79 protein-coding genes and 1 riboswitch (2 of these 80 cut by a window edge) are annotated in these 115,343 nt (G+C 43.1%); of the genes, 43 read left to right on the forward strand and 36 right to left on the reverse strand.

The window, feature by feature from the left end; translation table 11 throughout:
* A protein-coding gene (locus H1A14_RS16920; protein WP_194777473.1) for a valine--tRNA ligase crosses the window boundary here: on the reverse strand, window positions 1-864 show its beginning. Its footprint begins 1,770 nt before the window's first position; the window shows 864 of its 2,634 coding nt (coding positions 1-864); its start codon is at window positions 862-864; its stop codon lies beyond the left edge, outside the window.
* A gap of 325 nt (window positions 865-1,189) precedes the next feature.
* Between H1A14_RS16920 and fahA the strand changes: the two genes are divergently transcribed.
* The 4 genes from fahA (at window position 1,190) to H1A14_RS16940 (ending at window position 7,284) form a co-directional block, all read left to right on the forward strand.
* Window positions 1,190-2,446: a fumarylacetoacetase gene (fahA, locus tag H1A14_RS16925; RefSeq protein ID WP_194777474.1), complete on the forward strand. Its 1,257-nt coding sequence runs from the start codon at window positions 1,190-1,192 to the stop codon at window positions 2,444-2,446.
* Window positions 2,447-2,835: 389 nt separating this feature from the next.
* Window positions 2,836-4,536: a peptidase domain-containing ABC transporter gene (locus H1A14_RS16930; protein ID WP_194777475.1), complete on the forward strand. Its 1,701-nt coding sequence runs from the start codon at window positions 2,836-2,838 to the stop codon at window positions 4,534-4,536.
* Between the two features lie 10 nt (window positions 4,537-4,546).
* Complete coding sequence (locus tag H1A14_RS16935; RefSeq protein ID WP_194777476.1) at window positions 4,547-5,899, forward strand: HlyD family secretion protein; 1,353 nt, start codon at window positions 4,547-4,549, stop codon at window positions 5,897-5,899.
* Window positions 5,896-7,284 (forward strand): TolC family protein, encoded by a 1,389-nt coding sequence (locus H1A14_RS16940; RefSeq protein ID WP_228527832.1) that lies wholly within the window; start codon window positions 5,896-5,898, stop codon window positions 7,282-7,284. The genes H1A14_RS16935 and H1A14_RS16940 overlap by 4 nt, the downstream gene beginning before the upstream one ends.
* 166 nt (window positions 7,285-7,450) lie before the next feature.
* On the opposite strand, the gene H1A14_RS16945 is transcribed toward H1A14_RS16940, so the two are convergent.
* A complete protein-coding gene (locus H1A14_RS16945; RefSeq protein WP_194777477.1) occupies window positions 7,451-8,917 on the reverse strand; it encodes a Gfo/Idh/MocA family protein in 1,467 nt (488 codons plus the stop codon).
* A gap of 226 nt (window positions 8,918-9,143) precedes the next feature.
* Here H1A14_RS16945 and H1A14_RS16950 point away from each other — a divergent pair, with 226 nt between their 5' ends.
* Window positions 9,144-10,775: a beta-N-acetylhexosaminidase gene (locus H1A14_RS16950; protein WP_228527833.1), complete on the forward strand. Its 1,632-nt coding sequence runs from the start codon at window positions 9,144-9,146 to the stop codon at window positions 10,773-10,775.
* Between the two features lie 31 nt (window positions 10,776-10,806).
* Here H1A14_RS16950 and H1A14_RS16955 read toward each other — a convergent pair whose 3' ends face one another.
* The gene (locus H1A14_RS16955) at window positions 10,807-11,982 is read right to left on the reverse strand and encodes a trans-sulfuration enzyme family protein (RefSeq protein ID WP_194777478.1); all 1,176 of its coding nucleotides are present in this window, start codon (window positions 11,980-11,982) and stop codon (window positions 10,807-10,809) included.
* Between the two features lie 153 nt (window positions 11,983-12,135).
* A riboswitch (SAM riboswitch) is annotated at window positions 12,136-12,238 on the reverse strand.
* A gap of 276 nt (window positions 12,239-12,514) precedes the next feature.
* Between H1A14_RS16955 and H1A14_RS16960 the strand changes: the two genes are divergently transcribed.
* Window positions 12,515-13,663, forward strand: a complete 1,149-nt coding sequence (locus H1A14_RS16960) for a DUF4407 domain-containing protein (protein WP_194777479.1) — start codon at window positions 12,515-12,517, stop codon at window positions 13,661-13,663.
* Window positions 13,664-13,684: 21 nt separating this feature from the next.
* Here the strand turns inward: H1A14_RS16960 and H1A14_RS16965 are convergent, their stop codons facing one another.
* The 4 genes from H1A14_RS16965 to H1A14_RS16980 all read right to left on the reverse strand — a co-directional run bounded on the left by H1A14_RS16965 (window position 13,685) and on the right by H1A14_RS16980 (window position 20,829).
* Window positions 13,685-15,337: a hypothetical protein gene (locus tag H1A14_RS16965; protein WP_194777480.1), complete on the reverse strand. Its 1,653-nt coding sequence runs from the start codon at window positions 15,335-15,337 to the stop codon at window positions 13,685-13,687.
* 3 nt (window positions 15,338-15,340) lie between these two features.
* A complete protein-coding gene (locus tag H1A14_RS16970) occupies window positions 15,341-16,546 on the reverse strand; it encodes a hypothetical protein (RefSeq protein WP_194777481.1) in 1,206 nt (401 codons plus the stop codon).
* A gap of 175 nt (window positions 16,547-16,721) precedes the next feature.
* The gene (locus tag H1A14_RS16975; protein ID WP_194777482.1) at window positions 16,722-17,507 is read right to left on the reverse strand and encodes an SDR family NAD(P)-dependent oxidoreductase; all 786 of its coding nucleotides are present in this window, start codon (window positions 17,505-17,507) and stop codon (window positions 16,722-16,724) included.
* A gap of 112 nt (window positions 17,508-17,619) precedes the next feature.
* Window positions 17,620-20,829, reverse strand: coding sequence for an AsmA family protein (locus H1A14_RS16980; RefSeq protein WP_194777483.1), 3,210 nt, complete (start codon window positions 20,827-20,829; stop codon window positions 17,620-17,622).
* A 424-nt stretch (window positions 20,830-21,253) separates the two neighbouring features.
* Here H1A14_RS16980 and H1A14_RS16985 point away from each other — a divergent pair, with 424 nt between their 5' ends.
* The 3 genes from H1A14_RS16985 (at window position 21,254) to H1A14_RS16995 (ending at window position 25,248) form a co-directional block, all read left to right on the forward strand.
* Window positions 21,254-21,799 carry a LemA family protein gene (locus H1A14_RS16985; RefSeq protein ID WP_194777484.1) on the forward strand — a complete coding sequence of 182 codons (546 nt, stop codon included), beginning with the start codon at window positions 21,254-21,256 and terminating at the stop codon, window positions 21,797-21,799.
* Window positions 21,800-21,804: 5 nt separating this feature from the next.
* The gene (locus tag H1A14_RS16990; RefSeq protein ID WP_194777485.1) at window positions 21,805-23,736 is read left to right on the forward strand and encodes a DUF2207 domain-containing protein; all 1,932 of its coding nucleotides are present in this window, start codon (window positions 21,805-21,807) and stop codon (window positions 23,734-23,736) included.
* A 174-nt stretch (window positions 23,737-23,910) separates the two neighbouring features.
* Window positions 23,911-25,248 carry a metal-dependent hydrolase family protein gene (locus tag H1A14_RS16995; protein ID WP_194777486.1) on the forward strand — a complete coding sequence of 446 codons (1,338 nt, stop codon included), beginning with the start codon at window positions 23,911-23,913 and terminating at the stop codon, window positions 25,246-25,248.
* A 35-nt stretch (window positions 25,249-25,283) separates the two neighbouring features.
* On the opposite strand, the gene H1A14_RS17000 is transcribed toward H1A14_RS16995, so the two are convergent.
* The 5 genes from H1A14_RS17000 to H1A14_RS17020 all read right to left on the reverse strand — a co-directional run bounded on the left by H1A14_RS17000 (window position 25,284) and on the right by H1A14_RS17020 (window position 36,001).
* The gene (locus tag H1A14_RS17000; protein WP_194777487.1) at window positions 25,284-31,268 is read right to left on the reverse strand and encodes a carboxypeptidase-like regulatory domain-containing protein; all 5,985 of its coding nucleotides are present in this window, start codon (window positions 31,266-31,268) and stop codon (window positions 25,284-25,286) included.
* Between the two features lie 119 nt (window positions 31,269-31,387).
* The gene (locus tag H1A14_RS17005) at window positions 31,388-31,936 is read right to left on the reverse strand and encodes a peptidylprolyl isomerase (protein ID WP_194777488.1); all 549 of its coding nucleotides are present in this window, start codon (window positions 31,934-31,936) and stop codon (window positions 31,388-31,390) included.
* Window positions 31,937-32,049: 113 nt separating this feature from the next.
* Window positions 32,050-33,033 carry a sugar phosphate isomerase/epimerase family protein gene (locus tag H1A14_RS17010; RefSeq protein WP_194777489.1) on the reverse strand — a complete coding sequence of 328 codons (984 nt, stop codon included), beginning with the start codon at window positions 33,031-33,033 and terminating at the stop codon, window positions 32,050-32,052.
* A gap of 631 nt (window positions 33,034-33,664) precedes the next feature.
* Window positions 33,665-34,051, reverse strand: coding sequence for a septal ring lytic transglycosylase RlpA family protein (locus H1A14_RS17015; protein ID WP_194777490.1), 387 nt, complete (start codon window positions 34,049-34,051; stop codon window positions 33,665-33,667).
* Window positions 34,052-34,132: 81 nt separating this feature from the next.
* Window positions 34,133-36,001, reverse strand: coding sequence for a CocE/NonD family hydrolase (locus H1A14_RS17020; RefSeq protein WP_194777491.1), 1,869 nt, complete (start codon window positions 35,999-36,001; stop codon window positions 34,133-34,135).
* A 157-nt stretch (window positions 36,002-36,158) separates the two neighbouring features.
* Here H1A14_RS17020 and kdsB point away from each other — a divergent pair, with 157 nt between their 5' ends.
* Window positions 36,159-36,893, forward strand: a complete 735-nt coding sequence (kdsB, locus tag H1A14_RS17025; protein WP_194777492.1) for a 3-deoxy-manno-octulosonate cytidylyltransferase — start codon at window positions 36,159-36,161, stop codon at window positions 36,891-36,893.
* On the opposite strand, the gene H1A14_RS17030 is transcribed toward kdsB, so the two are convergent.
* Complete coding sequence (locus H1A14_RS17030) at window positions 36,890-37,396, reverse strand: hypothetical protein (RefSeq protein ID WP_228527834.1); 507 nt, start codon at window positions 37,394-37,396, stop codon at window positions 36,890-36,892. The genes kdsB and H1A14_RS17030 overlap by 4 nt on opposite strands.
* The gene (locus tag H1A14_RS17035; protein WP_194777493.1) at window positions 37,377-38,102 is read right to left on the reverse strand and encodes a 16S rRNA (uracil(1498)-N(3))-methyltransferase; all 726 of its coding nucleotides are present in this window, start codon (window positions 38,100-38,102) and stop codon (window positions 37,377-37,379) included. Before H1A14_RS17035 ends, H1A14_RS17030 begins: the two co-directional genes overlap by 20 nt.
* Before the next feature lie 538 nt (window positions 38,103-38,640).
* Between H1A14_RS17035 and H1A14_RS17040 the strand changes: the two genes are divergently transcribed.
* The gene (locus H1A14_RS17040) at window positions 38,641-38,841 is read left to right on the forward strand and encodes a hypothetical protein (RefSeq protein WP_194777494.1); all 201 of its coding nucleotides are present in this window, start codon (window positions 38,641-38,643) and stop codon (window positions 38,839-38,841) included.
* Window positions 38,842-39,107: 266 nt separating this feature from the next.
* Here H1A14_RS17040 and H1A14_RS17045 read toward each other — a convergent pair whose 3' ends face one another.
* The 11 genes from H1A14_RS17045 to H1A14_RS17095 form a co-directional block, all read right to left on the reverse strand.
* Window positions 39,108-40,832: a DEAD/DEAH box helicase gene (locus tag H1A14_RS17045; RefSeq protein ID WP_194777495.1), complete on the reverse strand. Its 1,725-nt coding sequence runs from the start codon at window positions 40,830-40,832 to the stop codon at window positions 39,108-39,110.
* A gap of 326 nt (window positions 40,833-41,158) precedes the next feature.
* On the reverse strand, window positions 41,159-41,419 hold the full coding sequence (locus H1A14_RS17050) for an acyl-CoA-binding protein (RefSeq protein ID WP_194777496.1): 261 nt from the start codon (window positions 41,417-41,419) through the stop codon (window positions 41,159-41,161).
* A 114-nt stretch (window positions 41,420-41,533) separates the two neighbouring features.
* Window positions 41,534-42,820: a citrate synthase gene (locus H1A14_RS17055; protein WP_194777497.1), complete on the reverse strand. Its 1,287-nt coding sequence runs from the start codon at window positions 42,818-42,820 to the stop codon at window positions 41,534-41,536.
* Window positions 42,821-43,125: 305 nt separating this feature from the next.
* Window positions 43,126-43,548, reverse strand: coding sequence for a BrxA/BrxB family bacilliredoxin (locus tag H1A14_RS17060; protein WP_194777498.1), 423 nt, complete (start codon window positions 43,546-43,548; stop codon window positions 43,126-43,128).
* 27 nt (window positions 43,549-43,575) lie between these two features.
* Window positions 43,576-43,917: an iron-sulfur cluster assembly protein gene (locus H1A14_RS17065; protein ID WP_194777499.1), complete on the reverse strand. Its 342-nt coding sequence runs from the start codon at window positions 43,915-43,917 to the stop codon at window positions 43,576-43,578.
* Window positions 43,918-43,920: 3 nt separating this feature from the next.
* A complete protein-coding gene (locus tag H1A14_RS17070) occupies window positions 43,921-44,352 on the reverse strand; it encodes a SufE family protein (protein WP_194777500.1) in 432 nt (143 codons plus the stop codon).
* Window positions 44,353-45,576: a cysteine desulfurase gene (locus tag H1A14_RS17075; protein ID WP_317174902.1), complete on the reverse strand. Its 1,224-nt coding sequence runs from the start codon at window positions 45,574-45,576 to the stop codon at window positions 44,353-44,355.
* Window positions 45,576-46,865, reverse strand: coding sequence for a Fe-S cluster assembly protein SufD (gene sufD / locus H1A14_RS17080; RefSeq protein WP_194777501.1), 1,290 nt, complete (start codon window positions 46,863-46,865; stop codon window positions 45,576-45,578). Before sufD ends, H1A14_RS17075 begins: the two co-directional genes overlap by 1 nt.
* A 38-nt stretch (window positions 46,866-46,903) precedes the next feature.
* Window positions 46,904-47,665 carry a Fe-S cluster assembly ATPase SufC gene (sufC, locus tag H1A14_RS17085; protein ID WP_194777502.1) on the reverse strand — a complete coding sequence of 254 codons (762 nt, stop codon included), beginning with the start codon at window positions 47,663-47,665 and terminating at the stop codon, window positions 46,904-46,906.
* Between the two features lie 85 nt (window positions 47,666-47,750).
* Window positions 47,751-49,196 (reverse strand): Fe-S cluster assembly protein SufB, encoded by a 1,446-nt coding sequence (sufB, locus tag H1A14_RS17090; RefSeq protein WP_194777503.1) that lies wholly within the window; start codon window positions 49,194-49,196, stop codon window positions 47,751-47,753.
* Window positions 49,197-49,443: 247 nt separating this feature from the next.
* Window positions 49,444-49,914 carry an Lrp/AsnC ligand binding domain-containing protein gene (locus H1A14_RS17095; protein WP_194777504.1) on the reverse strand — a complete coding sequence of 157 codons (471 nt, stop codon included), beginning with the start codon at window positions 49,912-49,914 and terminating at the stop codon, window positions 49,444-49,446.
* A gap of 648 nt (window positions 49,915-50,562) precedes the next feature.
* Here H1A14_RS17095 and H1A14_RS17100 point away from each other — a divergent pair.
* Window positions 50,563-53,391 carry a S9 family peptidase gene (locus tag H1A14_RS17100; protein WP_194777505.1) on the forward strand — a complete coding sequence of 943 codons (2,829 nt, stop codon included), beginning with the start codon at window positions 50,563-50,565 and terminating at the stop codon, window positions 53,389-53,391.
* Window positions 53,392-53,818: 427 nt separating this feature from the next.
* Here H1A14_RS17100 and H1A14_RS17105 read toward each other — a convergent pair whose 3' ends face one another.
* The 4 genes from H1A14_RS17105 to H1A14_RS17120 all read right to left on the reverse strand — a co-directional run bounded on the left by H1A14_RS17105 (window position 53,819) and on the right by H1A14_RS17120 (window position 59,055).
* A complete protein-coding gene (locus H1A14_RS17105; RefSeq protein WP_194777506.1) occupies window positions 53,819-54,943 on the reverse strand; it encodes an endo-1,4-beta-xylanase in 1,125 nt (374 codons plus the stop codon).
* A gap of 81 nt (window positions 54,944-55,024) precedes the next feature.
* Window positions 55,025-55,768 carry an SDR family NAD(P)-dependent oxidoreductase gene (locus tag H1A14_RS17110; RefSeq protein ID WP_194777507.1) on the reverse strand — a complete coding sequence of 248 codons (744 nt, stop codon included), beginning with the start codon at window positions 55,766-55,768 and terminating at the stop codon, window positions 55,025-55,027.
* Window positions 55,769-55,818: 50 nt separating this feature from the next.
* The gene (locus H1A14_RS17115; protein ID WP_194777508.1) at window positions 55,819-57,966 is read right to left on the reverse strand and encodes an alpha-glucuronidase family glycosyl hydrolase; all 2,148 of its coding nucleotides are present in this window, start codon (window positions 57,964-57,966) and stop codon (window positions 55,819-55,821) included.
* A gap of 42 nt (window positions 57,967-58,008) precedes the next feature.
* On the reverse strand, window positions 58,009-59,055 hold the full coding sequence (locus H1A14_RS17120; RefSeq protein WP_194777509.1) for a LacI family DNA-binding transcriptional regulator: 1,047 nt from the start codon (window positions 59,053-59,055) through the stop codon (window positions 58,009-58,011).
* A gap of 770 nt (window positions 59,056-59,825) precedes the next feature.
* Between H1A14_RS17120 and uxuA the strand changes: the two genes are divergently transcribed.
* The 5 genes from uxuA (at window position 59,826) to bglX (ending at window position 68,596) form a co-directional block, all read left to right on the forward strand.
* Window positions 59,826-60,986, forward strand: a complete 1,161-nt coding sequence (gene uxuA / locus H1A14_RS17125; protein WP_194777510.1) for a mannonate dehydratase — start codon at window positions 59,826-59,828, stop codon at window positions 60,984-60,986.
* Between the two features lie 472 nt (window positions 60,987-61,458).
* Window positions 61,459-63,102 (forward strand): sodium/sugar symporter, encoded by a 1,644-nt coding sequence (locus H1A14_RS17130; RefSeq protein ID WP_194777511.1) that lies wholly within the window; start codon window positions 61,459-61,461, stop codon window positions 63,100-63,102.
* Window positions 63,103-63,114: 12 nt separating this feature from the next.
* A complete protein-coding gene (locus tag H1A14_RS17135) occupies window positions 63,115-64,605 on the forward strand; it encodes a xylulokinase (RefSeq protein ID WP_194777512.1) in 1,491 nt (496 codons plus the stop codon).
* A 139-nt stretch (window positions 64,606-64,744) separates the two neighbouring features.
* The gene (gene xylA / locus H1A14_RS17140; RefSeq protein WP_194777513.1) at window positions 64,745-66,058 is read left to right on the forward strand and encodes a xylose isomerase; all 1,314 of its coding nucleotides are present in this window, start codon (window positions 64,745-64,747) and stop codon (window positions 66,056-66,058) included.
* Between the two features lie 246 nt (window positions 66,059-66,304).
* Entirely contained in the window at window positions 66,305-68,596 is a 2,292-nt protein-coding gene (bglX, locus tag H1A14_RS17145; RefSeq protein ID WP_194777514.1) for a beta-glucosidase BglX, read from the forward strand.
* Between the two features lie 90 nt (window positions 68,597-68,686).
* Here the strand turns inward: bglX and H1A14_RS17150 are convergent, their stop codons facing one another.
* The 3 genes from H1A14_RS17150 to H1A14_RS17160 all read right to left on the reverse strand — a co-directional run bounded on the left by H1A14_RS17150 (window position 68,687) and on the right by H1A14_RS17160 (window position 71,967).
* A complete protein-coding gene (locus tag H1A14_RS17150; RefSeq protein WP_194777515.1) occupies window positions 68,687-69,838 on the reverse strand; it encodes a serine hydrolase domain-containing protein in 1,152 nt (383 codons plus the stop codon).
* 16 nt (window positions 69,839-69,854) lie between these two features.
* Window positions 69,855-71,009: an acyltransferase family protein gene (locus tag H1A14_RS17155; RefSeq protein ID WP_194777516.1), complete on the reverse strand. Its 1,155-nt coding sequence runs from the start codon at window positions 71,007-71,009 to the stop codon at window positions 69,855-69,857.
* 91 nt (window positions 71,010-71,100) lie between these two features.
* A complete protein-coding gene (locus tag H1A14_RS17160; RefSeq protein ID WP_194777517.1) occupies window positions 71,101-71,967 on the reverse strand; it encodes a LytR/AlgR family response regulator transcription factor in 867 nt (288 codons plus the stop codon).
* A gap of 618 nt (window positions 71,968-72,585) precedes the next feature.
* Here H1A14_RS17160 and H1A14_RS17165 point away from each other — a divergent pair.
* Window positions 72,586-73,701 (forward strand): glycoside hydrolase family 130 protein, encoded by a 1,116-nt coding sequence (locus tag H1A14_RS17165; RefSeq protein ID WP_194777518.1) that lies wholly within the window; start codon window positions 72,586-72,588, stop codon window positions 73,699-73,701.
* Window positions 73,702-73,754: 53 nt separating this feature from the next.
* Window positions 73,755-74,705: an ROK family protein gene (locus tag H1A14_RS17170; RefSeq protein ID WP_194777519.1), complete on the forward strand. Its 951-nt coding sequence runs from the start codon at window positions 73,755-73,757 to the stop codon at window positions 74,703-74,705.
* Window positions 74,706-74,989: 284 nt separating this feature from the next.
* Here H1A14_RS17170 and H1A14_RS17175 read toward each other — a convergent pair whose 3' ends face one another.
* Entirely contained in the window at window positions 74,990-76,081 is a 1,092-nt protein-coding gene (locus tag H1A14_RS17175) for a glycoside hydrolase family 43 protein (RefSeq protein WP_194777520.1), read from the reverse strand.
* 702 nt (window positions 76,082-76,783) lie between these two features.
* On the opposite strand from H1A14_RS17175, the gene H1A14_RS17180 reads away from it, so the two are divergent.
* From H1A14_RS17180 to H1A14_RS17285, 22 genes are all read left to right on the forward strand, one after another.
* Window positions 76,784-78,238 (forward strand): ATP-binding protein, encoded by a 1,455-nt coding sequence (locus H1A14_RS17180; protein ID WP_194777521.1) that lies wholly within the window; start codon window positions 76,784-76,786, stop codon window positions 78,236-78,238.
* Window positions 78,235-79,896: an FAD-dependent oxidoreductase gene (locus tag H1A14_RS17185; protein ID WP_194777522.1), complete on the forward strand. Its 1,662-nt coding sequence runs from the start codon at window positions 78,235-78,237 to the stop codon at window positions 79,894-79,896. The genes H1A14_RS17180 and H1A14_RS17185 overlap by 4 nt, the downstream gene beginning before the upstream one ends.
* A gap of 47 nt (window positions 79,897-79,943) precedes the next feature.
* Window positions 79,944-81,995, forward strand: a complete 2,052-nt coding sequence (locus H1A14_RS17190) for a PAS domain S-box protein (protein WP_194777523.1) — start codon at window positions 79,944-79,946, stop codon at window positions 81,993-81,995.
* Between the two features lie 822 nt (window positions 81,996-82,817).
* The gene (locus H1A14_RS17195) at window positions 82,818-83,390 is read left to right on the forward strand and encodes a sigma-70 family RNA polymerase sigma factor (RefSeq protein ID WP_194777524.1); all 573 of its coding nucleotides are present in this window, start codon (window positions 82,818-82,820) and stop codon (window positions 83,388-83,390) included.
* Window positions 83,391-83,527: 137 nt separating this feature from the next.
* Window positions 83,528-83,836, forward strand: coding sequence for a hypothetical protein (locus H1A14_RS17200; protein ID WP_194777525.1), 309 nt, complete (start codon window positions 83,528-83,530; stop codon window positions 83,834-83,836).
* A gap of 238 nt (window positions 83,837-84,074) precedes the next feature.
* Complete coding sequence (locus H1A14_RS17205; RefSeq protein ID WP_228527835.1) at window positions 84,075-87,542, forward strand: SusC/RagA family TonB-linked outer membrane protein; 3,468 nt, start codon at window positions 84,075-84,077, stop codon at window positions 87,540-87,542.
* Between the two features lie 11 nt (window positions 87,543-87,553).
* On the forward strand, window positions 87,554-89,074 hold the full coding sequence (locus H1A14_RS17210) for a SusD/RagB family nutrient-binding outer membrane lipoprotein (protein WP_194777526.1): 1,521 nt from the start codon (window positions 87,554-87,556) through the stop codon (window positions 89,072-89,074).
* Window positions 89,075-89,359: 285 nt separating this feature from the next.
* Window positions 89,360-91,123 carry an arylsulfatase gene (locus H1A14_RS17215; protein ID WP_194777527.1) on the forward strand — a complete coding sequence of 588 codons (1,764 nt, stop codon included), beginning with the start codon at window positions 89,360-89,362 and terminating at the stop codon, window positions 91,121-91,123.
* Between the two features lie 52 nt (window positions 91,124-91,175).
* Entirely contained in the window at window positions 91,176-92,657 is a 1,482-nt protein-coding gene (locus H1A14_RS17220; protein ID WP_194777528.1) for a hypothetical protein, read from the forward strand.
* Window positions 92,658-92,722: 65 nt separating this feature from the next.
* Entirely contained in the window at window positions 92,723-94,180 is a 1,458-nt protein-coding gene (locus H1A14_RS17225) for an alkaline phosphatase D family protein (protein ID WP_194777529.1), read from the forward strand.
* 354 nt (window positions 94,181-94,534) lie between these two features.
* A complete protein-coding gene (locus tag H1A14_RS17230; RefSeq protein WP_194777530.1) occupies window positions 94,535-96,127 on the forward strand; it encodes a sulfatase family protein in 1,593 nt (530 codons plus the stop codon).
* A gap of 36 nt (window positions 96,128-96,163) precedes the next feature.
* Window positions 96,164-97,015, forward strand: a complete 852-nt coding sequence (locus tag H1A14_RS17235; protein WP_194777531.1) for a sugar phosphate isomerase/epimerase family protein — start codon at window positions 96,164-96,166, stop codon at window positions 97,013-97,015.
* Between the two features lie 103 nt (window positions 97,016-97,118).
* Complete coding sequence (locus H1A14_RS17240; RefSeq protein ID WP_194777532.1) at window positions 97,119-97,877, forward strand: SGNH/GDSL hydrolase family protein; 759 nt, start codon at window positions 97,119-97,121, stop codon at window positions 97,875-97,877.
* Window positions 97,878-98,186: 309 nt separating this feature from the next.
* A complete protein-coding gene (locus H1A14_RS17245) occupies window positions 98,187-100,208 on the forward strand; it encodes a sulfatase-like hydrolase/transferase (protein ID WP_194777533.1) in 2,022 nt (673 codons plus the stop codon).
* Window positions 100,209-100,290: 82 nt separating this feature from the next.
* A complete protein-coding gene (locus H1A14_RS17250; RefSeq protein ID WP_194777534.1) occupies window positions 100,291-101,697 on the forward strand; it encodes a glycoside hydrolase family 2 TIM barrel-domain containing protein in 1,407 nt (468 codons plus the stop codon).
* A 67-nt stretch (window positions 101,698-101,764) separates the two neighbouring features.
* On the forward strand, window positions 101,765-103,000 hold the full coding sequence (locus H1A14_RS17255) for a Gfo/Idh/MocA family protein (RefSeq protein WP_228527836.1): 1,236 nt from the start codon (window positions 101,765-101,767) through the stop codon (window positions 102,998-103,000).
* 134 nt (window positions 103,001-103,134) lie between these two features.
* Window positions 103,135-104,934: a DUF5060 domain-containing protein gene (locus H1A14_RS17260; protein ID WP_194777535.1), complete on the forward strand. Its 1,800-nt coding sequence runs from the start codon at window positions 103,135-103,137 to the stop codon at window positions 104,932-104,934.
* A 303-nt stretch (window positions 104,935-105,237) separates the two neighbouring features.
* On the forward strand, window positions 105,238-105,918 hold the full coding sequence (locus H1A14_RS17265; protein WP_194777536.1) for a DUF502 domain-containing protein: 681 nt from the start codon (window positions 105,238-105,240) through the stop codon (window positions 105,916-105,918).
* 518 nt (window positions 105,919-106,436) lie between these two features.
* Complete coding sequence (locus H1A14_RS17270) at window positions 106,437-108,098, forward strand: FAD-dependent oxidoreductase (protein WP_194777537.1); 1,662 nt, start codon at window positions 106,437-106,439, stop codon at window positions 108,096-108,098.
* A gap of 41 nt (window positions 108,099-108,139) precedes the next feature.
* Window positions 108,140-108,343, forward strand: a complete 204-nt coding sequence (locus H1A14_RS17275) for a hypothetical protein (protein WP_194777538.1) — start codon at window positions 108,140-108,142, stop codon at window positions 108,341-108,343.
* Window positions 108,344-108,442: 99 nt separating this feature from the next.
* On the forward strand, window positions 108,443-109,849 hold the full coding sequence (locus H1A14_RS17280) for a sulfatase family protein (RefSeq protein WP_194777539.1): 1,407 nt from the start codon (window positions 108,443-108,445) through the stop codon (window positions 109,847-109,849).
* Window positions 109,850-110,068: 219 nt separating this feature from the next.
* Window positions 110,069-111,289 carry a PQQ-dependent sugar dehydrogenase gene (locus tag H1A14_RS17285; protein ID WP_194777540.1) on the forward strand — a complete coding sequence of 407 codons (1,221 nt, stop codon included), beginning with the start codon at window positions 110,069-110,071 and terminating at the stop codon, window positions 111,287-111,289.
* A gap of 232 nt (window positions 111,290-111,521) precedes the next feature.
* On the opposite strand, the gene H1A14_RS17290 is transcribed toward H1A14_RS17285, so the two are convergent.
* Window positions 111,522-111,869 carry a type II toxin-antitoxin system HicB family antitoxin gene (locus H1A14_RS17290; protein ID WP_194777541.1) on the reverse strand — a complete coding sequence of 116 codons (348 nt, stop codon included), beginning with the start codon at window positions 111,867-111,869 and terminating at the stop codon, window positions 111,522-111,524.
* A complete protein-coding gene (locus H1A14_RS17295; RefSeq protein ID WP_228527837.1) occupies window positions 111,866-112,087 on the reverse strand; it encodes a type II toxin-antitoxin system HicA family toxin in 222 nt (73 codons plus the stop codon). Before H1A14_RS17295 ends, H1A14_RS17290 begins: the two co-directional genes overlap by 4 nt.
* An 848-nt stretch (window positions 112,088-112,935) precedes the next feature.
* Here H1A14_RS17295 and H1A14_RS17300 point away from each other — a divergent pair.
* Both H1A14_RS17300 and H1A14_RS17305 read left to right on the forward strand, forming a co-directional pair.
* Complete coding sequence (locus tag H1A14_RS17300; RefSeq protein WP_194777542.1) at window positions 112,936-113,073, forward strand: hypothetical protein; 138 nt, start codon at window positions 112,936-112,938, stop codon at window positions 113,071-113,073.
* Between the two features lie 262 nt (window positions 113,074-113,335).
* On the forward strand, window positions 113,336-114,592 hold the full coding sequence (locus tag H1A14_RS17305; protein ID WP_194777543.1) for an NAD(P)/FAD-dependent oxidoreductase: 1,257 nt from the start codon (window positions 113,336-113,338) through the stop codon (window positions 114,590-114,592).
* Between the two features lie 184 nt (window positions 114,593-114,776).
* Here H1A14_RS17305 and H1A14_RS17310 read toward each other — a convergent pair whose 3' ends face one another.
* Window positions 114,777-115,343 carry the 3' end of a TlpA disulfide reductase family protein gene (locus tag H1A14_RS17310; protein WP_228527838.1) on the reverse strand. 861 nt of this gene lie beyond the right edge of the window, so 567 of the gene's 1,428 nt are visible here — the last part of the coding sequence; its start codon lies off the right edge, out of view; the stop codon is at window positions 114,777-114,779.

Here is a 115,343-nt window from a genome sequence, read left to right on the forward strand (position 1 = left end):
CTTAAGGCCTAGTTCATAATCATTCACATCATGTGCTGGGGTGACTTTAAGACATCCTGTGCCAAAATCCATATCCACATACTCATCCTCAATAATCGGAATTGCCCTATTGATCAGAGGAATGATGGCTTTTTTCCCTTTGAGGTGTGCAAACCGGCCGTCATTGGGATTGATGCAAATGGCCACGTCAGCCATAATGGTTTCAGGCCTTGTAGTTGCTATGGTGAGGTATTCATTTTCTTTACCTTCTATCTGATATTTGATAAAGTAAAGTTTGGAAGCAATTTCTTTGGTGATTACCTCGTCATCAGACAGGGCAGTTTTTCCTTGAGGATCCCAATTGACCATCCTTATACCACGATATATTTTGCCTTTGTTGTATAGATCCACAAAGACATTCGTAACGGCAAGGATCATATCATCATCCATCGTGAATTTGGTTCTGTCCCAATCGCAGGAAGCACCTAACTTTTTGAGTTGTTCAAGGATTATTCCGCCGTATTTTTCTCTCCATTCCCATGCATAAGCCAAGAACTCATCTCTCGTCAGTGATTTCTTATCTATGCCTCTATCTTTAAGCATGGCGACCACTTTGGCTTCAGTGGCTATGGAAGCATGGTCAGTACCAGGTACCCAACAGGCATTTTTCCCTTCCATCCGGGCTTTCCTGATCAGGACATCTTGAATGGTATTGTTGAGCATATGACCCATATGTAACACACCGGTTACGTTAGGCGGGGGGATGACAATGGTGTAAGGTTCTCTACTATGGTCAATTTTGGAATTAAAAAAACCGTTTTCCATCCAATAGGCATACCATTTGGATTCGGTTTCTTCAGGATTGTATTTGGTAGCTAATGACATAGGTTATGCTGGCATTTTTAAAACTTCAAGGAGCAAAATTAACAGAAATTTTTTAGGGGTTAACTTAAATTTCAGAATTGTATGTAGTTGTCTAAAAGCTAGACTTAGTTCCGATCAAGATGGATTTCATACTGGCAAAGATGTCAAATTAGTCTTAAGATGGACTAAAGGTTTTTTCAGAATTGATATTTTTTAAAAATTTCTCTTTTGAAAATGAGTGGCTTTACAAAAAGCAAAGCAATACAAGGATTTCGGTTCTTTGTCTTCCGTATTAAAAGACTAACTTTACATTTCAATCAATTTTTAACCTTGTCTGATTAAAAACATGTCTCAATTGAGCACCTGGGTACAGATTCCCAATAATTCCGATTTTACCATCTATAATTTACCGTTTGGGATTTTCCAAAACAAGAGATTGTCTCCCAGGGCTGGAATGGCCATCGGAGACAAGATTGTGGATTTGTCGGTGCTTCACCAAGAGGGGTTTTTTGCCGAACTTAGTCAGTTGCCTACCGATATATTTGTCAGAGCATCACTCAATGACCTTATCGCCCTTGGAAAACCAGTGACTCGAAAAATCAGAGAAAAAGTTCAGGAGTTGTTGTTGGCCGACAATGAATCTCTTCGTGAACACCAATGCAGGGGAAAGGCGATGGTCAACAGAAAAGAGGCAAAAATGTTGATGCCTGTCCAAATTGGCGACTACACTGATTTTTACAGCAGCATTGAGCACGCCACCAATGTGGGTTCCATGTTCAGGGATCCCGAGAATGCCTTATTGCCTAATTGGAAACATTTGCCAGTCGGATATCATGGGAGGGCTTCTTCTATCATTCCCTCCGGAGTCCCCATCCATCGTCCCAAAGGCCAATATAAAGATCCTCATATGGAAGCGCCTGAATTTGGCCCTTCAAGAAGGCTTGATTTTGAATTAGAACTTGCTTTTGTTACTGGGAAAAGCACCAAAATGGGAGATAGCATTTCCACTTCTGATGCGGAAGACCATATTTTCGGATTTGTGCTTTTCAATGATTGGTCTGCCCGAGACATTCAAGCTTGGGAGTATGTGCCATTAGGCCCATTTTTGGGGAAGAACTTTGCGTCTAGCATCTCACCTTGGATTGTCACTTTAGAAGCGCTTGAGCCATTCCGGTTGTCGGGGCCAAAGCAAGACCCCCAAGTGCTTCCTTATCTGGCTTGCAAAAAAGACCATAGTTTTGATCTCAACCTAGAGGTATATATTCAGCCTGAAGGCAAAAGCGAAAGTAGAGTTTGTATTTCCAATTTCAAGCACATGTATTGGAATATCGCCCAGCAACTTGCCCACCATACCGTAAACGGCTGTAATATCAATGTAGGGGACCTATATGCTTCCGGTACGATTTCCGGAAAAACACCAGATAGTTTTGGTTCAATGCTGGAACTGGCCTGGAAAGGTACCAAGCCGCTTGACCTGGGCGAAGGTGTCTTCAGAAAATTCATCGAGGACGGAGATACAGTAATTATGCGGGGATTTGCTCAAAAAGATCAAATAAGAGTGGGATTTGGAGAAGTTAATACCAAAGTCCTGCCGACCAAATAATGACTGCCTCTTGAAAGGATTTGGCTTGAGCAATTGATCTATTTTTTTATTTTCGTAAAGTCTAATTATTTAGACTAAAGCAAGTATCTTCATAAGATTGACCCTGAAATGGGCAAGTAATGCTTCTTTCTATCCGTCGTTGATGTAAATTATAATTCATTAAAGTCTCTTCACTTACAAAAAACATCATTTCCTACTTTATTTTGTATCCTAAGCCTTCAGATATTATTTTCGGATCGGAAATTAGCCCGGGTTGATTCAAAAAGCAAAATGGTCAATTTTGGAAATTCTGAAACCTAAGTTCGACCTTTACGTAATTTTCGTCTAAGGCAAAAAAAAGAGTAAATACCTGCCATATAAGAATAAACAGGTATCTAATTAACTAAAACATGAAAATTGAGCCTGTATTGACTCCTGTGATTCGCTTTGGGAATTTGCTCAGAGACGAAAAAAAACAGATATATGCGATTTATTTTTATTCGGTTCTAAATGGAGGCGTTGGATTGATTCTCCCTTTGGGGATTCAAGCCATAATCAATTTTATCCTTGGCGGGAGAATGACTACTTCGTGGCTCATTCTAGTCTTGATTGTTTCATTTGGTTATATTTTTGGAGGTTTTTTGGAGATCAGTCAAAGGTACTTGATGGAAAAACTCCAGCAGAGAATATTTACCAACACTTCCTTTTCCTTTGCCTACCGATTGCCAAGGATAAAAATGGATGTACTCAGGGATAAGTTTCCCCCTGAACTTGCCAATAGGATTTTCGACGCAGTCAATCTTCAAAAAGGCACTGCCAAACTAATTATTGACTATTCCACCTATTCAGTTCAGATCCTTTTTGGACTGATTCTCTTGACCTTTTACCATCCTTTTTTCATTTTTTTCGGGCTCTTGCTGTTGATCATCTTGTTTGGGATCTTTTATTTCACCAGTGGCAAAGGCATCAAAACAGCTATGAAGGAGTCCACCTCAAAGTATGAGACTGCCTACTGGTTGGAAGAAATAGCCAGAACTTGTGCCACATTCAAGCTGGCCGGTAACTCAAATTTACCATTTATAAGGGTGGATAAAATACTTCAGAAATACGTCGATTTCAGGAACAATCATTTTAATATCCTCATATTTCAACACAAAGTCATGATCGGCTTCAAAGTGCTGATTATGGGCGGTTTCTTGATTGTGGGATCCTCACTTTTGATTGACGATGAGATCAGTATTGGACAATTTGTGGCGGCAGAAATCGTAATTATGATGATCATATCTTCTGTAGAGAAGCTTATATTGGATCTGGAGGTTGCCTATGATACCTTGGTGGCAGTGGAAAAAATCGGTTTGATCATGGATATGGAAATGGAAAAGGCTGAAGGAACCGAAAAGGCTTTCAAATCCGAATACAAGGGACTGGAATTTGAAATCAGTAACTTGACCTATCAGACCATTGACAAAGAAGAAACAATTTTGGATAAGATAAATCTTAAAATAAATCCTGGTGAAAAGATAATTTTAACAGGAGGTAGTGGCAGTGGCAAAAGTACGTTAATCCATCTAATGGCAGGTTTGTTTGAAGACTATACCGGTAAAATCCAGGTCAATGGTTTACCCATTAGCACCATGAATCTAGAAAAATACCGCAGCATCATTGGAGATAGTTTGCTTCATGAATCATTGTTCTTGGGAACTATCAGAGAGAATATTACGCTGGGAAAGGATATTCCAGAAGAAAATATTCGTAAAATCATAGAATTGGTCGGTTTGAACAAATACATTTTCCATTTACCGGATGACATTGATACGCAGGTGTTACCTGAGGGAAGGGGATTGAGTAAAGTACTCATCAGTAAAATCATTTTAGCCAGATGCTTGGTTGGCGAACCCAAAGCCCTTTTATTGGAAGAGATGTTTTATCATATTTCGAATGAGGTGAGGGAACGTGTGATGGATTACATGATGAAAGAACCATTTACCATGATCCTGATTACCCAAGATTGGGATCTCATCACCAAGGTGGATAGGGTGATCGAATTGGAAAAAGGTTCCATAACATTTGATGGAGACAGTCTCCAATACAAGGAAATAAAGGGGATTTAATTAAAGGAAGATGTATAATATTTCGTTTAATAAAATCATCAAAAAGGAATCATTTGAAGGCTACGAAAGCCTGAAAATGACGCTTCCCGTTAAGGAAAGTAGGAAAAGGGTAAAAATCCTTTTGTGGTGCATCGTTGGTATGTTGGTATTTATGTTTCTGCCATGGACGCAAAATGTTCGCTCCAAGGGCATGGTGACAGCACTTAGACCCGATCAAAGACCTCAGACCATTCACTCCATCATTGCAGGGAGAATTGAGAAATGGTACGTGGCTGAAGGTGACTATGTACAAAAAGGAGACACCATCTTGTTCATTTCTGAAATAAAGGATGACTACATGGATCCTGACCTGCTTGCCAGAACCAAAATGCAGGTGGATGCCAAAGGTTTTTCCGCCAGGTCGTATGGTGAAAAGGTAAAAGCCCAGGAAGTGCAGTTGGAAGCCTTAAGGGCAAATAACATCCTAAGAATGGAACAAGCCGAAAATAAGCTGAGAATGGCGGAGCTGAAAGTAACTTCTGACAGCATTCGGTATGAACAGGCTAAGGTCAACTTTGAAATCGGAGTGGAGCAATTGAAGCGGGCCGATAGGTTGTTTGAGGAAGGTTTGCGGTCTCTGACTGACTATGAAACAAGGAAGTTAAGGTTTCAAGAGGTGCAAGCCGGTGTGATTTCTGCGGAAAATGACCTTTTGAGCAGCAAGAATGAATTGCTGGCTGCCAAAATAGAGCTAAATGCCATTGACAATGATTTCAAAGACCGTATGGCCAAAACCCGTGCTGAAATGTTCTCGGCCATGAGCTCTCAGTTTGATGCCGAGGCTTCAGTGGCCCAATTGGAGAATCGATACAGCAATTATGAAGTAAGAACTGGCTTTTACTATGTCCTCGCACCCCAAGATGGGTACATTACCCAGGCGATTCAGGTAGGAATAGGAGAGACCATCAGGGAAGGAGCAGAAATTGTCTCCATCATGCCTGCCAATGCTCAACTTGCTGTTGCCATGTTTGTGGAACCGGTTGATTTTCCTTTATTCAGGTTGGGCAATAAGGTAAGATTTATTTTCGATGGTTGGCCGGCGATTGTCTTTTCGGGATGGCCACAGATATCTAATGGTACTTTTGGAGGCAAAGTAGTGGCAATAGACAACTTTACAGGGACCAATAACAAATATCGAATCATGGTGGCGCCGGATCCAGAAGCCAAACCATGGCCTGATGCCTTGCGGATTGGTTCAGGAGCTGATGGCATAGCTTTGCTAAACGATGTTCCAATCTGGTATGAAATATGGCGACAATTGAACGGATTCCCCGCTGATTATTATACTGCCGAAGAAAAGAAAGCTTTGTCAAATAGGGAATGATGGAGAAGCGATTCTTTTTTATCTGGTTTTTATTGCTCAGTCCCTTTGCAGGAGCCCAAACTACCATGGGGTTTGAAGACTTTATGGATTGGGTGAAAGAATTCCATCCGGTAGCTTCCCAAGCAGACATTACCCTTCAGTTTGGGGAACAGGAAGTCCGAATGGCAAGAGGAGGTTTTGATCCTTTGTTGTATGGTGACTTGGACAATAAGGTTTACAACACTTCCAATTATTATGACAAGCGAGAAGCTGGGATCGTCATTCCTGTTTTCGGACCAGTAGATCTCAAGGGTAACTTTGAGCAAAATACTGGGACTTTCCTTAATCCTGAAAAATCTGTTCCTTCTGAAGGTCTAATTACTGCAGGGGCTTCCATCAATATCGGTGAAGGATTATTTATTGATCGGGCAAGGGCTACTTTCCGTCAAGCGAAGATTTTTCAGGAATCCACCAAAGCGGAGAGACAACAAATTCTCAACAACCTGTATGTGGATGCCGCAAGGGCCTATTGGGACTGGTCAGCTAACTATAGTAACCGAGAGGTACTTAGGGAAGGAGTAAGATTGGCTGAAATCAGATTTGAAGGCATCAAAAGCAGTTTTGAATTTGGTGACCTTCCTGCGATAGACACCATTGAGGCTTACACCCAAGTCCTCAATCGAGTGTATCGGCTGCAGCAGGCAGAAATTGACTATTTCAACACTTTGGTGGAATTGAACACCTTTCTCTGGAACGAAGACCAAGAGCCTATGAACATCTTGGATACCATAGTGCCGGAAAATGTGCTTAAGGCGGTGGATATGGTTTATGAAAAAGAGATGCTGAGACAAATGCTCAATACCCATCCAGACCTTTTACTTGTGGACTTTGATTTAGATTTACTGGATATAGAACGAAGGTGGAATGCAGAACAACTCAAACCTGTGGTTAAATTTAATTATAATGTATTAACCCAAAGTATCAATCAACTAGAGCTTTCTCCTTTTTTTGAAAACAATTATAAATGGGGGATAACGGTATATACCCCACTTTTTTTAAGAAAGGAAAGAGGCGCTCTTGGCATGACCAAGGCCAGAATATCCTTTAGACAAAATGATCGGGATTTGTTATATCTGCGTCTTGCAGCCAGATTGGAAGGGGAGCTCAACGCGTTTGAAACCTTCAGAAGCCAATTTGGGGTATATGCTGATTATGTCCAAGGATTAAGGCGGTTGTTGGATGGGGAATTGATCAGATTTGAAATTGGTGAAAGTTCCCTTTTCCTGATCAATGCACGAGAAATCGCTTACTTCGATTCCCAACTTACCCTCAATGACATTGCGGCCAAAAGAAACATCTCCTATGCCAAATTATTGAATGCGGCAGGTGTAGGATTTGATTTTTAGCCCTTAAGGGCGGATTTTCAATGCGCCTAATGACCGGTAGCTGATGGAGCAAATCAACCTACCAAAAAGCCCCAAAAACAGAATTTATTTTTGGGGCTTTATATTTAAGAAAAATCTCAGTGAGAGAAAGTAGTCTCCCTATTTTTTTTAAAGGAATTAAATTGCTTTATGCTCCCAAAGTCCAACCTTCCCGATATTCTCTTTTTACAAATTGATTGGCAGGTTCAAAATTGGTCACTTTCATATTGGGACCATCCCATACCAATTTAATGCCTCTACCAGGATAGTTGAACTGGTTGGCGGCTCCTTCTCTGGGTTCCCTGTAATCGTAACTTCTTATGGCAAGGTTCCCCATGAGCACTGATTCTGTCAATGGACCAGCCACCGAAAAAGGGGAACTTAACCGTTCAAATTCTTTGCTTCCGTACCCTCCAATACAGGCATCTACCCAGTTGTTATAATGACCCCGATCTCCGCCAGGAACTCTGTATTCAGACTCAGAAACATTGATCTCTGCCGTTTTTGAGGTTGGCAACAGTTTGGGGTCTATGCCGTAGGTCGAACACATCATTTTTCCTTTGGTCCCTTCGATGATGACTCCATTGCCTCCATCTCCCATGATTTCATTTGGTCCTAGTTCCTCAGGTCGGGTAGGTTGGATGCCACCATCCATCCAGATGAATTCGAGGTCCTGTTGGTTATCTCTTGCAAAACGTAAAGTGATGCTGGAAGATGGTGGACAACTGTCTGGAAAATAACCACGTTGAAATTCACCTACATAAACAGATCCAACACTACACTCGGCAGAAATAGGATATCCCAGTCCCAAAACCCTGAATGGAGGCTCCATGATGTGGCAGGCCATGTCTCCCAAAGCACCGGTGCCATAGTCCCACCAGCCCCTCCAATTGAAGGGAACCAGATTATCCACGTATTCCCTTTTTGGAGCGGTACCTAACCAAAGGTCCCAATCCAACTCCTGCGGTGGCGTTTGACCATTGGAAGGCCAAGGAATGCCCTGCGGCCATACGGGTCGGTTGGTCCAGCAATACACTTTGGTGGCTTCACCGATAAGGTCTGCGTTGTACCATTCCACCATTTTTCTCACTCCGTCACCAGATGAACCCTGATTGCCCATTTGGGTGACCACTTTGTATTTTTCTGCCGCTTCTGTCAATTTTCTCGCCTCATAGATGTCATGGGAAAGAGGCTTCTGTACATAGACATGTTTGCCCAGCTGCATGGCCGCCATGGCTTGGACGGCATGGTTGTGATCAGGAGTAGAGACAGTTACGGCATCAATATTTTTGCCCTCTTTGTCCAACATTTCCCTGTAGTCTTTGTAGTATTTCGCCTTGGGAAAATCTTTTCTGGCATTTGCAGCCCTTCTGTCGTCCACATCGCATAAGAAGGCGATATCAGCTTTTGAACTTCCAAAAACCCCTTTTATGTCATTAAAACCCATACCACCTACGCCTATGCCCGCTACCTGGAGTCGGTCACTGGGGGCAACAAAGCCAGGTCCACCCAGCACATGCCGGGGTACTAAATAGAAACCGGCAAGTGCGGTAGCTGAGGTTTTAAGAAAATTTCTTCTCGAATGTTCATTTGAGGATTGATCCTGCTTGCTCATGTATTTTTGGTTTATAATGGGTAGGAATTTTAATTCATTTTTAGCCTTATCAATTTATTAAAAAGAATGCTTGCGTCCATGACTTATTTCATAATAATTGAAACATGGTTGCATTCTTGAATAATTGGCTACTAGTGTAAATAAAAAAAATAATCTAATGAAAGCCTAATTAGTAAAAAAATTATTTAAGTTTAAATGAATAAAAAAAGCTAAATAACCTGCACCCATGATAGAAAAAACCTTCAATATCCCGAAACATGTCCTGACCGCAATTTTGATCACCATGACTTTTGCCTGTAGCCAACCTCAGGTAACTGATCTTGATGAAGTCAGCCTTATCCCTAAGCCACGATCTTTGGATGTCTACCCAGGGTATTTCCAGTTCGAAGAATCCAGTCAGATATTGGTTTCTGATGAGACCTTGAAGCCAGTGGCAGAGTACATGGCGGCTTTTCTAAGACCTGTATTTGGATTTGGTTTTTCAATAGCAAATGGGGTGGATCATGGCGGATCCTCAAACATTAGGCTTCGATTAGACAACATCGGTGAAGAACTTGGTGATGAAGGATACATATTGGACATAGACGAAGACCATGTGGATTTAATAGCCAATTCTCCCGCAGGAGTCTTTTGGGCTGTGCAGACTTTAAGACAACTGTTACCGGCAGCAATTGAAAGCGGAAAACTGGTTTCAGGAGAAAAATGGGCCATAGGCTCGGGTACCATCAAGGATGCACCTGAATATGGATACAGGGGAGTCATGTTGGATGTGGCCAGACATTATTTTGGTAAGGAATACGTGAAGCGTCTGATAGATCTGATAGCTCTTTATAAAATCAACCATTTGCACTTACACTTATCCGATGATCAAGGTTGGAGAATTGAAATCAAATCCTGGCCTAGATTAACGGAAATTGGAGGTAGCACCCAAGTGGGTGGAGGTGAAGGAGGATTTTATACCCAAGAGGACTACCAAGAAATCGTCGCCTATGCCCAGGACCGTTTCATTACCATCGTACCAGAGATCGACATGCCCGGTCACACCAATTCAGCACTGGCTTCCTATGGAATTCTAAACCCCGGGATTACTGTGCCTGAAAAGGGCGGATTCAAGGTAGACCTAGAAAAACACGGTATTCCTGAAAATGAACCCCAACCAACAGACTTATACACTGGAATCGAAGTTGGTTTTAGCACCTTGGATACGGATAATCCCATTACGTATCAGTTTGTCGAGGATGTGATCAGAGAAATTGCAGCCATCACACCAGGACCCTATTTTCATATCGGCGGAGATGAATCCCATGTCACTGCGATGGAGGATTACATTCCCTTTATCGAAAAAGCACAGGAACTGGTCTATCAATATGGAAAAACAGCCATAGGCTGGGATGAAATAGCTCATGCAAGTTTGAAACCGCAATCCGTGGTCCAGTATTGGGCAGTGGCCGAAAATGCCAAGATGGCCGTGGACCAGGGTGCCAAAGTACTTATTTCTCCTGCAAAAAGGGTGTATTTAGATATGCAATACGACTCTACTACCCAACTGGGTTTACATTGGGCAGCCTACATCGAGGTGGATTCCTCTTACATCTGGGAGCCAACAACTTTGGTTCCAGGTATAGGAAGAGAACACATCATCGGGGTGGAATCTCCACTTTGGACCGAGACAATCACCACCATGGAGGAAATCGAGTACATGGTTTTCCCCAGGTTGGCGGGTCATGCTGAAATCGGTTGGACAGCGCCCAATAGCAGAAATTGGGATGAGTACAGGGTTCGCCTTGCAGAACATGGCCCACGGTTCGAGGCTTTGGGCATCAATTTCTACCGATCTCCCCAAATTGACTGGAAATGACTTAAATATATACCTAAACCGCAAATATCACTCATCTGGTTTGCTCCAGGGCTCTTTCTATATCAGTGAGGATGTCTTCATGGTGTTCTAATCCTACGGATAGCCTGATCAAACCGTCACTGATGCCTACTTTTTCCCTCTCCGCTTCGCTGAGCTTGCTGTGGGTGGTGGAAGCTGGATGGGTGATGATACTTCTGCTATCGCCTAGATTGGCAGTGATGGAAATCATCTGCAACTGATCGATAAACCTTTGAGCACGGCTCAATCCACCTTTGAGGTTCAAAGTGATGATGCCTCCGCCCTGAGACATTTGTTTTTTAGCCAGTTCATATTGAGGATGGGAGGGAAGGAATGGGTATTTTACCGCTTCCAGGTCCTTGTTGTCCTTAAAATAGGCAGCGATCTTTAAAGCACTTTCGCAATGTCTGTCCATCCGTACAGGAAGGGTTTCCATGCTTTTGGCGAGGATCCAGGCATTGAAGGGGGAGATGGATGGTCCGGTATGCCGGGTAAAGAACTGCACCTCATCCATCAGGTTTTTTTGGCCAAGAATCAAACCGCCCAAAACCCTGCCTTGCCCATCAATGTATTTGGTGGCGCTATGGGTAACTACCTGTGCACCCCATTTGGCGGGTTGTTGTAGGTATGGAGTTGCAAAGCAATTGTCGACTACCAAAATCAGGTGATGTGCTTCTGCAAACTTACCGATCCACTCCAGATCAATGATTTCTAATCCCGGGTTGGAAGGGGTTTCGATAAAAATCATTTTGGTATTGGGCTGGATAAGTCTTTCCCAATTCAATATATCTGAAATGTCCCCATAGGTTGAAGTAATGCCCCATTTTGGGAACACCCGGGTCAAAAGTTGGTGGGTAGAGCCAAAAAGAGACCTTGCAGCCAGGATATGATCTCCCTGAGACAACAACGAGGCGATGCTGCCAAACATTGCGGCCATTCCGGAAGCAGTAGCAATCCCATCTTCAGTCCCTTCAAGTGCACATACCTTTTGGATTAAATCACTGCTGTTGGGGTTGGCATATCGGGAATAAATGTTGCCTTCTATTTCCTCCGCAAACATCTGACGGGCTTCCTCTGCTGAATCGAAGGTAAAGCTGGAAGTCAGGTACAAAGGTGCCGAATGTTCCCTTTGATTGGATTTGGAAGCGGCAATCCGGATGGCCTTGGTTTCTAAATGTTTATGACTCATTGAGCAAATCTTTTTTTAGCTGGTTTAAGTATGGTTTACCCTTGGTCTTCAAATAAAAAGAAGGGATAGGTTTTTCCCAAAATGCCTTGTAAGACATCTTTTTTGGAGAAAGTAAAAAGTTGGGTGATAGATTTCCGATTGTACATAAGTGCTAATTTATAGTTCCACATGGGTAGGTTTTGGCACCTTTCGGCTTTTGGCTGGTGGTTGCCAGAGGGTCTCAGAGCCTATTCTCTCGCCTCGTTCTTTATAAATTTATTCCCACAAAGAAACATCAGCAAGGCTTAAAAAGCAAATAATGCCTCCATTGCCTACTGCATTAATGAACAAATTTATGTCCGCTTTAGGACAGCCCATTGAGCTAGTATTCTTGTATTGATATTTTCTTGACTTTTTAGAAAAAAAATTCATCCCTCAAATACCCATTTTGGTCACTTATTGTCGTTTTCTTCTTTGTAAAACAATACTTTAAGTGGATCTAGTCTGCTTTTTGTGTCTAATTATCGACTTTCACCTTAGACGAAAAAAATACATGGAACATATCAGAAATTTTTTATGGTTTTGCAGCGGTGCTGTGTTTACCATGCTCAAAAAATCCCCCACCGAGGCTAGTAAATATGTTGGCATTGGTGGCACGGTGTTTTTTACAGGCTTGCTTGCTGCATTTTCAGGTGGCTATGCCCTGTTTACAGTTTTTGAAAATGGTTGGTTTGCCATATTGTTTGCTTTGATTTGGGGACTATTGATTTTCAATCTTGACCGCTTTATAGTCTCGAGCATGAGGAAAGGCAAAAGCAGCTGGAGCAATTGGAAGGTGGCCTTGCCCAGACTGGTCATGGCAGTGATTTTAGCGGTAGTGATATCCAAACCCCTGGAATTGAAAATCTTCGAAAGAGAAATCAACCGGCAGTTGGATGAAGAGAAGATAATTGCCATGGCTGATTCCAAAATGAAAGTAAAGGAAGTATATCCGGAAACTGCCGCTTTGCAAGCCAAAATAGAGACGCTCAAAACCGAAATAGAAACGGCCAAATCATTTAGAGACCAAAAGCAGGAGGAATATGATTTGGAAAGGTTTGGCACCAAAACCCCGGGTACCTCCGGTATAGTTGGGCTAGGAAGCAATGCCAGAAAGAAGGAGGAGCAATTGGACAAAGCCCAGCAACAATATGAGGCCCTTCAGGAATTTAATCAAACGCAGATTTTGGATGCTGAAGCCAGAATTGGCCAATATGAGCAAATGGTCCAAAACCAATTTGAACAACAACAGCAGGGTATAGCTCAGTTTGACGGATTGGCCGCAAGGATGGAGGCCTTATCTGTACTTACCACCAACAGCAAAGCCATGGCCACGGCACATGTGTTTATCCTATTGCTGTTTATTGCCATTGAGACAGCCCCGATTTTTGTCAAGCTCATTTCCCCAATTGGGCCCTACGATAGATGGCTGATGCTTCACGAAACAGAAGTGCAGATCCATCAGGAAGAAGTTTTGACTTTAAGCCAGGAAAAAAGCAAAGCCAGAATCCATTATTTCATGGCCACACACCATCCGGAAAATGAATTAAAAATCGATCAAAAACTAAAAACCAAAAAAGCAGAGGTGTCAGCCGAAACTACAGCCGCCGAAACGTACTGGGGAAAATGGGGTCAAAATCAAGTTGAGGGTGTAATTGGATAAAATTAAGGTCAATAGCCCAATTTAACTTTCCACATTGACATCAAATGCCCCATTAATAATTTTGCCGTCTATTTTTACTTGAATCCAGACCCTGTAATCGCCTGGTTCCGGAAAGGCATAAGGGAATCGGACCATGCTGTGTGCATCATGCTCGGGGTCATTGGTGACAAGGGGAGTATGGTCCATGTTTCCCATCAGTAAACTGTCTCGGCTTTCATCGGGAAGTTGGTCTAAAAAGGCAATCACCTGATCTACACTATCCGCAAAAGAAAGCTTCTCAGGAAGGTTTTCAAAACCCACTTTGCCACTTTTGAAACGATCAACCAGAACCTGCTGAGAGGCCATGGAATAATTGCCAGTGGGATGAAGGTGTATGTACACCGTACCATCATGTTTAAGGACTACAGCGTGCCCCATCATCCCTAGGTAAGGTTCCAGTTGAGCCGGTTGACCCATTTCGTCGAATAAGGCAAAGTCCAATGCATACATTTTACCGGCCCTGAATTTGCTTTCCGGGTTTTCCCAAATCGCCGAATAACCACCCGGCAAGTCTGTTTTTTGCCCGGGTTTTCCACAGATCATTACCTCAGTGTCCAACAAGTTGGAAACTTTGTTTTGAACGGGATTGCTGAAGGTGTAGGTGTCATCTCTATCAAAACCACCTTCATTGAGATTGGCCAACCGGAAGCTGGGCTCATCTTTGATTTCCAGATTGCTGACGATGGTTTCAGAAAAACCGGTGTATCTTGTAATATCAGCGAATACAAAATAATTGCCAGCAGGCAATGGGGGCAATTTGCTTTGGAAATTAAGCGTGTCGAGTCTCTTTGGATGAAGGTGCGCAAAAACGTCTAAATCACCCTCACGGATCAGAAAAAGGTGCATCAGTTTTCCATGATCCGGAACCAGATAACTGAGTTTCCGGGTAATGTAAAAGTTTTTCAATACCGTAGAATCGATTTTTAAATGCAGGTAAGGGACATCCTCTTTGTCTATCACAGTGGAAGTGGCGGAAAACGGTTTGTACAGAATTTCCTGATAACCGGCAGCTTCAGCATCCCACCAGGTTTTTCCTCCCCAAAGCAGTAAAAAGATGACAGCAGAACCCACTACAATCCCTACAGTTTTCTTTCTTTTGAGTTTTTTGGAAACACCTGTGCCCGGTTCGGAAAGGCTGTCCCCCATGGCTGAAGCAATGATGGTGACCATCAGGATGACCAAAAATATGCCCAATCCAGCGAGTAGAATTCCCAAATTGGCATCCATTTCTTTCTGTGCGGTGGGCATCGCCATGATGGGGATGATGACTTCCTCAGTTTGATTTCCATTCTTCAGGCTAAGGGAAATGCTGGAGGTACCCGAATTCATAAACCAGAGTTCAGCCTCGTATTTGCCGGGTTCATCAGGAACTGCCAACAAAGGGTCTGATTTAGGCGTGCCGTTGAGTCCTGCAGACCAATAAACCGGCTTGGCTTCCAATTGGAGGCCTTGGGGCGCATCCTGAAATACAACGGTGAGGGTAGCGGTACCCGGGATCACATCAGGAGGATTCACATTCACCATGATGCGGTATTCTCCCAGATTACCCTCAAATATGACTCCAGGGCTTCCCACATGGCTTGACAAACCTACCAAGAGCAGGATAAGCGTTCCTAATTGAATATATTTTCTCATTTTTTATCGCTTTACTTGGGACATCCAATTGCCCCATGAAAGTCCAAGCCTGCAGCTTAATATACCAATCACTGCTGCTATGCCAAGGCCTTTGGCCAAGTCCCAGCCTTGGGTGACCATATGGGCGGGGAACTCAAACCTAAAACGCCCAGCTGGATCCACAAAATAAGGAAGTGAATATCGACCAAAAAACCAACCTTTGGCAGGTTCTGTGAGCAAGAAGTCACCCATCAGCCATTGTGCTGGAAAAAACACCAAAAGGAATCCAACCGATAAGACAACAGCCAAAAACCACTTGTTTCGATGTTTCCATTTCGCAACCAGCAGATCAATGACCAAAGCCGGCACGATCAAAAGGATAGGAAAATGGTAGGGTTGAAAGTTAGTGATAGGGTTATAAACAGGACTCAATAGCGGTTCGGCAGGAAAAAGGGGTAAAATCCATACCATGGCAGCCATGACCATAGAATAAATGACGGCCATCCAGGTAGCTCCCCATTTCCATGGAGAAGCATAGGAAATGGCGACCATGAAAAGGGGAAATACGCCCATCGCGATTTTGTACATGAGCACATTATGCATCCAGCTGGTGAAGAAATATTCAGAAACCATGGTGTAGACCATCACCAACAGGAATCCTGAAGAAAGCGCATAGAGCCAACGTAGGCTGTTTTGAAGTTTGGGTTCAGATCGGTCCTTGTAACGGTTCTGAAGCGCCATCACAGCTGTCAAAGCCCCAAATTGAACTGTGATCATTCCCAGTCCCAAAACGGCATGGGGAGGGGAAAGGATCATCACATCAAGGCCGTAGGTATTGTGCCACCAGTCATCAAAAGGGGCAGAAGTGAGCATGGCAAAGGCCCCCCAGATACAAAACATAGCACCTAGAGAGGCGTAAAAAATCCCCCAAAACTTAATCTTTTTAGCCTTTTCGGTTGGGCTGCCCCAAAAGGAAGTGCGCAATACATTGAAACCTGAAAAGGTGCCTGCAATGACCGCACCCAGGTAAATGGCAAGATGGGGCGGAGACAACAGGCCGTCCCTACCGATGCTCATGTGCCAGGAAATATCCCAAAGCAATCCCACTGCAATGCACAATGAGGCAAAAACCGTAGCCACCACATAGGTGGGAATCAATCGGGTTTGACTGTCCAATTTGGTTTGAACCTCAGTTTCCCGGGTTAAGGTACTGGTTGCAAATGAATTCATAAAACTTTGTTTTGAATTTAAATCTAATGAAAATCAATGGATTATACAATGAATAAAACTGGACATAATGGGGAGATAAAGACTTAGAATAAAACCTAAAATTTTACCATCGACTTTCATTGTAATCCTGAAATAGGATACCCTTAATTCGAAATCCCAAATCCAGTAATGTTTCTCACGGCATTATTTTTTTAATCATGACCTGAGCGAGGACAGGGAAGTGCTGTCCCACAAATGCCATGAATTTCCCATGACCGGTAAAGACATAAGTCTTTTTCCTTTTGGCAATGGCTTTAACCATTACCCTTGCCGCTTTTTCAGTGGGCCACATGAGATTTTTTGGCCTGGGGTCTTCTCTGTCTGGATGTAGCAACCCATCATTGTCCACCCTTGTAATGTCACTGTCCACAAAACCAGGATGAATCGTGGTACAGCTGACGCCGGTGCCAGACAATTCTAAACTGAAGGTTTTTCCGATGGAGTGCACAGCTGCTTTAGAAGCCCCATAGGCTCCTGTGTTGGGATTGGGCAAATAGGCAGCTACGGATCCCAGGAGCACCAGCCTGCCTTTGGTTTTTTTCAGGTAGGGAATGGCATGTTTGGCTGTCAAAAAGAGGCCTGTAACATTTACCTCAAACTGCCTCCTCCAATCTTTTGCCTCCAGACTTTCCAACCTACCATACACTCCGTAGCCCGCATTGGCAATGGCCACATCCAGGGAACCGAAATGGTTTTCAATAGCAGCCAGTGTTTGAATTATCTGGTCTTCTTGCATCACATCGCATGTCAAGACCAAACAGGAAGATCCCAGATCCCGGACAGCAACGGCTACTTCTTCCAACTTATCTTTTCTTCTTGCGCTGAGGGCAAGTTTGGCGCCCTGCTGTGCAAAAACCAAGGCAAGGTGCTTGCCCAATCCGGAGGAGGCTCCAGTAATCCAGATGGTTTTATCTTTGAACATATGGAAGTATTTCATTAAAGATACATTATTAAAGGAACTATAATTAACCATTGATGACCAGAAAAAAAAAATGACTTCTGATAGTCTCCACATAAAACCAGAACAGATGGCTTTATACAGGATTTTCTATACCCGATTCTTCGGTATTTACCTCTTCTTTTTCAGTTTCTTCCTGAAGTCTATTCCATTCTTCCAGTTCCTCTTCTGAGAGTTCATCGATGATTTCCTCAAGCTCATCTGCTTCAGATGGCCTGCCCACTGCCATCTGATAGTCTTCTTGATTTCCGGTGATCTTGATGGGAATCCCGAAGATGCCAAAAGGAGGCAAACCCAAGCGGAATGCGATGTTCATGTCTCCATCAAGGCTTACCTGCCCCTCAAACCTTGGCCTGAAACCGGCAATCCGCATCCTTGTCCGCTCGATGGTAATCAGGTTGTTGGAAATGCTGGATCGGATCTGTACGTCTGATAGATCCGGATCCCTCAGGTTGTTGTTGTCAGTTCTGTTGGCGATGGTGTTCATCAGCCTGAAACCCCTGACACGCACATCATCCAGTCCCAAGACTCCTTCCCCTTTGATGGATGGCAAGACGGGGTGCATGTTGGCATCCAGCCTTCCTGCAAGTTGATAGTCCAAAGATGCTGTTCCCTGCACATAAGCGGCAGCACTGACCAATTCTCTGAAGATCGGAATTTCTGCGTAGGCCCTTTGGATGTCGAAATTGTTGGCCTTTACCGCATAGGCAAAGTTTGCCGTTAAAGGATTTTGAGCTTGATATTGGGCTTTCATGGCTACCGTGGCCCCGATGATTTCAAAGCCTGAATCATCCATGATCATTTCCCCGTTTTTAAGCGTCAATACTCCTTTAAATTGATTTAAAACCAAACTATCGAAAGTAAGCGTATCCACTAAGGCAGACAATTTCAGGCTTAGGTTTTCCGGCACCATGATGACTCCCGCCACCACACCCACAGTGTCTAGGGTCACTGCCTGATCTTCTCCGTAAAACATCAGTTCATTCAATGAAATGGAGGAGCTGCTAAATTCCAAATTCCCGCTGAGGGGTTCATTGTCTGAAAGATAACCCAAGAAATTTTCAAGGTAACCTTTGGCTTGCACTGGACTGTTTGCATAAGATGCTTCAAACGCATCCCATATTAGCTTTTCCTGTTCAAAGTGGAATTTTCCTGCATTGATCTTTAAAGGATGGGGCAGGTAGTCTGAGATCAGCCTGATTTTTTCGATGTCTATGGTCCCCTGATTGTTCAATCGAGCGTAATTCCCACTGAGGGCATCACTTTGCAGGCCCTGCAAATTGAAATCTGTCAGGATATGGCCATCTATATCCTGTCCCTCAACTCTGAAAACCCGATAAAGCTTGCCCAAATCCAACCTACCTTTAGAGCTTACAGCATACTTAATATCCTCCAGGTTTTCCAGATTGGCCTCCAGTACAAATGGATGGTCCGCAAAATTAAACCGGATGGGTTGCAGGTCGAATTTAAGGTCAGTAAAAGTGCCCTCCTGGTTTTCAATGTCCGCCACTAGGCTGATGGATGCTATGGGTTCTTCAAAATACGGGGTTTTGATGTAGCCATCAGTAAGGTTCAATTGTGATTGGACCAAAGGGAATTTCTTTTGCTCGGGCAAGTAACTTCCCTCTGCCTGTAATTTTATGTCTAGATTTCCTTTCAAGTCCATGCCGGAATCCAACGGATAAAACCTTTCAAGGTGGGAAAGATCGAAATGTGTAGAAAAATCGGCTGATATGGACTCTCCTCCTAGGTTTCCTGCTTTAAGGTAGCCCCTTGCCCAATCATCCAATACTTTCAACTGTATGTTTTCGATACTAATCCCAATATTTTGATACAGACTGTCCCTCGTACCTGCCTGTAAGTCAAACTGTATATCGGTTATTGGTTCAGGTAAGCCTGTGAATTGGAAAAGCCCATCTTTCAGGTGAGATTGCAGGTCAAATTTGGGAATGCTGACCACCTTGTATTTTGGAACACGGAAACTCTTAGGATCTCTTCTCTCGGCATAAATGCCATCAAAGTGTAATTCCAAATCCCAAAGCCCTTGGACGGTGTAAGGATTGACGCCTAAAGCCTTATCAAGTAATTCCAAATCAAGGTTGGCCTGCAAATCCCCTCTTAACTTAATATCTTCCAAGCCTTCCAAGTGGAAAGATCCTTGAAAATAACCCTTGCTTAAGTTGAAAAACAGGCTGTCCAAGTCAATCTGAATGGCATCGATTTCCAGCTCGGGGATGATGATGTCCAGATTGAGATTCAGTTTATCGATGGGTGATGGTGCCCCGGAATGAGCCAAGGAACCATCATTGACCCTTAAATTCATCACTAAATTGGGCATCAGTTCGCCCTCTGCCACAAAAAGCCCCTGAAGGGAAGCCCTCACTTCACCTTTCCCGCCTACGCGGGTGGATCCGAGCCAGGGATAAAATTCTTCTGGAATAAGGGATAGAATATCCTTAAAATTGGCATTCACCGATTCCAGAACGAAATTCATGTCGTATCCCCCGGTGATAAATTCCAGCTTTCCTATAAAGTCCACTGGAAGTTCATTGATGACCAGTTTATTTCTCTCAAAGGTAAGGGCAGTGGATTCGGTATCAATTTTTGTGACCAGATTGGCTTTTATCTGTTTTCTTTCCAAGTATTTGACTTGGTCATATTCAAGCCCAAAGTCAATGATATCTATGTTGCTTTTAAGGTCAAACAATTTTTCCTTCAGGTTTCCATGGCCCTTGTAATTAAAATTCCCTGCAGTACATGCAAAATCTATAGAAGTATCAAAATAAAGAAAATGGCTGTCTTTGATCACTATTCTTTGGATATCAAGTTCCAAATCTTCCTTATCCACTTCAGGGTCCACTTGGGGTCTGTCTTCTGATACTTTAAAGATATCAAAGTTGGCATTGCCCCGGCTATCCCTCAGAATGTTAATGTCAGCTTCATTAAGGAAAAATTGACTGATGATAATTTTTTCACCGAATAGGCTAAAAAGCTTGACCCCCAAAGCCATTTCTTTGGCATAGAGCAAGGTGTCTTGTGGAAACTCGGCTGCGCTTTTGATTAGAATATCATCCAAGGAAACCGTCAATGAAGGAAAATGACGGAAAAAACTTAGGTTAATGTTCTCAAATGATACTTCTGAAGTTACCTGATCATTCACATAGTCCACCACTTTTTTGTTGACAGTGTCTTTGAACAGCATTGGAAATACCCACATGGATACCAGCAAAAACAACAGGAAAATACCCGAAATCTTTAAAAATTGTATTCTCTTTTTTCTATCCATTTGAAAAGCGATGAAGCCAAAAGTTAATGATTATTGGTGAAAAAAGCCTAATCAAGTTAACCAATGAATCATAGATTCGATGGAATATTTTTCATGTATATACGGAATGATGCCAGTAAAAAGGTAATTCAATATCCAAAGTGCACAGTTAACAAAAGTGGTCAGTGGATTTCAGGCATCTTCAATCTTCACGACAGGACTTCCGACTTCGGACTTCCTTCCTGCTTTAAGAAGAATACTGAGTTCCTGGCATAAAAGCGGATAACCATTATCTTTTTATGGTTTTTGAATCAAGTTTTTTTTAGCCAGTTAGGCTCTAAAGCCAAATTGGATCCCCCAGCCATTTTGAAGGTAAGTGGATTTTTATTAGCTTCATGATCAATATTTTGCAAATCCTTTTTATTTAACTCTAATCCTTTCCGCTATGTTAGTAGCTTTAGCCGTTGTGGCAGCCGTCGCTTTATTTGCCATCACCATCTATAATAAACTGGTCAGTCTCAAAAACCTTGCAGAAGAAGGTTGGAGCGGCATTGATGTGCAGCTCAAAAGAAGAACAGACCTAATTCCCAATCTGCTGGAAACTGTAAAAGGATATGCCAGTCATGAAAAGGAGGTTTTCGAAGAAGTCACCAAAAGAAGAAGTGAAAGCATGAAACCCCATTCCATTGATGAACAGGGCAGAACGGAGGCAGCTCTCTCCCAGTCTTTGATGAAATTGATGGCTGTAGCTGAAAATTATCCGGAGTTAAAGGCTGATGCCAATTTCAGACAGCTTCAAAATGAGCTTTCAGCCATAGAGGACGAAATCCAAAAATCCCGTCGCTATTACAATGGGACCGTAAGGGAGCTCAACACCAAAGTGGAGTCCTTTCCCTCCAATCTGGTGGCCAATGCGTTTTCATTCAATAAATTTCCATTCTTTGAACTGGATAACCCTGCAGACCGAAACGTACCTCAGGTGAAATTTTGATTTCCATGTATAAAGGCATTTTTGTACTGCTGTCTTTGGCTTGGGTATTTTGGTCCCAGCCTTCATTTGGACAGGAAAGGGAAGAAATCTTGCGGTATCACAGTGAGGTGCTTGTCATGGAAGACGGTACGCTGGATGTTACCGAAACCATTCAGGTCAGAAGTCTCAACCAAGCCATCAGCCGGGGTATTTTCAGGCGTTTTCCAGTCCGGTACCGGGACAGGTTCAATAATTTAATCAAAGTTGATTTTGAGGTGCAGGGTGTAACCAAGGACGGAGAACCCGAACCCTATGAGGTCATTCCTGAAGGAGATTTCAGAACCATCAGAATTGGTCAGTCATCTGTTATCCTTAGTCCGGGGGTCTATGCGTACGAAATCAGCTTTAGGACCAGGAAGCAAATCGGATTTTTTGAGGATTATGATGAGTTGTACTGGAACGCCATCGGGGCAGAGTGGCAATTCCCCATACTGGAAGCCTCAGCCAGGATCACGGTGCCGCCTGATGCCCATGTCCTACAACATGCTGCCTATGCCGGCGGAGCCAATTCCTCAGGATGTGACTGTGAGATAGAAGTGGAGGACAACAGAATTCTTTCCGTAAAGGTCAATGGAGGATTGAGTCCCAATCAAGGATTGACCATGGCAGTGGCCTGGCCAAAGGGTATCATACCTGCTCCAAGCGGTAAAGATAAAGCCATGGGTTTTCTGGAAGCCAACAAAGCCATATGGATTGGTTTGGTGGCTTTTCTTTTTGTTTTGTTTTATTATTTGTGGGCTTGGAAAAAAGTTGGGGTGGATCCAGAGAGAGGTACCATCATTCCGCTTTTTGAAGCCCCCGAGGGTTTGGACGCGCCAGCTTGCCGCTATGTTTCCAGGATGGGTTTTGACCATACTGCCTTCGTATCGGGCATTGTACAATTGGCAGTAAAGGAAGTGGTCAAAATCGTAGAACACAAAAGGCGCCAGTACAGGATAGAACTACAAGACCATGACCCTGAAAAGCTGAGTGAAACAGAACAAAAGATAGTGGCAGCCTTGTTCTCCAGTGGAGCAACCACCCTTGAACTTACCCAAAAAGAACATACCAAAGTAGGCAAAGCCCTTAAAGCCCTACAAGGCGACTTGGATAGAACCTACAAAGGGGCCTATTTTAAGCTGAACGCTCTTTGGTTGTTGCCCGGGATTTTGGTTTCCGTCATTTCAGTACTTTGGATCATCAGTACCTTGATGGACCAAAGCACCAGTGAAGAAGGTGCATTTGTTATTTTCGGTGTGGTCTTCATTGTTTTTTTGATCATTGCCTTGTCTGGTCTTTTCATTCTGATCGTAAAATTCCTGGATACCGGCAAGATTAAATGGGCCTCTTTGATTGGTCAATCGTTTTTTTTGGTGGTTTTGTTGGTGATTGCGTATTTTGCATGGACCCAATTCAAAGTACCTATTCCTTATGGCCCCTTACTTCTGGTGCTGCTGATAGGTGTTTTGTCCCCTATATTTTATTATTTGATCAAAGCCCCAACTGAAAAAGGGAGAAAGGTCATGGATGAAATTGAGGGATTCAAAATGTACCTGAATGCAGCAGAACGAGAAATGATCCAAAGGTTCAATCCCCCTGAAATGACTCCTGAAATCTTTGAAAAGTACCTTCCATATGCCATTGCATTGGGAGTAGGGGAGGCTTGGGGTAAAACCTTTGAGAAACAACTGGCACTGGCAAGTGTTCAACAGCAAAACCAAAGGGCTTATTCACCGACCTGGTATGCTGGTACACGGGCCTTCAATGCAGCCTCTTTGGGTTCGTTTTCCAAAAATCTCAGCAGTTCCTTCGGTACTGCGCTTTCCAATTCCGCTACACCTCCAGGTTCCAGTTCGGGAAGTGGAGGAGGAGGACGTGTCGGCGGTGGCGGAGGCGGCGGAGGCGGCGGGGGTTGGTAATTTGATTCAGGTTGTCGGGTTATCATGTTGTCAGGTTTTCCGGCCATTGAACTTCCGTCTTCTTTCTTCTGACTTCCCAAAATCAAATAACCAATTACTGTGCTTTCTTAACACCTTTTCAATGTGGTTTATCCGAAGTAATTGTTAACTTATTTAATAAAAATCATTTGGAATATGGAAAATTTCTTTAAAAGAATCTTAGCCCTGTTTTTAGGGGTGCTGTTTTTTGGAATTTCTAAAGCACAAAACACGCCGTCCGCTTCCCTGATTTTTGAAAATGTGAATGTTTTTGATGGGAGAACCGACAGGCTCATCCCCAATCAATATGTGCTGATTGAAGGAAATAAAATCACCTCCATATCCTCCACTTCGCTTTCCCCTAGCGATAAAACCACGGTCATTCAGGCAGCTGGCAAAACCCTGATGCCGGGCTTGATCGATGTGCACGTTCACTTGATATATGGTTCCCTTTCTATGGTGGAATTGATGTCACCGGGTCTGAATGAAAAAGCCATGATGGAAAAAGCATCGTACCAGGCAGAAAAAATGCTCCTAAGGGGATTTACAGCTGTCAGAGATGTAGGCGGTCCAATTTTTTTCTTAAAGTCTGCCATAGACAAAGGGGAGGTATTAGGACCTAGAATATGGCCATCAGGGGCCACCATCAGTCAGACTTCCGGACACGGGGATCAACGCATGCCCGATGAAAAATCCAGACGGTTTTTCGGCACTCCCGCACGTGCTGAGCTTTTAAATTCCACCTTTATCGCGGATGGAAGGGATGAGGTCCTGACAGCGGTGAGAGAAAACCTGAGGTATGGGGCCAGTCAGATCAAAGTGATGGCCGGCGGAGGAACATCTTCCGCCTATGATCCGGTAGATGTGACCCAATATACCCTCGACGAGATGAAGGCGGCAGTAGAAGCTGCCGATGATTGGGGGACTTATGTAACAGTTCACGCTTACAACCCTAAATCTGTGCGAAGAGCCATAGAAGCAGGAGTTAAATGCATAGAACATGGCCAACTGCTGGATGAAAAGACCCTTAGGCTGATGAAAAAAAAGGGGATCTGGTTAAGCTGCCAAAATCTGGAGGAAAGCAGCCCGACGATGGATCCTTTGCGGCGAGAAAAACGAGAACCAGTAATCCAAGGCCAGAAAATGATTTGGCCCATGGCCAAGAAGCTGAAGGTCAAGATGGCTTGGGGCACCGACTTTCTCTTTAACCCGGCACTCAATGAGGAGCAAAATGAGTATATCCTCAAATTGACCACCTGGTTTAGCCCCTATGAGATTCTTAAAATGATTACCCATGACAATGCTCAACTGCTGTCCTTATCGGGTCTAAGGGGTCCTTATCAGGGAGTTTTGGGGGTGATAGAGCCAGGTGCTTTTGCGGATTTGATCTTGGTGGATGGCAATCCCCTGGACAACATCAATCTAATCGCCCAGCCGGAAGAAAAGTTTGTGGTGATTGTGAAGGATGGGAAGGTTGTCAAGAATTCATTGTAAGACTTAGTGGAACTAGATAGAAAAAAAAGGTAAGGTCATTTGATGGTCACTTTTTTAACTCCATTATTGGCACTGAAAGTAGGGAAATACATCAATTCAATTTTGGCAGGATTCAGGGTAAAAGTCCCTTTGTACCTTGGCATCAACTTAATTTCAAAGGTATACTCCCCTTTGGGAAGTCTTTCAAAGAAAATCGCTGTTTCGTTTTTGAAATATTCCCGGTGAGATTCGATGCGCAAGGTCTTGCTCTTATCGGTGTATGAACAACCTCCGGGGATAGGCACATTGATCATGACATAATCTGCGTCTTTTAATACTTTTACGCGAACCCGCATAATCGTTTCCTGACCAGCAATCAACAATAAAGTGGAATCCTGATTCATAAGGGTTTCGATTTCGAAGTCATTTTTAGTGAAGGAGGGGGATTCATTCCAGTAGGTTTGGCTACTGGATATGTACAATGGAAATTCCCCTGTCTTTGATATTTCCAGATTTTGGAATGGATCAACTTTCATTTCAATTGGGAAATCAGTGAAGGTTTTATCAATTCCGCCCTTTAGTACCAAGGTGCCCCGACTCCAATTGTTTTTTTCGCCTAATACATCCGGCAATATAGTTTCAATGATTTTGGCAGATTGAAAGGTATTTTGCCATCTTCCGGGTTGTCTTTTCTCCAGCAAATAATTCCTGATTTTAAGTAATTTTTCGTTTTGATTGCTGGTGTCCGCCTTCAACAAGCGGTAGGCGATTAATGTGCTTTGAATGTCATTCTTCAAAAGATTGAACGCTTCGGAATTTTCTGAATAGTATAGGTTTCCAAAAAGTGTCTTTTCTTCATACGTTTTCAAAAAATCCAAATTATACGGCAGTTTTGCCAAGTGTTTTAATTCTGTTATTTGAAGAAGACTGTTCAAAGACAAATCTTTTGTTTTCTCTAAATCACTTAAATATTCTTTGAAGCTTATAGTTGCATTCAGTAAATGGAGAATTTGAAGCGATTGGAGTCGGGTGTTTAAACCATCTTTGTTTTCCAGTTTCCAGACCAACTGATCGATAATTTCTCTCTTGTTTAGGTTGATGCTGTATCCGATATTTTCAGCTTGCAGCAGTGCCTCAAGAACATGAAAGCTGATCCAATCACTTTCCGGTGAGCCTTTCCACCATCCCCACATGCCATTGACCAATTGGTTGGACCTGAGTAATCTAATGATTCTTTTGACTTCATTTTCACGTTTGAATTTCTCAGCTCTGTGGTTAGCGATATGATTTTGAGCCAGTAATGCCTTTAATTTCGATGCCAATTGCTCATTGCAGGAATACTTGTATTCAATCAAGGCTTCAATCTCTTCCTCCAGCACATCAAGAAAATCTGATTTGGCAAAAAGTGTCACTTCTCCCATTTTAGGATCGTGGGAAAGGAATATGGTAGTATCCCCGTTCAGCGCATGAAAACTACCTGTTGTTTCCCTTATTCCCATTGGATAGACGGGTATGTTTCTTTGCTCCCCATCGAAGTACCCATCTTCCTTTTCCAAGTAATATTTGATCATCAAGGAATCCGAGGCAAGGATGCTCAATGTATCGATTATCGAATCCTTGAATTTGCTTGTTTTCATTCCTTGGATTTCCTCATTGACTTCAAACCTAGTGGTAATTTCTACCGAATCAGGAGAATAGTTCAAAGCCTTGCCTATTCCGTAAGTCAAATCAGATTTAACCAGGAATCCTGGAACAGCTAGCTGAGCCATCAATGGTTTGTAGGATTTGATCAAACTTTTGGTTTGGCCTGATTGACGGTTTCCATTCATTGCCAGATAATAGGTTTCCCAACTTGTGACATCATCAGGAAAAGTAACTTCAAAGCTTACCTTTCCATGCTTGTCAGTTTTGAGTCTTGGTTGCCAAAATGCATCATCTGAGAAATTTTCTCTGATGGAGGAAGATTGGGCTGCTGCTAAAAAAAAGCTTTCATCAAATTCAGCCCCTTTTTCCCCTGTGGATGGGGTAGAGAGAAAATTACCTGAATTGGTACTGAATATTACTACACCGTTTGCAGCACTTGCCCCATAAATGTTGATGGCATCGTTACCTTTGAGGATGTCCATACTTTTTATCATGGAAGGATCAAGTTCTGCAATATCCCCAAGAAATACCTTTCCATTGATGATGAACAGAGGCGTATTGGCAAAACCAATGGTGGACGCCCCCCTAACCCTGATTTCCAAGGCATTTCCGTGATTGTCCTTCGATACTTGGATTCCCATTACTCGGCCTTCTAATGCACCTGAAAGATTTCCACTCACTTCAGCAATGCCCCCTGTATAATTTTGAGAAGCTACTGTTGTAATCGAACTTGTCAGGCTTTTCACAGTCTGTTCGCCATATCCCATCACAACAACTTCTTCCAGACGATTGACATCAGTTTCAAGCCAAACATTTAATATGGATTGGGTTCCAATGAATTCTTCTATAGGTTGAAAACCAATGAAAGAGAAGGACAAGATTTTTTTATCTTCAGGGACTTTTATGGAGTAAAATCCATTTAAATCTGTAACCGTCCCATAATTTGTTCCTTTTATATTGATATTCACCCCGGGTAGAGGATCTCCAGACCCTGATTCATAGACAAAACCCTCCACCCATTTTCCCTCACCGGTATAAATAAACTGCTGTTGATACAGGTTGAAAATCTGTTTTAACTCACGTTCTTCATCAATTCCATAATAAGAAGGCTTAAAGAGTGTTTCTTCTATGATATTGCTGATTTCGATACTGAAGGAATCCTTTTTGAATGTTGGAGGCTGATGGAATTCATAGAAATTGAGACCATTTGGCTGGATGAAAACAGAATCAATAACATGATAACTTGACCCTGGGTAAAAGAATATCAACTGATAAGTCCCTTCTTTAAGTTCATGAATCAAGGAGGAATTCCCTGGATAAACCCGAAGAAATTCATGGTTGTCATATCTGAACATCAGTAGGTTTAAAGGTAAATTCTTCAAGGGATCTTCCTTGCCAGATAATTTTATGTACAGACGTCCATTGCCTGGACTAGTGGCTTTTGGATACTGATACCTGGCAGTCAATAATCTTTTTGAGTTGAGGTAATCTTCCCATTGATTGAGGAGTGAATTTTTGGTCAATACGACATCAGATAAACTCCTTTCTTCATCTTTAAAGTTGAGATATTTGGGGTAACCATTTAAATCTACACTTCGCATTTTGATCAATCCCTCCGAAAAATCATATTGCAGGTTTGGTTCATGTTGGAATTCAGCTTGATATCCGCCCATCAGGTGGAAAGATACGTTTCCGGCAACTGGACCAGCAAGATACTGGTTAGCCCGAAACATAGGGGGTAAGGATAGCAATTGAATGAAATCATCTTGCCTGATATAGGCATACCGGTTTGCAAAAGTGTTTCGATACGGGAAGATATATCTGTAAAGTGTCCTTTGCTCTTGGGCACTTAGTTCAGGCTCTTCCAGACTTGTTTTGACACTTTTATGGACCAAATCCTCATTAAGACTCAAGATTAATTTTTCACCTAACTTGAAATAAAGACTGTCTATGGTAATGCTTCTGTTATGAGTTCGAAGCTTGATTTGATGGTAGCCGCTGTCAAGCTGAAAGGAATAAGGAGATGGAAGGCTATTCCAGCTGAAATAAACCGGCTTATTGTCAATGTAGACCACATGTACTGGCTGAATATCACCTTTAGAAACCACAAAAGGGGCTACTTGGGTTATGGTATCTTCTGAAGGATACCTGTATGTATAAATGTAGTTTTCAGGATAGATAAACCTGTAATACTCAATCGAATCCAGTCCCGCAAGGAGTTTCCAGGTTTGATAGTTCAACTTTGTGCTTTTGTTAGGTTCCAGATGGTTGTCCTCAAAATCGAATCTGTTGATTACACTTCTGTTTTTTCTTCCTTTGCCAAGATAAGGCAGGCTAGGTGGGTCATATGCGAATTTTTTTGTCATCGAATAGGCCGTCAAATCAACGTCTTCGACAGGGTTACCCTTAAAATCTGTCACCAACAATTCAATGGTTGATTTTTGACCTGGTATGACTAATTTGGGTTGAGAGACCGCTATGTTGAGTTTCTTATCGTTAAGTGGAATAATATAGTCTTCTACCTTAATCTTCCCACCCCATAGATATTGGATTGAAACGAAATAGTTTTCTTTGGAGGAGGTGCTTTCTTTGAAATTCAATGTGTTTGAATAGCCAGCTACTTGTTCGGAGTTTTTCTTGTATATGTTGTAGCTGAATGGGATTTTTCGAGGATTATTTACCAATATGAATAAAGAATCTGCAGTTCTTTCGGAATAACACTGTAGGAGTGAAGGACATCTGAAAATATCAAAGGTCTCCGATATGCTGTCCGTTTTAAAGGTATAGGAGGCATAAAAGGGGTTTATGGCCAATGAGGCAGAAGATGACCCTTCATATAGTTTATTCGAATTCCCAAAATTATCAGTGGCTTCCACCCATACCTTTTTATTGATGGTTGTACCATTGTTCTTTAATTGAAAGTGAATGGAATCAGCTTGAATCTCAATATCGAAATTTTCCAAATCGAAAAAATAGTCCACTGCTAAACTTTCAGCAATGGCTTCATTTTCTGAATTCAGTAATCTTACCAGCAGGTCATATTCAAAATTCGCTTTCGGGAAATTCTCATCTGAAATTTCAATTTCAGTTTCTCCGTTTGCTTGAAGTTTTTGTTTATGGACATAAAGCGTATCAGGTAAAAAAACATGGTCATCAAAGTTCGCGTTGAGGACATTCGGTTGAAGTATAATTTCCAACCGAGCATCCAAAAGATTTAAGTCATTTTCATCAGTCCCTTTAATGGATAAGTTGATTTTTTGGTCCCGGAAATGTGCTTTTTCCTTTAATGTAACCTCAAGTTTGATTTTGGAGAGCTCATATTCTTCATACCTAAATGAGCGAATCATGTAAGTTTTATCCTCATTTAAATTCAGGGCAATGTGGTAGTTACGGTCTAATTGTAACTCAAGTGAATCATGAAGGTGGAACTCAAATTCATATCCCCCTTTCCGGTAGGGTTTCAATTCAGTAAGAATTAAATTTCTTTTAGGCGTCTGAAGTTCCACATAAACTGGTTTGTTGATGGGCTTACCTTTTCTGTTTACAAGAAATGATTTCAATTTCACCGTATCACCGGGGTGGTATTTGGCTTTGTTGAACACAATATACCCGGTATGTTTCTGAGTAAATTTATAGGAGGATTGATCATAACAATGATAATCGTCAAAAATACAAGCGACTTTATGATAGGAATTGGAGAAAAAATTCTTGGTGCGATATATGGTGCCTTGTGATCTACCTTCTGAAATGGATTTCACACCATCAATGGGCAGATGAACCACATAGTTGATTGGTATCCAAATATATTTTAGCGGGGTCCCATACAAGACTTTTCTGGAACCTCTTTTAATACCAGAATTGTTGTATGCTCTGTTTAAATGATAAAAGGAAGTAAAATCCCCATGGTTCACTTTTAGTAAGCCTTTGGCATTGGATTTTTTCCTTAAAAAGGAATTTGTTTTGGGATCAAATTTCAGGGTTTTCCCTTTGACACTTACTGCTGCATCTGAAATGATTTGACCCTTTAAATCATATATCTGAATACTTAAATCAGCTTGATTGTTTAAAATAAAAACTTCAAAATCTTGGATGGTAGCAAAGGAAAGTTTCAGTTTGTTTTTTTCAGTGTAGGCTTTTAAATAATGTCCTTGGGGTAATTTTCTTTTGTATTCTTGATCAGTTGGAAATGAATCCACCAGCGTATGAAAAAAAGTGGAATCAACAACCCATACATCTTTTTGCACGATATTTTCGGCCTCTTTATCGGCGATTTTATATATGTAGGTAAAAAAACTGCTTTGCCTACTCTCCAATAACTTTTGACTTTGCGCATGAAGGGAAATTATGAAGAAAAAAATCAATAAGAATAAATGTTTCCCTTGAGGAGTTGTATTCATGTCAAAAATCAATAAGGTTATTTTTAAAAATCCAGTTAAGAAATTGAAACGGTATATGAAATTTAAAGTTCTGGTATCTCAATGGGTGGAAATTACATTTTTTACCCACTTTAAAAAAATCAATCCCTATTCTCAATCACCTTAACTCTTATACTGATCATTTCCAAAGGTTCATCCGCATCATCTCTTTCTACAGAAACGATTTTATCAACAAGGTCCATTCCTGAAATCACCTGACCAAAAACGGTGTAATTCCCATCCAAGCGATGGAGGCCTGCTTGGTTTTGGACAATGTAAAACTGGCATCTTGCCGATAATTTACCGGGATTGTCATCCCTTCCAGCCCCCACTGCTCCATATATGTGGGTGAGATCAGGATGAAATTCTGGATCAAGCAGGTATTCAGGATCCTTGAAACCCTCTTCTGTATCCGGGCATCCACCCTGGGCCACGAAATCCGGAATGACCCTATTGAAAGTCAGGGAATCCCAGTACCCCGCTTCAGCCAGTTGAATAAAGCTGTCCCGGTGATTTGGAGTCAGATCATGGAGCTGAATGATGATGTCTCCTAAAGGGGTTTCTATTTTGGCCAGACTCGACTGAGCAGAGGAGCTGAAGACGGATGCCAATAACACCAAAAAACTACTTACAAACCTTAGGATTATCATGGCATTGAAAATGAAACGATTTTGGAGGTATGACAATAATCGAAATAGTTTTTAAAAATCAACCATTTCCAAAGCTCCACTCCTTGGAAATGGTTGAAAAGAAGCTTATGAAATTAACCCAAATCCCTTCCCACTTTTTCCATCAAAGCTTTGGTGGCCATGATTCCGTCCACTTCGGAAAGCTCGGTTCCTTCGTATTCTATGCCAATGTGACCGGTGTAGCCGGCATCTTTGACGATTTGCAACATTTTGTTGTAATCGGTTTCCACGCAGTTGCCTGCTTCATCAAAGTTGTTGGTTTTGGCACTGACTCCTTTGGCATGAGGCATCATTTCGGCCACGCCTTTGTAGCGGTCATACTCTTCCACACATTCACCGCCCCATTCTGAATCATCGGATCTTCTGATACAGAAGTTTCCAAAGTCCGGCAAGGTACCGCAATTGTCCATGCCGGTATCTTTGATGACTTTGGCGAGCCATTGTCCATTGGAGGAATGGCTGCCATGGTTTTCTACGATGACGTTGATGTCATAGTCTTTGGCAAATTCCGACAGCCTGCGCAAGCCAGCAGTGGCGGATGCACCGACTTCCTCGGCAGTGCCCCGGCCAAAGGCATTGACCCGAATGGAATGACAACCTAAAAACTGGGCAGCTTCTACCCATTTTTTATGTTGGTCTATGGCCTGGTTTCTGGAAGTTTCATCTCTATCCCCCAAGTAACCTTCCCCATCAACCATGATCAGCAAGTTTTTGATGCCGTTGTCATCGGCTCTTTTGTTCATTTCTCCCAAAAACGCTTTGTCCTGGGCTTTGTCCTTGAAGAAGGCATTGACATATTCTACCGCATCAATATCGAATTTTTCTCTGGTGAAAGGGATGAAATCCAGGTGTTTGAGTTCTCCTCCAAATAAGGCTTTGTGGAGAGACCATTGGGCAAGAGAGATTTTAAAAAACATAGCTGGAGATGTTTCGGAAGTGGAAGTTGTTTCTGCTTTGTTTTGGCAGCCTTGGAGCCAAAGTGGGGTAAGGCCTGCACCTAGGCTTAATAAACCCAGGTTTTTAATAAAAACTCTTCTAGGAGGATGTTGTTGCTTCATGTGTTATGGAAATTATGGGTGTGAAATATAAATTTGTCTATAAATCTCTTGAATTCCTAGAGAATCGCACCAATGTGGAAAAACCGGAAAAGAAATCCCATCCTTTATAGGTGTCGATGAAATGCTTTTTGAAAAAGCAAAACCCTTCAGATCAGGATCTCCGAAGGGCATACACAAAAGTTAAAAGACTGTTTGGGGATTTTTTTTAAATAATAAAATGGGATGTTGATCAGACTATTTTATGATCATAATCCTGTATTATCGTAAACTACCTTTAATATACCTAATTTTTTCAAAAAGAGAAACCTTCAAATGAGATATTCCAATAAATCGCTATCCGCTTTTTTACCACTAACCCAGTATTCTTCTTCAAACGGGTTGGAAGTCCGAAGTAGGAAGTCCACCGCCTTCCATCGGGCAGGCCCGCCTTCTGTCGGGCAGGGATGTGTCGGACGTTTTGCCAGCGAGAATTTTATTGAATTTCCATATTACTGGCATCACTCCGTACATACATGTTCCAATATCTGAACCTGCCTAGCCAGCAGGCAGGTATCCAATTAATATTAAATAAATATTCTCTAAGGATAAACAATCCGTAAAGTCAGAAATTCTTAGGTGTGTTAAATTAATTTCATTGCTTGTAAGCTATTTTCACCTGTACCACCCCATCCTTGACCATGTCGAGTTTCTTGGCTGCCGCTCCCGAAACATCTATGATACGCCCCCTTACCCTTGGCCCCCGGTCATTGATGCGCACCTTGACGGTTTTGCCGTTTTTAAGATTGGTCACTTCCACCATGGTGCCAAAAGGAATGGTCCTGTGGGCGGCAGTCATTTTGGATGCGTTGTATTTCTCGCCGCTAGCCGTTTTACGTCCTTGAAATTTCTTGGCATAATAACTGGCCTTGCCTCTCTCTTCCACCAATTTTCCAGAGTTGGAGGTTTTGATGCCCGAACAAGATGCCAAGAACAGCATGGCCCAAAGGATTAGCCATGCATTTGTTGTCTTTTTTTGCATGGCTTCCCCGGATCAAAATCCAGGCCATTGTTGTCCTATTTGCCAATTTGAAATCATGGAAAGAATTGGATTCAATTTTAATTACTCCTCCAAAACACTTACCTCCAATCGGGTAGGCTTTTCCGAATCGTGGGATACGCGGTGGGTGGCTTTGACAAAATCCTCTTCATTGGCTTTGAAGATATTCTCCACGTATTTCTGTGGATTGCGGTCGATCAAAGGAAACCAGGTACTCTGGATCTGAATCTGGATTTTATGTCCTTTTTTGAAGGTGTGGAACACATCCTGGAGCATTAGGGGGACCTCGGTGATTTCACCGGGTGAGAAGGGTTTCGGTTCGGAAAAACTTTCCCTGTACCTTCCACGGATGACCTCCGATCGGACCATCTGATGGTAATGGCTCATCTGGGTACCTTCCTGGACATAATCATGGTTGGGGGTGTCTCCAGGATACACATCCACTACTTTCACGATCCAGTCTGCATCGGTCTCTGAAGTCGAGACCATCAGGTATGCCATGATTTCTCCGATCAAAGTGACATCTTTTTCCAGTATGTCTGTCTCAAATACCAGCACATCAGGTCTTCTTGCAGCAAATCGCTGGTCATCGGCCATGTATTTTCTGGGGGTAAAGTTGAGTTTGATGTCCGGACTGTAAGGCACAGGTTTGGCGGGATCGGAAATGAATTCGCTGATGGCCTTCCCGTTGGGTTTTTCTTCGCTGAGCATCCCGTTGGCATGTGGATAAAAAACTGTTGTCTTTGCCTCAGAGGTGGGCCAGGTATCAAAACTTTTCCATTCTTTTCTGCCGGTATCAAAAACATAGGCTTCAGGGAGTCCGGTGTTGCCATCACCTTCCCCTTTTAAAAAATGATTGAAAAAAACCGCTTCCACATTTTCCTGGTACCAGGTTGATATGCTGTCTCCAAAATACACATTGGATACCTTTTGGATGCCAATTTCTCTTGCCCAATCCCCATGTGACCAAGGTCCCATCACCAAGGTATTATAGGTGCCAGGATTGTTTTCCTCTATGGTTTTGTAAATGGTGAGTGGGCCATATAGGTCTTCCGCATCAAACCAACCCCCTACGGTCATGACTGCAGGTTTTACCTCTCTCAGGTGGGGAATGATGCTCCTTTCCTGCCAAAACTCATTGTAATCCGGGTTTTCTTTGAGTTGGGTCCAGAAAAAATTATCCTCGCCATAATATTGGTCAGCATTCTTTAAGGAACCCATGTCCATAAAGAATTGATAGCCATCTTTGGTGCCGGCATCGACCATTTGGTACCAGGGTTTGTCGGTAGGACCGTCTTTTTGATATCCGAAAACGACCGTTGCCAACCAGTAACTCAAAAAGTAAGCACCGTTGTGGTGAAAGTCATCAAAATAAAAATCTCCAATCGGGGCTTGAGGGGATACGGCTTTTAAGGCAGGATGGGCAAAGGGCAAAGAGGCTGCCGCATAGAAGCCGGGATAGGAAATGCCCCATTGGCCAAATTTCCCGTTGTGGCCTTTGATGTTTTTCAGGAGCCATTCTATGGTATCATAGGTATCGGTGCTTTCGTCTATTTCCTTGCTGTTCTTTTTGCGGTGAGGGACCGTGGGCCGCATGTTGTCAAACTCACCCTCTGACATCCACCTGCCTCTGACATCCTGATACACAAAGATAAATCCTTCCTCCATCAGCTTAGGGGAAGGCCCCAAGAGGGTTTTCATTTTTCCTTCTCCGTAAGGTCCTGCGGAGTAGGGGGTCCGCTGCATCAAAAAGGGAGTAGGATGATCCATATTCTTTGGCACATAGACCACCGTGTGCAGTTTGATTCCATCCCTCATAGGGATTTGGTATTCTGTTTTGGTGTAATTTTCGGCTACATAATCTGTAGATTGTCCCTGTGCAACAAGACCAAGAACAAGAAAGAGCATACTGATAATCAATGATTTTTTCATAGTAAAACAAAAAGAGCTGATAATTAGGATTGTATCTAAAATGTAATGTCTTTTTGATAAAAATAAAAATTATCAAAGGGAAAGGTTTGACTTCCTGACGTGCTTTACATATTGTAATTTCAAAGAAAAATCAATTTTATTTCCCTAAACTTGTAGCATGAAAAGCATCGCCCTTATTCCTGCCAGATATGCTTCAACCCGTTTTCCGGCCAAGTTGACCGCCGATCTCTGTGGCAAGTCCGTGATCCAAAGGACTTACCTGAGCACCGTGGCAACCGGAATATTCAATCAGGTCATAGTGGTCACTGACCACAGTGAGATTGCCTCTCACATCGAGGAATTGGGCGGAACGGTATTTTTCAGCCAAAAAATACATGAAAGCGGGTCTGACCGTATAGCAGAAGCTGCTGCGACTTTGGATGCGGATGTCGTGGTCAATGTACAGGGGGATGAGCCATTTCAGGACAAAACCTCTTTGGAAAACCTGCTGGAGGCTTTTAAAGATCCTGAAGTGCAGGTGGCCTCCTTGATGTTTTCTATAGATACACAGCAAGCTGAAGATCCTAATGCGGTCAAGGTGGTCTTGGACAAGGCCCAAAATGCCCTTTACTTCAGCAGAGCAAAAGTGCCATTCGCAAGGGATTCAAAAGTGGCAGTCAATTACTTCAAACACATTGGCATATATGCCTATCGGAAGGACGTATTGATCCGATTTACCCAACTCGATAAATCCCATTTAGAGCAGATTGAAATGCTCGAACAGCTTAGGTTGTTGGAGAATGGAATACCGATAAGAATGGTAGAAACTACCCATCAAGCCATAGCGGTGGATGTTCCTGAAGACCTTGAGTTGGCGAAAGCCTATTTCCGAAATTACTCCGATAAAATCTAAAACCTTACCGGAGAGGTCCTTTGCTGTGGTTCTTGGATTAGAATATAGGATTCCCCTTCCTTGGCATGGCAGGCATTACACCCGGTGGTAAAGGATTTGAACCCATCCAAAAATGCCTCCTTGTCTTCTTTTTCAACCAATGCCTCCATGGCAGGAATGCTTTCTTGCATGAAATCTTCCGCTGAAGCAGCTCTCACAGGTCTTCTTTTTAGACCATCTTCCATGGCTTCTATAATGTGTTCCAGTTGGTGTTCGGCATAACGCCAGTTTTCATCCTGACCTGCCCAATACAATTCGCTGTAGCGGTAGGAGACTTCCACCATGGTACGGCTAAAGCCTCCCAATTGATGGGCGACTTCATCCAACCGTTCCTCAGTGGTACCGGAAAGCCATCCATCTGGACCTACCGATTTACTTTCCTCACTGCTTTTTTCACTGACTTCACAGGAGAAGAATAAGGTCATAAATGCCATTAAAATGCTGCTATTGAACTTTTGGAACATGTTTTTCATGAATTAAATTTAAAGTATGGACAGCTACTATTCCCGCAGTTTCTGTTCTGAGCCTGCTCTGCCCTAAAGAACAGGGAGAAAACTGATGCTTGATGGCCAAATCTATTTCCTTTGGGGCAAAATCTCCTTCCGGGCCGATCAATACCAAATAAGAATTGTCCTGAACAGCCTGCTCAGCGAGATGAACGGAATTGTCTTCATCTACATAAGCGATAAATTTCTGAAATGTTTGGAATTCCAGGTCGGAGACAAATTCCTCGTAATCCCGCATCTCATTGACTTTGGGTAAATGGGTTTTGTAACTCTGTTTGCAGGCGGAAATCATTTTCTTTTCCAGTCTGTCTAGCTTCAGGATGCCCCTTTCGCTGTTGACTGTCCTGAGAAACGAAACTTCCTGTATGCCGATTTCGGTGATTTTTTCTATCATCCATTCCATCCTGTCCAGATTTTTGGTAGGCGCCACAGCCAAATGAATGTAGTAGGGGGGGATAGGCTGAAATTCCCTTTCCACGATACTCAATTGAACGTTTTTGGGATTGATGGTATCAATTTTACAAACAAACAGGGAGCCTTTACCATCTGTAAAATGAACCAAATCCCCGATTTTCTTTCGCAGGGCCTTGGCCATGTGCCGTGATTCTTCAGGACTTAAGTCAAAACTTGGACCTTTGATGTCTGCTTGAAAAAAGAGTTGCATGAGAAAAGAGTGCTTTGGTAGTGTGAATTTAACAAATGTGAGGTGAATAAGCTCATTTCTCCCAAGCCTTTTTAAATTTTAGGAACCATGAGTGACCTTAACAAAAAAAAGCACAACCGCTGTGGGTTGTGCTTTTCCATTATGATAACCTTCTCTAGGAGTAATCTTCAGACTACTCCTGAATATTTTTAGTAGAATTTCAGCGACAAAAATGGAAAATGGCCATTTGAAATGACCAGGTTGATGGGGGTATATGTTGTAAGGCTAAGGAGTTGATTTTTCAAAAGGATATATCTGTTCAACATTGACGTTGCCAAAAGGCGCTTATTCCTAGGTTTCGGCAAGACGTTTGTTTTCCAGAGGGAAATTTTTGGGCCGAAACTGAGGGAGGGGGTGGCACTCGACCCCCCGCCGGTTTCACCCGGAGCAACTAGTGATTGAAGCCCTACCTGGGGTTCCGCGCTGAAAAGTGCGCAATGGAATCAAACCAAAATCTCACTTTCAAAAAACTGGCTGTACTCATTCAATTAGTTGAGCGGTGGGTGGCTGGAAAACCGAGGGTGGGCAGGCCTTGCGGGTGGAAGGATTTTTCCAGCTTGACTTTTTCCTGCATGCTGCGCTGCAGGCAGGTCTTACTTTTTGGGTAAAGCTAAAAAGTGAGAGGAAAGAAGGAAGATTGATTCAAATCAATGTTGCCATTCATAAAAACCTTACTTCCTTTTTGATTGATTTGAAATAGGACATTTCAGACTACCATTGCCGCTAAGGTGACCTTTTTTTCTGGGTTTCGGCAAAATCTTGGTTTTCCAGAGGGAGATTGTGGGGCAGAAATGTTGGGAAGAGGATGGCTCTTTGGTCCAGGGTCGCCTCGCTCACTCGGAGTAAATAATGGTTGAACCCCGACAGGGTTTCAACAAGAAAAGTGTTTTGCAGAATAAAAAAAAACACAACCCTGGGGGATTGTGCTTTTCCATTTATGATAACCTAAAATAACCTAACTATATTTTAACCTTTTGATAGTTCAATGTTTAAAGGCTTGCCTTTGATGGTGTTGGATTTCATCACCTTGATCACGTGATCCGCGTCTTTGGAAGGAACATCTACAAACGTAAAGTTGTCATAAATGTCAATTCCTCCAATGCTTCTGCCTGGTACACCGGTTTCTCCGGCGATGGCACCCACAATGTCATTCGGTCTGATCCTGTCCTTTTTACCCAAGTTGATGAATAACCTGGCCATATTCGGCTCACGGGCGGTTTTGTCACGGGGAATTCTTTCCCTGCCACTGCCTCCACGGCTATCGGACTTGGCATAGCGATCCCTTCCTCGGTCTCTGCTTTCTCTGCCTTCTCTTCTGCCACCGCGATCTCCTCGGTCTCTATCTCCTCTGGAGAAATCCACTTCGAAGTTTTGCTCTTCAACTACTTTCAACACATCACCCATTTGCATTTTGATCAGGGCCAAAGCCACTTGATCCATAGAAAGTCCTTCAGCCAACAACTGACCGATGGTTTCTTCAAACAGCTGATTGTCTTCTTCTTTGCTCAGCACCTTGTAGACATCCTTCACCAACTGATCTTTTTTCAGTTCGATTAAGTCTGTTGCAGATGGAGGATCAAGTTTATGGATAGATGTTTTGATGAATTTTTCCAAATCCCTGATCTTGAAGTTGTCTTTTCTTCCGGTAACAAAGCTGATGGCCATTCCTGACTTACCTGCTCTGCCTGTACGGCCGATCCTATGTACGTAATTTTCTTCGTCCAAAGGCAGGTCATAATTGAACACTACCTCTACATTGTCTACATCAATTCCCCTGGCAGCAACATCCGTTGCAACCAATACCGAACAGTGACCTTTACGGAATTTGTTCATGACCTTGGTCCTTTGTGCCTGAGATAAATCCCCGTGAAGGGCCTCAGCTTGGATACCTCTGGCAATCAAGCCTTCAGTAACTTCGTCTGTTGCTCTTTTGGTATTACAGAAGACCACACTGAGGTTAAATTGATGTAGGTTGATCAACCTGGTCATCAATTCCAGTTTCAGGGGTGACTTTACTTCATAATAAGACTGAGTGATATTTTCTACCGTCAGTTCCTTTCTAAGTACCTTGACAACTTTTGGGTCGGTCTGGAATTTTCTGGTCAGATCCATGATGGGCTTAGGCATGGTCGCAGAGAAAAAGACGGTCTGTCTTTCTTCTGGCATGGCACTAAGGATCATTTCAATGTCCTCTCTAAAACCCATGTCCAACATTTCGTCCGCCTCATCCAATACGATGATGCTTACGTTGTCCAGGTTTAACGTACGTCTTTGCATGTGGTCCATGATCCTACCGGGAGTTCCCACTACGATCTGAACGCCTTTTTTCAAGCTCCTAATCTGTCTGTCAATGGCTTCTCCACCATAGATACAGGTACTGGATACACCTCTCTTAAACCTCGCCAGCTTAACGATCTCACCTTCTACCTGTACCGCGAGTTCACGGGTAGGACAAAGGACAAGTGCCTGTGGCTTGTTCACTGAGGGATCCACCTGATCAATGATAGGAATGGCAAACGCTGCTGTCTTTCCGGTACCGGTCTGTGCCTGTCCGATGACATCATGTCCTTCCAATAACTGAGGGATGGTCTGTGCTTGAATTGGGGAAGGATGGGTATAGCCCATGTCTTCCACTGCCTTTAGGATTTCTTCTGAAATCCCAAGGTCTGAGAATGTTAATTCTTGTTCCATGAAATGTTTCCTTACTTCTCTAGACCATGATTTCCTGGTGATATCCCATATCCAGCGACAATAAGGAAACCCACGGTTAGAAAAATGTTATAATTTAATTCGGATGCAAAGGTAAGATCAATTATTCGGAAAAGCAAACATGTGTTAAAAGTTTTTAGAATATTCTGTAAAAATATGAACAGACTGGCGTAATATCTTTGGTTTAACCTGGCTAAACAACGTTTGAAAAGAAATAAAATAAGAAGATGGCAGCCACCTCTATCTCAAATCATAGGAAAATGACCAGGATATATTACAAAAACCTCGTCAAGTAAGGCAGTAAAATCCTATAGATATTTCTTAGACAATTCATTTACCAGATCAATATAAGCTTGGGCGGCTTCTTCTTTCGGTTTTCCTTCGTACTTTTCCCAGCTATGGTATTTGGCAGATGCGATAAAGTCGAAAGCCCCCGGAGGATCCTCTTTGTTGTCACCTTCAGTGGCCTGTTTGTACAACCCATACAATTGGAGCAGTTCTTCATTATTTGGCTTCACCGTAAATCTTTTGGTCAAAGCTCTTGCTTCTTCTAAATTATTGCTCATCATGGGTGGGTTTTAATTGACATTAAAATTACTGTTATTTTAAAAATATTTCATAAGAAAGTTCAAAAAAAAACCACTGGCTAACCAGTGGTTTTTTACATCATCAAAGAAACTAGTTTATCTTTTGTTCATAGATACATAATCCCTTTCATTGGCGCCGGTGTATACCTGACGAGGTCGGCCAATGGGTTCGTTGTTTTCTCTCATCTCTTTCCACTGGGCGATCCAGCCGGGAAGTCGACCCAAAGCAAACATGACAGTAAACATGTCCGTGGGTATTCCCAAAGCTCTGTAAATGATACCCGAGTAGAAGTCCACGTTGGGATAAAGTTTGCGATCCACAAAATACTGGTCTTTCAAGGCTGCTTGTTCCAGTTCTTTTGCGATATCCAATACAGGGTCACTCACACCCAATTTGCCCAATACATCGTCTGCGGCCTTTTTGATGATTTTGGCCCTGGGATCAAAATTTTTATAAACCCGGTGTCCAAAACCCATTAATCTGAAAGGATCATTTTTGTCTTTGGCTTTTTCCAAATATTTTTTGGAATCTCCGCCATCAGCTTTGATGGCTTCCAGCATTTCGATTACAGATTGGTTTGCTCCCCCGTGAAGCGGTCCCCAGAGGGCATTGATGCCGGCAGAAATGGAGGCATAAATGCTGGCTTGGGAAGAACCTACGATTCTTACTGTAGAAGTAGAGCAGTTTTGCTCATGGTCTGCATGGAGGATGAGCAATTGGTCCAGGGCTTTGGCCACTACTGGATCTGCATCATATCTTTCCGCTGGTAGGGCAAACATCATTTTTAGAAAATTGGAACAGTAGTCCAGGCTGTTGTCCGGATAATTCACCGGATGTCCCATTTTGTTTTTGAATGCCCAAGCGGCAAAAGTTGGCATTTTGGCCAATAAGCGGACAATACTCAAATCAACTTCATCTTTGGATCTATTGGGATCCAACGAATTGGGATAAAATGCAGTCAGTGAGCAGATCAAGGAAGACAATACACCCATCGGATGGGCATTGGAAGGAAAACCATCCAATATTTTTTTGATGTCCTCATGCACCAAAGTATGTGTGGTGATCTGATTGGAAAAATATTCGTATTGGGACTGAGAAGGGAGATCTCCGTAAATCAACAAGTATGCGACTTCCATAAAGGAGGACTTTTCGGCAAGCTCCTCTATTCCATAACCTCTGTAGCGCAGGATTCCCAATTCTCCATCCAAAAAAGTAATCGCACTTTTGGTTGCTCCCGTGTTTTTATATCCTGGATCCAGGGTGATCAGGCCAGAATCAGCTCTCAGTTTGGCAATATCTATCGCTTTTTCGTTTTCTGTTCCTTCCAGTACCGGAAATTCATATTCATTTCCATCAAAAGATAACTTGGCAATTTCTGACATATTTATGGGTTTTATCTATTTATGTATGTGATCAAAATATACAACTATACTTTAGCCCCTTAAGTTAATAAAATCGTGCATTATATACACACTTTATTCCTCAAGAGGCCTAATTATTCAGGGAATGTCCAACAAATAATATTGGGCTAAAGGCTACAATCCAACTAAGAAAAGAAAGAAATTCAGGCCAGTTTTTCCTACAATCCTGTGGTACAAAACCTAAGTTGACAAAATTAAATTCGGTAAAGATTCACCAGTTAAGTTATAGTTTTTTAACAAAAAAAATAGCCCATCAGGGCTACTTTTTAGGATTTGCAGAAATGCTCAAAGACTTCTACCAAATGGTCTCCTATGATCTGGGCATTTCTGCCTTCGATGTGATGACGCTCTACAAAGTGCACCAATTCACCATCCTTGAAAAGGGCCATGGAAGGGGAGGAAGGAGGATAGGGAAGGTGAAATTCACGCACCTTTGCCACGGCATCCCGGTCATTGCCGGCAAAGACAGTGGCAAGGGTGTCCGGCTTCACCGGAGATTTGTCCAATGCCATTCTTACACCGGGTCTTGCGGCTCCCGCAGCGCAACCACATACTGAATTGATGACAATCAAGGTAGTCCCTTTGTGGTCTTTTAGGTGGCTTTCCACCTCATCTGCTGTTCTGAATTCCTGAAAGCCCGCCTCAGTCAATTCCGATCTCATGGGGGCTACTAATTCTTCTGGATACATATTTTTTGATAATTATGGTTTTACAATTTATAAAAAGCCTAATTCTAATTTTGCAACTTCCGACATCATGTCCTGAGAATAGGGAGGGTCAAAGGTAAGTTCCACTTCCACGTCGCTGATGTTGGGTATTTGTTGGATTTTGTTTTTTACTTCTGAAGGAATGAACTCAGCGGATGGACAATTGGGGGAAGTAAGGGTCATCAAGACATATACATTGTTGACCGGATAGATATTGATTTCGTAAATCAAGCCCAACTCATAGACGTCTACCGGAATCTCGGGATCATAGACCATTTTGATGGCCGAAACCACTTTTTCTTTTAACTCCGGTATGTTGATGGTTTCTTTTCCTTCTTCTGTAGTGGACATACTTTATGCGTTTAATTTACTTTGGAAAGCCAAGGCATACAGCTTCATTTGTTTGATCATGGAAGCCAAGCCATTAGACCTTTGCGAACCGATGATGTTGCCCATTCCGATCTGTTCGATGAAATAGAGTTCTGCTTGGAGGATCTCATCTGGAGTCCTTCCAGACAGGATACGGATCAGTAAACTGATCAAACCCTTGGTAATGTCTGTATTGGAATCAGCAAGGAAAACAATTTTACCTTCCTCTTCCTTCGCTTCCAACCAAACTTTGGATTGGCAGCCTTTGATGATATGGTCATCCGTTCTGGCTTCTTCCGGAAAAGGGGGCAAGCCGTTTCCCAACTCCATGATGTAATAAATCGTGGATTCTCTATCGGAACCCAAGATTTCAAACTCATCTTTTATTTCCTCCTGAACCTGATTGATCGAGGTCATTTATTTGTTTTTGATTTTAGCGATTTTATGGACACTTTCTGCCAACCTATCGATTTCTTCTTTGGTGTTGTAAACAGCGAAGGAAGCCCTAACAGTTCCCTCAATTCCAAATCGATTCATAAGTGGCTGGGTACAATGATGCCCCGTCCTCACAGCTATGCCTGAAGCATCCAGCATCATGCCTACATCAAAGGGGTGCATGTCTTTGATCAGGAAGGAAACGACGCTGACTTTTTCCTTGGCGGTTCCAATAGGAACAAAGCCTTTGATGTGGGAAAGCTTTTCCACCGCATATGCTAGCAAGTCATCCTCATGGGCTTTGATGTTGGCTTTGCCTATTTCTTTGACAAATTCCAAAGCCTTTTGAAAAGCGATGACATCCCCTATATTGGGTGTCCCTGCCTCAAATTTGAAGGGGATTTCATTGTAGGTGGTTTTTTCGAAAGTCACTTCTTTGATCATTTCTCCACCGCCTTGATAGGGAGGCATGCTTTCGAGAATTTCTCTTTTGCCATACAACACCCCCATTCCGGTAGGGCCGTAGATTTTATGTGCAGAAAAAGCCATGAAATCGCAATCCAAAGCCTGTACGTCCACTTCCAAGTGAGAGGTGGATTGTGCCCCATCCAAGAGTACTTTGGCTCCCTGTGCATGGGCCAGATCAATGATGCTTTTGACTGGATTGATGGTGCCCAAGGCATTGGAGACATGGACTACGGAAACCAGCTTTGTTGTAGGACTTAAAAGTTTTTTGAAATCTTCCAAGTCGATTTCACCGGCATCACTGACGGGTATTATTTTTAGATGGGCACCTTTTTCCTCACAGAGCATCTGCCATGGGACGATGTTGGAGTGGTGTTCCATGGTGGAGATGATGATCTCGTCTCCTGCCTGTATGTATTTTCGCCCAAAGGTGGCGGCTACCAGATTGATGCCCTCAGTAGTGCCTTTGGTAAAAATTATTTCTTCCTGTTCCTTGGCCCCAATAAACTCCCTGACCATCTCACGGGTTTTTTCATAGGTACGGGTAGCTCTGTCGGCCAGAGTATGGGCACCCCGGTGGATATTTGAATTGTCCGTCTGATAATATTGAGAAAGGGCATCGATGACCGATTGGGGTTTTTGGGTCGTAGCCGCATTGTCAAAATAGACCAAGGGCTTGCCATTGACCTCCTGATCAAGGATGGGAAACAAACTTCTGATATGGGTTAGATCCAATGCCATCAATAAGAGCCGCCAAGTCTTTCCTGAAGCAAACCGATGCAATAATCTCTGAAGGATTCCTCTTTGATATGCTCCAAAACCTCCCCGGCGAAAGCATACAACAAAAGCCCTCTCGCACTTTCTTTTCCTATTCCTCTTGCCCTCAGATAAAACAAGGCTTCCTCATCCAGCTGCCCTATGGTACATCCGTGGGAACACTTGACGTCATCTGCCCAGATTTCCAGCTGGGGCTTGGTGTTGACAATGGCATCCTCCGAAAGTAGGATATTGTTGTTTTGCTGAAAAGCATTGGTTTTCTGGGCATCCTGTCTTACGAAGATTTTCCCATTGAATACTCCCCGGGACTGATCTGCCAAAATCCCTTTGTAAAGTTCGTTGGATTCAGCATGTGGCTTGGTGTGATCCACATTGGTATGGTTGTCCACATGGGTTTTGCCATTGACCAGGTAAAGCCCGTACATGTTGCCTTCGCATCCACTGTCCAAAAGGTTAAGGCTAAGGTTGTTTCTCAGCATATCTCCTTGCAGGGTAAGCACTACTGAGGTGAAGGTGGCATCCCTGTGAATGTTGGTCTCAAAGTTGTTGACGGTAATCCCAGACCTGCTTTCTTCTTGGACCCTATAATAATGTATATGGGCATTTTCACCTACATGAATTTCGGTGACCACATTGTTAAAGTATGGTGCCTCATCTAAGGAAATTGTTTTTTCGATGAAAGTTCCGGCAGTTTGGGATTGCGCAGAAATATAAGTTCTGGGAGCTGTATAATTACCTTCTAGGGCCTGAACAAAATGCAAAATCAAAACCGGTTTTGTCAAGGCTTTGCCTTTGGGAATCTCAAGGCTGATGCCCTCTTGGAAAGTCAGGCTGTTCAATGGGACAAAATGATCCCTGTCATTTTTGGCAATCGCTCCTATCTTTCCATTCAGGTTGGCTTCATTTTCTTCAATAGAAAGAATTTGAAATTCAGCTCCAGTGAAATTGGACAGTTCCTGATCCCATTGCCCGTTGTTGAAAACCAAAACATGGGCATCTAAGCCCGGAATGTGCGCAGCTGCTACTTGTGCAGCCGTTAAATTGATTTTTTGGGTAGCTTTGATTTCACCAAAAGTACTTTCCAGTTTTTTGCTAATGGGGGTAAATTTATATTCCTCTTCCTTAAGCGCCGGCAAACCTTGGGTACGCAAGGCATCCAAAGCTTCCATTTTCAAATCAGCGAAAGCGCCGAAATCCTCGGAAAGTCCGTTGAGAAAGGTATCGATTAAGCGTAGTGTCTTTGTATTCGTCATATATTCATGCATTCAGGTTGAATTGGGAAATGGAGTGATCAGACAGCCGCCCCATTGGTGGCCTCTTTGATCCAGTCATAACCTTTTTCTTCCAGCTCCAAAGCCAACTCCTTATTGCCAGATTTAACAATTTTACCGTCAAACAGCACATGGACAAAGTCAGGAACAATGTAATCCAGCAGTCTTTGGTAGTGGGTGACGACGATGGTGGCTTTGTCAGCAGACCTAAGGGTATTCACCCCATGGGATACCACTTTCAGGGCATCGATGTCCAAGCCGGAATCCGTTTCATCCAAAATGGAAAGTGAGGGATCTAAAATGGCCATCTGAAAAATCTCGTTCCTTTTCTTTTCACCTCCTGAAAAGCCTTCATTGAGGGACCTGCTGAGCAGTTTTTGGTCAATCTCTACCAGTTTCATTTTTTCTTTCATCAAAGTAAGAAATTTGACTGCGTCAAGGGGTTCCTGACCCCGATATTCTCTTACCTGATTGACGGCTGTTCTGAGAAAGTTGGTTGAACTGACTCCCGGGATTTCAACCGGATACTGGAAGGCCAAAAAGACGCCTTCTCTGGCCCTATCTTCCGGGCTGAGTTCCAATAGGTCTTTTCCTTTGAAAATCACTTCACCTGCAGTCACCTCATATTCTTCTTTACCGGCCAATACTGAGGCGAGGGTAGATTTGCCGGAACCGTTGGGTCCCATGATGGCATGCACCTCTCCAGGTTTTACTTCCAGATTGATTCCTTTTAAAATAGGAGTGCCTTCTACAGAGGCATGTAAATTTTTGATACTTAACATTGCTGTATGGATAAGATAAACCTCAGACTTTCTTTAACAAAAAAGTCTGAGGCATTGTAATGGAAATTTTTTCTTGTTTTGAAGATTAGCCTACGCTTCCCTCAAGGGTCAGGGCCAGTAGTTTCTGTGCTTCCACGGCAAATTCCATAGGAAGCTGATTCAGGACTTCTTTGGCGTAGCCATTGACAATCAAGGCTACTGCATCTTCCGTGGCAATGCCCCTTTGGTTGCAATAGAATATCTGATCTTCCCCGATTTTGGAAGTGGTGGCTTCGTGCTCCACTTTGGCAGTAGGATTCTGTATATCAATGTAAGGGAAAGTGTGAGCGCCACAACGGTCCCCCATCAACAGTGAATCACACTGAGAGAAGTTTCTCGCATTGGTGGCCCTTTTCATGACCTGCACCTGACCTCGATAGGAATTCTGGGACCTTCCTGCAGAAATACCTTTGGAAACGATCCTGGATTTGGTATTTTTTCCGATATGGATCATTTTGGTTCCCGTATCAGCTTGCTGATAATTGTTGGTCACTGCCACCGAATAAAACTCTCCGATGGAGTGGTCACCTTTAAGTATGCAGGATGGGTATTTCCAAGTGACAGCAGAACCTGTTTCCACTTGAGTCCAAGAGATTTTGGAATAATCACCGGCACAGATTCCCCTTTTGGTTACAAAATTATAAATGCCGCCTTTCCCATTTTTGTCACCGGGAAACCAGTTTTGAACCGTAGAATATTTTACCTCAGCATTTTTTGCAGCATAAATCTCCACCACGGCCGCATGAAGTTGGTTTTCATCTCTTTGTGGTGCGGTACAACCTTCCAGGTATGACACATAGGAACCTTCTTCCGCGATGATCAATGTTCTTTCAAATTGACCCGTATTGGCCGCATTGATCCTGAAGTAAGTGGACAATTCCATGGGGCAGCGAACCCCTTTGGGTATATAACAAAATGATCCGTCGGAAAACACCGCGGAATTGAGTGCTGCATAATAATTGTCTGTGATGGGCACCACAGAGCCCAGGTATTTCTTGACCAGTTCCGGATGTTCTTTTACTGCTTCACTGAAAGAACAGAAAATTACGCCTAATTTTCCAAGGGTTTCCTTAAAGGTAGTACCCACAGATACCGAATCCAAAACGGCATCTACTGCTATACCTTGTAGCCTTTTCTGTTCATTAAGGTTGATGCCGAGCCTCTCATATATCTTAAGCAGCTCAGGATCTATTTCATCCAGACTTTTAGGCTTGTTGTTTTGTTTGGGAGCAGAATAGAACTTCAAAGTTTGGAGGTCGATCTTGGGATAGGTGACATTGGCCCAAACAGGCTCTTTCATCTTCATATAAGTCCTAAAGGCCTTCAGCCGCCATTCAAGCAACCATTCAGGTTCTTCTTTTTTGCTTGAAATCCAACGGATGATATCCTCATTCAATCCAGCGGGGGCTTCATCAGCCTCGTAGTCTACCCACCATCCGTGTTCGTATTCTTTGGAAGTTAATTCTTCTAAAATTTGGTTGTCTTTGCTCATCAGTTGAGTTATTTAGACTAATTACATTTTATAGCGCAAAGATATAACATTAATCCAATTTATTATGTTCGAAAGGATTGAAATTTCCCCCTATAAAATTGAAAAAGTAAGCCTAAGGGCTTGAAAACAAATATTTTGAGATATAAAATAAGAATGGTTTTCAACAGGAGTATTGGATTTACTCCTGAAAAAAACCATTGATCAGGCAAAAATTATTTATTTAGACTTAATCTAAATAATTTGATACCTATTCTTTTTCAAACAACTGAATGGGCCTGTTGATGCTTTCTTCCAGCACAATCAAGGTTTCTGTTCTATCGATACCTTCCACTTTTTGGATGTTGTCAAGAACTGTTCGCAGGTGGTTGGTGTCCTTGCAGATTATTTTGGCAAAAATGCTGTAATTACCGGTAGTATAGTAGGCATTGATTACTTCCGAAATTTGTTTGAGTCTTTCAATCACATTGTCATATAGCGAGCTTTTTTCCAAATAGATGCCCAAAAAAGCGGATATGTCATAGCCCAGCTTAGAAAAATCAATGTTAAGGGTGGCGCTTTTGACAATGCCCATGTCTTCGAGTTTTCTCATCCGAACGTGTACCGTTCCGGATGAAACAAAAACTTTTTTTGCTATTTCGGTATAAGGTGTTTTAGCATCTTCATTGAGTAAGGAAATGATCTTTAGATCTACATTGTCAATATCTAAAATTTTGTCCATTATGAAATTGTTTTATTAAAATTATTGGAATAAATATGTGCTAATATTATGAAATTGTCAAAATTTACCAAAAATATTTTTTCAGTTTGCAAATGAGTAAATTTTGTGTTTATTTTGAGGTTACTTAAGTCAGCTATAAAATAATTTTGAAAATATATGCATGGCCTAATATTTTGATTGTATTTATTTGAAATACCTCAGAATCGGTCGAAGAATTTAAAATGACTTTTAATCTCTAAAGTTATATTTGGGTTTATATTCTGAAAAGAGTCTTGCTTCTGGCAAGACTTTTTTGTTTTATTTGGACTTACCTCAATTTCATTCTTTCCCATTCATTTTCGAATTAAGATCTTTCGTAATGGATATACTGTTTTTCATACCCATGATACATCTTTAATTTACTCCATTGGAATTTGGATGTTATCTGGCGGTCGTTTTTTAAAGGTCTAAATTCACGCCATTCGATCCATCGCGCTGATGGCTTCGATTTAAAAAAATCCCATGCAGGAAACTGGCCAAAAAGGGATCCTTATTGCCATATTTTCAAATTCACCTTCGGCATTCCCTAAAACTAGTTGCTCCATTGGTATAAAAAAATGGTTTCCCTTGTTTTAAAATTTGGTATTTTGGCAAAAAACAAATCTATCCATGATGAATCGATACCCTTTCCTTTTTGCATTCTGCTTTCTTTGGTTTTCTGTCCAAGTCTATGCCCAACAAAAACGTCCGCTTACCCACGCGGATTATGATGCTTGGGAAACGGTTGATTCAGAGAAGATCACCAAAAACGGCCAATGGGTGGGTTTCGAAATCAAACCTCAGGAAGGTGATGGGCGATTTGAGGCAAGTGCTCATGGTGACCCGGGCAAAAGGTACCTGGTACCGAGAGGAGAAGCCTTTCAGTTTACAGATGATGGTCAATGGGTCTTGGGCAAAATCATTCCCGAGAAAGACAGTGTGAAGCTCCTTAAACTAAAAAAGACCAAATCAGAAGAAATGCCCAAGGACAGTCTTTTCATTTTGGACCTCAGTTCAGGATCCATTGAAAAACTGGCAAGAGTAAAATCTTTCAAGATCCCGGCAAAAAACCAATCTTGGGTGGCGGTTCATTTTGAGAAAGAGAAGGAGACCAAGGAAGCCAAAAAGGACAGTACCGAAACCAATGAAAAAGCTGAAGATAAGCGAAAAAGTACGGAAGGAACCACTTTACTCCTCCGAGATTTTCAGGGGAATCAAAGTTTTGAACTGTCACGAGTGGACCAATACGGGTTTTCTGAAAACGGGAAATACCTTTTCTACAGACAAGCCACCGAAGATACCCTTAAAAATGCAGCCTTACAGGTTTTTGACTTGTCCAAGGGGAGTGCTATGTTAGTGGATGAAGGGAAGGCCGATTACCATAACATGGTTTTTTCTAAAGACGAGGCTTTTCTGGCTTATTTAACTACCGAAGATTCAGCCAAAAGCAAAAAGCCTTATTATGACCTTTACCTTTATGACCTCAAGAAGCAAAGCACAAGTAAACTGGCGGATAAAGATCATCCCAACATCCTAAAAGAGGGAATGGTAAGCAAAAATGGAGACCTGTATTTCAGAGAGGATGGTCAATACCTGTTTTTTGGAACGGCTCCTGATTACCAAACCTTCGCTTACGAGGAAGATACGACCATACTCGATGAGGATAGGGTGAAATTGGATATTTGGGGCTGGCAGGATGATGAAATCCAGCCCATGCAACTCTCCAGAAAAGAGCAAGAGTTAAAGAGGACCTACCTGGCGTTGTATGACCTTCAAGCAGGTGCCATCAGACAATTGGAAGACAGGCAATTGATGGACATCAATGTGGACCGGAAAGCCACACATGGTTTTGCCTTGGGCACGGATGATGCTGCCCAAAGACGGAAGTATAGCTGGGACATCCAGATAGGCAGGGATATTTACTTGGTAAATTTAAAAACAGGACAAAAGACTAAAATTGTTGGTTCAGCCTATGGTTACCCTAGTCTTTCTCCTGAAGGGAAATACATCACATGGTACAGTCAATCAGATAGCACTTGGTTGGGATATGATATTGAGAAAAAAGCGAATTTGAATCTCGCCAAAGGCATTTCTGAGGCCTTGTACCAAGAACTGCATGATTCGCCTTCCATGCCCGGTGGGTATGGCAGTGCAGGCTGGACAGAAGGGGATAAGGCTTTTTTGATTTATGATCGATATGATATCTGGAAAATTGATCCCACAGGAAAGACCACGCCACAAAACATCACCTTGGGTGAAGGGAGAAAGCAGAAAATTACTTTTCGGAGACAGGTGTTAGATAAGGAAGAACGTGGGATCAAAGCCAAGGAACCGCTGATTCTGAACGCTTTTCATGAAACCAATAAAAAGAGTGGGTATTATTCAGGGGACTTGACTGGTCAAAAACCTCCCAGTCCATTGCTATTTTCTGACCACCGCTATTATGGACTTACCAAGGCCGAAAACAGTGATGCCATCACGGTAAGAAGGTCCACCTATCAGGAATATCCTGATGTATTTGCAGGAAACTTAAATATGACTGCCCTTGAGCGGCTTTCCTTTGCCAATCCACAGCAAAGCGAGGTCAATTGGGGATCGGTGGAATTGGTGGAATACCTTGCCAATGACGGCACACCTTTGCAGGGATTATTGTTCAAACCTGAGGATTTTGATGCGGAAAAAAGGTATCCTTTGATGGTCTATTTTTACGAAAGAAATTCAGATGGACTACACGGTTACAGGGCTCCGGTACCCAGTGCCTCGATCATCAACATTCCTTTTTTTGTAAGCAATGACTACGTGGTTTTTGTGCCGGACATCAAATATGATCTGGGTCTTCCGGGACCCAGTGCTTACAATTGCATCATTCCCGGCGTTCAGTCTGTGATTACCAAGGGTTTTATCGATACAGAAAATATGGCCATCCAGGGGCAAAGTTGGGGGGGATACCAAGTGGCCTATCTGATCACGCGGACCAACATGTTTAAAGCGGCGGGAGCCGGGGCACCGGTGGTCAACATGACCTCAGCTTATGGTGGCATTCGTTGGGGAACGGGCATGAGCCGTATGTTCCAGTATGAGCAGACCCAATCAAGGATCGGAGGAACGCTTTGGGAAAAACCGCTGTACTATTTAGAAAATTCCCCCCTGTTTTACATGGATCGGGTCCAAACGCCAGTGCTGATCATGCACAATGATGCCGACGGAGCAGTTCCATGGTATCAGGGCATTGAGATGTTTATGGCCTTGAAGCGCCTCAATCAGCCAGCTTGGCTTTTGCAATACAATGATGAAGACCATAACCTGAGACAGCGAAAAAACAGAAAAGACCTGTCCATCAGGCTTTCCCAGTTCTTTGACCATTACCTCAAAGGAGCCCCTGCACCGCTTTGGATGACAGAGGGACTTCCTGCCGTAGAAAAAGGGAGAACCCTTAAATATGAGTTGGAAGGGGAATGAGTTTTGATATTTGTGGATATTGGATATTGATGGATATTGGATAGAATTCCATTTAAAAGTTAGTATTAGAATTGATTTCTTCCTTTTGATGAAATTTGTTCGGTAAAGACCTAATATAAAGATATCCACCAGTATCTAATATTGTTAAAAAGTAGGGATTACGGTGTGGCTTTGCGCCCCTTAATCCCTACTTTTTAATAAATACTCCGGACACCGAGTCTACCTGCTTTAGGCAAGCCTACCTTCGTTATACAATCCTTTCGAAGTGAAAAGAAAAATCGATTTTCTTTGCTTACATTCTAACTTACCAATATGAAAAATCATTCTGCTAAAAGCACTGCCATAATCCCAATATCAACAATTATCATCCTCAGGAAAATATCAATCAGTATCGGACAAGAACCGAACTTGCCGATAAAACGAAAATCTATTTTCCAGGCACCTTCTTAATCCGCTCAATGATCATTTTCTTCTCATCATAAAGTCGGTCAAAAGGCAAGGGATAGGCGGTACGGCCGCGCATCGGCCAGTTGTTCAGCCAGCTGCCACCATCATGGATGCCCCAAAAGGTGACGCGGCTGATTTTGTCTCTGTGTTTGTAAAAGAGAGCAAAGAGCTCCTCATACCTTTCCGCCAATTGAATCTGAACTTCCAAAGGCAGTCCTTCTTTGTAAACATTGTATTTTTCCTCAGTTTCAAAGGTAGCATCGATGTCGGCACCGAACCTGTTGACTGGATTGGGGAGCACATCGATGTCCACCTCTGTAAACATGACTGAAAAACCTGCCTCGGCAATGGCCACAATAGAAGCTTCAATCTGTTCCAGACTTGGCGATTCCAGACCATAGTGTCCCTGCATGCCTATGCCGTCTATGCGGATGCCTTCCTCTTTCATTTCCTTGGCCAATGCGATGGCCGCATCTCTTTTTTCGGGCTTCCACATGTTGTAGTCATTGTAATACAGTTCCATTTCAGGATCCACCTCATTTGCTTTTATAAAGGCCCTTTTGATAAAATCCTTTCCTGCTGCTTCAAACCATTTGGAGTTCCTGAACTTCCCGTCATCAAAAAAAGCTTCATTGACCACATCCCAGCCATGAATTCGGCCTTTGTATCGCCCTGCCACCTGTTCGATATGGTCTTCCATTCTTGCTAGCAGAGGTTCTTTGGTCAAAGGTTGTCCATTTTCATCTTCAAATACCCAATTGGGCGTTTGATTGTGCCATACCAACGTGTGGCCTATAATAAATGCATCCAGTTGTTCTCCCAAATCCACAAATTGGTCGGCAAGCCCGAAATTGTATTTATCAGGTTGTGGGTGGATGGGCCCCCATTTCATCAGGTTTTCACCTGTGATGCTGTTGAAGTGCTTTTGAAGCACAGGGAGGGCTTTTTCATCCTGGCCGTTGATCTGTCGGTGATTGAGGGCCGCACCGATATAAAAGACATCTTTGTAAGCATCTTTCATACCGGGTTCTTCGGCCTTATCTTTGGTGATGAAGCCCAAGGCCAGTAAAAAGGGCAATAGCAAAGCAAAACGATGGATTTTCATGTTGTTATGGTTTAAGTGGAAATGTGGTCATGTTGATTTAGGTTTAAAGGAATAGAAGCATTTCGGGCCAAATTGGCTGGATTAAAATCCGATCGAATTTCCTCCGTCTACGGCAAGAATAGTTCCTGTGACGTAGGCTGCCGCATCGGTGGCATAGTAGTACACCGCTTCTGCCACATCAGAGGGATCACCCAGTTTGCCCATTGGAGTACGGCCCAGTACTTTGCTTTTTCTTTCGGGATCATTGTTGAGCGCTTTGGCAGACATGGCTGTGGCGATAAAACCCGGCGCCACACAATTGACCCGGATGCCCAAAGGGGAAAGTTCAACTGCCATGGCCTTGGTCATGCCTTCAATGGCTGATTTGGAAGCGGTATAAGCGATTACCTTCGGGATACCGTATTTGGCAGCCATAGAGGAAATGTTGATGATGGATCCCTCACCTTGGTCGATCATGACTTTGCTTACTTCCCTGGACAGGACAAAAACTGACAGGACATTGGTGTTAAGGATATTTTGAAATTCCAATCCGGTCACATCCACAAAGTCTTTTTTTAGATTGATCCCTGCATTGTTGACCAGGATGTCAATGCTTCCAAACTGTTGTTTGATTTGTTTAACCAATTCGGGTATTCCAGCAGTATCCGCCAAATCAAATACGATAGGAAAGGCAAGTTCACCCAAACTGGCTTGGGCATCTTTCAATTTAGTCTCATTCCTTCCGATGATAACAGTTTGGATGCCTTCCGAGGTGAATTTCTTTGCCGTAGCCAAACCCAGTCCGGAGGCGCCTCCTGTTACGATCGCGACTTTATTTGAATTCATTAAAATGCGTGCTTAAAGGTTAGCAATTGGTTTTGGTTACGCCACCGGTATTAGATTCCAGGGACAAATTTGGGATTCAATTTCATATAATGCTCCAGATCATGGGCAGGCTTTCCCACTCCCTCAGGAAGGGGCTTTTGAGAAAACTGACCAAAGTACAGCAGACAGGCATCTCTCCACCAAATGGCCTCTTCTGACTGTATTTTCATGAAAGAAAGAACATGGGCATGTCTTTCCGGGTCTACAAAGGGTTTCATTTCCTCCCAGGTCAGTATGTTCTGCCAGGCTTCTTCAACCCCTTTTTGGTAATGCAGGGCTATACCATCCCAAAGGCTGTTTCCATCTTTAAGCCCATAGTCCCAAGGCAGGTGGTGGAACCACAGTAGGTATTTTTCAGGTATGGTTTCCAGATTTCCCCATGTCTCCTGAATGGCGGGGGCATACTGCTCCAAAGCATTGCTTCCGGATGGGGTGCGATCAAATCCTACTCCCTTTTCAGTGGCTTTGTGGTAATAAGTGGCAGTCCAGTCTGCCCTCTCTCCACCGGTCACCCATGGACCCGGGCCATAATGGTGGCTTCTTGCCATAATGTGGTGTAGGCCAAGTGGTGTCATGTAGTTGACGACCATCTCATGGGACTGCAACATCATTTTTTTGACAGGTTGGACAAATTCTTCTTCTGTGGTAAAGGTGAGTTGAAGCCACTCCTCTGCCATGTCAGCGGAAGGGGTGTTCGGATTCCAAGCCAACCTGCCATAGGCAAACCAATTGGCCTGATGAAAATGATGACCGGTCCAGTTCCTGTCTGTACCGATATTGGCCACCCCTGCCATGGCGGTCATGCTGTATTGATGAAGGCTGCCATCAATGACTTTTGAAACCGTGGAGCCAGGCCCCTGCACATGGGTGTCACTTTGGAGGACTTCCTCATACATGGGAGCCAGGTAAGCCAAGTGGGTGTCATGCCCCAGATATTCCTGGGTGATCTGAAACTCCATCATTAAAGGCGTTTTCGGCATGGCCCCAAAAAGCGGGTGGAAGGGTTCTCTTGGCTGAAAGTCAATGGCTCCGTTTTTTACCTGGACGATGACATTGTCCCTAAACTCCCCGTCAATGGGTTTGAATTCGTTGTATGCCTGTTTGTGTCTATCATCCGGGGTTTCTTCACTGTACACAAAAGCCCGCCACATGACGATACCGCCAAAGGGTTTGACCGCATCTGCAAGGATATTGGCTCCCTCTGCCTGTGTCCTCTTATAGTTGTGAGGCCCGGGCTGACCTTCTGAATCCGCCTTGACCAGAAAGCCTCCAAAGTCAGGAATGTGTTCATAAATTTCCTTCGTTTTATCTTTCCACCATTGCTGCACTTCCGGGTCTAGGGGATCAGCTGTGGGCAAACCACCGATTTCCATCGGCGAGGAAAACCTTGCTGTTAAATAGATTTTGATTCCATAGGGCCTGAATGCATCGGCTAAAGCAGCAGTTTTTTTCAGGTAATCTGCGGTAAGGACGAGTGCATTGGCATTGACATTGGTGATGACTGTGCCGTTGATTCCAATGGAGGCATTGGCCCTAGCATAATCGAGGTATTGTTGATCGATGTGTCTGGGCAAGCGGTGCCAATTCCAGATACTGAATCCGGCATAACCTCTTTCCACCGTTCGGTTCAGGTTGTCCCAGTGGTTGAGTATCCGCCGTTCAATGGTAGGTACAGAAACCATACCTTCATTGGGTAGCGGTTGGTTCTTTTGTGCGGCTTGAAGCAACCTGAATGTTCCATAGAGTAAGGCAATTTCGGAATTACCGCTAATCAAAATCTTTTCAGCTCCATCAGCAGTGATTTTTTTGATCAGGTAGCCTTCTGGCCCCAATTTTTCCAGATCCACCTTACTGACATTTCGCAATATCATTTCTGATTGTCCGGGAAGGGCAATGATCAGTTGGGGTTGATCAAGACTCATGACATTGGCTTTGGGGTAACTTTCTTTATAAAAGCCGTTGTAAGCCAATTTTATTTCTTCTTGGATGATATCAAAGGTGGGGGATTGGTCTCCTGTTTTTACATTACCCAGAAAAGTCTGATACAATTCATTCCCAGAAGTCAAAGGATAATACTGTAACCAAAGCTTGTAGCCGTCATTGGCTTGTAAAGAAAATGAAATGAACAAGAGGTAAATTAAAAGGTAAATGGGCTTCATGGTACAGGTTATTGAATGAATCGCAGAAATCCTCTTTGGACTTCAGGTTGGCTGAGGGCTGTATTTTTTCCGAAGGGAAGATTCCCTGATGATAAGCTCAGACCTCAAAGTAATTTTATTTGTTTTAGACAGCACGCCGATGGATTTTCCTTCTAAATGATTGATGAGGTTTTTCATGGCCAATTCTCCCATTTCGTATCCGGGATAATTGATGGTGGTAATGTTTGGCTCAACGAGCCTAGAACTGATTTCATTGTTAAAGCCCACCAAGGCAATGTCTTCCGGTATACGAAAACCAGCCAATTTGAGAGGACGAAGACAACTTGCTGCACACGCGTCATTGGAAATAAATAGTGCATCAGGCAAAGGGTCAAGCTTTTTGACTTGTTCGACAATCTCTTCAGCAGATTCTTCACTAAGGTTTGAGAAAATCACCAACGATTCATCAAAAGGCATGTCGTGGTCCAGCAAGGCATATTTATAACCTTTGAGTCGGTCTGCATAGACGTTGATATCTATGTTGTCAATGACATGTACAATCCGCTTGCAACCTTGTTCGATCAGGTGCTGGGTGACTTTGTAGCCTGCTTGGGTATTGTCAATAACAAATCCGGTACAAGCCGGATGGTCCGCAACCCGGTCATAGAACAATGTAGGAATACCTTTTTTAAAAAACCTGTTGTAGTGTTCAATGCTTTCGGTGGTATTGGCCAAAGAAACCAGCATCCCATCTACCCGGCTGTTGAACAGGGTATTGGCATTGGCTATTTCCTTTTCCACAGAGTCCAGTGACTGGCTGATTACCAGGTTAAATCCGGCTTCATTGGCCACTTTTTCCATTCCGGCGATCACCGAAGACTGGAAATTACTGTTGAGTCTAGGTACGATGACGCCAATATTATTGGTCTTTTTCTTTCTGAGATTTGCCGCAAAAATATTGGATTGATACCCCATTTCCTGAGCTGCATCATAAATCCTTTTTTTGGTTTTGGCATTGACTGCCGGATGATTGTTCAAGGCCCGGCTTACAGTAGTGGGAGAAACACCCATGTCTTTGGCGATGTCATAAATGGTAATCTCTTTTTCCATAGGTTATTTTGGGTTCGTCGGGTCTGATTTCAGCAATGAACAAAGTATCGATGGTTAGGATATGGTTCTATAAGTAAAAAGAAAACCATGGTTTTTATTACAATTTGCCCAAAATCAGAAAAACACGGGATCGAGTCATAATCACCTTTATGAAATCGGTTGTATTTTAAAATTAATGGCGAATTAGGCATCATTGGGTTTATTTTGGGTATGATGTTCTTTAAAATTAAATCTTTTTTCTCATTATTTTAATAACATTGGTTAAATTTTCGAGATATCGTGGTTTTAAACGATTTTTTTTTCAAAAGATTGGTTTTTTGAATGTCATAAATTCCGCTCCATTTAAAAGGGTTTAATCGAACCTTTATTCCTTAATTTGTTCGTATTAGAATTTTCAATGATTGAAAAAAAGGAAATTAAATACATTATAAAATTTTATTTTATAATGTAAGGCTTTGTCGCTAAAGCCTTTGGATTTAGTTTTCTGACTACAGGAAAAAATTTTATGCAATCGGTTGCGATTTCAATTTTTATTCTTGAGGTTTAAAGCTTAAATTGAATTAATTCTTGGGCTAATCAAGAGTATAATCGATTGTACTTGAATGACTTGTTGGCCAATCATGATATTCCTTTTTGGTTTATTTGCGTCAAATAAGCTTAAAACGGAGTAAAGGTCTTTTCCTTTATGGAGGGCAAAGGTTGGAAATTAAATACTAAGTTTTTAAGCTCAATTGTAATAACCATAAACCAAAATAATCTGAATATTGAGTATGGGATTGATACAATCATGGCGATGGTATGGGCCCAATGACCCGGTAAGCCTTTGGGATATCCGTCAAGCCGGGGCTACAGGAGTAGTTTCTGCCCTGCACCAGATACCCCACGGAGAGATTTGGCCTAAAGACCAAATCATGGAAAGGAAAAAATTGATAGAGGAGGCCAGACTTAACTGGGTAGTGGTAGAGAGTCTTCCTATCCATGAAGCCATCAAAACCCGGAATGGGGACTGTGAAAAATACCTGGAAAATTACCGGATTAGCCTAAAAAATTTATCTGCATGTGGATTGAAAACCATCTGTTATAATTTCATGCCGGTTCTGGACTGGACCAGAACGGATTTGTCTTTTTCCCTTCCCAATGGTGCCAAAGCCCTCCGGCTGGATTGGGTAGAGTTGGCCTACTTTGATAAATACATCCTTAAAAGAGAGAACATTCAAGACGCTTATTCTTCCGAAATTTTGGATGAATTGGAAAGGAGACGTCATCAGATCAATCAAGAAAAAGCAGCGCAGCTGGAGGAGATCATCTGTATGGGTGTGCCTACAGAGGGGAGCGTAAGTGTTGCTTCACTTAGAGAAAGCCTTGAAATCTATAAGGAAATAGGCAAAGACGGTTTGCGCAATAATCTGGCGCATTTTATTTCTTCCATTGCTGCTGTGTGTGAGGAGGAGGGCATCAAAATGACCATTCATCCTGATGATCCCCCTTTTCCGATTTTGGGATTGCCAAGAATCGCTTCCAGCCTGGAAGACCTAACCTGGATTGTTGATGCAGTAGACCGACCCTTCAATGGAGTTTGTTTTTGCACGGGTTCCTTGGGTGCAGGTGAATCCAACGATTTGCCCAATATCCTTGAAGCGGTAGGGAATCGGGTGTATTTTGCCCATCTCAGAAATGTCATTAAAGATAGCTTGGGCAATTTCTATGAGTCAGATCACTTGGATGGGGATGTGGACATGGTGAAGATCATGAAAATCCTGGTTCGATTGAATCAATCAAGTGCCTCTCCCATCCCGTTTAGGCCTGACCATGGCCATCAAATGCTGGATGATCTGAAGAAGACGACCAACCCCGGTTATTCCGGTATAGGGAGGTTGAAGGGCCTTGCGGAACTGAGAGGGCTTGAGGCAGGAATTCTTTTTGGAATGTGAGATGAAGCCTTTTAGGTCACCCAAGACAAAAATCCAACCTCCCCTTGTGCGATGAAGCTGATACATTATCCAGAGAAGTTAACTTCAATAATGATGTTACCAATAATTGTATTGTATATTTTAAATCAGGTACTTAATGTATTGTAATGAAATAATTACTTTAAATAAATATGCAGCTGTTTTGTTTGTTGCTTTCCAGTCGGAAGCCATTTGATTTTGGCCGGAAAAGAAAATGAACGATGAGTAAATTTGAATCAATACCATTGGAAATTCATGGATGGGTGTCGGGAATGGATCGAAAAAAATTAGCTTTGGATCACAGAAAATAGTAGAACGAATAAAATTTGCCCAAAAACCTGAATGATGGCCAAGAATAAGTGTTTAAATATCAAAAATCTTTAAAAACGTGATCCGAAAAGTTTATCTTTGAAAATTATCAACCTTAAAAAACCCACTCTTACTAACCTAGCTTATGTTATTAGAACCATTAGACCTCGTCGTTTTTATTGGGTATTGCTTGTTGATCATCGGTATGGGGATTTTTGTCTCAAGAGAGAAAAAAGGCCATGTCAAAAATTCCCAGGATTATTTTTTAGCCAGTAAAGCGCTGCCTTGGTGGGCAGTGGGTGCTTCCCTGATTGCTTCCAATATTTCCGCTGAACAGTTTATCGGCATGTCAGGTTCAGGATTTGCCTTGGGTCTAGCCATATCGACTTACGAATGGATGGCGGCCATTACGCTTTTGGTGGTGGCGATTTTTTTCTTGCCTGTATACATCAAAAAGGGCATTTACACCATGCCAGGCTTCTTGCTGGACCGTTATGATACAAGAGTAAGGACCACCATGGCTATATTTTGGTTGCTTTTGTATGTTTTTGTCAATTTGACATCCGTACTTTACCTGGGAGCCTTAAGCTTAAATACCATTCTGAATGTACCCATGGTTTATGGGATTATCGGGCTAGCCGCTTTTGCCATGATCTACTCCATCTATGGGGGGCTGAAGGCCGTAGCCTGGACAGACGTAGTACAGGTTTTTTTCCTGGTTGTGGGTGGACTGGCCACCACATACATTGCCTTGACCATGGTCGGAGAGGGGAGTGCCTGGGATGGATTGGCTTTATTGAGACAGGAAGTACCGGGTCATTTCTCCATGATACTTTCCAAAGGGGAAATGATGATTCCTGATGGGCAGGGTGGGACCAAAGATGCCTACCTTGAACTTCCGGGGATTTCAGTTTTGGTAGGAGGGATGTGGATTACCAATTTGAGCTATTGGGGATTTAACCAATACATTACCCAAAGGGCCTTGGCAGCCAAAAGCCTGGATGAGGCACAAAAGGGGATGATATTCGCAGGGTTTCTGAAATTATTGATGCCTTTGATCGTGGTGATCCCCGGGATTGCTGCCTGGGTGATTGTCAAAAACGGCATAGATGTAGGTTTTATGGAATCCATGAAAGATCCGGTGACCGGCATCATTAAATCTGATCGGGCTTATCCGACCCTGTTGCAATTGCTGCCCGTGGGCTTGAAAGGGTTGGCTTTTGCGGCTTTGACAGCGGCTATTGTATCTTCTTTGGCCTCGATGGCCAACAGTACATCGACCATCTTTACGATGGATATTTACAAGAAGTATTTTGGTCAAAATGCATCGGAAAGCAAACAAGTGGGTGTAGGTAGAATCACCGCAGTGGTGGCCTTTGTGGTCGCTGCTATTGTGGCACCGGCCTTGGGTCAATTGGATCAGGCCTTTCAGTTTATCCAGGAATATACCGGATTTATCAGTCCGGGTGTTTTTGCCATCTTCTTTTTTGGGGTCTTTTGGAAAAAAACCACTTCCAATGCCGCTTTGGTTGGAGCCGCTCTCAGCATCCCCTTGTCAGTTGTATTGAAATGGGGTTTTCCGCTTCTACCATTTCTGGACAGAATGGGGATTGTTTTCCTTGTACTCGCTAGCTTGATGATCGTGATCAGCCTGGTGGGGGGCAAAGGCAAGGACCATCCCAATAGCATTGAAATCACTCCGGAACTTTTTGAAACAAGCACCGCATTTAAAATAGGAGCCTTTATCATTACTGGAATCACAGCTGCATTGTATATCGTATTCTGGTAAGAAAACAAAAACATGAGAAGATTATTAATTGGATATGACATCGGTAGTTCATCTGTCAAGGCCACACTTTTGGATGCGGACAGTGGTAAAGTAGTTGCTTCAGAAGGCTTGCCAAAAGTGGAAATGCCCATAGACTCCCCTCATAAGGACTGGGCAGAACAGGATCCCATGATGTGGTGGAAATACATTGTAGAAACCACCCAAACGTTGGTTAAAACAGCGGATATCCAAAAAGGTGAATTAAAGGCCATTGGCATCTCTTATCAGATGCATGGATTGGTCTTGGTGGACAGGAACCAAGAGGTCATTAGGCCTTCGATCATCTGGTGTGACAGCCGGGCCGTGGGGATTGGCAACAAAGCTTTCGAGCAATTGGGTGCGGATTATTGTTTGCCCCACCTTTTGAATTCCCCGGGAAACTTTACCGCCTCCAAATTGAAGTGGGTGAAAGACAATGAACCCGCCAATTATGACAGGATCCATAAGATCATGTTACCGGGAGATTTTATAGCCATGAAACTGAGCGGAGAAATTCTCACTTCTGAAACCGGACTTTCCGAAGGGATCTTTTGGGATTTCAAAGCCAACGGCATTTCCAAGACACTGCTGGATCATTATGGAATTGATCCGAGTTTGCTGGCAGAGGTGGTTCCTTCTTTTTCCCAACAGGGAAAGGTATCAAACCAAGCGGCTTCAGTTTTGGGCATAGAATCCGGCGTACCGATCACCTATCGGGCAGGAGATCAGCCCAACAATGCTTTCTCTCTTAATGTACTTAAGGCCGGTGAACTAGCCACCACAGCCGGCACCTCAGGAACGGTGTATGGTGTAACTACACAAGCGGTATTTGATCCTAAGTCAAGGGTCAATACTTTTGTTCATGTCAACCATGCCAAAGCAGATCCTCACTATGGCGTACTGCTTTGTGTCAACGGGACCGGCATCCTCAATTCCTGGTTGAAAAGGCTGCTGGGGGGAGAACAGATTTCTTATCCTGCCATGAATGATCTGGCCTCCAAAGCACCAATCGGCGCGGAAGGGTTGAGTTTTATTCCGTTTGGCAACGGTGCCGAAAGGATCATGGAGAACAAACCGGTGGATGCCCACCTTTCAGGCCTTAATCTGCTGATGCATGACCAAAGCCATGTGCTTCGTGCCGGTCAGGAGGGAATAGTGAGTGCGCTTACCTATGGTTTCCATATCATGAAAAAAATGGGCTTGAACCTCAATACGGTGAAAGCCGGACATGCCAATATGTTTCTGAGTCCTTTGTTCAGAGAAGCATTTGTCAACATGAATGAGGTGTCCTTGGAATTGTATGAGACAGATGGTTCTCAGGGTGCCGCAAGAGGAGCGGGAATAGGGGCAGGCATCTATGCCAAACCTGAGGAAGCCTTTGAAGGATTGGCCAAACACAGTGCGCTTGACCCCGTTCCGGAATTGGTGGAAAAGTACGCTGCTGTATATGAACGTTGGCAAAAAGCTTTGGAAAAGGTGAAATAGCCAAATTGCCTTGCGTAGTCAGGCAGAGGAATCGGGACATTTTGCGTTCAGATTTTGATAACCGATGGCTTGCTTTTAAATTTTCTACCTTTCAATAAAAATGAATTGAAACCAATCAAAATACCAAACCTATAAAACCATGTCTAAAACTTATTTCCCCAACATCGACAAGATCAAATTTGAAGGCCGTGATTCCAGTAATCCTATGGCTTTTAAATTTTACGATGAAAATAAAGTGGTGGCCGGCAAGACCATGAAAGAGCATTTCAAATTTGCCATTGCGTATTGGCATTCCTTCTGTGGAACAGGTGGAGATCCTTTTGGCCCGGGTACCATGGTGCACCCATGGGATGCCGATGCAGACCCTATACAGCGCGCCAAAGACAAAATGGATGCTGCTTTTGAATTTATCACAAAAATCGGTGCGCCTTATTATTGTTTTCATGACATTGACTTGATAGATGAAGGAGGAAGCTTGGAAGAATATGAAAAACGAATGGGCATCATCACCGATTATGCCAAAGAAAAGCAAGCTGAAACAGGTGTGAAACTGCTTTGGGGAACTGCCAATGTATTCAGTAATCCCCGCTATATGAATGGCGCTTCCACCAATCCGGATTTTGATGTATTGGCTTTTGCAGGAACACAGGTGAAAAACGCCATCGATGCCACCATCAAGTTGGGTGGAGAGAATTATGTCTTCTGGGGTGGCAGGGAAGGCTACATGTCTTTGCTGAATACGGACATGAAGCGGGAAACCGAACACTTGGGCAGATTCCTGACCGTGGCCCGGGATTATGCCAGGTCCAAAGGTTTCAAAGGCAACTTCCTGATCGAACCCAAACCCATGGAGCCTACCAAGCACCAATATGATTTTGACGCGGCCACCGTGATCGGTTTTCTGAGACAGCATGGCCTCGAAAAAGACTTCAAACTTAATCTGGAAGTCAACCATGCCACGTTGGCTGGACATACTTTCCAGCATGAAATTCAAGTGGCTGTGGACGCCGGCATGCTGGGCAGCATAGATGCTAACCGGGGCGATTACCAAAACGGTTGGGATACCGATCAGTTTGCCATCAACCTGCAGGAACTCGCCGAATCCATGCTGGTCATCCTCGAAGGGGGTGGCATACAGGGAGGAGGGGTCAACTTTGACGCCAAACTCCGCAGAAACTCCACCGACAGAGATGACTTGTTTCATGCCCATATCGGCAGCATGGATGCTTTTGCCCGTGGCCTGTTGATTGCGGATGCCGTGCTGGAAAAATCCGACTACCGGTCCATGAGAAAAGAACGCTATGCTTCCTTTGATACCGGGAAAGGCAAGGACTTTGAGTCCGGTAAACTGACCTTGGAGGATCTCAGAGCGCATGCGCTATCCGTAGGCGAACCTAAGCAGACAAGCGGCAAGCAGGAACGGTATGAAAATATCCTGAACCAGTTTATTTAAAAAGCACAGGCGGGTTTGGTTAAGGTTTTAATTAACCTGACCTTTTTGCCCATAACTACTTCAAACCTCCGGCCCAAAAGCCGGAGGTTTTTGTTTTTTAGTTTCGTTTTCTTTTGGTACAGCAAGACAAGCAAAATCAGCTTGCTGTCCTCTCAAGTTAAATGGGTATATTAGGATCCCGTTTACTTGCTTTTTTAACGTAAAGCAATTGGACAAAACAGATATCCACTTCTGAATACCAACCTTATGATTAAGCCCAATTTGATAATCCTTATCCTGTGCATTGCATTTTATGCGATTGGCCATCAACCCCTACAAGCACAAACCACCGGTAATTTTGCTTCCAAAGCCGATTCCATCCTTCAATTGATGACTTTAGAAGAAAAGTTGGGTCAACTCAATTTACCGGTAGGGGGTGACATCACCACGGGTCAAGCCGGAAGCTCCGACATCGCGATTTCCATCAAAGCCGGACAAGTAGGCGGGCTTTTTAACCTCAAATCCGCTGAAAAAATCAGGGAAATTCAAAGAATTGCCGTGGAGGAGACGAGACTCAAAATCCCATTGTTGTTTGGAATGGATGTCATCCATGGATATGAAACCCTCTTTCCGATTCCCTTGGGCATGTCCAGCAGCTGGGACATGGCACTTGTCGAGCAATCAGCCAGAATAGCGGCCATCGAAGCCAGTGCGGATGGGATCAACTGGACTTTTTCGCCCATGGTGGATGTTTCCAGGGATCCAAGATGGGGTAGGGTTTCGGAAGGAAACGGGGAAGACCCTTTTCTGGGAGCCGCCATAGCCAAAGCCATGATCCAAGGGTATCAGGGAGATGATTTGGCCTTGTCCAATACCATTATGGCCTGTGTAAAGCATTTTGCCCTCTATGGAGCATCAGAAGCCGGAAGAGATTACAATACGGTAGACATGAGCAGACAGCGGATGTTCAATGAATACATGCTTCCCTATCAGGCTGCAGTGGAAGCCGGGGTAGGTTCGGTCATGACCTCATTCAACGATGTGGATGGCATACCGGCCAGTGGCAACAAGTGGCTGATGACAGAATTGTTGCGGGAGACCTGGGGTTTTGACGGCTTCGTGGTGACCGATTACACCGCCATCAACGAGATGATCCCCCATGGCATGGGCAACCTTCAGGAGGTGTCGGCCATGGCATTGCAGGCAGGGGTGGATATGGACATGGTTGGAGAAGGTTTTCTGACTACCCTGGAAAAGTCCCTCAAGGAAGGAAAAATCAACCAAACACAGATTGACGAGGCTGTTCGTAGGATTTTGATCGCCAAATACCAACTCGGCTTGTTTGATGATCCCTTCAGGTATGCTGATCCCAACCGGTCTCAAAATGAGATTTTCACTCCCGAACACAGAAAGGTGGCAAGGGAAATTGCAGCGCAGACCTTTGTCTTGCTGAAGAATGAAGGCGACATCCTGCCCCTTAAGAAGCAAGGGACCATAGCATTGGTTGGTCCCATGGCGGATAACAGGGAGAACATGGCAGGCACCTGGAGTGTGGCAGGGAGGTTTACCGAGTCGGTTTCCTTGAAAGAAGGCTTGGAAAATGCCCTAGGTGAGCAGGCAAAGATCGTCTATGCCCGAGGTGCCAATGTGGTGGCCGACTCACTTTTGGAATCCAGAGTAAGCATTTTTGGCAAACCCACTTATCGGGATGAGCGGTCTGAGGAAGTTTTGATTCAGGAGGCTTTGGCGGCGGTCAAGGATGCGGATGTTATAGTGGCGGCCATGGGCGAATCAGCAGAAATGAGCGGGGAAGCCTCCAGCCGATCAGACATCGAAATTCCCCAGAACCAAAGGGCGCTGATGCAGGCACTTATGGACACCGGCAAACCTGTGGTCCTGGTGTTGTTTACCGGGAGGCCTTTGGGAATGGCTTGGGAGGAAGAACATATGCCAGCCATCCTGAACGTATGGTTTGCGGGCAGTGAAGCCGGAGATGCGATTGCCGATGTGCTTTTTGGGGAAGTCAACCCATCCGGTAAACTGACCGCCACCTTTCCCCAAAATGTAGGTCAGGTGCCTCTTTTCTACAACCATAAAAACACGGGCCGGCCCTTACCAGAAGGCGAATGGTTCCAGAAATTCAGATCCAATTACCTGGATGTGTCCAATGAACCCCTCTATCCTTTCGGTTATGGCTTAAGTTACACGAATTTTGAATACGGAGATATAAGTCTTAGCAGCACGCAGCTGTCAGGAGACCAAACTTTAACGGTAAAGGTATCGGTAACCAATACGGGAACAGTGGATGGTGCAGAAGTGGTGCAGCTCTATGTGCGGGACTTGGTGGCATCCATCACCCGTCCGGTCAAGGAACTGAAGGGTTTCCAGAAAGTCTTTTTGAAAGCCGGAGAAAGTAAAACCGTTCAATTTGACTTGACCCAAGAGGACCTCAAATTCTACAATTACAACATCGATTTTGTCTTCGAGCCCGGAGAATTTGAGATCATGGTGGGAGGCAATTCAAGGGATGTGGAGGGGAGCTTGGTGAATTGGCAGTAGACTGAGTCAGCTGAAGATTCTTAGCTTAGGTATTCTATTTTCCACTTTACCCACTTTTGCCACATGCGCGCTTTGGCACCTTCGTTTTTGTCAATTATACCCTGCAATCTCTTTGAAAACCTTACCCCAAGAATCAATGTTACCTGTTTTTTTGCCCATTCTCACAATCATGAGCTGCTTGTCTGGGAAAATATACAGATACTGACCCAGGTGGCCCCATGCTGAAACAATGTATGGATGCTGTTGGCCCTTGCTGTATAGCCACCAAAAATTCTTATAATAAATTTCGTCACCAAAACGCGCAACCTTGTGTTCAGGTGAAATTGTAAAGCAATTCCTAAACCATTGTTCGGAAACAATTTGCTGTCCATTCCATTGTCCGTTATAGAGAACGAGTCTGCCAAGTTTTGCAAAGTCAATGGCACGTAAATTCAATCCACTCTCCATTTTGATTGTCTTTGATTCTTCACTGTCCATGCTCCAGGACCCATCGTATTCCATTCCGATTTTGGACCATATTTTCTGTTCAAAATATTTAGCGGGTGAAAGACCTGTGGCGCTTTCAATGATTAATCCGATAACAATCGGATTATAGGAATTGTACTGAAAATTTTCACCCGGCGGAGCAGTTAAGGGTAGATTCAAGACTCTTTCCCGAAGCCTGGGGTGGTAATATGCCTTCGGTTTATCACCCCATGGCAGGTCATGGTCTTTAAACTGAATCCCACTGCGCATATCCAAGAGGTGCGATATGCTTACTTGAGCATAGCTTGAGTCAATTTGTAATAGCTCGGGCAAGTAGTTGGTTATTGGGTCATTTTCAGAAGCAATGAACCCATCATCAATAGCCAGTCCAACCAATAAGGAGGTGATGGATTTTGCGGTTGAAAAAGAAGTGTTGATCGAGTGTTTGTCGTACCCGTTTAGATATTTTTCATACAAAATAGTATCATTCCTGATAATCAGGAATGCTGTGGTTTGGCTATTCTCAAGAATTTCACTTAATGGTCTCTTTTTGTTCTTTTTTTCTGAAACAAGTAGGGTGTCAAAGGCAAAATCAACATTATCATGGAAATAGAAAGGATTGCTTGAAGCCTTGAAAGGATAATTTTGAAATTTCTTATGATCTTCAATGTCTGATTTGTTCCAAATCACCCACCTGCCAAGATAGCTTTTGGAGGTACATTGCGTAAGGATGAAAAGCACAAATAAACCAGATATTATTTGACCTATTCTATTCATTTCATTGGTTCCCTATTTATTTGAAATGAAGCACAACTTCCGCTTGGGGCTTTTCTGCCTTAGCGTTTTTCAGGCCAAACAAAGGCCTGATCCAGGTCCATCTTCTGATCAGAAATTCATATAAAAGCCAAGCAATCCCAAATGTGCCCAAAACCATCAAAAGGAATTTGGGCCAGAAGCCCCAAGGCAGGTGCATCAGGTAAAATCCCAAAGCGATGGTAATGGTCTGGTGAAGGATATAGAAGGGATATACGGCCTCGTTGGCATAGGACAGGGTGCTGCTGGATCTGTTGAGGTAGGCAGCCGCATAGCCAAAGAGGACAAGAATCCAGGCCCAAAGATTGATGACTTTAAACGATGCTTCCGTGAAATGGATGATGACCGAATCTTCGTAGGCCATTCTTAATCCCACCATCAGGCTAAATGCTAAAATGCCCAAATAAAGGTATTTCCTCCTGTTGGCTTCCACCGTTTTCCAGAAAATATCTTTCACTGAAATCAGCAGAAACCCATAGAAGAAAAGGGTGAGGTAATTGATGACATTGAACCAGTCTCCCCATAAGGCATGGGTAGAGGGGAAAAATGGCTCCACCAAAGATTCCCAGAAATACAAGGGAATCACCAGCCAAAACAAGCCGAAAGGCCTGGAAGCCAATCGTCCCGCCAAACGGATAAGGCCTGATTGCGGGTTTTTTCTCAAATAAAGGAGGGCAGGGATCAAAACAAGAGAGAAAAGGAGCAAATAGGGCAAAAACCATAAGTGATGCCACGAAAAATTGCCTTCTGGATAGACTCCAATAAAGGCCTGGGAGGGCCAGAAGTCAAAATATCCACCTGCAAACTGACCCCGGTCTAACCGCTCAAAATAGACCTGTGGAGGAACAATCAACAACATGCCCACTACCAAAGGAAGAAACAACCGCTTCACCCTTTCGTATGCAAATTGTCTACCAGTTCTTTTCGACAACGCATAATAGGTACCCATGCCGGAAATCACAAATAAGATGGGTAGCCGCCATTGGTTGACGAACAGCATGGGCCAGCGAATTTCGGAATAGAGGATGTCATTTTTGATGTGCCAGCCCCAGGGGACAAAAAACATACCCACATGGTACATGATCAGCAAGCCAAATACGATGACCCTCAACCAATCTAAATCAAATCTTCTCATGGTGCTTTTTTTTATTCAAATTTAAATGGTTGAATCATTCAAAAAAGCGGTATGTGACGGGTATCAAGGATTTGGGATGAAATACAAGGTATTAATGGGAGAACTGTTTTTCGAACTGTTTGATCATGCCTCTGGATACAGGAACAGCTTCTGTATCATCTTGAATTTCCAGTACATATCCCTGGGCATTGCCTTTTACCTGCACCACTTTTTGAAGGTTGACCAGGTAAGACCGGTGGGTTTTAAAAAACTGAGGGAAGGAATCGAGTTGCTGTTCAAGGTCTTTGAGTGTCATCCTTTTGATCAATTTGGTGGGTTTTGTCCCATTCTCCACAAAAATTTCAAGATAATTGCCGTCTGCTTTGGCAAAAAGAAAGCTTGATGGATCCAAGTTAAAGTCATCGGTTTTTTGCTGTGTCAAAATGGGAATTATCGATCCTTCTTTGGTTTCCTTCCCGCCCAAAGAAAAAGGTTGGATCAATTGTGCCGATTTAAGATGTCTCTTTACCAATCGCAGGTAGTTGAGCGGCACCAAAATGATCACAAATAGGGTACCCACCAGAAAGGTGTTCCTGATTTCCTCCAAAAAATATTTCCAGGACCAGTTGTCGGGATTGTCATAGATCAGGTCTCTGACCAAAAACTGGGAAATACCGATCAACAAAAAAATCAATGCAATCAAGGTTATTTCTTTGCCCACGGTCCACCGGTCCTCGTCCACTCTTCCATTTTGGATCAATAGAACGATCAAGACAACTAAAAACGCATTTCCTGAGTGTACGGTAGAAATCCAGAAATAATTCATCCTATGTTCCGGCGTATACACCACAAAGGGTTCAAATAAATAATTGAAAAACAGGCTCATAGCGAAAATGATCAAAGCCAAATACCAGAGGTTTCTCCCTTTTGAATAGTAGGGATAGGGTTGTCGCCAAAGTTGAAGGAAATTTTCAGGCATTTCAGCAGGTTTTTCAATACAAAAATAAACATTCTAATAGAGTAAATGATACAAATTTACCATCAATACGCATGTTGACACTTAAAAATCAGCCGTTTGAATCCAAGCAAGTAAAGAGATGAAATATTTCTATGAGTTACTTCTATTTATCCTTTGAAGCAATTTTGTCTGAAATCAATCAAAATCTAATCTTATATTGTGCTTAATAGATAGCGTTTTCCTTTCGAAAAAAGTATTTAACATGTATGTACACAATGATGCTAGGAAAATGGTAATCCAATAAATTTGTTGTCACCAAACTGAAATATCCTGTACATTCCTGCCCGACAGGCGGGCCTGCCCGACGAAAAGCGGGTGACTTCCGACTTCGGACTTCCGACCCTTTTCAAGAAGAATAATGGGTTAGTGGCAAAGAAGCGGATAACCATTATATTTAACATGTATGTAAGCAATGATGCCAGTAAAAAGGTAATTCAATATAATTCTCGCCAGCAAACTGAAATGTCCGGTACTTCCGACTTCGGACTTTCGACCCGTTTGAAGAAGAATAATAGGTTACTGGAAAAGAAGCGGATATTCAAAATATTTAATGCCCCAATTCTGAAAAAAACAAAATTCATGAAAATGATTCAAAATAGATTTTGGCTAAGCCTCCTTGGTGGTTTAATGATATCGCTCCCGGCTTTCTCCCAGGAAAAACCCTGGATGCTAGGGCCCTTCGAAAGGGCGGAGAACCAGGATGCAATCATCAAGCCCATTGAGAACACCTCATTTGAAGATCCCATGACCGGAAAAAAAGTGAATTGGGAATCCATGGCCACATTCAATCCTGCTGCCATCGTCAAGGATGGGAAAATTCAGGTGCTCTATCGGGCGGAAGAAAAACTGGGTGAAATGGAAATCGGCGGCCATACCTCCAGAATCGGCTTGGCTTACTCTGAAGATGGGGAGACCTATACCCGTAAGACGCAACCGGTTTTTTTCCCCATGGACGATGACCAAAAAGAATTCGAGTGGACCGGAGGAACAGAAGACCCCAGAATCGTGGAACAGGAAGACGGGACCTTTGTACTCACCTATACGCAGTGGAACAGAGAATATCCCCGACTTGCAGTCGCCACATCCTCTGACCTCAAAAACTGGAAAAAGCACGGACCTATTTTCAGGAAATGGAAGGAAGGGAAATACCACAATTTGGAAACCAAATCCGGAGCCATAGTCACGGAAGTGAAGGAGGGCAAACTGGTGGCTGCCAAGATCAATGGGAAATATTGGATGTATTATGGAGTTCCCCATATCTGGCTGGCCAGTTCCGACGACCTGATCCAATGGCAGCCCGTAGAAAACCATGAAGGTAATTTGGTGCCGGTATTGAGTCCAAGACCAGGGTATTTTGATTCCTGGCTGGTTGAAGCCGGGCCACCTCCCTTGTTGACCGCAGATGGAATAGTGGTGTTGTACAATGCCGGCAATTCCAAGGAGATCGGTGTAAAAGAATTGGGAAACCGGATCTATACTGGGGGACAAGCCCTTTATGCTGCTGATAAACCTTGGAAATTGCTGGACCGGAGTTCGGTTCCCTTTATCAAACCTGAAAAGGATTTTGAAAAATCAGGACAATATGTGGATGGAACCACTTTTTTGGAAGGGTTGGTTTTGTTTGAAGGCACTTGGTATTTATATTACGGAACTGCCGATAGCATGGTGGGGGTCGTGACCTTCCCCCAAGATTGATTTTTGCCTTTGGCCGATTGCATCCCCGTTGCGTTTCAAACAAAATAATATAAATGAGCGAATTTAAGGAGGAAAACCTCTGGGGCATTGACCTGGGAGGCACCAAGATTGAAGGAGTGATTTTGAGCTCTTTTGAGGATCCCAAAGTCATTTACAGATTACGAGTTCCCACAGAAGCTCATTTGGGTTACCGGCATATTTTATCCCAGTTCAAATTATTGCTATCACAAATGATGGCACATTCAGGTACCAAGCCGCATAGCATCGGCATTGCTTCCCCGGGAACTTATATTCCCGGCAAAAAAGAAATGAAGAATTGCAATGCCACCTGCATCAATGGGAATGACCTCAAATCCGATCTGGAAAGCACCTTGGGAATACCTGTGGTATTGGCCAATGATGCCAACTGTTTTGCCCTGGCAGAAACCAGACTCGGCATTGTTCATTCAGAATTTCCCGAAGCCAAGGTGGTTTTTGGGGTGATTTTGGGCACCGGAGTAGGGGGAGGCTTGGTGGTCAATGGTCAAATAGTCCAAGGCAGGCATGGCATAGGAGGAGAGTGGGGGCACAATTACCTGTTTCCCGGAGAGGGTAAACCCTGTTATTGTGGTAAGACCGGCTGCAATGAGCAGATCATTTCTGGACCAGCCTTAGAGGCCTATTATCATACATTGTCGGGTAAAAACCTACCTTTGAAAGCAATCCATGCCAGTAGTCTTGAGGGTAAGGATCAAACCGCGAATCTTACCATAGACAGGCTTTTAATCGGCTTTCAAAAGGCCTTGAGTGTGGTCGTGAACATTGTAGATCCAGACGTTTTTGTATTGGGAGGCGGGGTCAGCCATATCAATAGCCTCTATACCCACACGGATGTTTTGAAAGAAATGATTTTTAACCATGAATTTGACACCCCTGTGGTAAAGGCCAAATTGGGAGACAGTGCCGGGGTTTTCGGAGCTGCATTATTGGTAAAAGACAGCAATGAATTTCCAAGTTCCAATTGAAAAATTGGGAAAACAGTCAATTTTACGTTGTAGATCCAAAACAATGATCCCTACAAATTCAAAAGTTAATTAAAAAATTTCGGGGATCTTTTGTAGTGGAATCTAAGTAAATTTTTAGTATTTTTTTTTAACCCATTGTTAATAAGGATATTAGATCATTTTTGTAAGGGAAAGGCAACAAGCTATTTAAAGGTTTCGCATACAAAAAAAGGATTTCGTTAACCAGAAAAAAAAGCAGAAACCAAGTTAGTTGGTTTCTGCTTTCATCTTCATTATCTGCTTACCTAAGGCTCTACCGTTTCTATCGTTCCGTCCTCACGATGGGTGATTTTGGTCATCTTCACATTCCTCAGATGCGTTTCCCCCGAAAGTTCGGTATCGTGGTAAAACAGGTACCAGTCACCTTCAAATTCCACGATGGAATGGTGGTTGGTCCAGCCCTGAACGGGTTTCAAAAGGACACCTTGGTAAGTAAAGGGTCCATAAGGGCTGTCGCCTGTGGCATAGGCGATGTTGTGGGTGTCGCCCGTTGAATAGGAGAAGTAATACTTGCCGTTGTACTTGTGCACCCAAGCCGCTTCAAAAAAGCGCCTGTCATGGTCACCTGCCAGTAAAGGAGAGCCGTCCTGATCCAGGATGGAAATGGCCCGGGGTTTTTCGGCAAATTCCAACATGTCACCGCTTAGCTTGGCAACCATGGGACTGATGGCAGGTTCATCATCAGCGGGTTCGTCATCATAGGGCAGGCTGCCCGTAGAAAGGTATTCACCGGTTCTCCATTTCTGCAGCTGTCCGCCCCAGATGCCTCCCCAATAGATGTAGTAGTCATTTCCATCCTGGAAAACGGCCGGATCTATGCTGTAACTTCCTTTGATAGGTTCGGGCTGTGCCTTAAAAGGTCCTTCGGGGCGGTCACTTACCGCTACCCCCAATCTGAAAATATCATCTTTGTCTTTGGCCGGAAAGTAGAGGTAATACTTGCCGTTTTTGTGCGCTGCATCAGGCGCCCACATCTGTCGATTGGCCCAAGGCACGTCGTCCACATCCAAGGCCACGCCATGATCGAAAGGTTCGGCATCAGGGCCATCCATGGAGAACACATGGTAATCCCGCATGTTGAAATGGGCACCTGAATCATCCTCTTCCACATCTGATTCCACATCGTGGGAAGGATAGATGTAGATTTTTCCATCAAAAACATGGGCAGAGGGATCTGCGGTAAAAATATGGCTGATCAAAGGTTGATTTAAAAAGGGGCTTTCGGGTTCAGCTTCCGTCACTTCTTCTTCCTCAGTTTGCTCCGGGGCACCACAGGAAAACAGGAAAGTCAAAGCCAGTAAGCAGGCCAAAGCTTGTTTGGTGAGGGGGTGGTTCATAGCTATGTCAGGTTTTTGTATATAATATTTTGAAAAACCTAAATTAGAGAAATTGCAATCGGTTTCAAAATTAAAAAACAAAATGATAAAAGGGGATAGAAGATCAGGACCTCTTTCTGTAGTCCCTTTAATTCTGACCGATTTCGGATGAAAATGAGGGTAAAAGTTGTAAAAATGGTAAGTGGTGGAGAAGTCTAAAAGAATTGCGCTTTGAGGGATGATCGGACTTTTAAATTCCCATTATTGCCGTCACGCTGAGCGAAGCGAAGAGTCTACGCACTATCGGAGCGAAGCCTGCCTACCGAAGCTAAAGGTCTTCACCAATTTTGCCGTCACGCTGAGCGGAGTGAAGCGTCTACGCACTATCGGAGCGAAGCCTGCCTGCCGAAGCTAAAGGTCTTCACCAATTTTGTCGTCACGCTGAGCGGAGCGAAGCGTCTTTGTTCTTTCGGAGCGTTATTTTCCATATGTGCTGAGCGATTGATAAATCGATATAAGCAAACCAAAAAGCTTGAGGACGTTTGACCAAATAAATTGAACCGGTCAAACGCCATTTTGTCCACCTGCGGTCATTCTTTCATTTACCTCCTATTAATCAATCGCTTAAAGGAAAAAACAATCCAATTTATAGCGAGAATTTACGTTCATTTATTTATTTTTATCATACCTTAACAGTTTTCGGGCATTTATCTTTTTTAAGCAATGAAACCGTTGACCCCTCAGGCCTTAAAAAAAGTTTACGCACTTAGGGACCTTCCCGAAGAACAGCTTCAATGGCTGATCAGCCATGGGGAGTATGCGGAGTTTGCGGAAGGGGAAGTGCTTACCCGAACGGGAGAACCCATTGACCACCTTTGGTTGATTATGGAAGGTCAAGGGACTTTTTATATGGATATCAATGGCAAGCTGATCCACTTTTATACTTTTGATAACAGTCCCGAAACAGGGGGAGTGGGCGGCTTGTTGCCTTATTCCAGGATGGAGAAATCGCCCGGTTTTACCTATGCGGTGGGCAAGGTCAAGGTGTTGTTGTTGCACAAACAGCATTTCCAACAATTGGAATCCATCAGCCCGGTATTGAAAAAACGACTGATTACCTGCATGACGGAGAGGGCCCGCGCCTTTGCCACCCATGGCCTGCAGCAGGAAAAGATTGCGGCCTTGGGCAAGTTAGCCGCTGGTGTGGCCCATGAACTGAACAACCCCGCCGCTGCCATCAACAGGCTGGCTTCCGTGATCCGGAGAAGAATTGAAGCAGGTGAAATCCTTACCCAGGCGCTTTTGGAAAAAAACATCCAAGCCAGTCAATTGACGGTTTTAAGGGAAAAGATGAAGGAAAAGGTAAGGTCTGTGGGAACGCCATCGCCCTATTCCGCGCTGCAAAGATTGGAGAAAGAAGAGGAGTTGGCCGATTGGTTGGAAAAAAATGACATCCCTAAAAGCCGGCAACTCAGTGAATCTTTTGTGGCAGCCTACTGGACCTTAGGAGACCTGGAGGCTGTAAGTAAGGATACTGATCCTGATGGACTTGCCCCATTGCTGCTGTGGATGGAAAATCTGCTCAACTTTGGTTGGCTTCTCAGGGAATTGGAAGCTTCCTCAGAAAGGATCTCCTCTCTGGTGGGCTCCATCAAAAACCATGTTCAGATGGACCGAAGCAATAGCCTTGAACTGACTGACCTGCACCAAGACCTAGACAATACTTTCACCCTTTTCGGCTACAAGTTGCGGGAAAAGAATATCTCGGTGACCAAACGCTATCAGGAGGGTCTTCCCAAAATTGAGGCCTATGTGGGCGAACTCAATCAGGTGTGGAGCAACCTGATCGACAATGCGATCCAATCCCTCCCTGATTCCGGGGAATTGGAAATAGTCACGGACAGGCAGGAAGACGAAGTAATCGTGAAGGTAATAGACAATGGACCGGGTATCGCCAAAGACATCATGCCCTATATATTTGATCCTTTCTTCACCACCAAAAAAGCCGGACAGGGCACGGGCATGGGATTGGACATGGTCAAGCGCATTGTAGCCCACCATCAGGGAATCATTGAGGCCGAGACGGCAAATGGACAAACTACATTTATGGTCAGGCTGCCTGTATTTCAGGCCAAAGCAGCCGAACCTTTGACACAACCGCAATTCCACAAACAATGAAACAGCCGTTTATAATTTTAATTGACGATGATGTGCAGGTTTTGAGATCGATCCAAAGAGACATCAGTAGCCAGTTCAGGGAGGATTACCGGATTTCTTCCTTTGAGTCCGGCCGGGAAGCGCTTGATTTTATGAAAGCCCTGAAATTGAAAAACGAAGCTTTGGCCCTGATCATCTCAGATCAGCGCATGCCGGAAATGGATGGGGTGACACTATTGGAAAAAGCAAGAATAATCTACCCTGAAACCAAGAATATGTTGCTAACTGCCTATTCTGACATTGAAGTCGCCATCAAGGCCATCAATGACATCAAATTGGATTATTACCTGCCCAAGCCCTGGAGTCCTCCTGAAGAAAAGCTTTACCCCATCATGGAAGATTTATTGGATGATTGGCATGCTGCCCACAAGCCTGACCATGAGGGCATCCGGATCGTGGGCTTCCAATGGTCTCCAAAATCCCATGCGTTAAAAGAATTTCTGTCAGGCAACCTGATTCCTTATCTCTGGCTGGATGTAGAAAATAACGGAGAAGCAGGTAAATTCCTGGAAAGTGCCAAAGCAGAGGCTGACCGACTTCCATTGGTGGTCTTGCGGGACGGGTCTGTTTTATTGGATCCTGAAATTCCTGCATTGGCTTCCCAGTTGGGACTGAAGCAAAAAGCCACAGACAAAATGTATGATGTGGTGATCATTGGAGCGGGTCCGGCAGGATTGGCGGCATCGGTGTATGGGGCTACCGAGGGGCTCAAGACCCTGCTGATCGAAAAAAGCAACCCCGGAGGTCAAGCCAGCAGCAGTTCCAGAATTGAAAATTACCTGGGCTTTCCATCCGGTCTTTCGGGAGCGGAATTGACCCGAAGGGCGGTGACCCAGACGGTGAGATTTGGAACGGAACTGCTTACTCCCCAGGAAGTAAAGGAAATTAAGGTAAAGGACGGCTACAAGGTCATCACTTTGTCCGATGGCGCTGAAATCTTCAGCAGGTCTATCATCATTTCCACTGGAGTGGCCTACCGCAAGCTTGAAGTCCCTGGAGCTGATCAATTTACAGGAGCTGGGGTTTATTATGGATCGGCAGCAGTGGAAGCCCATGCCTGTAGAAATGAAATCATTTATATCATCGGCGGAGGCAACTCGGCTTGTCAGGCAGCCATGTACATGTGCAAATTTGCCAAGGAAGTCAATATGTTGCTCCGCAAAGAGGCACTCAGTGAAGTGGCTGCCAATTATTTGGTACTGCAGATCAGGGCAGTACCCAATATAAAGATCCTCGGCAATACCGAAATCATAGCCATGGAAGGAAGTGAGGTTTTGGAAACCGTCACGCTGTGGAACAACAAAACAGATGAGCAAAAGAAAGTGCCTGCTAAAGCGGTGTTTGTGTATATCGGTGCCAGACCCAGTACAGATTGGTTGAAGGATTTTGTGTTTAAGGATGAAAAAGGTTTTATCCTCACAGGTTCAGATCTTGAAAAGGTGGACGGGTTTCATACCCATTGGAAATTGGGACGTAAGCCCTATCTACCAGAAAGCAGTGTGCCGGGGGTCTTTGTTTCGGGGGATGTGCGGTCAGGAGCCCTCACAGGGATTTCTTCCGCAGTAGGTGAAGGAGCCATGGCCATCCGTTTTGTCAGAAAATATTTACAGGAAATGTAGTGTAAAATCTTTTTTCTTCAGCATATGCCAGAATTCAAACCCAATTTATGAAAATCAATGCCATAGAAACCAAGGGCCAAGACCACCTAAAAGCCATCATAGATACGGCGAGTGATGCCATCATTTCCGCTGACCAAAATGGCCTTATCGTAGATTGGAACCTGGCCGCAGAAAGGATTTTCCAATATAAAAAAGCTGAAGTGCTGGGCAAATCCTTAAGCTTGATCATCCCCAAGAAATTTCAAAAAGCGCATGAGACCGGAATGAAAAGGGTAGTGGAAGGCCATCCACACCGGGTAATCGGAAAGGTGGTAGAGCTGGAAGGAGTGCGGAAAAACGGGGAGCACTTTCCCATAGAACTTTCACTTTCCACTTGGAAAACGGAATCCGGCAAATTTTTCAGCGGGATCATCCGTGATATTTCCGAAAGAAAAGCAACGGAGGATAAGTTGACCTCATCTGAAAGCAGGTTGCGTTCGGTGATGGAAACCGCCAACGATGCCATCATCACCGCAGATTCAAAAGGCATCATTCAATCCTGGAACAGGGCTGCGAGCCACATTTTTGGATTTACAGAGGCTGAGGCCCTCCAGAAACCCCTGACCATCATCATTCCTGCCGACTATAAACGCCCACATGAAAATGGCATTAAGCGGGTGAGTGGAGGGGGTGAACACCATGTGATCGGCCGGACCATAGAGATTACAGGAAAGCATAAAGACGGACATCTGATTCCAATAGAGCTTTCCCTGTCCACTTGGAAACAAGGTGAAAGCCGGTTTTACGGAGGCATCATCCGGGATATTTCTGAAAGAAAACTTGCGGAGGAAATCCGAAATGCCTCTGAAGTCAAATTCCAGTCCATCACCGAAACCGCCAATGATGCCATCATCGTGGGCAATGAAACAGGCCATATTTACATGTGGAACAAAGCAGCGGAACGGATATTTGGCCACAAAGAGGTTGAGGTCAAAGGGATGCCCCTCAGCATCATCGTACCTGAAGAATACAAAGCGCTACATGAGGCAGGCTTGAAACGGGTAGCTAAGGGCGGTGCTGCCAGGGTAATTGGCCGGACGGTAGAATTAAAGGGCCTGCACAAAGACGGGCATCTGATGGACATAGAGCTCTCCCTCTCCACATGGATTTCTATGAAACAGCGTTTTTTTTGTGGGATCATCCGGGACATCAGCGAGCGAAAAAAAGCAGAAAACCAGCTCAAGGACCAAAGAAAAAAGCTGGCCGAGCGATCTCGGCAATTGGCCAGGCTGAATGAAGATGTGAAATCCAAAAACGAGCAATTGCAGGCCCTATCCAACAAACTGGCCAAGTACCTTTCCAGGCAAGTATATACTTCTATTTTTGAAGGCAAAAAAGATGTTAAAATTGAGTCTTACAGAAAACTTTTGACCGTTTTCTTTTCTGACATTCAGGGATTTACTGATCTAACGGAAAGGGTAGAATCAGAGGTATTGACCAATGTGCTGAACAAATACCTGAATGAGATGTCCAAGGTGGCCTTGGATCATGGTGGGACCATTGACAAATATATCGGAGATGCGATCATGATCTTTTTTGGGGATCCTGAGACGTTGGGAGAAAAGCAGGATGCGTTGGCCTGTGTGAAGATGGCCCTCGACATGAAACAGAAATTGACAGTCCTGCGCAAAGAATGGGAGGCCATGGGCATCTCACATCCTTTACGAATCAGGATGGGTATCAATACCGGCTATTGCACGGTGGGGAACTTCGGTTCGGAAGACCGGTTGGATTACACCATTGTAGGAGGACCGGTGAATATGGCAAGCAGACTGGAATCCGCAGCACCGGTTGATGAAATTTTGATTTCGGCAGACACCTATAGACTTGTGCATGAAGAGGTGGAATGTGAAAAAAGAGATGAAATCAGCGTGAAAGGTTTTGTAAATCCAGTGCAGACCTATTTGGTCAAAAAGCTGTATGGAGACCGAAACAAAAGGGAAGAACAGCTCAATGCGCAACTCAGAGGATTTAACCTCAGCATTGATTTTGACCAGCTGGATTACGCGGATAAGCTGTATGCCAGGCAATTGCTGGAGCAGGCGATGTCGAAATTGTAAGTTGCTGACTGGTTTTCAGGTTGTCAAGTTTTCATCGTTGTCGAACTTGACATTTGTTAGACAGGTAACAAGAGGCAATATTCTAGCCTTTAATTATTTAGAAGCAAACCCTTCCATTTACCGTCACCTTGCCTACCTGAAGTAGGAACTCGCCGAAAGTTCTTCGCCTTTGTTGTCGTCACTTTGAGCGGAGCAGGCCTGCCGAAGGTAAAGGTCTGCACCAATTTTGTCGTCACTCTGAGCGAAGCGAAGCGTCTTCGTCCTTTCGGAGCGATAGTTTTCCAAATGTTCGGAGAGATCCTTGACCGGCCATCAGAAGGGCTTCGGCAGGCTCAGCACGACGCAGTAACAAACAATAATGTCGTCACTCTGAGCGAAGCGAAGCGTCTTCGTCCTTTCGGAGAGATAGTTTTCCATATGTTCAGAGAGATGCCTACCTGACGACGGGGAGTTAATTTATAAAGACTTTAGTAAAAGCTGTAAAAATTATAATTGGTGGAGAAGTCTAAAAGAATTGCTCTTTGAGGGATGATCGGATTTTTGATTAAAATCCCATTATTGTCGTCACTCTGAGCGGAGCGAAGCCTGCCTGCCGAAGGTAAAGGTCTGCACCAATTTTGTCGTCACTCTGTGCGAAGCGAAGCGTCTTTGTTCTATTGGATCAGAAGATTCGTTGAAAAAATTAACTAACAATAGTAAAATTTAAAAACATGGTATTATACAGAATAAAATACCTAAAACATAAAAATATATGGACGATTATTTGATTAATTCTTGATTTATACTTAATATAGTTAACCTTTTTTCGTTCGCGGATCGAAAATGAAAACAACCCAAAATGTGCCTGATTTGGTATCCCAACTCAAAGGTGGGAGTGAACATGCTTTTTCGGAACTTTTCAAGATGTTTCTACCCAAGATTTGCAATGTCTCCAGAAAGATGTTTTTGTCCAAAGAGGATGCGGAAGAAATAGGGCAGGAAGTTTTTTTACTCATATGGAAAAACAGGGAAAGGCTAAAGTGTGAACTTTCTTTCAATGCCTATCTTTTGACCATACTGAAATCCCTCATCATAAAAAAAGCAAGAAAAGAAGCCAAAAGGATAGCATATGAAAAATATGTGCTCCGGATGCATCCCAGTTTGGAAGCGGAGCCGGAAAGCTTGCTGGAAATTTCGGAATTGGAAACCATCGCCATGGCAGCAGTTGCAAAACTCCCTCACTTTCAGAAGGAAGTTTACATACTCAAGAACCAAAAAAATATGGGAACGAATGAAATTGCGATCACTATGGGTATTTCAAAACGCACGGTAGAAAACCACATTTACAAAGCTTCAAAATCTATAAAAATGTCCTTGATGGCCAAATATGTAATGCCACGCACTTTCAGGGTTTAAATTGCTTTATATTAAATTTTTTTCAAAAAAATCATTGAAATTGTTAGTAAATCCATCAAATAATTACAAAATATTTAATTTTTTTATTTCAAGTGAGTATGCTAAACACTTCAAGGCTATATATAAAAATGGAGGCTATGAAATTCAACGAAAATGACATAGGGGATTTTTTTGAAGGGGAACTTGGTGAAAAAGAGGCCAAGGAATTTTTGATATGGCTCCATTCTAAGGAAGGTGAAAGAACTTATAAACGATGGATTGAAAAGCTTTGGAAGCATGAAATAGATAAATCCGAAGAGATAAAGGAAGCTGATTTCCATATGGCAATCATGGAGTTAGGTTTTTTGATCAACCATAAGATCGTCGGATTACCCTATTTAAGGAATAAAACAGGCTTATCAATCAAATTATTAACCGATATAGATGCAAGTTTCAACCTTACATGAGGAAAAGCCTTAGCTGCTGTTGCGGAGACTTTACCTGAGGGTGTTACTCCTTAATTATTAGGATTATTTACTTGAATTATGATTGCCTCGAATCAACCTATTGAACTGCCTATGAAGAAAAAAACAAATGGTTCTGAATGATTTTCCTTTTTATCCGATAGAACCACTTCCAGCCTAATCCTAGGCTGAAAAAAGGGAATATTCTATAATTGATTGTTTGTCAAAACTAACCCAGAATATGATACCATTACTATACAAAACAATGATTATGGTCTTCAAATGTGCCCTGATAAGTGCCATTTTATTGACCATATCCTATCTAGAAGTGTTCGCTACTGACAGTTCGGTCCAGGTAATAAGCATGGAGGATGAAAACATCAATCAGCTTTCACTGGTAGGGAGTCTAGAAGAAATTCTGGATGCCAACGCTACAATATCAAATCATGATAGTTTTTACGAAAAAAATGAAAGGACGATAACGTCGCTTTCTAATGAACCTGAAGGATCATTTACGATTGAAACATCCGAGAAGGAAAACCATTTTTTCGGCACCGAAGATGGTTTGAGCCATAAGGAAAACTTACAGCCCATCTCTATTTCAAATACTCCTGAAATAGACCATGAAAGCGCTGATATAGAAGTAAGCGGAAGTGTTAAAAGTGAGGACGGTGAACCACTTCCCGGGGTAGCCATTTCCATCGTCGGCACTACCACCGGTACGGTAACGGACCTCAATGGAAATTACAGATTAACCGTTCCTGAAGGGGCAACACTGAATTTTTCTATCATTGGCTTTGCTCCTCAAAGGATTGAGGTGGGCAACCGATCCGTGATCGATGTGGTGATGGCTCAGGAAATCACCGGCCTGGAAGAGGTGGTGATTGCCGCACTTGGTATCCAAAAGACCTCTAGGAGTATTGGCTATGCGGCTACAAACGTGGATTCGGACGAAGTAACAGTCAACAGGACGCCCAATTTTATGAATGCGCTTCAAGGCAAAATTGCCGGTGTTAACATTTCCTCTTTAGGTACAGGACCAGGAGGTACCTCCAAAGTAAGGATTCGCGGTCAGTCATCCATATCGGGACAGAACAATCCTTTGATCGTAGTGAACGGGATTCCGATAGACAATACCAATTTTGGTACAAAACCAGGCAATCAAGCCTCTGATAACTCCATAGGAACGAGAGGTGGTGGTATTACTTCAGATGGAGGTGATGGACTAAGCAGTATCAATCCGGATGATATTGAAAGCATGACTGTCCTTAAAGGTGCTGCAGCATCCGCACTTTATGGCTCAAGAGCAAAGGATGGGGTCATCATGATCAATACCAAATCAAAAGGCGATTCAAAAGGGATTGGCGTAACCTACAATTTAAACTACACCAATGAAAGACCTTTGGATTTTACGGATTATCAATATGAATACGGACAAGGGGAACAAGGTGTAAGACCGACTACCCCAAATCCAACGTCGGGCCAATGGTCATTTGGGGAAAGATTTGCCCCCGGGATGACGCAGACGTTGTTTGATGGTGTGGTGGTACCGTATGTACCTGTAAGAGGAATCATAAATGACTTCTTCCGAAATGGACAGAACATGACCAATTCGATCAGTTTGGCCACCAACAATGAAAAAGGGGGGATGAACTTTTCCTTCTCTGACTTGAACAGTAAAGGAATAGTCCCAAACAATTCTTTCAATAGAAAAACATTCAATTTTGGTTTTACCCATGAATTCAGTAAAAAATTAAGCTTCAGGGGTAACATCAATTACTCTGTAGAAAGAAACACCAATCCCCCCAACGTGGCAGACCAGGACAATAGCATTCCAACGGCACTGTATAATATGGCGAACTCCATGCCGCTCAATGTGCTTGATGAAAATAAATTTGATGAGTTTGGGAATGAGGCCGTTTATTCCAGGTTCAGGAACAGAACAAATCCTTACTTTACCTTATCGGAACAATTTAACAAAGTCAAAAGGGATAGGATTTTCGGAAACATAGCCGCTGTTTACCATTTCACAGATTGGCTTTATGTTCAGGGAAGGGTTGGACAGGATTATTGGTCTAGAGATCAGGAATACAACAATTTCCCCACCGGTCAAGCTTCCAGAGCTGCCGCACCCGCAGGCTTTGTGAATGGAGTTTTCACTCAGGAAGCAAGAAGATTCCGAGAAATCAACGCGGATTTCATCTTGTCTGCTACCAAGGAATTCGGTGACTTTGGGGTCAACGCCAATGTGGGTGGTAACCATATGAAAAGGAATTCGGAGTTGAACAGTGTACAGGTAACTGACTTTGTCATCCGTGATTTGTATACGGTTCAAAACGGTAGAGCAAAAGACCCCATTTTTGACCGTGTGGAAAGGGCGGTAAATTCTCTTTTTGCATTTGCAGAATTTTCTTACAAAAAAACCATCTACATCAATGGTACACTTAGAAATGATTGGTTCTCTACACTATCTGAGCAGAACAGGAGTATTCTATACCCATCCATTTCCACAAGTTGGGTCTTTACCGAGAATACAGGTACCAGTGACTGGCTAAACTTCGGAAAGCTTAGGTTGGCCTATGCGGAAGTAGGCAGTGATGCTGATGTTGCCCCATATTCCAACGTTTTGTTTTATGGCATCAATGCCAATTTGTTTGGAGGACAACCGGTTGGTAGCCCAATTGGCAATACCCTACCCAACCCAAATCTGAGACCCATGAGGGTGGCTGAAACAGAAGTTGGTTTGGAATTGAGAATGTTCCAAGGTAAAGTCCTTTTGGATTTGGCAGCCTACAACAAAATCACCACAGACCAGATTGTAAGTGCACAGATTTCTGATGCCTCTGGGTTTATCAATACCTCCATCAACAGCGGTCAAAGTAGGAACCAAGGGGTGGAAATGTTGCTGACCGTTGTTCCTATCGAGACAGGAAATTTTACCTGGGAAACTTCCTTTAATGGAGCCTACAACAAAACTAAAGTCCTTAGCCTACTTTCCGAAACGCCTGGTGAAAGAATCACTGTGGGTAACCACGTATTCAATGGAGAATTGAGACAGGTGGTTGGCAAGGAAATGGGACAAGTGACAGGGTTTGGTTTTTTGAGGGATAACCAAGGCCGTACCGTGTTTGGAAGCAATGGACTTCCCTTGAGGACGCCTGAAATGGTTGAATTTGGAAGTGCCCTTCCGCGATGGATTGGAGGATTTAACAACTCATTCGATTACAAAGGAATCAACTTCTCTTTCTTGATTGATTTCAGATTGGGAGGCAAGATGATTTCGGGAACCAACTTCAATGCGGTAAGACATGGTCTGCACAAAATGACCTTGGAAGGCCGTGAAGGTGGAGTGGTTGGCGTAGGTGTTAACGCGGCAGGTGAAGCAAATACCGTAGTAGCCCCAGTTCAATCCTATTGGGAAATTGTGAGGTCACAGGGTTTGGTAGAGCCGGTAGTTTACGATAACGGTTTCTGGAAACTCCGTCAGGTGACGGCAGGCTATGATTTTACCAAGTTCATTCCTGAAAGATGGCCTGTTGCTGGAGTTCGTTTAAACTTTGTTGCCAACAATGTCTTGATGTTGAAAAAATGGGTGGACAATATCGATCCCGAATCATTTGGTTTTGCTTCGGATAACCTGGTCGGAATGGAAGCTACTGGTTTACCGACCACGAGAGGAATGGGATTTAATTTAAATGTCAGATTTTAAACAACAACAACATGAAAAAGATATTTAAATATATTTGGATTGTGCTATTCATTGGATATAGTACTTCCTGCGATCAGAATTTTGATGAGCTGAATACCAATACAGTTTCTGCTACTGTAATCGATCCAACGTTCCAATTGAATCAAGCGATCATTTCTTCTGCCCCTTCCTCCTTTGGGGTGATTGTATATGAATGGGGGGCCGTTCAACATGTGATATCCCCAAATTCAGGTGTATTGACAGGCGCTAATTTCAATCAGGACAATAGGGCTTCGACTCAGGCCAACTGGCAACAGTATTACCGTAATGTCATCAAAAACACCAAAGATGTCTTGGCCCGGATCAAGGATGACCCCACAAGAACCAATTTGGTCCAAATGACCAGAATTATACAGGCAAATGCCTTTATGGTTTTGACAGACACTTACGGTTCAGTACCCTACAGGCAGGCTGGGGCAGGATTTAGTGATCTGATTTTCTTTCCGGAGTACGATAGCCAAGAGCTTATTTATACCGACATCATCAAAGAACTGGGTGAGGCTTCCGCTGCATTAAATGCCACTGGGAGAACAGAAGCCGCAGATGTTTTATTTGGCGGAGATGTAGAAAAATGGAGGAAATTTGGTTATTCCCTTCTCCTCCGTGCAGGAATGAGAATAAGCAAAGCAAGTCCTGGTGCCGCACAACAGGCAGTAAATCAAGCATTTGCAGGGGGTGTGATAACCAATAACCTGGATAATGTGGCCGTAAGGCATGATGCCAATTACCTCAATCCCATAGGCAATACGCTTAATGCCACAGAAGCAGCCAACTTTTACCTGACAGAGCCTTTTGTGGACTTTATGAAAAACAGCAATGATCCAAGGCTTAGCTCCATTGCGGTAAGGTATGTAGGAGCTACTTCAGGACCTGAACAAACGGTAGATAGACAAAGCTTTGACCCGAATCTTCAGATTGGTATGCCTATGGGAAATGACAATGCAGGTGCTGTTCGGGTTGCCGCCGAATTGGGATTGGCAAGTTTCTATGATTTCAGTCAAGTGGATAGAAGGAGAATGGTTAAATTGACCTCTCCTAATTTTATTGTGACTGCCGCCCAAACCCAATTGCTGTTGGCCGAAGCCAGACAGCTTGGTTGGATTTCAGCAGGAACGGCTCAGGATTATTTTCATGCCGGCATCAGAGCCCATATGAATCAGATGGCTGACTATGACCCGGCGATGGCAATTGCTTCAGGGGCAATTGAAACTTACATCAGTGCTAATCCTTTAGGGGATGCCACTGCTGTGCGACAAATCAACGAACAATATTGGATTGCCTCTTTTATGAATGGACCCGAAGCTTTTGCCAATTTCAGAAGAACCGAATTCCCAGTACTGGAACCAAATCCTTTTGAAGGAAGGGAAGTGCTTTTCATCAACAGGCTAACCTATCCCAATTCCGAGATTTCTGTAAACCAAGAAAATGTCGAAGCGGCCATTGCTGCCCAAGGCCCGGATAATTTGGAAACCAAGGTTTGGTGGGCCAAATAATTTCTTACCTCAAATCAGGTCCAGAATATTCTGGACCTGATTTTTTCATTGATAAGGTAGCATACCTTATACTTTTCAAACGATTTTGCTCCTCACTAATCCTGTCCAAATATTACATTTTGCTTATATCATAAAAATTGATTGATTCACTGCTCAGGAATTTATTAGCTTGTAAACAAATGTGGGCCTTAACATAAATGTTCAATAGAATTCGGGGAATAGGCCTTTTTTTAATTATCTTGAAAGGGATTAATTGAAATAAGAAAAGGCCCGATTCAATTCAAGATGACCCAAGAGAACAGTTTTTTTTCCAGTCGAAACCGGATTTTCATTCTTTTCACACTATTTGTCTTCCATTCCCTTACCTCTTGTAAACCTACTTCTGTTGAGCAAGATTACAATGTCCTTTTGATTTTGACAGATGATCAAGGATGGGGCGACTTATCCTATCATGGAAATGGCATTGTTGAGACACCCCATATCGATGCTTTGGCCAAGGAGTCAGTGGTGTTCGACAGGTTTTATGTCTCCCCAGTTTGTGCCCCTACGAGGGCCTCTTTGTTGACCGGCAGGTACCACCTCGCCACAGGCACCACCTGGGTCACCCACCGCATGGAGGTAATGCGCGAGGAAGAAAACACCATCCCTGAGGTGTTGAAGCCCCATGGCTATGTGTCCGGGCTTTTCGGCAAATGGCATCAGGGGAAGCAATATCCCCATGATCCTTTGGGTCAAGGATTCGACGAATTTTTCGGTTTTGCTGAGGGGCATCTGAACAACTACTTTGACACTAAGCTTATACATAATTTTGAGGAGGTGCCAACCAAGGGATATCTCCCTGATGTTTTAACCGACAGCACCATTGCTTTTATGGCCAAGCAAGACCGATTTTTTGCCATGTTGTCTCTGAATACCCCTCACAGCCCCTTTCAGGTTCCTGACAGTTATTTTGACAAATACAAAGCAAAAGGATTGGATGACAAAGACGCATGTGTGTACGGAATGGTAGCAAACATCGATGATAATGTGGGCAGGTTGATGGAATATTTGAAAGAAAGTGGAAAAATTGAAAACACGATTGTCATTTTCATGACCGATAATGGTCCCAACGGCATCCGGTATAATGGGGGCATGAAAGGTAAAAAAGCCGATTTGGATGAGGGAGGGGTTAGGGTGCCATTTTTTATGAAAATACCAGGTGTTGGTCATCAGCAGATCAAACCATGGGCCGGACACGTGGATGTTTTACCGACCTTGATGGACTTACTGAACATAGGTCAAGTTCTCGATCCCAACATACACGGCAAAAGCCTTATGCCGCTTTTACAGGGGGACACCGAATGGGAAGACAGAAATTTTTTTACGCATCAAGTCCACCTTGAATTTGATACCATTCCCGGGGCCATCCGAAATCAGGAATACCTGCTGACTTTAAAAAACAACCAAAAGGAACTTTACCACTTAATTGATGATCCTTCCCAAAAAAGCAATCTGATTGAAACTGAAAAAACACGGGCCGAAGAAATGGAAAACATTTATAGGTCATGGCTGAAAGAGATGACGGTCAAGGGAGTTGACCCTCCTGCTATTCAGGTTGGACATGATCTTGTACCACGTGTGGAACTTCCTGCCAGTGATGGAAAAATGGAAGGAAATGTACATTTTAAAGGAGAAATGGGTTGGGCCAATGATTGGTTTATCGGATTCGAAAAACCTGGAGACGCTGTTTATTGGGAAATCGAAGTAGTAGAGCAAATGGACTATGAAGTGCAGCTTCAACTTTCAAATACACATCCTTTTTCGCTTTCCCTCGGATTGGATGGCCTTTATGAACGGTACGACATCCGAGACGTACATTCAGCCACCTTGATTCCCAACAGGGACAGGGTGCCAAGAGGAGAAGTGGAGGAAATGAATTGGCCTGTGGTCAATTTGGGGATCCGGACCTTTAGAAAAGGCAAACAGTTGATTGGTCTGTCGATCGATGGAAATCCGGATTTGCAATTGAAAGCGATAATGCTAAAAAAAGCAGTTTACCAAACACCTTAATCTTGCTCGCAGTGACCCATAAAAAATCATCATCAATCAAACCAAAAAAACCATGAAATCTTTCATAAACACTTTTCTATTAAAAGTAATTTTCGTGGCTGTTCTACTTCTGGGAACCGCATGCGAAAAGTCCCAAGTGGAGGACAAGCAGGATAAACCCGTACAGCCCTTTCCGGAAAATCCCTTTTATTGGAGTTACAAAGGTGAACCGATCCTGCTTTTAGGAGGAACCTGGCAGGACAATTTATTTAATCATCCCGAAGGATTAGAGGGTCATCTTGAATTATTGATGTCAGTAGGAGGAAATTATGTAAGAAATACCATGAGCCACAGGAATGTAGGGAATGTCTTTGCCTATGCCAAAACAGCGGAGGGTTATTTTGACTTGGACAAGTTCAATGAAGCATATTGGGACCGTTTTGCCACCTTTTTGAAGATTTGCCACGATAAGGACATTATCGTACAGTTGGAGATATGGGATCCCTGGGACCATTATGAAGACCATCAGTCTTTTGGAGGCTGGTCACATCATCCCTTTAATCCGGTGAATACCATGACATTCACTCCTGAAACGTCCCGATTGCCGATTGCGGTGGATTATCCTCCCCGCTCTGAACCTTCGGAGCATGCCTTTTTTCGTACCGTGCCGGATTTGGACAATAATGAAATGGTGCTTTCCTACCAACAAGCTTATGTAGACCAACTGCTGTCCATTTCCCTTCCTTTTCCTAACGTCATCTATTGTATCAACAATGAAAGCGGAGAAGAACTGGCTTGGAGTAATTATTGGGCAGCATACCTTCACCAAAAAGGTCAAGAAAAAGGTGTCAAGGTGCAGGTGACAGAAATGCGTAGGAGAGAGGATGTGCAGGCAGCTGATCACCGGCTTGTTTTTGATGATCCCCAGCATTACACCTTTGTGGACATTTCTCAAAACAATGCCTTTTCAGGTTTGGGCCAGCGTCATTATGACAACATCCAATATGTTCGTGATTACCTATCCCAAAATCCCAGGCCCATCAACAACATCAAAAATTATGGGGCTGCCAGACATGGAGAAGAAGAATCCATTGCCCGGTTTTGTAGGATGGTATTTGCTGGAGCGGCAAGTGCCCGGTTCCACCGGCCCCATCCTTTAGAGGATCCGAAGGACCATGAAGCTGCTACGGATTTTGGATTGGGATTGAGTCCTAAAGCACAACGGGTCATTCAATCCATGAGGCAGGTTTCAGATAAACTTGCATTGACAAAAGCAAATCCCAGAAATGATCTCTTATCAGAAAGGGAAGAGAATGAGGCCTATCTTTTAGCTGAAGAAGGAAAGCAATACGCCATTTACTTCCCTTTAGATGCCGGTGATGGGCAGGTTTTGCTTGATATGAATGGGGCAAAAGGCAAATGGCAAATAGCGTGGGTAAACGTTTCAGAAAATACCTGGCTGGATACAATTGAGGAAGTTGAGATAAATGGTAAGGCACCCATCCAAAAACCTGAAAGAGGACATTGGGCCTGCGTTATTTTACCTTCTGAATAATGATTTGAAAAATTAATTTCCAATACAAAACCAGTTTGAGCAGTTCAAGATCAACTTGTTGACTTATGAAAAACAAAAGCAGAAGAGGTTTTTTTGCAAAATTTGGATTTGGCTTGGCTTCATTGTCCATTTTTCCAAATTTGGTCACCATGGCCAAGAAAAAATTATCCAAACTCTCTGGGGATGAAATATTCTTTACCACTGGATTTAAAACCGCGGAAGTTGATGCGCATTCGGCACTGTTATGGACCAGGTTATGTGCCCAGCCAAAGCCTCAGCCCATCAGACATCAAAGAGAGGAGACCGTATTCCGGCATCCCATTGGTTTTGATGATGAGATGCCCATTGCAGAAATGGATGGGGCGGTAAAAGGGGTGTCAGGGATGGTCAGGGCCAGACTGGTGCAAAACGGAAAATCCCTTGTTTCAGATTGGTATCCTGCCACAGAAGAAAACGACTTTACCGTCCAGATTCCTTTTGAAAACCTGAAAACTGACACCGGTTATCAAATCACCTGGGAAGCTAAATCAGAAAGTACAGAAGAATTGTTTCAGTCTAAAGGTTTTTTCCGGACTGCTCCTGACCCCAGCCTACCAAAACCCATTCAGCTTGTAACCTCTACCTGCCAGTATTTCTGGAGTTATGACCATGCTGAAAGAGGATTTGATACCTATGACAGCATGGGCAAGCTAAAACCCGATTTTTTTGTCCATACCGGGGATTATGTCTATTATGATAAGCCCGGCCCTCTGGCCAAAAATAAAGCATTGGCGAGACATAAATGGCATGCCATGGATAGTTGGCAGGCTTTAGTGGATTTTTACAAAAATACCCCCATTTACATGCTCAAGGATGACCATGATCTGTTAAAAGACGACGTTTATCCCTCATCGGGGACTTATGGAGAACTTACTTTTGAGGATGGTCTGCAGATCTGGAAAGAAAATGCCCCGATCAGAGATAAGCCCTACCGAACTTTCAGATGGGGCAAGGATTTACAGATCTGGCTGGTAGAAGGAAGGGAGTTCCGATCTCCCAACCCTATCCCGGACAGTCCGGATAAAACAATTTGGGGTAGGGAACAGCGGCGATGGTTTGAGAAAACTGTAAACGATTCTGATGCCACATTCAAGATCCTTTTTTCGCCAACCCCCGTAGTGGGACCAGACCGTGAGAATAAGTCAGATAACCACGCAAATGATTCCTTCGAAACGGAGGGAAATTGGTTGAGGGATTTTCTGTCCGCCCAGAAAAACACCTTTGTTGTCAATGGAGACAGGCATTGGCAATATGTTTCAGTTGATAAGAAAACCGGGCTGATGGAGTTTGGTTCAGGACCGGTCAGTGATGCCCATGCCCAAGGATGGGATCAGGAAGATGAAAGAGAGGAGCATCGTTTCTTAAGGGTCAAAGGAGGGTTTTTGGGCATCAAAGTGGAAAGAAAAAGTGGAATTCCGGAGATTACCTTTACCCATTTTGATACCCTGGGGAATGAGGTACATGAAGAGAAAGTCAGGGGATGATTACTGGAGAGGCCCAATGGGTCTGGATAAAAATTTCTGTTGATGGAGAAAATGTATTCTTTTCTACAGATTCGAGGTCAATTGGTGTGGATAGAGCTCTGTAGAGAGAATTGTTTTAATTCATTCTGCAGTTGATCTAAGGCAAGGCATGGATAGCCGAAAAATCATCCATGCCACCGGTACTAGTAGGATCAAAATTTACGGATTTGGAATATTTTCAATGATCGAATTGGAATGAGGGAAAATGTGATAAACAATATTACAAGGCAAAAAATGATGGGGTTTTGAATGCATAACAATATGAGGGATTCAATTGAAATCAGTTTTACACGCAATCTCATATTTTTTGGGTGCATGCTCATTTTAACATTGGCTTGCAATGAAAAAGAAGCTTCCGATCACCAAAAAACGACATATTTTAAAAATGTGGTATTTATTGTAAGTGATGACCACCATCCTGATGTGGTAGGGGCTTATGGAAATAAATTGATCAGCACGCCTAATATTGACAGGCTTGCTTCTGAAGGCACCACATTTAACCATGCATACGCCAATTCGCCCATATGCAGCGCATCAAGGCAATCCATGATGACAGGCAAATACCCCCATGCCACTGGGGTCAACCTGCTTTTCACTCCTTTTCCCGATGATGGAAATGTGACCGTTGCCGAATATTTGAGGGAAAAAGGATACAAAACAGCACTGGTGGGAAAAACCCATTTCAACAATTTTGTTTTCAGCGAACTATATCAAGATGGAGAATTGCCCGATCATGGATGGGATTACCTCATTGACAACCAGGAATATCGTGATCATCTCATACAAAATCCACCCCGTCAAATCCCATCTGATACCCGTACCCGCGAAAGTGTAAAAGCTTATGATGGCGCCGCCTGGACAAAAAATGCTGATATGCTACCAATGCCATTCTATGATGAGGACAGTAAAGGTACTTTTTTGGCAAAATGGGCAGCAGATTTTATAAAAAACAACAAAGAAAATCCATTCTGTCTCTGGGTGGCCTTCAATGAACCCCATGCGCCATTCAATTTTCCCATAGAATATGCAGGAAAATATCAAGCAGAAGATATGCCTTTGCCCTCGGGATCTCCCGAAGATGATCGATGGGTACCCTTGCAATTCAAAAACCTAACGGAAAAAGAAAGACGCGGTATCATTGCATCCTACTATACTTCTGTTGAATACTTGGATAAAAACATCGGCATCGTACTTGATGCATTACGTGAAAATGGTTTGGAAGAGCAAACCTTGGTGGTTTTTAACGGAGATCAAGGATATCTGTTAAATGAACATAAGAGATTTGAAAAACATACTTTTTGGAGGGAGTCCATTACGGCCCCGCTAATCATCAAGGGCAAATCAATTTTCGATTCAGGTACAACAACGGATGCACTCGTTGAATTTATTGACCTGGTACCGACGGTAGTAGAAGCATTAGGCTTTGAGCCGCATCCGGATTTTCAAGGCATGTCGCTGCTGCCTCTTCTGAAAGGGGAGAAGAACCAACACCGGGAATATGTATTTGCACAGTACCTTCAGGACGATATGGCCATGGTGGCTGACAAGGAATGGAAATATGTTTTCGAAACCGGCAAGTACGATCTCGATATTGGCTATGAAACCGGTCACGGACCCTCTGGCATTCATCACCGATTGTACCACCTGAAAAATGATGGTCAGGAAACAACCAACCTGGCTTATAACCCCACTTATACCCAAAAAGCAAATGAAATGCAGGAGCAAATGTTGAAGGTGTTTCAGGAAACGCATCCTGATGCTTCAAGACTACCATCAGAGTTGAACAGGACTGGGCAATTGGTTTGGTTTTGTCAACCCAGGGATATTGGTGCCCACTACAATGAAATACCGATGAGGTATTTCTTTCACAAAGGCAAAGAGTTGCCGGAAAAAATTGAAGTTCAATGAAAACGGCAGCAAACAGTTTTCTACATAAAGATATACATGCAAAAACGAAGAGAATTTTGTAAGAAATCACTGGCAGGGGTGTTGGGGTTGAATTTTGCGAAACCGCTTCACAGCTTGGCCTCAGCCTACAGCCAAGACCATATTGGCATCATCACCAATACTGTAGGCAATGAGATGAAGGAGGATTACAGGGCTACATTGTGGGAATTGGCACAAATAGGCTATAAATGCATTGAGGGAGGAGTGCCTGAAGGTATTGCCCCAAACGAGTACAAAAACCTTTTAAAAGGCTTGGGCCTCCGTTCGGTAGCGACGGGCAGCAGCATGGGCAACCTACGGAAAGAACTGGATCACTACCTAAGGATTGCTGAATTGCTAGAGGCGGAATACTTGGTTTGCTATTATCCCTGGCTCTCATCGGCCACAGACTTACAAACACCTGAGATAATGGAAACCATAGACAATATCAATCAAATGGGTAAGCAGGTGAAGGATGCCGGATTTCGTTTTGCTTGGCACAATCATGACAAGGAATTCGCGGAAGTAGGTGGGAAATTGGTTTTTGATACCATGATGGAGCACATAAACCCGGATTATGCTACGGTGGAATTGGATTGGTACTGGGTGGTCAAAGGAGGGGTTGATCCGGTAGATTTATTTGAAAAATATCCATCAAGATTTGAAATCAGCCATATCAAAGACATGAACAACAACCGGGATGAAGGTATCAGCTGTGTGGGTCAGGGCATCATGGACTTTAAACCAATCTTCGATGCGGCAAAAACCGGAGGAGTAAAATATTATATTGTGGAAAATGAACGTGCAGTCAAGGGTATTGATTGTGCCCGGGTAAGCTATTCAACCATTAGCAGACATTTAGGCCTATAAATTTGCCAATTTAAAAGAGCAGCAGTTCCAATCCGGGTATGGAACTCGGTGTCCAAAAGTGTTCTGACAAAGAGCCAAACAATCATTTATTAATGAATTATTGATGATGAATCACTTACTTTCAAAAGCCATACTATTCGCCTTGGGTCTATCCCAAGTTTTCGTTTCGGGGAACGCAATTGTGAAACAGCCTGTCCGGATTTTATGTGTTGGGGATTCTATTACTCAGGGTGGAAAGAGCACACAGGCGGAGCACACCTATAGGTTGCCTTTACAGATGTTGCTGTATGAGCAGAAGATATCCTTCGACTTCATCGGCTCCAGGCAAAAAGGCTTAAATGAGGAGGTTGTGTGGCCGGAAATAGCCCAAGGGATCCCATTTGACCCTGATCACGAAGGATATTATGGGCAAAAGACAGCAGCCGTATGCAGACAAGTCAAGGAAAACTTTGCCACCTATGGTGAAGTACCGGATTTCGTTTTGGTCCACCTTGGCACCAATGATCAAAAGCAGGGTGATTTTGAAAAGAACATAGGTGAACCATTAATGGATTTGGTTCAATTCCTAAGAACAAAAAATCCTGAAGTGGTCGTGCTGTTGGGGCATCTTAATTTCAATGACAATGCAACTGCGCTGGCAATTAGGTCCACAGTGGAGAAAGTGGCTGATAATTTAAACAGTCAAAAGTCGCCTGTTGTCACGGTACATCATTACAAAGGATGGCATGAAAATCCGGAAGATGTGTATACCGATACCTATGACTGGGCACATCCCAATTTGAAAGGACAGGAAAAGATGGCAGTGAATTGGTTAAACGCCATGAAGCCCTATTTGTCAGGTGACAACCCGAGGGAGCAATGAAGAAATCAAAAAAATTAGGCAGATGAAAAATGGATGTTCTTTATTCAAATTTCAAATTTTATCTCTTGCCGTAGTCTGCACATTGAATTACTGTACAGTCGAGTCAAGAACTAATCAAAAAGAGACAACAGCAAGTCCCGATGTCATCTTCATTATGGCTGATGAGGGTATGAAATTCACAAATGTATATGCAGGATCTCCAGTGTGAGCGTCTAGGTATTATAAGTTGGCAACACCACATGCATACCTAAATCATAGTCAGAAAACTTATTTCTTACATTAATTTTCACCCTTAAAAAATACCGGTTAATGAAAAAAATTAAACTAAAAAATAAGCTAAATTTTATTGTATCAATGTGCTTAGTTGTATTCTGTTCCTGTGAATCACCAGATGATAACAAGGGTTTAAATAAAAAAGCACCCAATGTTATTTTTATCCTAACTGACGATCTTGGATATGGCGATCTTGGGGTAACCTACCAAAATCAAAGGAAAGAAAATAATCTTCCGTACCACCGAACACCAAACCTTGACAAAATGGCTGAAGAAAGCATGATGCTTACACGCCATTATGTTCCTGCCCCTGTCTGTGCCCCCAGCAGGGCATCATTATTGACAGGGCGTCATCAGGGTCACGAAGATATCCGCAACAACCAATTCGATAAAGCCCTGACAGATACCCACAATATTGCTACCGTGCTAAAAACTGCGGGATATGCAACTGCTATTATCGGCAAATATGGGCTTCAGGGAGAAGGGGATTCTCCTGAGACATGGCCTGCCTATCCTACCAAAAGGGGTTTTGATTATTTTTTTGGATATGTAAGGCATGTAGATGGGCACAACCATTATCCGGCCCATTCCGCACCATTGCGTCCACCTATGGAATTATATGATGGAAATACAGAAATTTCAAAAGATTTGAAAGGTTGTTATACAACGGATCTTTTTACTGCGATGGCAAAAAAATATGTAGTTGACCACCAAAGCAACAATCCTGATCAGCCATTCTTTTTATATCTGTCCTATAACACACCGCATGCAGGGCTCCAAGTAGCCTCTTCGCCTTATCCTGATGGTGGCGGGAAAAATGGCGGCGTTAAATACATCGGTGAATCCGGTAAATATATCAACACGGTTGTGGACACAGTAGATTTATTTATTCATCCTGATTATCAGGAGCAGGATTGGCCGGAGGTACAAAAAAGGTTTGCCAGTATGGTACGCAGGATTGACGATGGAGTGGGTGACCTGTTACAGTTGTTGAGAGACCTGGGCATTGAAGAGGAAACCTTGGTTGTTTTTACTTCTGATAATGGCCCCCATCATGAGTCTTATGGATACGGTGATTACGCACCAGATTTTTTTGAAAGTTTTGGGGATTTAGATGGAACCAAACGAGACACTTGGGAAGGAGGAATAAGAGTGCCAACGCTTGTTAAGTGGCCAGGAGTAGTTACTGCCAATACCAGAAACCATTCACCTTCCGGTTTTCACGATTGGTTGCCAACTTTGGCCGACTTTGCAAACCTAGCCGCACCTGCCATAACCGATGGCGTATCTCTTGCTCCTATACTTACGGGTAAAACCCAAAATTCGGAAGGCATTGTCTATATTGAATATAGTGTAAACGGAACAACGCCTGAATACGAAAGTTTCCACCCCTCTCATAAAGGTCAGACCCGGGGTGAAATGCAGGTGCTGTATCATGAAGGATATAAAGGAGTGAGATACGATGTAAAATCAGCAAATGATGATTTTAAAATTTATGACACCCACAACGATCCGGGTGAAGAAAAAGACCTGGCAAATACAACTGAAGCTTTTGAAAAACTTCAGCAAAAAATGAAAGATAGAGTGCTTCAGGTGAGGCGCCCAAATGACTCGGCTCTCCGGCCTTACGATGGTGTTCCAGTTCCGGCATTACAAATTGAAAGTGGAGATGTAGCCATGGTGCAATATTCAGTGTTTAATGAGAATGCTCCCTGGGTCCCGGATGTAAATTCAATTAAATCTGATGTTTTACGAAAAGGAAGCATAGAGGAAATTTCGATCAAAAACATAGAGATGGACGATAATGCGGTTATAAAATTTACCGGTTTATTTTTTATTTCTGAAACTGCGGAATATGCATTCTCTGCTGCTTCTGATGGAGGTGCTGTTTTAAGGATTCACGATGCCTTAGTAATTGAGGCTGATAAAGGGTATGAACCGCTTAAAAAAGTAGAGGCGTCTATTTATCTTGAAAAAGGCTACCATCCTTATACTTTGATCTATAAAAAAGGATTGGGTAGCGAGCCCTATTTGCAGTTCGATTGGGAAAAAATGTAATGGCTGTTTTAAATCTAGCAGCTCCTTTTTGTGGGGTCTTCTTCAGGATTCAGAACCATAAAATCAGGCAATAAATTATGTAATGGCAACATATGCAAGAATCAAAAGAACCGATGAAGTTCGTGCCCAACGCGCCAAAAAAATGAAAAACAAGTATATGGAATTTCAAAAAGCAGCATTGATAGGCTTCCTCATTTTAATGGCTGCCTGTACCAAAGGACAGAAACAAGGACAGGACACGGAAGCAGCAATACCTGTAACAATTCAGCAAGTAGACGATGGTTTCCAGTTGTATAGGAACGGGGAGCCTTATTTTATAAAAGGTGCAAGGATACTCGGTAATAAATACATGGACAAAGTGGCCGAATATGGTGGAAACTCAATCCGCATTGGCTATAGTCAAAATGAAAATGTAATGGAGGTTTTGGATGAAGCCCATTCACGTGGTCTTACCGTCATGTTCGGGTTGCCTTTCAAAGCAGAAAGAGAAGGATTTGACTATGATGATCCCGAAACTGTCGGAGAACAGCAAGGCCTCATGAAAGAAATTGTGAACACTTACAAAGCTCATCCCGCCATCTTGCTTTGGGCTATAGGTAATGAACTGGACCATATTCCGGGAAACGAAGACTACAATCTAAAAATGTGGGATGCAGTAAATGAGGTGGCCAAAATGATCCACGAAGAAGACTCCGCTCACCCGGCAATGACAGTGATAGGCACAGGTGGTATGGAGAAATTAAAAGATTTAATAGAAAGATGCCCCGACTTGGATTTATTGGGGGTCAATTCCTATGCAGATATCGGTAAAATTCCTGAATGGCTTAGACAATACAGTTGGGATAGGCCTTATTCGGTAACTGAGTGGGGAGTAAGCGGACACTGGGAAGTGCCAAAGACCAAATGGGGGGTTGCCATAGAAGAATCAAGCACTGAAAAGGCAAGCATTTATCATGAAAAATATTCAAATGTAATAGCCTCAGATCCTTGGTGCATTGGATCATATGTCTTCTTATGGACCAGCAACAGACAGGAAACCACCCACACCTGGTACAACATGTTTCACGATGATGGAACAGAAAAAGGTACCGTAGAAGTGATGCAGTATGTATGGTCCGGAGCGTGGCCTGACAATAAAAGTCCCCGATTGGATTCGTTGACCATTGAAGGGATGTTTGCCAAAGATAACATTGCGTTGGAACCTAAAGGGATCTATTCAGCTACCGTTATCGCCCATGATCCTGATCATGATATCTTAGAATATGAATGGGAGTTGGTTCAGGAGAACAAAGAGTTCGGTGCTTATGCCGGCCAGGGGGAAACCAAACCTCAAGTAGCAGAGGGTGCCATTAAAGACAGGATTGACAACGGCCAAACCGTCAAATTTGAAGTGCCTGATGCAAGTGGAGACAATTACCGCTTGTTTGTATATGTGTATGATGGAAAAGGAAAAGTAGCGGTAGCCAATATTCCATTTCATGTAAATTGATAGTGAAGATTTTTGATCGCCAAGGTGCGACTTGAATGAAAACCTGATGAGTATAAAAACACATGTGATGAGCAATAAACGAAGAGAATTTTTGAAAAAAACAGCGGTTTCTGCTGTAGGAGCACACATCATTCCAGCCTGGTCTTGGTCTAAACAGGTTGCTCCCAGCGACCAAATCAATGTGGGATTAATTGGTTGCCGGAACAGAGGGTGGGGGGTTTTGAGGAATCAATTAAAAAATGAAGGGGTGAGATGTCTCGGGTTGTGTGATGTTGATCAAAATATTTTAAATGAGCGTAATGTTCAGGTACACCAGGAAAGTAATCAAAAGCCTAAATTGTACCTTGATTTTCGTAAAATGCTCGAGGATAAGGATATTGATGCAGTAATTATTGGCACCCCGGATCACTGGCATTGTTTACAGACGGTTTATGCTTGCCAGGCCGGCAAGGATGTTTATGTGGAGAAGCCATTGGCCAATACCATCGAGGAATGCAATATAATGGTGGAGGCAGTAAGGAGATACAATAGAGTAGTACAGGTCGGGCAACAACAACGCAGCAGTGCGGTATGGACGGAGGCAATGAGGTTTATCAAATCTGGAAAGCTAGGGACATTAAGGAAGGTGAATATCTGGGCTAACTTTAATTATGGAATTGGTTCGCCCAAACAACCTGACGCCGCAGTGCCCCAAGGTGTCGATTTTGATTTTTGGTTGGGACCAGCACCGTTGAGAAGTTTCAATCCAGCCAGATTTCATGGCAGTTGGCGCCACTTCTGGGATTATGGAGGTGGTCTGATGACTGATTGGGGAGTTCATTTGATAGACATGGCCTTATGGGCAAAGGATGTGACCCATGCCCCTACAACCGTGATGGCCTATGGGGAAAACCTTTCCTTTGAGGATTACGCTCGTGAGACTTACGATACGATGTCTGTTATCTATCCCATGGAGGATTACGTAATCACCTGGCAGCATGCTGCAGGTTTGCAAAACGGACCTTACAACATGTTATATGGAGTAGAGTTCGTCGGTGACAAAGCCACCCTAGTTGCCAACAGAGAAAAATGGATGGTGAATCCTGAGGACAAAAGTAAATCGATTGACAAAGAAAAATCACAACCTGAGTCCAAGCATAAAGAGGTATTGAATGATACGGATCTTCACATGCAGAATTTTCTGGAATGCATCAAATCCCGGGAAGAGCCCAATTGTACCATTGAAAATGGGAGGAATGTATCCTTATATGCACATATGGGGAACCTCGCTGTAAGATCTGGAGAAGGCAAACTGGTATGGTAATGAACAAAATACATTCAGCAATTCTGCTCTAGCCAATGCATTTATAAAACCAGAGTATAGAAAACCTTGGCAGTTTCCTAAGGTTTGATCCTGATTTTGCAGGAATGTTTGTAGGCATTAAAACCATCTAAAGTATGAAAAGACATAGATTTTTATCGGATACCATCTTAACGTCTTCAGGTTTAAGCCTCAGTGCTGCATTGCCCGTTGCTTTTTCAAAGGAGCGGCATATAGCAAAAAAATCCTCTGAAAAAATGATAAAAGCATCCGTTTTATTTTTTACGATTTGTCTTTCTGCATTCCATCTTACCAATGCACAACCCATTTCTCTCTCCACAGCCCAAAACCAGGTAATAGAATGGGCATATCAATCTGACAAAATATATAAAGAGCCTTTTCGGGATGTTTCTCTTCATGCGATCATCAAAGACCCCGATGGCAAACAGATCAGGCTTTCCGCTTTTTGGGCTGGTGAAAATGAATGGCGATTTAGATTTGCCGCTTCCCAAAAGGGAGATTATACCTTTATAACTGAGTGCAATGACCGAAAAAATGTTGAACTACACGGGAAAAAGGGGAAAATTTCGGTTGTTGACTATAAAGGAGATAATCCCTTATACCGTCATGGCCCGGTAAAGATTTCAGAAAACAAGCGCTATTTGGTACACGAGGATGGTGCTCCATTTTTATGGCTTGCCGACTCTTGGTGGCACGGCATGACTACCCGCTTCAAATGGCCTGAGGATTTTAAGTACCTGACTGCAGACAGGAAAGAAAAAGGATTTTCTGTCATCCAGTTCGCCATAGGCTTCCCCTGCGACATTGAGCCTTTTGATCCGCGTGGGCAGAACGAAGCCGGCGATCCTTGGGACGAGGAACTGAACAGTATCAATCCAGCGTATTTTGATTTGGTAGACCTGCGGGTGCAATGGCTTCTGGAAGAAGGAATTATGCCAAACATCGTTGGGGCATGGGGGTATTACATAAAGTGGTTGGGCGTGGAAAAAATGCAACAGCACTGGGACTACATTCTGGCGCGATACGGTGCTTATCCCGTCACATGGACACTTTGTGGAGAATCTACCCTGGCGTATTATACGGATCTTAGAGATGGAAACTGGGATACATACAAGGCGGAATTTCGAGAACAATGGTCGGAGGTGGCAAAGCATCTCAAAGCAAGCGATCCTTTTCAACGACTCCTTACAGTACACCCTGGGCCAGGGGCCCGCGATGGTTTGCCCCCCATCGACCAAATGGAGCACGTTGACTTTGTGATGGTTCAGCCTGGTCACAGCGGCTATCAGACCTTGCCCTATGCCTCCAAAACCTTTTGGGAAACTTATGCCAAATATGCGGACCGTCCGGTCCTGTATGGGGAAGTATGTTTTGAGGGAATGTGGGGGAGATCTTTGCAGGATGTACAGCGCTACCTGTTCTGGAGCAGCATGCTTTCAGGTGCGCCTGGTTTTTCCTATGGAGTGGAAGGTATCTGGCAATTCAATACAGAAGAAGAATTGTTTGGCGCTACACCAATCGGTGATGTTTGGGGAAATGTACCCTGGGAGACAGCTCACCAATATTTAGGCTCCAAACACATTGGATTAGGCAAAAAGTTGTTGGAAAAGATGGATTGGCAGTCTTTAAGGCCTTTCCCGGAAGGCCTTAACCGGCATGCTAAAGAAGACGATGTGTTCTTGCCGTTTTGTGCAGCATCTCCCGAAGGACTGCGGGTCCTTTACTTTTTCAATGGCATCCGGGGGCTCACCATGAAACGGTTAAACGAAAACACAAAGTATTCCTACGCTTTCTTCGATCCTATACATGGTGAGGTCCATGAATCGGGGAGTTTTGTCGCAAGTGAGCAAGGTACGTGGGAAGTGCCTCGTGAACCGGTGAAACAGGATTGGGTACTGGTGGTTCAACCTGAATGAATGGTCCCGTTCCCAGTTATTTGATGCCAATCGCTAGTTCATCTTTTTCTATTAGCTTCAGCCTGTTCCTGGCAGTGAAGCAAAGTCCATGCTTTCCGAAATATTGGTCCTCCATTTTTGATTGGTGAAGGGATTCAGTATGTATTTTGTCTAAACGGATTGTGGTTTTTAAAATCGCCGAATGGCAAATGATCAATATTGCCGACAGTCTAACGATTAAAATGCCTTAAATCTGTACTTTTTTAATAAAAAAAGGTAATTTAAACAGATTTGCTTCTTAAATTTACCCATAAAATAAATTTTATGAGAAGCGATAAAGAATTTCGAAATGAGGAAATGCATCCCATTGGCTCTTTCTGGAACAAAACGTTCTTTGTAAAAACATTATTGAATGGCTTATTGGTGGTTTTACCATCCATCATCATATTGTTTTTACTTTCCCTGATTTTTAAATTTGTTTTCAATTTGGTGGCACCGATCAGCGCCTTACTGGATAAAAATGCAGAATCCCACGCCTTTTTCACCAACATTTTGGCTTTGCTGATTCTCATTGTGTTGATTTTTATCATCGGATTGATTCTGAGACATGGCCGAAGTAAAAGAATGTTTAAGATTTTTGAGTACAGATATTTACTTCAGATCCCTTTGTATTCTACCCTACAGGAAACCATATCCCAGTTTTCCGGACTCAAGAAAATGCCTTTTAGCCAAGTCGTTTTGGTGGATGCCTACAATACGGGGGTATTGTTGACCGGCTTTGTGACTGAAACTGCTTCAGAGGGCATTTACACGGTTTTTGTGCCCACAGCACCTAATCCTATGAACGGAAACATTTACCATGTTCCGGAGTCGCAATTGAGATTTTTGGATATAGAACCTGAAAAAGCCATGCGTTCTATCGTAGGCATGGGTACAGGTTCTTCCATATTGTTTGCTGCAAAAATCAGAGCTCAGGAGAAGAATACTTTGGATCACATCGATTGAGCACAACTAACTGCACATCGATTTGATATTTGCTTTTCCCTGAAGTAAGACTATATGGGTAAAGTGACACTGAAACAGCAATTCATTAGGAGAATATCGGCTATCCTTTTGGTTTTCAGGATAGACGTAGCATTCTTGTGGGTTTGGATTTATGAGGATGTCCAAATGATTTTTTGAAGTATAAATTTTTTTTGAAATTTTATGGGGTCATTTTTATCCGTTGCTTCCTCTTAATAACAGAAAGCCGAATAACCACAAAAGCTTTATGATCAATAGAACCCAAAAAACCAAACTTTCTGCCGTTATCCCTATAAAGCTATCAGAATCCAAGATATTAAACCTTTTGTACCTTATTTTTTAAAAATAAAATCCCTAATGCCATGGTCCCTTCAATTATCAAGGTCTTTGGATCAATATTTTCAAATTCAAGCTTGATGTTCGACTTTGAAATTTGATCCTACTGCCATATTTTGGTACTTAGAACAATAAAAACCAAACCATAACCAAAATCACCCACTATGTACAGAATTACAGGAATCATTTTGGCATCACTGCTGATTTTTTCAGTCATAAGCTGTCATCCAAAAGAAGAAAATTATGACATATATGACCTTGTCATCTACGGCGGCACCTCAGCGGCGGTAACCGCTGCTGTACAAGCCAAAAAAATGGGAAAAACGGTCATCATGGTATCTCCTGACATTCATTTGGGAGGGCTGTCTTCCGGCGGATTGGGCTTTACCGACACTGGGGACAAATCTGTCATCGGTGGATTGGCGAGGGAATTTTACCATAGGATCTACATGCATTACCAGCAAGAGGATGCGTGGAAATGGCAGAAAAGAGAGGAGTATGGCAATGTGGGGCAGGGAACACCGGCCATTGATGGGGATGCAAGGACCATGTGGATTTTTGAACCCCATGCTGCAGAAAAGGTCTTTGAGGATTTTGTGAAGGAATATGACATTGAGATTCATAGAGATGAATGGCTCGATCGGGAAAATGGGGTTAAAATGGAAAATGGAAGAATCAAATCCATTACCACACTTTCCGGAAAAACCTTCGAAGGCAAAATGTTTATCGATGCCACCTATGAAGGGGATTTATTGGCTGCGGCAGGGGTCAGTTACCACGTGGGCAGGGAATCCAACGATACCTATGGTGAAACCTGGAACGGGGTACAGTATGGAGTTTTTCAGCACAGACATTATTTCTATGAACCCATAGATCCTTACCTTAATCCCGGAGACCCCAGCAGTGGACTTCTACCAGAAATTTCCGATGAACAATTGGCAGAAAACGGGACAGGGGACAATAAGGTACAGGCCTATAATTTCCGGATGTGTCTCAGTCAGCATCCTGACAACAGGGTGGCATTTCCAAAGCCGGAAGGGTATGACCCGGACAGGTATGAATTGCTGGCAAGGGTATATGCCTCAGGCTGGGATGAGACATTTGACAAGTACGACCCCATTCCCAACCTCAAAACGGACACCAATAACCATGGCCCCTTCAGCACGGATTACATTGGGAAGAATTATGCCTATCCTGAAGCTTCCTATGAGGAACGCAAAGCCATCATCAAGGAACATGAAGCCTATCAAAAAGGCCTGATGTATTACCTGGCCAATGATCCAAAAGTACCTGAAGCGGTAAGAACCGAAATGGGAAAATGGGGTCTGGCCAAGGATGAATTTACAGACAACGGAAACTGGCCTCATCAGCTTTATGTACGTGAAGCCAGAAGGATGATCGGCGATTATGTGATGACAGAGCATGATGTGTTGGGAGCCAAGACCATACCCCAATCGATCGGTATGGGTTCCTATGCCCTCGATTCCCACAATATTCAGCGGATCGTCGGCCCCGAAGGCCATGTGCAGAATGAAGGGGACATTGGGGTAAAGCCTAAGGAACCCTACAGCATTTCCTATGGAACTATAATCCCAAAAAAGCAGGAATGTGAAAATCTTTTGGTGGGGATATGTGTCTCAAGTTCCCATACGGCTTTTGGGTCCATCAGGATGGAACCAGTCTTTATGATTTTGGGTCAGAGCGCGGCTACAGCTGCAGCTTTGGCAATAGATGAAAACATTGCTGTTCAGGATTTACCCTATGAAAAACTGCAGGAAAGGCTGAAATCAGACGGTCAAGTGATGCGCTTATCGGAAAGACTTTAAACTGGTTATTCTCCTCGGAATTGGCTAAATTTATTGGAAAGATGGAAAAAAAAAGAAAGATAGAAATTGCAGCAAACTTGGTAGACAGAGAAGATGAAGATGCTGCCGATATCATTTTTTGGTTGGATAAAACCGAATTGGAAAGATTACAGGAAGTGTATTGGCTGAGACAAAATTTTTTCCAGTCACCCAATCACTCCTTTCCTAAAAAAATAGCCAAAACAAACAAGATTGTAAGTTTATGATTGTAGAACAGGATTTTTTGGACTTCATCGAATTATTGAAAATCAATAAAAATACCATAGCCTCCCAGAAAAAAAATAACCAAACCTATTTTAAGTGAAATGAAGAACCCTAAACCCATTTTTCTTTGTCTCATTTTGGTTATTTCCTTGGCATGGAATCCGGTCCTGTCACAAGAATCACAGGCACCGAATATCCTGGTTTTTGTAGCAGATGATGCCGGTTGGAGAGATTTTGGATGTTATGGCAATGACGCCATTCAAACCCCAAATGTGGATGCTTTGGCTACCGGAGGGTTGAAGATGCAAAGTGCATTTTTGACTACCCCACAATGCAGCCCCTCCAGAACCAGTATTCTGGCAGGAGAATTTGCCCATACCTTGCGAACAGAGGATCTTCATACGCCACTGCCAGCAGGCAAAGCCATAGTACCTACTTATCTAAAAAAACAAGGGTATTTTTCAGGCATGTTAATGAAAAACCACCTTGGTCCTGATGGGTTGAAACAGTTTGATTTTTATGATGCATCCCGTGATGAGAGTCAATTGCCGGAATTGAAAGAGTTTTTGGATCGTTCTGCAGAAAAACCTTTTTTTCTGTGGTATGCCTTTGGTGACCCTCACCGGGCTTATTTTGAGGGCGCTTTTACCCCTCCCAATGATCCCGAAAGGGTAAAAGTACCACCTTACCTTGCCGATACTGAGACCACCAGAAAGGACTTGGCCATGTATTACGACGAAATTTCGCGAATGGACAAGAATATCGGAGAAGCTATTGCCGAACTCAAACGGAGAAACCTGTACCAAAATACCCTGATCATCTTCATTTCTGACAACGGGATGCCTTTTACCCGTGCAAAAGGAACTTTGTATGATGAGGGGATCAGGACCCCTTTGATTTTCCATTGGCCTCAAAAGCTCCAAGCAGGCGTTTCAGATGAATTGGTATCCGTACTGCATCTGGCACCCACCATTTTGGATCTTGCAGGAGCCACCATTCCAAAGAGCATGTATGGTAAAAGCCTCAAAGGCCTGTTAGAGGGGAAGGAATTTGAAGGGGACAGGTATGTGTTCAGCGAGCGCAATTGGCATGATTGTGATGAACACATGAGGAGTGTCAGAACGAACAAATACAAATTGATCAAAAACGCCTATATCGAATGGCCATATGGTACCGCTGCCGATCTTGCAGGTAGTCCTTCCCATCAGGAACTGCTCAGGTTGAAAAAAGAAGGCAAACTTTCCTTTCCCCAATCTTTGGTTTTTGATGTGCCCAGACCTGTCATTGAACTTTATGATGTAGAAAACGATCCGTTCGAACTCGACAACCTTGCCTATGATGTTTCCTACCGCAATGTCGTACAGGAACTTCATCAGGTTTTGGTGGAATGGATGGAAGCCACAGATGATTTTCCCCCAGAGCTAAGAAGACGGCAAGACAATACTGACAGGGTCACAGGGACCCATTTTGATACCAGGACACTTCCCCCAGCATATAGCAATCAATGAAAAGATAAAACAGCGTGTTTTTAGTGCAGACTCTTGGTGGATCAGGTGAAAAAGGTTGGACCTAAAATTGAATTACCTTTAAGGCAGTAGCATTAGGTTTATTGCTGGTTTTGTTCAAAGAAAAAATCAGATGCCTCAAACCTAAATTTTTGAATGCTGAATTTTTCGGTCCGGATATCAGTTTAATACGTAAATGAATTAAACCAACCACCTAAGTTTATGAAATTCTCAAAACACCTTATTCTTTCCTTTTTGATCCTCATTTTTGCGTTCGTAGCTTGTCTGGATGATCCTGATGTGGAGGAGGTAGTGGAAGAGGATGAAGAGGAGGAACAGGTAGAAGAACCGCCCCGTGAGGGACCGATTGGTCTTGAGGATGCATTTTCCCAACTTACATTTACCCGACCGGTGGACCTTCAGCATGCAGGTGATGGCTCAGACAGGATTTTTGTAGTGGAGCAAAGTGGTGTCATTTCGGTTTTTCCAAATGACCCTGAGGTGGGTGAAAAAAAGGTTTTCCTTAATCTGGAATCAAAAGTAAGGGATCAGGGCAACGAGGAAGGACTTTTAGGTTTGGCTTTTCATCCGAACTATGCAAGCAATGGCTATTTCTATGTCAACTACTCCGCTTCCAGTCCAAGAAGAACAGTGATTTCCCGTTTCCAGGTTTCCGCTGCTGATGCAGATGCGGCGGATGGCGCTTCAGAGCAGGTTTTGATGGAAATCAACCAGCCATTTGCCAATCATAACGGGGGACAGCTGGCTTTTGGACCAGATGGATTCCTGTATATTGCCTCAGGTGATGGAGGTTCCGGGGGAGATCCACAAAATCATGGACAAAGACCAGAAACTTTACTGGGGGCCATTTTGCGCATAGATGTGGACAATCCAGAAAACTCAAATAACTATGGTATCCCTTCCGACAATCCTTTTGTGAACAATTCAGAAGGATACAGGGAGGAAATTTATGCTTATGGCCTAAGAAATCCATGGCGTTTCAGTTTTGATTTTGAAACGGATAGGTTATGGGCAGCTGATGTGGGGCAAAATAGGTATGAGGAAATCAACCTCATCGAAAACGGAGGAAACTATGGTTGGAAAACCATGGAAGGCTTTCACTGTTTTAGTCCAAGCAGCGATTGTAATCGAGAAGGCCTTCAACTTCCCATCTGGGAATATGGACACTCCAATGGAGACAGGTCTGTAACAGGTGGCTATGTTTACAGGGGCAACAATTTTCACCAACTAAAAGGACTGTATATCTACGCTGATTTTGTTTCAGGAAGAATTTGGACTTTGGATCATAGTGACCTTGAAAATCCAGTCAACACCGAGTTGTTGAGGGCCAATTTTCCCGTTTCATCCTTTGGGGTTGACCAATCCAATGAATTGTACCTTTGTGGTTTTGATGGGAATATTTATAAGTTTGGATTTGAATGATTTTTCCGGGATCTTGAAAACCGTCCAGAGATAAAAAGGTGTAGTTTCAAACTACATCAAGTTGAGCCTAAACTTTTAAAAAATGATATGTAGGAGTAGTTACACAATACCTCCAATTACGTTTTAATTTTATCAAAAATATTCTAGAAATATTTTGTGATTAGCACTACCTTAAGATGCTTTTCGCAAAATATATCTGTGAATTACCTGCCTAATAATTTCAAAATATCGGCTATGGAGTGTTTTTAATTAATAGTTTATCATTTATTGCTTCTTCGACAAATTGATTTAAGGACAAGCCTAACTCCACTGATTTATAAGCTGCCTGCTTATGTAATTTTGGATTGATTCGTACATTAAAAGACCCTTTATATGATTTGTGGGGTGTTTTTCCCAAAGATTCACATAATTCCAAATAGTTTTCAACCGCTTCTTGAAATGAACTTTTCAACTGATCAACATTATCGCCTTCAAAAGTGATCAAATCATCAATGCCTTCAATTTTGCCAAAAAACACTTCATCTTCTGCACTAAAATGTACTTTTCCAATGTAATCCTTATATTTTAAAACATCTTTCATAGTAAACCTTGGTCTTTTAACTCTCCAATTACATAATCAATCACGTACAACTTTAAGATATTTCCAGGATGAGGTTTGTGAAGCCTTATTATATGTTTGGTAACTTCCTTAACAAATGCTCTCCTAGACCCTGCTGTTTTGCCTTTCTTAATCTCATCGTATCCAAAATGATTAAGAACCTTTACCAATTCATCATAAGTGAAATCTTTTGGTCTCAAACAAAAATCTTTGAATCAATTTGTATAACCTACTCATTTAAACGTAAGTTAATGCAACTGTTTTATAGTTGCAAATGGTTGGGGTTTATCTCAAGGAAAGTTGTTTTCAACTTGATTTTAGCTTGTATATTTATATTAGGCCGCTGAAAGAAATATACTGCCTTGAAACAGGACTATTTTCTACAATAAGCTGCCAAGGATTTAGCTACCTTTTTGGGCAAGGTATTTATCCAAGGATTCCCGAATCTTTCCGGAAGGTCTATCAGCAGAGGGATCTATTGCCTTCCAGCTGCCGCCGAAGGCTTATACTTCACTGAGAAAGGGGGTAACTTACGAAAAAAAAAATCTTGATACGATTCCCAAAAACCCACAGAGCCTGTCCCAAAAATCGGGAGGTAAAACTCCAAGTCTAGAGTCAGGTACCTATTTGTGGGCAAAATCATTCTCAATTACAATTCCCTACAATTTAACCTTCCGTGGATCAAGGTAGGCATTTATCATAGTTCAAATTATCTCATTTACCACCAGATAAACATGTATAGTGGTTAATCTCTCATGGCCAATCTCTGGTGATTGATACATAATATTATTAAATTCATGTTGTTTTTGATGCTGGTTTAAAGCTGGAGAGTCAAAATTTTAAACAATTATTACAATGAAAGTACTTAAATGGTTTATAGGTATAACACTTTTGGTACTGGGAATTTCGGCTATTTTGCTTTATACGAAATGCCGGGTTAAAAGGTCTAATTAAAGTGCATTATTGGTGATTACGTGGTGTTTTCCAATTGTAAATTGGTATTGATAGAAGGGTGTAGTTGCAAACTACACCCACATCCAGCTAGAGTATGAATAAGGTTTCAAGTGGTGTATGGAACAGGATCAAAAGGGCAGAATTTCCAATAGCTTCATTTGGTGTAGATGAAAAAAACGAGATGTACATTTGCGGATTTGATGGGAGAATTTACAGGTTTGTGTTTGAGTAAGTACACTTTTTTTAAACCTAAAAAACCAGCATTTTAAATTTGCAGAGGTACCAGTGAGGTCAACTCGGCAGAATTAGTCACATTAAATGACAATTTTTCAGTTTTCAGTGAAATGAATTCGTAAAAACAGCCCGTTCTACCCAATGTAACATTTGTTACTGTAATCACCATTTTTTGAAAGTATTTTTAAAATATACAAAATCAAGACCACTCCCGGTCTCGATATAGTTTGCCTGACAATTCAACCCAAAATTAAATCCACATGAAATCACAGTTCAAAGTATTAATAATAGGTGGGGGTACAGCAGGGATAATGACAGCTGCCCAACTTTTGAAAAAAAACAAAAATTTGGACATTGCCATTATAGATCCCTCTGACAAGCATTATTATCAACCGGCCTGGACTTTGGTTGGTGCTGGGACCTATGATTTCAAAAAAACCGCAAGGCCATTAAAGGACCTTATTCCAAAAGGGGCCATTTGGATCAAGGATTTTGCGACAGGATTTAAGTCAGATGAAAACAAAGTGACTACAAAAAATCACGGAGACATCAGTTATGAATACCTGGTGGTGGCCCCAGGCTTGGTGATGGAGCTTGACCAGATTGAGGGATTGAAGGAATCGTTGGGTAATGATTCAGTGTGCAGCATTTATACCGATCCGGAGCATACTTGGAAGCTACTCAAAAATTTCAAAGGCAAAAATGCAATTTTCACACAGCCCACCACTCCAATCAAATGTGGAGGAGCTCCACAAAAGATTGCCTATTTGGCTGCAGATCTGTTTAAGAAAAAGAAGTTTGATGCCAATGTTGTCTTTGCCACTCCCGGTTCCGTGCTTTTTGGGGTGAAAGAAATTCGGGAAACACTTGAGAAGGTGGTGGAACGCTACGGCATATTTTTCAAACCTTTTTATGCCCCGATTAAAATTGATCCGGAAAAAAAGATCGTCACTTTTAAATATGTGGGAGAAAATCTAACAAAGAGCCAAGAAAATCAATCAAAAGAAATCGGGGAAAAGATTTCTGAGGACGGACTGGTGGAAATGCCCTATGATTTGCTTCACCTTGCTCCTCCTCAAGCTGCACCCAAGTTTATCAAAGAATCGGATTTGGTCAATGATGCTGGATGGTTGGACGTTGACATAAATTCCTTGCAGCACAAAAAATACAGCAATATTTTTGGGTTGGGAGATGTAGCAGGCCTGCCTACCGCCAAAACAGGGGCAGCCATCAGAAAGCAAGTGCCAGTGGTGGTGGAAAATCTATTATTCCTTATGAACAACAAGATAGCTTTGGATAAATCCTACAAGGGGTATTCTTCTTGCCCGCTCTTAACAGGTTATGGCAAAATGGTTTTGGCTGAATTTGATTATGAAGGTAATTTTATCCCTGATCCAAAATTAAAACAGATGTTGGTTTTCAATAGTGACAAGGAACATTGGAGGCTTTGGATGCTAAAGAAATATGGGCTTCCTTACCTGTATTGGAACAAAATGATGAAGGGGTCGATGGTATAAGAGTTGCTCCTTTCTGAAATTTTATTAATTTTCCAATAAATTTACCATTGATATTTGCCTCTTTAACCCCCTTTGTCTATATAATATTCAGTTTGATGATGCCTATTGGTCAATGGCTTCGGCTTTCATTTTATAGGGCAGAACCAGGTCATATGATAAAAACCATAAACCCTGTAGTAGAGAATCAGGCACCTTTTTCAGCCAAATGCTGATCAAGGATTGCACGGATATTTCCGGAAGGTCTATCCGCAGAGGGATCAATGATTTTTCCCGCTTGATCCAGCAGTATAAATCTTGGTATAGAATTGACCATAAAATGTTGGTTGAGTTCAGACTTCCAACCATTTTCAGCAAACCACTGAAGGCCTTCCATGTTTTTGGCTTTGACCATCTTTTCCCATGGTGCTCTTGTATCATCGATCGATACCGTTAAAAATGCCACGGGTTCATCTTTGAATTCCTCTTTCAATTTATCCCAATAGGGATGTTCAGCGATGCATGGCTTACACCATGTCGCCCAAATATCAATATAAACCAGGTTACCCTTCAGATCACTCAGTTTCACTTCCTCACCCTCAACGTTGGTGAAGGTAAAATCGGGAACATCTTTTCCGGGACTGATGGGTTCCCATTTAGCCTTTAATTTATTAAGTTTTTCAGCATATTTTGGAGTCTCATTTTCTTTCATGAATTTTTCATAAGATGCTTTAACATGCACAGGTCCCCGATAATCCAAATTGGATTTAATGGC

Origin of the sequence: Pararhodonellum marinum (assembly GCF_015354735.1) — a bacterium.
Classification (GTDB): domain Bacteria; phylum Bacteroidota; class Bacteroidia; order Cytophagales; family Cyclobacteriaceae; genus Pararhodonellum; species Pararhodonellum marinum.

Coding starts and splice junctions, on each gene's coding strand:
- fahA (WP_194777474.1), top strand. CDS start 1,190: ATGTCTCAATTGAGCACCTGGGTACAGATTCCCAATAATTCCGATTTT.
- H1A14_RS16930 (WP_194777475.1), top strand. CDS start 2,836: ATGAAAATTGAGCCTGTATTGACTCCTGTGATTCGCTTTGGGAATTTG.
- H1A14_RS16935 (WP_194777476.1), top strand. CDS start 4,547: ATGTATAATATTTCGTTTAATAAAATCATCAAAAAGGAATCATTTGAA.
- H1A14_RS16940 (WP_228527832.1), top strand. CDS start 5,896: ATGATGGAGAAGCGATTCTTTTTTATCTGGTTTTTATTGCTCAGTCCC.
- H1A14_RS16945 (WP_194777477.1), bottom strand. CDS start 8,917: ATGAGCAAGCAGGATCAATCCTCAAATGAACATTCGAGAAGAAATTTT.
- H1A14_RS16950 (WP_228527833.1), top strand. CDS start 9,144: ATGATAGAAAAAACCTTCAATATCCCGAAACATGTCCTGACCGCAATT.
- H1A14_RS16955 (WP_194777478.1), bottom strand. CDS start 11,982: ATGAGTCATAAACATTTAGAAACCAAGGCCATCCGGATTGCCGCTTCC.
- H1A14_RS16960 (WP_194777479.1), top strand. CDS start 12,515: ATGGAACATATCAGAAATTTTTTATGGTTTTGCAGCGGTGCTGTGTTT.
- H1A14_RS16965 (WP_194777480.1), bottom strand. CDS start 15,337: ATGAGAAAATATATTCAATTAGGAACGCTTATCCTGCTCTTGGTAGGT.
- H1A14_RS16970 (WP_194777481.1), bottom strand. CDS start 16,546: ATGAATTCATTTGCAACCAGTACCTTAACCCGGGAAACTGAGGTTCAA.
- H1A14_RS16975 (WP_194777482.1), bottom strand. CDS start 17,507: ATGTTCAAAGATAAAACCATCTGGATTACTGGAGCCTCCTCCGGATTG.
- H1A14_RS16980 (WP_194777483.1), bottom strand. CDS start 20,829: ATGGATAGAAAAAAGAGAATACAATTTTTAAAGATTTCGGGTATTTTC.
- H1A14_RS16985 (WP_194777484.1), top strand. CDS start 21,254: ATGTTAGTAGCTTTAGCCGTTGTGGCAGCCGTCGCTTTATTTGCCATC.
- H1A14_RS16990 (WP_194777485.1), top strand. CDS start 21,805: ATGTATAAAGGCATTTTTGTACTGCTGTCTTTGGCTTGGGTATTTTGG.
- H1A14_RS16995 (WP_194777486.1), top strand. CDS start 23,911: ATGGAAAATTTCTTTAAAAGAATCTTAGCCCTGTTTTTAGGGGTGCTG.
- H1A14_RS17000 (WP_194777487.1), bottom strand. CDS start 31,268: ATGAATACAACTCCTCAAGGGAAACATTTATTCTTATTGATTTTTTTC.
- H1A14_RS17005 (WP_194777488.1), bottom strand. CDS start 31,936: ATGATAATCCTAAGGTTTGTAAGTAGTTTTTTGGTGTTATTGGCATCC.
- H1A14_RS17010 (WP_194777489.1), bottom strand. CDS start 33,033: ATGAAGCAACAACATCCTCCTAGAAGAGTTTTTATTAAAAACCTGGGT.
- H1A14_RS17015 (WP_194777490.1), bottom strand. CDS start 34,051: ATGCAAAAAAAGACAACAAATGCATGGCTAATCCTTTGGGCCATGCTG.
- H1A14_RS17020 (WP_194777491.1), bottom strand. CDS start 36,001: ATGAAAAAATCATTGATTATCAGTATGCTCTTTCTTGTTCTTGGTCTT.
- kdsB (WP_194777492.1), top strand. CDS start 36,159: ATGAAAAGCATCGCCCTTATTCCTGCCAGATATGCTTCAACCCGTTTT.
- H1A14_RS17030 (WP_228527834.1), bottom strand. CDS start 37,396: ATGTTCCAAAAGTTCAATAGCAGCATTTTAATGGCATTTATGACCTTA.
- H1A14_RS17035 (WP_194777493.1), bottom strand. CDS start 38,102: ATGCAACTCTTTTTTCAAGCAGACATCAAAGGTCCAAGTTTTGACTTA.
- H1A14_RS17045 (WP_194777495.1), bottom strand. CDS start 40,832: ATGGAACAAGAATTAACATTCTCAGACCTTGGGATTTCAGAAGAAATC.
- H1A14_RS17050 (WP_194777496.1), bottom strand. CDS start 41,419: ATGATGAGCAATAATTTAGAAGAAGCAAGAGCTTTGACCAAAAGATTT.
- H1A14_RS17055 (WP_194777497.1), bottom strand. CDS start 42,820: ATGTCAGAAATTGCCAAGTTATCTTTTGATGGAAATGAATATGAATTT.
- H1A14_RS17060 (WP_194777498.1), bottom strand. CDS start 43,548: ATGTATCCAGAAGAATTAGTAGCCCCCATGAGATCGGAATTGACTGAG.
- H1A14_RS17065 (WP_194777499.1), bottom strand. CDS start 43,917: ATGTCCACTACAGAAGAAGGAAAAGAAACCATCAACATACCGGAGTTA.
- H1A14_RS17070 (WP_194777500.1), bottom strand. CDS start 44,352: ATGACCTCGATCAATCAGGTTCAGGAGGAAATAAAAGATGAGTTTGAA.
- H1A14_RS17075 (WP_317174902.1), bottom strand. CDS start 45,576: ATGGCATTGGATCTAACCCATATCAGAAGTTTGTTTCCCATCCTTGAT.
- sufD (WP_194777501.1), bottom strand. CDS start 46,865: ATGACGAATACAAAGACACTACGCTTAATCGATACCTTTCTCAACGGA.
- sufC (WP_194777502.1), bottom strand. CDS start 47,665: ATGTTAAGTATCAAAAATTTACATGCCTCTGTAGAAGGCACTCCTATT.
- sufB (WP_194777503.1), bottom strand. CDS start 49,196: ATGAGCAAAGACAACCAAATTTTAGAAGAATTAACTTCCAAAGAATAC.
- H1A14_RS17095 (WP_194777504.1), bottom strand. CDS start 49,914: ATGGACAAAATTTTAGATATTGACAATGTAGATCTAAAGATCATTTCC.
- H1A14_RS17100 (WP_194777505.1), top strand. CDS start 50,563: ATGATGAATCGATACCCTTTCCTTTTTGCATTCTGCTTTCTTTGGTTT.
- H1A14_RS17105 (WP_194777506.1), bottom strand. CDS start 54,943: ATGAAAATCCATCGTTTTGCTTTGCTATTGCCCTTTTTACTGGCCTTG.
- H1A14_RS17110 (WP_194777507.1), bottom strand. CDS start 55,768: ATGAATTCAAATAAAGTCGCGATCGTAACAGGAGGCGCCTCCGGACTG.
- H1A14_RS17115 (WP_194777508.1), bottom strand. CDS start 57,966: ATGAAGCCCATTTACCTTTTAATTTACCTCTTGTTCATTTCATTTTCT.
- H1A14_RS17120 (WP_194777509.1), bottom strand. CDS start 59,055: ATGGAAAAAGAGATTACCATTTATGACATCGCCAAAGACATGGGTGTT.
- uxuA (WP_194777510.1), top strand. CDS start 59,826: ATGGGATTGATACAATCATGGCGATGGTATGGGCCCAATGACCCGGTA.
- H1A14_RS17130 (WP_194777511.1), top strand. CDS start 61,459: ATGTTATTAGAACCATTAGACCTCGTCGTTTTTATTGGGTATTGCTTG.
- H1A14_RS17135 (WP_194777512.1), top strand. CDS start 63,115: ATGAGAAGATTATTAATTGGATATGACATCGGTAGTTCATCTGTCAAG.
- xylA (WP_194777513.1), top strand. CDS start 64,745: ATGTCTAAAACTTATTTCCCCAACATCGACAAGATCAAATTTGAAGGC.
- bglX (WP_194777514.1), top strand. CDS start 66,305: ATGATTAAGCCCAATTTGATAATCCTTATCCTGTGCATTGCATTTTAT.
- H1A14_RS17150 (WP_194777515.1), bottom strand. CDS start 69,838: ATGAATAGAATAGGTCAAATAATATCTGGTTTATTTGTGCTTTTCATC.
- H1A14_RS17155 (WP_194777516.1), bottom strand. CDS start 71,009: ATGAGAAGATTTGATTTAGATTGGTTGAGGGTCATCGTATTTGGCTTG.
- H1A14_RS17160 (WP_194777517.1), bottom strand. CDS start 71,967: ATGCCTGAAAATTTCCTTCAACTTTGGCGACAACCCTATCCCTACTAT.
- H1A14_RS17165 (WP_194777518.1), top strand. CDS start 72,586: ATGAAAATGATTCAAAATAGATTTTGGCTAAGCCTCCTTGGTGGTTTA.
- H1A14_RS17170 (WP_194777519.1), top strand. CDS start 73,755: ATGAGCGAATTTAAGGAGGAAAACCTCTGGGGCATTGACCTGGGAGGC.
- H1A14_RS17175 (WP_194777520.1), bottom strand. CDS start 76,081: ATGAACCACCCCCTCACCAAACAAGCTTTGGCCTGCTTACTGGCTTTG.
- H1A14_RS17180 (WP_194777521.1), top strand. CDS start 76,784: ATGAAACCGTTGACCCCTCAGGCCTTAAAAAAAGTTTACGCACTTAGG.
- H1A14_RS17185 (WP_194777522.1), top strand. CDS start 78,235: ATGAAACAGCCGTTTATAATTTTAATTGACGATGATGTGCAGGTTTTG.
- H1A14_RS17190 (WP_194777523.1), top strand. CDS start 79,944: ATGAAAATCAATGCCATAGAAACCAAGGGCCAAGACCACCTAAAAGCC.
- H1A14_RS17195 (WP_194777524.1), top strand. CDS start 82,818: ATGAAAACAACCCAAAATGTGCCTGATTTGGTATCCCAACTCAAAGGT.
- H1A14_RS17200 (WP_194777525.1), top strand. CDS start 83,528: ATGAAATTCAACGAAAATGACATAGGGGATTTTTTTGAAGGGGAACTT.
- H1A14_RS17205 (WP_228527835.1), top strand. CDS start 84,075: ATGATACCATTACTATACAAAACAATGATTATGGTCTTCAAATGTGCC.
- H1A14_RS17210 (WP_194777526.1), top strand. CDS start 87,554: ATGAAAAAGATATTTAAATATATTTGGATTGTGCTATTCATTGGATAT.
- H1A14_RS17215 (WP_194777527.1), top strand. CDS start 89,360: ATGACCCAAGAGAACAGTTTTTTTTCCAGTCGAAACCGGATTTTCATT.
- H1A14_RS17220 (WP_194777528.1), top strand. CDS start 91,176: ATGAAATCTTTCATAAACACTTTTCTATTAAAAGTAATTTTCGTGGCT.
- H1A14_RS17225 (WP_194777529.1), top strand. CDS start 92,723: ATGAAAAACAAAAGCAGAAGAGGTTTTTTTGCAAAATTTGGATTTGGC.
- H1A14_RS17230 (WP_194777530.1), top strand. CDS start 94,535: ATGCTCATTTTAACATTGGCTTGCAATGAAAAAGAAGCTTCCGATCAC.
- H1A14_RS17235 (WP_194777531.1), top strand. CDS start 96,164: ATGCAAAAACGAAGAGAATTTTGTAAGAAATCACTGGCAGGGGTGTTG.
- H1A14_RS17240 (WP_194777532.1), top strand. CDS start 97,119: ATGATGAATCACTTACTTTCAAAAGCCATACTATTCGCCTTGGGTCTA.
- H1A14_RS17245 (WP_194777533.1), top strand. CDS start 98,187: ATGAAAAAAATTAAACTAAAAAATAAGCTAAATTTTATTGTATCAATG.
- H1A14_RS17250 (WP_194777534.1), top strand. CDS start 100,291: ATGGCAACATATGCAAGAATCAAAAGAACCGATGAAGTTCGTGCCCAA.
- H1A14_RS17255 (WP_228527836.1), top strand. CDS start 101,765: ATGAGCAATAAACGAAGAGAATTTTTGAAAAAAACAGCGGTTTCTGCT.
- H1A14_RS17260 (WP_194777535.1), top strand. CDS start 103,135: ATGAAAAGACATAGATTTTTATCGGATACCATCTTAACGTCTTCAGGT.
- H1A14_RS17265 (WP_194777536.1), top strand. CDS start 105,238: ATGAGAAGCGATAAAGAATTTCGAAATGAGGAAATGCATCCCATTGGC.
- H1A14_RS17270 (WP_194777537.1), top strand. CDS start 106,437: ATGTACAGAATTACAGGAATCATTTTGGCATCACTGCTGATTTTTTCA.
- H1A14_RS17275 (WP_194777538.1), top strand. CDS start 108,140: ATGGAAAAAAAAAGAAAGATAGAAATTGCAGCAAACTTGGTAGACAGA.
- H1A14_RS17280 (WP_194777539.1), top strand. CDS start 108,443: ATGAAGAACCCTAAACCCATTTTTCTTTGTCTCATTTTGGTTATTTCC.
- H1A14_RS17285 (WP_194777540.1), top strand. CDS start 110,069: ATGAAATTCTCAAAACACCTTATTCTTTCCTTTTTGATCCTCATTTTT.
- H1A14_RS17290 (WP_194777541.1), bottom strand. CDS start 111,869: ATGAAAGATGTTTTAAAATATAAGGATTACATTGGAAAAGTACATTTT.
- H1A14_RS17300 (WP_194777542.1), top strand. CDS start 112,936: ATGAATAAGGTTTCAAGTGGTGTATGGAACAGGATCAAAAGGGCAGAA.
- H1A14_RS17305 (WP_194777543.1), top strand. CDS start 113,336: ATGAAATCACAGTTCAAAGTATTAATAATAGGTGGGGGTACAGCAGGG.